The sequence below is a fragment of the Synechococcus sp. PROS-7-1 genome, from assembly GCF_014279795.1.
Lineage (GTDB): Bacteria > Cyanobacteriota > Cyanobacteriia > PCC-6307 > Cyanobiaceae > Synechococcus_C.
In genome coordinates this window covers 2469681-2565218 of record NZ_CP047945.1, presented here as the reverse complement: position 1 = coordinate 2565218, position 95538 = coordinate 2469681, and the positions used below count along the sequence as shown (strand labels likewise).

Here is a 95538-nt window from a genome sequence, read left to right as displayed (position 1 = left end):
TGATTCGCCACTGCGGCACAGGGTTTCACTCTGCACAGGCCTGGGGGAATCAAATTGGCTGTTGAGGAACGCGTGCCGTTCTCCACTGTTTCAACAGGCTGAGGAATTCTTTCCGATGTCTGGATGGGTGGATTCGAGCTTGTTTCCCCCCATGGATTGGGGGGGTTGTGCCTGGATGTCCCCAGGCAGTTCTTCATCTGGTTGCCGTTGGTTTGGCTGGGCTGAGGTGCTTCAACCCATAAAAAAACCCCCTGGCATCAGGGGGAAACATGCCCAGCTGTCGTGGGGATGGTCTTTGATCGCGATCAGAAGCCCATCACACGGGCCACGGTTCCGAGATCGGGATCCAGGTCGGTATGGAAGGCTGCATCGTTGTTGTTGATGGCGCAATCCGGGTCTTTCAGTCCGTTGCCGGTGAGCACGCACACCACCGTGGCTCCCGTGGGCACCTCCTCTTTCCTTTTGAGCAGGCCGGCCACCGAAGCAGCGCTTGCTGGCTCACAGAACACCCCTTCCTGCCCACCGAGAAGCTTGTAAGCCTCGATGATCTCAGCATCGGTGACGTCCAGGAAGTCACCATGGCTGGCCTTACGCGCGGCAATCGCTTTCTCGCGGTTCACGGGGTTACCAATGCGGATGGCTGTGGCGATCGTGTCCGGATCCGTCACCGTGGTGTTGTTCACCAGAGGCGCGGAGCCACTGGCCTGGAAGCCCATCATCCTGGGCAGCTTGCGGCTGCGTCCTGCCTGGTTGTACTCCTGGAAGCCCATCCAGTAGGCCGTGATGTTGCCTGCATTGCCCATGGGAATGCACAGCCAGTCAGGCGCATCGCCCAGGGCATCGATCACCTCGAAAGCCGCTGTTTTCTGTCCCTGTAGGCGGAAGGGATTCACGGAGTTCACCAGGGTGACCGGGAACTGATCAGACACTTCGCGAACGATGTCTAGAGCTCGGTCGAAATTTCCGCGGATGGCCAGCACTTCTGCGCCGTACACCAGAGCCTGAGCCAGCTTTCCTTGCGCCACGTATCCGTCGGGGATCAGCACGAAGGCGCGCATGCCGGCACGCCGTGCGTAAGCAGCAGCGGCGGCGGATGTGTTTCCAGTGCTGGCACAGATCACGGCCTCGCAATGGGCTTCTTTTGCTTTGCTGATCGCCATGGTCATGCCCCGGTCCTTGAAGGACCCCGTGGGATTCAGGCCGTCGTATTTGACGAACACCTTCACATCGCGGCCGATCCGTTCGGCAACCGATGGCACGGGGATCAGCGGGGTGGCGCCTTCTCGAAGGGTGATAACGGGGGTTGACTTCGTAACCGGTAACCAAGGCCGATAGGCCTCGATCAGCCCTGGCCAGTCCTGAAGGACTGGTGCCGGGGAGAAACGGCGGCGGAAGGCATTGATTACTGACACCTGCGAAGGGCACTCGTCCAGAGGAATCTATGTGGCGATCCCCGCCGGCGGGTTTACTGACCGCTCTCCTTGAGGCCATCGAGCGGAGAGTCTGAGAAGAACTTCACCAGCCCGGCGATGGATTCAGCCTTTTCGATGGCCGCCATAAGCGCTGGAAGATTGATCTCCATCACGTCTGCGGGATAGGCCTCCAAAAACTTCACCATGTTGAGGCCACCTTCACCGATCTGCAGACCGTTGATCACCCCAGCACGAATGGCCGGAACGCTCACAGAAGGCTCAGGGACGCGCAGTGGGTAAATGATTTTGGCGACGCGCCTGAGGATCACATCGCCAATCTTTGTGGACATCAGACGGCTGGTGAGCACCAGCGGAAGATCCAATTCCTGATTCAGCAGTTTGGCTACGTTTTGAGGATCTTGTTTGCCAAGACGCAGAAGATCGGAGAGCAAGCCCCGGGCTTTCCCGGTTTCAGCTAGGTAGGCGAGATCGGCCACGCTGATGGATCGGATGAAGGCACCGCTCACCAGGGCGACATCTTCAGCGGCATGAAGGGGTTGAAAACAGTTCAGCAGCGTGAGCGCCAGGGCTGAGCCCGTAGCCAGTGCTTGGTGACGCAAACGTGAACGTGCAGGCATGACGGAGTCTCAGCGATCGGAATTTAGGGGGAGACGCCAGCGGCTGCCTTCACCAGACGGACAACTCCTCGTTCGGCTAAGCCTTGGGCCAGGTCTAGGCCCATGCGTCTTGCATCCGGTTCACGGATCAGACGGGGCAGACGGCTGAACACCAGATCAGGGCTGAAACCAGGCAGTTGCTGCAGAACAGCGATGAGTTGCCGGACCGGCTCAAGATCGAGGTAAGTGCTCTGGTCGAAGCTGTCGCTTGCCTCCAGGAGCAAGGGCGGTTGCAATGGGCGTGGCAGGCGTCGTCCGATGCGTTGCAGGGTCATCCAACTCAGGGCATCGAGGCGATCAGCAATGGCATCCACCAACTGACGGCGCAGCATGCCGCCATTGGCTGAGAAGAGGAAATCGAGAACTTGATCGAGCAGCGCATCCAGATCGAGTTGATCCTGGCTGGCGGCGCTGGCGACCAGATTTTCCAGACGGGTCCAGCGGAAGATGTCGCCATCGAACAGCATCTCTCGAAGACTTAAACGCAGCTGAGGATCGGGATCTTCCATCAGTCGCCTTGCGAAATACGGGTAGGCGGCACCGAGAATTTTGAAATCAGGATCCACGCTGAGGGCGATGCCCTCCAGAGTGACCAGAGAACGGATGATCAGCGCGTAGTAAGGAGGAACCCTGAAGGGGAATTTGTACATCACCCCAGAGAGGTCGTCGGTGACCGCTTTGAAATCCATTCGGCTCACACCGGCTTCGAGAGCCTGGCTGAACACGGTTTCGAAGGCGGGAACAATCGGCTCGAGATTCACATCCTCCGCGAGGAATCCGAGGTTGACGAAATCCTTGGACAGCTTTCCGAAATTGCGGTTCACGAGGTGAACCACAGCTTGGATCAGTCCGGTTCTTGATTCTCTGGTCACCTCGCTCATCATCCCGAAATCGAGATAACAGAGCCGGCCGTCTTCAAGGGCGAGCAAATTGCCGGGGTGGGGATCGGCATGGAAGAAACCATGCTCGAGCAACTGCTGGAGGCTGCAGCTCACGCCCACCTCCACCATGTCATCGGGATCGATCCCCAGCTTGCGCACCGCCTCAAGATTGGTGAGCTTCACCCCATCGATCCACTCCATGGTGAGCACCCGGCGGCTGGTGGCTTCGTTAAAGATGAGGGGAACGGCGATGCGCGGGTTATGCCGATGCAGTTCGCTGAATCGTTCGGCGTTGCTGGCCTCATTCAGGTAGTCCATCTCCTCGAACACTCGGCGCCCCAGTTCATCGATCAGGGCCACGAGATCACTGCGGATCACACCGATGTTGGTGTTCAACCAGGCGGCGATATTGCGCACGATGTAGAGATCCAGGGTGATCTGCTCGCGCAGGCCTGGTCGCTGCACCTTCACGGCCACCCGTTGGCCGTTTTTCAGGACTCCGCGATGCACCTGTCCGAGTGACGCTGCGGAAATCGGCTCCCGTTCGAGGAATTCATAGATGTCATCCACGGGAGCGCCGAGATCCTCCTCGATGCAGGCCATGGCTAAGGCGCTATCGAAACCCGGGAGCTGATCCTGCAGCTGGGCCAATTCCTCAAGCAGCACTGGAGGGACGATGTCTGGACGGGTGGACAACGCCTGTCCCGCTTTGATGAACGCCGGGCCGAGATCGACCAAGAGGTTTGCGAATTCTTTGGCTCGAGCGCGCGCACGCTTTTGATCGCTCAGAAGCCCGAGCACTTTGTCGGTGCCGACGCCCAGCAGAAACAGGCCGATGGGCACCAAGGTCTGCCAAAGACGCCTCAATAGGCGTTGCGGGTGGCCGGCGTAGATCCGTGTGATCGCTGCAGGGTCGTAGGTGAGCAGACCCGAGGCTTCGATGAAATCGCCAAGTTCCTGTGGGGCCACGGGCCGAGTTGCCAGGTTCACCCCCCTTCTAAACGAGCTGAGCCGCCGCTACGGTCGGCACGACCACCGGGGCTTGCCGTGCTCACCGGTTTGCGACTCCAAAACATCGCATTGATCGACAGCCTGGATCTGGCGTTTGATCAAGGTTTTTCCGTGCTGACCGGCGAGACCGGTGCTGGCAAATCCATCCTTCTCGATGCCCTCGATGCTGTGCTTGGCGGCATGCAGGCGTCTGCCGCATCGCGTCTGCTGCGCAACGGTTGTGATCGGGCTCTGATTGAAGCCAGTTTCCGGGTCGGAGACAGTGGGCAGCGCTGGTTGGAGCGCCATCAGCTCGATGATGGAGAGTCTGAGCTGGTGGTTACGCGCGAGTGGCGACGGCAGGATGATCGTCTCAGCAGTCGATCCCGTCTGAATGGGGTGGTTGTCAACCGGCAGCAGTTGCTCGAGTTGCGCCCTCTGTTGATCGATCTCACAGTGCAAGGCCAGACCCAGCAGCTGGCGCGACCAGGTCAGCAGCGTCGCTGGTTGGATCGTCTCGGTGGTGCGCAGCTGGAGTCGGAGCTCGTTGACGTGCGACGCAACTGGCTGAACTGGCAGCGTTGTATCGATGCGCTTAATCGGGCCGAATCGGACCGTCTCCAACTGGAACAGCAACGCGATGAGCTCGAGGCGTTGCTCATGGAGCTTGAACAGGCTGCCCTCGACGACCCAGAAGAAATAGCCCAGCTGGAGTTGGAGCAGGACCGCCTGGTGCATGGCGTGCGCTTGCTGGAGGGGGTCTCCGTTTTGATCGGTCGTTTGCAAGATGGAGCTGATCAGGCTCCATCGGTTCTTGATCATCTTCTTGCCTGCACTCACGAATTGCAGTCGATGCAGGCCATGGACAGCTCCCTGCAACCCTGGACGGAACGCTGTCTCGATCTTGAAGCTGGTGTTCAGGATCTGATTCGGTCGTTAGAGCGTTACGGCATGTCTTTGGACAGTGATCCCGAACGTCTGGCGGTCCTCCAGGATCGGATGTCGCTGCTCAAGCGACTTGAACGTCGCCACGGTCAGGATCTGGCTGCTCTGATTCAGCAGCGTGACGCGTTGCGTGAACGCCAGGAAGCTGGAGGTTCGGATGGGCTCCTGCGCCGTTTGCAGGAGCAGGAGCTGGCAGCTCGTGTGGAACGCGATCACAGCAACGCGTCTTTGACGCGTTTACGTCAGGCCGCGGCCCAAAAGCTCCAGACCGATCTCATGGCCTACTTGCGTCCGATGGGTCTGGCGAATGTGCGGTTTGAAGTGAAGATCGAGTCTGTCGACCCTGGGGAATTCGGCGCCGACGCTGTTTGTTTTCTGTTTTCAGCCAACCCCGGTCAACCGATGGCGCCACTGGCTGAGGTGGCTTCTGGGGGTGAGATGTCTCGTTTCCTGTTAGCTCTCAAAACATCACTGGCCATGGTCGATGGATCGAGCACCCTCCTCTTCGATGAGATCGACACCGGTGTGAGCGGCAGGGTCAGTGGTGCCATGGCCGATCTTCTGCGCACTCTTTCACGCCATCGCCAGGTGTTCTGTGTGACCCATCAACCGCTTGTGGCTGCGGTTGCCGATCATCACTTCCGCGTCAGTAAGGACGTCTCTGCAGGAATCACCCGCTCGCGAGTGTCCCACCTGCGGGACACTCAGGAGCGCCAGCGGGAACTGGCGGAACTTGCTGGCGGTGACCGTGAAGAGGCTCAGGCTTATGCGGCCAGCCTTCTGGATCAAAGCGTGGCCTGAATCCGATTCGATCTCCGTAGAATCCGGTGCTGCCGAGGTTCCTCCCTATGGGGCGTCCTGCTCCCAAATCGAAGGCCCCGTCGGGTTCTAAGCCCGTCAACCTCAGTGGTGGAACCCTTGAGGATGTGATTCGGGTGCGTGGTGCCCGTCAGCACAACCTCAAGAATGTCGACGTCACCATCCCTCGCAACAAGATGGTGGTGTTCACCGGTGTGAGTGGCAGCGGCAAGAGTTCCCTCGCTTTCGACACGATCTTTGCGGAGGGTCAGCGCCGCTACGTCGAGAGTCTCTCGGCCTACGCGCGTCAGTTTCTGGGTCAGGTGGACAAGCCGGATGTGGATGCCATCGAGGGCCTTTCACCGGCAATCTCGATTGATCAGAAATCCACGAGCCACAATCCCCGCTCCACCGTGGGAACGGTCACAGAAATCCAGGACTACCTCCGACTTCTCTTCGGCCGGGCTGGTGAACCTCACTGTCCGCAATGTGATCGGGCGATCCGGCCCCAGACCATCGATGAGATGGTTGATCAGATCCTGACGCTTCCCGAAGGCACCCGCTACCAGCTGCTGACGCCGCTGGTTCGAGGCAAAAAGGGCACTCACAGCAAGCTGATCAGTGGCCTTGCGGCTGAAGGATTCGCGCGCGTGCGCATCGATGGAGAAGTGCGGGAGCTTGCCGACAACATTGAGCTCGACAAGAACCACCAGCACAGCATTGAGGTGGTTGTGGATCGCCTGGTGGCCCGCGACGGCATTCAGGAGCGACTCACGGATTCCCTAAGGACAGCCCTGAAGCGCGGCGATGGTCTGGCCATCGTTGAGGTGGTTCCAAAGAAGGACGAGGAGCTTCCCGAAGGAGTGGATCGGGAGCGTCTCTACTCCGAAAACTTTGCGTGTCCTGAGCATGGGGCCGTGATGGAAGAACTGTCGCCGCGACTGTTTTCTTTCAACAGTCCTTATGGAGCCTGTGACGCCTGTCATGGCATTGGACATCTGCGCAAGTTCACCGCAGAGCGGGTGATTCCTGATCCAGCGTTGCCCGTGTATGCGGCCGTTGCGCCCTGGGCGGAAAAAGACAACTCCTATTACTTTTCCCTGCTCTATTCCGTGGGTGAGGCTTTTGGGTTTGAGATTAAAACGCCCTGGAAGGATCTCACTGAGGAGCAGCAGGACGTTTTGCTCAATGGAAGTCGGGATCCGATTCTGATTCAGGCCGATAGTCGCTACCGCAAAGGTAAAGGTGGTTACGAGCGGCCTTTTGAAGGCATCCTGCCGATCCTGGAGCGTCAGTTAAGGGACGCCAGCGGTGAGGCCATGCGTCAGAAGCTGGAGAAATATCTGGAGCTGGTGCCTTGTGCCAGCTGTGCCGGTCAACGGTTGCGGCCTGAAGCTTTGTCTGTGCGGGTCGGTCCGTTTCGGATCACGGAACTCACCGCCGTCAGCGTTGGTCAGACCCTGGAACGCATTGAGCGTTTGATGGGCGTGGGGGCCTTCGAAGCCAGTGAACCGTTGCTCACGGATCGCCAGATTCAGATCGGTGACCTGGTGCTGCGCGAGATCCGCATGCGTCTGCGTTTTCTGCTCGACGTGGGCCTGGATTACCTCAGTCTCGATCGGCCAGCGATGACCCTCTCCGGTGGAGAAGCCCAGCGCATCCGTCTCGCCACCCAGATCGGTGCTGGACTCACCGGTGTTCTCTACGTGCTCGATGAACCGAGCATTGGTCTTCACCAGCGCGACAATGATCGGTTGCTGGCCACCCTCGAGCGCCTTCGTGATCTCGGAAACACCCTGGTGGTGGTGGAGCACGACGAAGACACCATTCGTGCCGCCGATCACCTGGTGGATATCGGGCCGGGTGCCGGCGTCCACGGTGGTCACATCGTGGCCGAGGGTTCTCTCGAGGATCTTCTGGCCGCCGAGGACTCGCTAACCGGTGCTTATCTCAGCGGTCGTCGCAGCATTCCCACGCCCTCAGAGCGGCGTTCGGTTGGAACCCGCAGCCTCAAGCTTCTCAACTGTGCTCGCAACAATCTCACCGATCTGAGTGTTGAATTTCCGCTAGGCCGCTTGGTGTCGGTCACCGGGGTCAGCGGTAGTGGCAAAAGCACCTTGGTGAATGAACTGCTGCATCCCGCTCTGGAGCATGGTCTCGGTCACAAGGTGCCCTTTCCGAATGGCCTTGGTGAACTCAGGGGCATCAAATCGATCGACAAGGTGATCGTGATTGATCAGTCACCGATCGGCCGCACCCCCCGCTCCAATCCGGCCACCTACACCGGAGCTTTCGATCCAATCCGTCAGGTGTTTGCTGCCACGGTCGAGGCCAAGGCTCGCGGCTACCAGGTCGGTCAATTCAGCTTCAACGTGAAGGGAGGGCGCTGTGAGGCCTGCCGAGGCCAGGGGGTGAATGTGATTGAGATGAATTTCCTCCCGGATGTGTATGTGCAGTGTGATGTTTGCAAGGGAGCTCGCTTCAACCGTGAGACCCTTCAGGTCACCTACAAAGGCTTCACGATTGCTGATGTTCTGCAGATGACTGTGGAACAGGCAGCGGATGTGTTTTCCGCTATCCCACAAGCGGCGGATCGCCTGCGCACGCTTGTGGATGTTGGCCTCGGTTACGTGAAGTTGGGTCAGCCTGCACCCACCTTGTCTGGGGGTGAAGCTCAGCGGGTGAAGTTGGCGACTGAGCTGTCCAAACGGGCCACGGGCAAGACCCTCTATTTGATTGATGAGCCCACCACAGGCCTCAGCTTCTATGACGTGCACAAGCTGATGGATGTGATGCAGCGTTTGGTGGATAAGGGCAATTCCATCATCTGCATCGAACACAATCTTGATGTGATCCGCTGTTCCGATTGGTTAATCGATCTCGGGCCGGAAGGTGGTGACAAAGGGGGACAGATTGTGGCCTGCGGAACTCCTGAAGAGGTGGCCCAGCATCCAACCAGTCACACGGGTCGCTATCTGGCCAAGGTTCTCGAGCAACATCCACCTGAATCGGATGTTCCTCTCGCTGCCTGATGCGCTGGATTCGTTGCTCCCTCGCTGCAGCTGCAGCCAGTGCTGCCCTAGCTCTCAGTGGATCTCCTGCGGCCGCATTGGAACGGCTTGTCTTGCGGATGCCCTATCTGGGCGTCGACTTCACCATCAATCTTGGAGATGGTCGATCGGTCGAGGAGGTCATTCAATCCAGCCCGGATCTTGTTGATCTCGACCGTGCTTCAGACGGTCGACTGCTCGCTCTGCTCAAGAAAGTTTTCCTGAGTCCATTACCGATTGAGCTCCGGGGGTTTTTGGAAGGCTCCACCGGCCAGCCCCTCTTGGAGCAGGCACTCAAAGCTGCTGCCTACATCGTCAATCTCGAAGGGGTTCCTTCCGATACCAGTGGATCGATGCTTACGAAAGCGTTGATTCGCGCTTACGAGAATGGCCAGGACAATCTTCTCGGCTTCCTTTACCAACTTCCTGGAGAGGAGGCTTCCATCGATCTTTCCAAGCTTGGAGAGGCGGTCAACCGCTTGATGGCCAATCAAAAAGACGGCCTGGAGCTCGTGAAGGTCGGCTCTGCTTCTCCAGTGTCGACTGACTTTTTTGAGTCTCTTCGTCTTGCGACTTCGCGTCGAGAAATCATTCGCGTGTCCGTGCAGCACCGTGAGGAGCCTCTGCGCGTTCTCGTTGTGAAGCCAAACGGGGCGGGAAACCAACGGCTAGTGGTCATTTCCCATGGTCTTTGGGATGACCCGGAGTCATTTGAAGCCTGGGCCGAGGTTCTCGTTGCCAATGGCTATGTCGTCGTGCTGCCAGACCATCCAGGCAGCAATCTCAATCAGCAGAGGGCGATGCTGGCGGGTGATCAGCCACCACCGGGTCCAGAAGAGCTGCGTTTGCGCCCTTTGGACGTGTCAGCGCTGCTGACGGCTGTCGAGAAAGGTCGGTTTCTTGCTGATCGCGACCTCAACACCAAAGAAGTGGCCGTGGTCGGCCACTCGTGGGGAGCTACGACGACGCTCCAGTTGGCGGGTGGTAGTCCGACGGATCAGAAGTTGAAAGCCCGTTGCCGTGATCCCAAGGATTCTGAGCGCAACATCAGTTGGGTGTTGCAGTGCAGTTGGCTCTCAGGGATCAACAAAGCAGGCGTTGCAGATTCCAGGGTGAAGACAGTGGTTGCGGTGAGTCCCCCCCTGCGGCTTCTGTTCGATCCAGACAAGTCGCTGGACCGGGCGGATCCGACTCGATCTTCTCGCCCGAAGATTTTGTTGATCAGCGGCACGCGTGACTGGATTGTTCCTTCAGGCCCGGAAGCCGTGTCCCCTATGCGTGACACGCAGGCCGCCCGGCTTGGCCATCGCCTGGTGCTTGTGGACGGTGGCACCCATTTCAATTTGCGCAGTTTTCGCGGCCAAGCTCCGAAGGCTGTGATTGGGCCAGTGCTGCTGGCTTGGATCAATCAACAATTGAATGTCCCGGCCTCGCCCACGTTTGAGGAAGGTCGTTGGGGCCATCCCGATCGACGTCTTGTGGATGTCAGCAGTCAGCTCTGAGCACAGCCTTTGCAACACGAGAATTGTGCTCTGTCCTGTTGGTGTTTCGATATCTGAAGCCATTCGCCCTTCGTTTTGATTCACGGGAAATCCGCTTCAGCAAAGGCTTATCACCTGATTTGAAAGACCCATTGCTGCACTTTCTCAGATTGTTTTCATCTTTATTGCTGGTTGGATCCTTTATCCATTGATAGGTCCATCAGGACTCTTTCCTGATTGCTGCGGAGGATGAAAGTGGGACTGAATCTGCTTCATCTTCATCTTCATGGTCTGTTCCGTTCCCATGATCTGGAGCTAGGACGAGATGCTGATACCGGTGGTCAGACCCTCTACGTCCTTGAACTGGTTCGAAGTCTTGCGGCCCGCGCCGAGGTTGATCACGTTGAAGTGGTCACCCGCTTGATTCAGGACCGTCGCGTCTCTGCGGATTACGCCCGGGTTGAAGAATCGATTGCCCCTGGGGCGAGCATCCGACGTTTCAGCTTCGGGCCAAAGCGTTATCTGCGTAAAGAGCAGCTTTGGCCCCATCTTGATGAGCTGGCGGATCAGCTGGTCCTTCAACTGCAAGCTACGGATCGACGTCCGGACTGGATTCATGCGCACTACGCCGATGCCGGTTATGTAGGCGCCCTGGTGAGTCGACGTCTGGGACTGCCGCTCGTCTTTACGGGTCATTCCTTGGGTCGAGAAAAGTTGCGCCGTTTGTTGGCGGCAGGTGGTGATCGTGAGCAGATCGAGCAGACCTACTCGATCAGTCGCCGCATCGATGCCGAGGAACTGGCGCTCGCCCATGCGGATCTTGTGATCACCAGCACCCGTCAGGAGCGAGATCATCAGTATTCCCGTTACGGGCGGTTTCAGGCAGATCGCGCTGACGTCGTACCCCCCGGGGTTGATGCACGACGGTTCCACCCCCGAAGCACCCCGCAAGAATCAGCGGATGTCTCAGCCATGGTGCAGTCGTTCCTGCGTGAGCCTCAGCGACCTCCGCTCTTGGCGATCTGCCGGGCTGATCGGCGCAAGAACATTCCTGCGCTGGTGGAAGCGTTTGGTCGATCTTCGGTTCTGCGCGAGCGTCACAATCTTGTTCTGGTGCTCGGGAATCGGGATGACTCTCGCCAGATGGATCGGCAGCAGCGGGACGTGTTCCAGCAGATCTTTGAACTGGTCGACCGCTATGACCTCTACGGGTCAGTTGCTTATCCCAAGCACCATCGCCGTGATCAGGTCCCGGCGATTTACCGCTGGGCTGCTGAGCGCAAAGGGCTGTTTGTGAATCCAGCCCTAACGGAGCCGTTTGGTTTGACCCTGTTGGAGGCCGCTGCTTCCGGGCTGCCCATGGTGGCCACAGACGATGGAGGGCCCCGCGAGATCCAGCGTCGTTGTGAGAACGGACTGCTGGTGGATGTCACCGACCGCGAGTCCCTCCAGGATGGCCTCGAACGTGCTGGATCAGATCCAGCGCGCTGGCGTCGCTGGAGTGATAACGGGGTGGAAGCCGTCAGTCGTCATTACAGCTGGGACGCACATGTCTGCAGTTATCTGGCGTTAATGCAGGGACGTCTCAGCCCCTCTGCTGCTGCGGTGAAGCTGCTTGAGCGACCTGTTGCGCAAGCCAACCCTCTGGGTGATCGCTTGCTCCTGCTCGACCTCGATAGCAGCCTCGAACAACCCGACGCTGAGGCATTGCAGGCTCTGCGCCATCAGCTCACAGCGTCCGCAGGTCTGCCCATGGGGCCTGGACTTGGCATCATCACGGGTCGGTCTCTAGCGGCCGCTAGGCAGCGATTTATCGAATTGCAGCTACCGGATCCTTCCGTCTGGATCACCCAGGCCGGAACAGAGATTCACTACGGCCAGGAGGATCAGTCCGATCGTCTTTGGTCCGCTGAGATCGGTGTCGATTGGCAGCGTGAGGGTGTGGAAAAGGCTTTGGCCGATTTAGGCGATCACATCACGCTGCAGGCCCCTGGCAATCAAGGCCCTTTCAAGGTCAGTTACCTCCTCAGGCAGCCAGGACCTTCCGTGCTTCCTCTGATCCGTCAGCGTCTCCGGCAGCAGCATCAAGCAGCCCGTCCCAACCTTCGCTGCCATTGGTTTCTGGATGTGCTTCCGCTTCGGGCATCCCGCAGTGAAGCCATCCGTTTTCTCTCCCTGCGTTGGTCTCTTCCACTGGACCGGTTTCTGGTCGTCGCCAGTCAGCAGGGGGATCTTGAGTTGGTTCAAGGCCTCCCTGCTGCGGTGATTCCCTCGGATCATGACCCCTGCCTGGATGGATGCCGCCAGCTGCAAAGGGTGTACTTCGCCGATCGCGCCCGTCTGTCTGGGGTCCTGGAGGGGCTCCAGCACTATCGATTCCTGAATGCACGCTCGCGTGCGGATCAGTCTTCGATCTGAAGGCGTACGGCTGCAGCACTGCGATCTGCTTTGGCACGGGCCTCGGCTTGATGTTCGCCTCGAGCCAATGCCACCCCCATCCGCCGTCCCGGCCGGGCGTCGCGTTTGCCGAAGAGAAACACACTGGTGTCGCTTTCTTTGAGTGCTTCTTCCATGCCGCTGTAAGTGACGCGGCTGCCGTGCCTGTCGGCCAGGATGACGCGGCTGGCTGCGGCATCGGCGCAGCGGATCGCCGGGATCGGAAGCCCCAGCACTGCACGCAGGTGCAATTCGAATTCGCTGAGGTTCTGGCTGATCAAGGTCACGAGACCCGTGTCATGGGGGCGGGGTGACAGCTCCGAGAAAATCACCTCGTCTCCACAGAGAAAGAATTCCACACCGAACAGTCCGGCACCTCCAAGGTTGTCCGTCACGGTGCGTGCCATGGCTTTCGCCTCATTCAGCTGTTTGTCGCTGAGAGCAGCTGGTTGCCAGCTGCATTGGTAATCGCCTCGTGCCTGTTCATGACCGATGGGCGGGCAGAACACTGTGGAGCCATCCTTCTGACGGATGGTGAGAAGGGTGATTTCCAGATCGAAGCGCAGGAATTCCTCCACAATCACGTGGGTGGATGTTCCTCGGGCATTGGCCATGGCCGCCTCCCAGGCCTCATTTAGTCCCTCCGGTCCATCCACAACGCTTTGGCCTTTGCCTGAGGAGCTCATCACCGGTTTCACCACCACAGGCCAGCCGAGGGCCGGGGCTTCAGCTTGCAGTTCTTCTGCACTGGCGGCATAGGCGAAGCGTGCAGTGCGCAAGGCCAGTTCACCAGCGGCCAGGTCACGGATGCGATCGCGATTCATGGTGACGGCTGTTGCACGTGCCGTCGGAATCACAGTGATTCCCTCATCCTCCAGTTCAGCGAGAGCATTCACTGCCAGCGCTTCAATTTCCGGAATCACAACAGTGGGCCGGTGCCGGCGAACCACGTCCAGTAAGGCTGCGCGGTCGGTCATCGCCAGCACCTCTGACTCATCGGCCACTTGCATGGCCGGAGCATCGGCATAGCGATCGCAGGCGATGACATGGCATCCCAGGCGCTGGGCAGCAATGGCCACCTCTTTGCCCAGTTCACCGCTCCCCAGCAGCAAAATGGTGGCTGGCAACGTCGTCATGGAAGGTTTCCCGGCAGCATGGACCCATCCTCTCCCTGTGCCTGATGGCCAATCCCTTGAGCTTCACCACGATTGGCTTCACAACAGCTGGCGATGCGGCCAATGGTCTTTTGTTCGGTTGGGAGATCGCCACGGTTCAGAAGTGGGCGTTGATTTATCTGGGGGTATCGCTTCTGGCTTTTGTCGTGGTTTGGCTGGTGGGAGCTCTCAGGACCAGGCCATGAGGGCAGGGGGAGCGATCATCGTTTCAACCAGTTGCTGAAGCCGTGAACCGCTGTATCCGGGAATGACCTTCAGAAACTGCAGGAGCCCCCAAACCAGTTTCTGCCGGGCTGAAAGGGGTGGTGGAGTTGGCTGAACCGATGGCGAGGGGGGTTGTTGCTTCCGCAATCGACGCCACAGAGTGAATGCGGTGAAGGCAGCGAAAGCAGGAGCGCCGATCCCGAGAAGTGATGCCAATTCAAATTCGAGCATTGCAAACACTTGTAGTGAAAGGGCTGAGACGTCTTACTTTTGAAATGTAGGCAGTATCTGCCAGGAGGCAACAAATAATTAGCTTGTCAATGTTTGCATGGTTAATCTTTCTGAGCTGCAAGCATGTTCGCTGATGAATGTTTTCAGGAAAAATAGTTGCTAGTTGCCAACTCTTATAGAAGAAGAGTGCCAAGCATGATCACTGTATAGAGCGTGATCAGCTGAATTCCCTCATACCAATCCAGTTGATTGTTTTCTGTGATCCAGTGCACGGCGACAACAGCGAACCCTGTGCACCCGAGGGCCATCAGTGGCACGCTCAAATGCAGATATCGACCCATGGGCCAGCCCAACAGCACCAACATCGGCAACACGAACATCAACAGCTGGCCGCTGGATTCGAGGGTGCTGGTGATGGCCAGATCCATGCGACCTTTTGCGGCGGCACCAATGGAGATCACCCCTTCGGCGGTGGAACCGAACAGAGGAAGCAGGATTAATCCGATGAAGAGTTCACCCAGTGGACTGTTTTTGAGCAGAACTTCCAGTGTCTCCACCAGAGGATCGGACACCAGCACCACGGCGCCACTGACCACCAACATGGCGATCAGGATGGCTCCGATGCCGTGGTGTGAACTGCTGTCTGCCACTGTCTGCCCTCTAGCTGTCTGCCCTCCAGCGCTCTCCACTGCAGAGCCCGGCAGATGCTGCTGATCCTGGGAGTGGCTGAAAAAGGACCGGTGGGTTCCTAGCTGCAGCACGAAGGACAGCACGTAATACAGAAGAATCATCACGGCCACCACCAGCGAGTACACCGCAAAGTTGTCCAGTTGATCGGTGCCTTCCATCGGATTCAGTCCTTTGCCGAGACTGAAGACGGTCGGCACTGCCAGAAACAGAAGGCTCAGCATCAATTGGCGAGCCTGCAGGTTGGTGCTGCGGTCGTCGATCTGAACATGCTGTTCCCGGCGGCCTGCCACGAAGGTGCTGATGCCCAACACCAGGAGGCAGTTCGTGATCACCGCACCGGCAACCGAGATCACCACAAGGCGGTATAAACCGCTGGCAAGGGCTGTGATGCTCACAACCAGTTCCACCAGATTCCCCAGGCCAACACTCACCACGCCGCTGTAGCGATCGCCAAGGTGTTCGCTCAGTTGATCCACGAGGATGGAGATCACCCTGGCCAGAGGAATCAAAGCAACTCCATACGCCAAAAAGCGCAGAAGCAGATCCAGGGTGCTTTCGGGCGATGGTGCTCTGATGACTGCCGCAGCCATGGCTGGAAGCAGGAGCAAGGACCAGGTGGTGCCGTAATTGCTCTTCAGCAGGCTGACGGAGTTGCGCAGGGTGCGATGCATCAGCGGGTCGCTCAGGATTCCAGGTCCTGCATCAGCGTGAGCTGACGCACGGCAGGCTCCTCATCCACGAACCCCCATGCGTTGAACACCTCCGCATCGTTGTGGTTAATGCGTTGCGCTCCGTTGTTTCGTTCCAAAACGAAGCCTTGAGCCGCCATCCGGCGCATCAGTCGGGCCGCTTCCTCAAAACGAGAGGCCATCGCCTCGAGACTGGCGCAGTCGGAGGTCAGGCCGGCATCATTCCAGGTGAAATAACTCATGAGGGTGGGATCAGTTCGGGTGAAGCCCAAGCCCCAGCATGACCAGACCCGCCGTAACCAGCCAGAACAAGGGCACCACCACTTGCTCTGGCGTTCCTCCGAGTTCGAAATGGTGATGGAGCGGTGCCATCCGGAAGATGCGGCGCCCCTGACCGTCGGCTCCTTTGGTGGCTTTGAACACCCACACCTGCACGATCACTGAAACGGACTCGGCGAGAAAAACACCGCCCATCAGAAGCAGGGGCCAGAGACTGTCGGAGAGGAGGGCCACGGCGGTGAGCGCTGCTCCCATTGCGAGGGAGCCTGTATCTCCCATGAACACCTTGGCGGGATTGCGGTTGTGGATCAGAAATCCCAGCCAGCAGCCAGCCATGCCCATGCAAAATCCCGCCAGCGCAGGATCGCCGGCATTGCCTCGAAGCATCAGCTGCAGGGCCAGCCCAGTGAACACAAGGGCTCCGCAGCCGGATGCCAGACCATCGAGGCCATCGGTGAGGTTGGTGGCATTGCTCTCGGCAAGAAACACAAACAGAGCCAGGGGCCAGATCAGCCAATGGAGCGGAAGCTCAAGATTGAACGGCAGGCTCACTGTGTGTTCAATCCAGCCCTGCCATCCGGCCCAGCCCAGGAACAGCACGGCTGCTGTGGCTTGAAGCAGCAGCTTGCCTCGGGGCGTGAGACCGGTGTTGGTGCGTTTGGTGAGGCTGCTCCAGTCATCCACACCACCGATGACCATGTACGCGAGGGTCACCAGTGCAATGGCCAGAAGCTGCTGCGCGCTGCGCCCCTCGCTGCTCACGAGCCCCCCGATGATCACGCCAACGGGCACCACCAGCAGTCCGCCCATCGTGGGCGTTCCGGATTTGCTGAGGTGACCCTGGGGGCCTTCCGTTCGGATCACCTGACCCATCTTCAAGGCGCGCAACCTGGGGACTCCCCACCAGGTGATCAGGGTTGACACCAGTGTCGCGGCTATGAGCGGCAGGCTCAACAGGCTGTTGGGGATCAAGCGGTCTGAAAGAAAGGCCGCGGTGCCAACCGCGCCGATCAGAATGGCTGCAGGCCACCGGCCATCAAGACGGGGCGTCTGGTCCGAAGCGTCGCTCAAAACCCAACCGCAAATCGGCTGGACGTTAAATCAGTCTTCCCAGTTTTCCTCGTTCTGCTCGTCAGCAGCGTTGTAGTCCTCTTTCTCGCCCATGAGAGCTGACAGCTCTTCTTCTTCCACGGTGCTCACTTCCGGTGAGCTGGATTCCTCATCTTCCACCAGTCGCCCGCTGGTTTCGAGCCAGCTCAGCAGATCAGGCTCTTCCCGCAAGGGAAGCACCGGGGCTGGTTCTTTTCGGCCGTAGCGGGTGAGAGCTGGATTGACGCCGTCAAGGGCGCTCATGTCCGTGAGGGCTGAGGACAAGATCTCGCAAGCCAATCCGTCATCATAGAAGACAGTCCGTGACAGTTCCTTGAACAAAGCGGGTTGGCTTGGATCCCTGTGGGGAGGAGCACTGCTCCTAAGTGCAGCACTGCGCTTCTGGGGCGCGCGTCACCCTGAGCCTCTGGAGGTCCAATCGGGTCCGGTACTGGTACTGGTGCTGGCCCCAGCCGTGTTGATCACCCTTTGGTTGCTGTGGTCGTCCCGCGGGAGTGGAGAATCGGAGCAGTCCGATACAGATCAGGAGTCCGCTTGATGGGACGCGCCAAGAAGGTTGTGCTCGCTTACTCCGGTGGTGTGGATACGAGTGTCTGCATCCCGTATCTCAAGCAGGAGTGGGGTGTTGAGGAGGTGATCACCTTTGCTGCTGACCTCGGCCAAGGCGATGAGCTGGAGCCGATTCGGCGTAAGGCTCTCGATGCCGGCGCTAGTCAGTCGTTGGTGGGGGATCTCATCCAGCCTTTCATCGAAGAGTTTGCCTTTCCCGCCATCCGTGCCAACGCTCTTTATGAGGGTCGCTACCCCTTGTCCACCGCTCTGGCGCGACCGCTGATTGCCCGGCGGCTTGTGGAGGTCGCGCGGGAGGTCGGCGCGGATGCTGTGGCCCATGGATGCACTGGCAAGGGCAACGATCAGGTGCGGTTTGACGTGGCGATTGCCGCCTTGGCTCCTGATCTCAAGGTGCTCACGCCTGCCAGGGAATGGGGGATGAGCAGGGAGGAAACGATTGCCTATGGCGAGCGCTGCGGCCTCCCAGCGCCGGTGAGCAAGAAATCTCCCTACTCCATCGATCTCAATCTTCTTGGTCGCAGCGTTGAAGCCGGTCCTCTGGAGGATCCGATGCAGGCTCCCCCTGAAGAGGTGTTCGCCATGACGGTGTCCATCGATGCGGCGCCCTCGGTTGCTGAAGAGATCGAGATCGCCTTCGAAGCTGGCAACCCTGTGAGTATCAACGGCCAGCGTCTGGATCCTGTTGCCTTGATTCGAGAGGCCAATCGTTTGGCTGGATCCCATGGCATCGGTCGACTCGACATGATCGAGAACCGGGTGGTGGGGATCAAGAGTCGAGAGATCTATGAAACGCCAGGCTTGCTACTGCTGATCCAGGCCCATCAGGAACTGGAGAGTCTCACCCTTGCTGCTGATGTGCTCCGCACCAAGCGACAACTGGAGATGCAATGGGCTGATTTGGTGTATCAAGGTCTGTGGTTCGGTCCGCTCAAGGAGGCCCTCGATGGCTTTATGGATCGCACCCAGAGCCAAGTGAACGGCGTGGTGCGGCTGCGCCTGCACAAGGGCAATGCCATCGTCACCGGGAGGGGGTCCAGCGACAGCAGCCTCTACGTTCCTGAAATGGCCTCTTATGGCAGCGAGGATCAATTTGATCACCGGGCTGCCGAAGGCTTCATTTATGTCTGGGGTCTGCCCATACGTCTCTGGTCGGCCGCCCGTCGTCGTTGATGGCTGGCTTATGCCGCAGCATCCAAATCCGTTTGCCGTCTGCCGCTGCGCTGTTCTGAGCGCCAACGGAACAACTGAGAACGCTGTTCGTTGTTGTTTGGCTCTGCGGGCAACTCAGGAGCGGGGCTTTCGAGCAGTTGCTGGGCTCTGGCAAGCAGTCGATAACGTTCCAGCAGCGGTTCGAGCCGCTGCTGGAATTTGCGCTCGAACAGTTCCGGCAGCTCTTTGAGCAGCAATTCGTAGTCATGCACGGTCTGCTCGAGCTCAGCGATGCGTTCCTTTAAAACACTGATCGCTGCATCCTCGGCGGTGTCGGCTTCAACAGCATCAGGCTGCGGATGCCAAAGGGGTACCGGAGCTTGGTGAGAGGGGTCCTGGGGGTCCATGACCGGACGCTATCGCCCGGTCACGACTTCCACAATCCCTGGCTCAGGCAGAGGTTTCCGCGGGTTCCGGCTGGGGAGCAGCGGGCTCGGTGCCGGGCACGACGCGCGGTGCGGGCAGAGGTCCTTCCTGCTTCACCGTGAGATAACGGATCACATCCTCGCTGAGACGCATCACCTTTTCGAGCACAGCAACTTGTTGACCATCACCGTTGTGGCTGAGCTGCACATAGATGCCTTCCTTGTGCTTGGCGATCGGATAGGCCAGGCGTCGCTTCCCGCGCATCTGGTTGTCGAGCACGTCGGCGCCCGCTTCGACCAGGATGTCGCGGTATTTGGTGAGATGGGATTCAACCTCCTCTTCCGGTATGTCCGGGCGGAGGATGTACATGGTTTCGTAGTAAGGCTGCTGGGTCATGGAGACAGCTCCGACAGGGACTGATGGCTCACCCGGGTGAGCGACGGATTCAACAGCCTATCCCTTTGGGGTTGACAGCTTCAGTAGAGCTGCATTCGCACGGCCTGGCTCAGGCCCGGCAGATCAGGTTCTCGACCGCGGATGCATTCCACCAGCGCGAAGATCACGACAGCCAGCACGGCAATCACCACTGTGCTGGAGAGGGTTCTCAGCATCAAACCGCCACCCAAAGGCTGCAGGAGAATCATGAAGGCATACCCGAGCAGCACAACGATGATGTCCACCAGCAACGCTTGAAGGGTGTTGAAGCGGATGAAATAAGGCACAGCCGGATTGCGGACCACGGCCAAGAACAGCAGGAAGAAGATCAGCAGGTTGCCGAAGGGGATTCCCTGCTCCAGGAGTGCGATCGGCAGCGCGGGCAGCGTCAGCCACTGCAGCCAAGGAAACTGCCCCATCAGGTGACTTCCGAAGGGAATCGCGTCGCTCCACGGAAGGAGATAGGCCAGAAGACCCAGGAACCGTTGCCAGGAAGGGATGGACATGACCGCGGTTCGAACGGTTTGAGCGTAGGCCCGGAGTCTGGGGATGCAGAGGCTCAGCGCTGCGTTGAGGCAAGGCTGTTGAGGGCCGCCTGGCGCATGACCTCCACCGGCACCGTGGTGCAGCCGCTCCAACGGCGAAGAGAAGCGGCCCCCTGTTGGATCAGCATCTCCAGGCCATCGATGGTGCGGCAACCCCGTTCTGCCCCCAGTGTCAGCCAGGGAGTGGGTCTTGGTGTGTAAATGAGGTCGTAGAGCGTTGTGCTTGCCTCGAGATCGTTCCAGATGTCCTGATCCAGGGGCATGGCGCTTCCGTTCTGGTGCCCCTCCATCCCCACTGGAGTGGTGTTCACCACAAGGCAGGCCTGGGTGAGAACCTCCCGGATCCTGTTTTCCTCAAGGGGGATGCCAACCAGAGGGACCGTCTCCTCCTCGGCGGGTTGATGCAGATCGTTCAGGAAGGCTGCCAGTGCTGTGTCCCGTCGACCGGCGATGTGGATGGCGTTCAGGGGCAGTTGCTGAAGCCCTGCCACAACAGCACGGGCACTGCCACCGCAGCCCAGCACGATCGCCGTGCCGCCGCGCCACGCCTCTGACGTGTCTTGCAGAGGAGCCAGAAATCCCTCCGCGTCGGTGTTGTGGCCGTACCAGCCGCCGTTGTCGGCAGGGATGAGAGTGTTCACGGCTTGGAGACGCGAGGCCAGAGCACTCAGCTCCGTGCAATGGGAGGCCACGGCTTGCTTGTGCGGGATGGTCACGTTTAGGCCGCGGCAGTTCACGGCTCTGAGGCCGCTCAGCACAGAGCCCAGATCCGACTTCGCACAGGGCAACGCCAGGTAGCGCCAATCAAGCCCCATGGCCTCAAGGGCGGCATTGTGCATCGCCGGTGAGAGCGAGTGACGCACCGGTTGCCCTAGCAGGCCGATCAGACCGGTGGTTCCGCTGATCATGTTGCCCTTGTGTGTCTGGTTACCAGCCTGCCTGTTCGGGAACCACACCTCGCCTGCAGGCGTTTCCTCTGACGAAGATGCGAAAGATCTAATCAGTCATTTCGCGGAGTCAGGAGGCACCGAATGGGAAAAGTTGTCGGCATCGATTTAGGAACCACCAACAGCTGTGTGTCGGTGATGGAGGGCGGCAAGCCCACTGTGATCGCCAACGCCGAGGGCTTCCGCACCACACCATCGGTGGTGGCCTACACCAAGAACCAAGATCAGCTGGTGGGTCAGATCGCCAAGCGTCAGGCGGTGATGAACCCCGACAACACCTTCTATTCCGTGAAGCGTTTCATCGGCCGTCGGGTCGATGAGGTGAATGAGGAATCCAAGGAGGTCAGCTACGGCGTTGAGAAGGCCGGTTCGAACGTGAAGGTGAAGTGCCCGGTTCTCGACAAGCAATTTGCCCCTGAAGAGGTCAGCGCCCAGGTGCTGCGCAAGTTGGCTGAAGATGCCGGCAAATACCTCGGTGAAACGGTCACCCAGGCGGTGATCACTGTTCCTGCCTACTTCAACGATTCCCAGCGTCAGGCCACCAAGGATGCCGGCAAGATCGCCGGTCTTGAGGTGCTGCGCATCATCAACGAGCCCACCGCTGCCGCGCTCGCCTACGGCCTCGATAAGAAGAGCAATGAGCGCATCCTGGTGTTTGACCTCGGTGGCGGCACCTTCGACGTGTCCGTGCTCGAGGTGGGCGATGGGGTGTTCGAGGTGCTGTCTACCTCCGGCGACACCCATCTGGGTGGTGATGACTTTGACAAGGTGATCGTTGATCACCTGGCCGACAGCTTCAAGGCCAACGAAGGCATTGATCTGCGTCAAGACAAGCAGGCTCTTCAGCGCCTGACAGAAGCGGCTGAGAAGGCCAAGATCGAGCTCTCCAGTGCTACGCAGAGCGAGATCAACCTGCCCTTCATCACGGCAACGCCTGAAGGCCCGAAGCATCTCGACCTCACCCTCACCCGCGGCAAGTTCGAAGAGCTCGCCTCCAACCTGATCGACCGCTGCCGCATTCCTGTGGAGCAGGCGCTGAAAGACGCCAAGTTGTCCTCCAGCGAGCTCGACGAGATTGTGATGGTGGGTGGCTCCACCCGCATTCCGGCGGTTCTGGAGCTGGTCAAGCGCACCACCGGCAAGGACCCCAATCAAACGGTGAATCCCGATGAGGTGGTGGCCGTGGGAGCTGCCATTCAGGGCGGTGTTCTCGCCGGTGAGGTGAAGGACATCCTGCTGCTGGATGTCACCCCTCTGTCCCTGGGTGTGGAAACCCTCGGTGGTGTGATGACCAAGATGATCACCCGCAACACCACGGTTCCCACCAAGAAATCGGAGACCTACTCCACGGCCGTGGACGGCCAGACCAATGTGGAGATTCACGTGCTCCAGGGTGAGCGCGAGATGGCTTCCGACAACAAGAGTCTGGGAACCTTCCGTCTTGACGGCATTCCTGCGGCTCCCCGCGGCGTGCCCCAGATCGAAGTGACCTTCGATATCGATGCCAACGGCATTCTCAGCGTCACCGCCAAAGACAAGGGCAGCGGCAAGGAGCAGTCCATCTCGATCACTGGTGCCTCCACCTTGAGCGATTCCGAGGTGGACAAGATGGTGAAGGATGCCGAAGCCAACGCCAGCGCTGACAAGGAGAAGCGCGAGCGGATCGACCTTAAGAACCAGGCAGAAACCCTGGTTTATCAGGCAGAGAAGCAGATGGGCGAACTCGGCGACAAAGTCGACGATGCGGCCAAGGCCAAGGTGGAGGAGAAGCGCACCAAGCTCAAGGAGGCCACCGAGAAGGAGGACTATGACGCCATGAAGACCCTGCTGGAGGAACTGCAGCAGGAGCTCTACACCGTGGGTGCCTCCGTTTATCAGCAGGCCGGTGGCGAAGCCGGCGCAGCGCCTGGTGCAGACGCTGGAGCCGGTGCTGGTGCAGCGGGCGGATCATCCGATGCCGGTGACGACGTCATCGATGCTGAATTCACTGAAACCAAGTGATTCCAACCAAGTGAGCAAAACGAAGGGGGCCGTAAGGCCCCCTTTTTTGTTGGTCCCTGCTCCTTAGCGCTGGGCGATCACTCGCTGATCTGGGCCACGGCAGCCTTGGACTTCTCCACAACCTCGGCCGGCAGGGAGACGTAGCCCAGTTCCGGTGCCTGGCTCTGGGACTTCTCCGACAGCATGAACTCGAAGGTCTTCTTCAGCAGGTCGGTTTTGTCGGCGTTGCCTTCCTTGTAGGCCAGGATCCAGGTGAAGGTCACGATCGGATAGCCCTTGGGAGGATTGGGATTGCCTCCGATCAGATCGGGACCCAGGTCGATGGAGGCCAGGGCCGTGCTCTCGCTTTCGTTGGTGGGCTTCACCTGCTCACCGGATGCATTGGCTAAGGCAGCCGACTGCAGCTTTCCTTTCACGTAGGCCACTTCCACGTAACCCAAGCCACCGTCGATCTGATTCAGCTGGGCGGCGACACCTTCGTTGCCTTTGGCACCGACGCCTGTGGGCCAGGCCACGGACTTGCCGGTTCCGGGACCGTTCTTCCAGGCATCGCTGATGGCTGAGAGGTGCTTGGTGAAGTTGTAAGTGGTGCCGGAGCCATCGGAACGACGGACCACGGTGATGGCCTTGTCATCACAGCCCACTTCGCTGTAGTTCTTGATCTTGCCCAGGAAAATGCCGGCCAGTTGCTCCTGGGTGAGCTTCAGTTCGCAGCCTGGGAAGTTGTAGCCCACGGCAATGGCGCCTGCGGTCATTGGGATCTGCAGCACGCCGCGGGTCACCTTGGCGATGTCGTCTGGCTTCATCGGCGCGTCAGAGGCTCCGAAGTCCACCGTGCCGGCTTGGAACTGACGCACACCGGCGCCGGACCCAACCGACTGGTAGTTCACCTTGATGCCCTGGGGAGCCAGTTCCTGGAACCAACGGGTGTAGATGGCCGCTGGGAACGAGGCGCCAGCCCCAGATAGGCTGCCCTTGAGTTGGTCTCCGCCACCGCCTCCGCCTGAAGAGCAGGCGACGAGGCTGACACCAGCGGTGAGTCCCGCGATGGCAGTGAGCGCTCGGGCTTGAAAAGAACGACGCATGATTTCGATGGCGAAAACGGCTTGTCAGGAGGTCGAGCTCCGCCCGGACCTTATGCACACCCTTTCAGCGTCGAATTAAGAGCCGGTAAGGATTGATGAATCAATTTGTTGGCCCACCCATTCGGCGCTGGCTGGAGCCAGCAGCACGCCATTGCGGTAGTGGCCAGAGGCCAGAATTAAGCCCGGTTCCAAATGCTCCAGCAGCGGTGCCGGCTGGTCCTGCGGGCGGGCGCGCAATCCTTGCCACTGGCCGATGCATTCAGCATCCTTCAACCACGCGGGCGCCAGGTTGTTCAGCGTTTTCATCGCGGACACGAGCGAGGCATCACCCACCGTGCCCGGCTCAACGGTGGCTCCCAGCCACAGCTGTCGATCGCCGTGGGGGATCAGATTGATGCCGCCACAGGTGAGTACGGCTGGCCAGTTCTCCCAGCTGGGTTGAGGGTCCTGTCGTTTCAGCTCCAGCACTTGCCCCAGCACGGCCTCCATGGGTCGGTGGTGTCCCAAGGGTTCGATTAATTGCGAACTACCCAGGGCCGAACAGATCACCACGGCATCAACGTGCAGCAGATCCCCATTGGCCGTGATCACGCGCCAGCGACCTTGGCCCCCGGCACCGGAGCGCTCCAGACACTGAGCCGTGGTCGCCTGCATTTCTCCGCCTTGCGCGGCGAAAGCCCGTCGCAGGGCGCGCAACAGCGCCAGAGGGTCCACCCGTCCATCCTGATCAGAGAGCAAAGCGCCATGGCCAGGTCGCGGCCATGGTGTTGGCGCTGGAGGCAATGCTGGCTCTTCGAGAAACTGCAGTCCTCTTCCCTGCCTGGCTTGCGCGAGCTGTCGCATGCGCTCTGCTTCTTCGTCGCTTGCAGCGAGCTGCACCAGAGGGGTCTGCAGGCTGAGCGGTGAAGTTGGATGGTCAAGCTGTGAGACCCAAGCAGCCCAGAGGGCCATGCTCTGCTGGCGTAAACGCCAACCTCGGCCGCTGGAACGGCGAAAGGCATGGCCCATGAGAACGCCGAGGGACGCTGTGCTCCCGTTCAAACGGCGTTGACTCGATGCCTCTGGAACTGCTGATGCCAGGCAAGGGTCCACCAGCACCACTGCATGTCCAAGGCGGCTGAGATGCCAGGAGGTGGCGGTGCCGACAATGCCGGCACCAATGACGGCGATGGAGGTCGTCAGCTCAGGGCCTGGGCAGGGATGACCTGGGAGTAATTGGAGAATCCCGTGGCCACCGCCACATAGGCTTTCTGGAGGCGGGCACCGTCTTGCAGCCGGGCAGCCTCATCGAGATCGGCCAGGGCATCCTTCAGCGAGGCAGCCAGTGCATTGGCATTGGCACGGTCTTGGGGAAGCAGGCGCTGATTGATGTAAAGCATTTCTCGTCCCACTTCCTGCATGGGGCCATGGATCAAGTTGCGGGTGAACGTCCAGTCGCGCTGATTCACGAGTTGGGCCAATTCAGGAAGCCGTTCTTTTGCAGCTGTAAATCCCTCAACTTGGCGACGAATCACCGCCATGTCGTCGGGACTGATGGTGGCAGGCTTGGCCTTGGCGCCGCCACTGCAGGCGGCCAGGCCGAAGCAGAGAGCGAGACAGAGGCAGAACGCAGCAAGGCGACGCAGGGCGCTCAGCATGGAAGGTGAAGGAAGTGAGGCGACTTTAACCGCGGCCTACAGTGAATTAGCTCATACTCGTTACGAGTTCGCTTATGAGAGTTGCATCGGTGCCTCTCGCGTCTGTGCGACGCCCCCTTCAGCGTTTTTTGGATGAAGCCAAGGTGGAGGCTTTGATGGCATCGATTGCGCAGGAGGGGCTGCGCGAGCCGATCGATGTTCTTGAGGTGAAGGGTCAGCTCTGGGGGTTCAACGGCTGTCACCGGGTCGCGGCCCATGAACGCCTCGGTCTCTCCACCATCCGGGCCAGGATCCGCCAGGCCACACCCCGGGATCTCAACCTGCACCTTCGCTGAGCTCAAGGGCTTTCCCGGGCGCAGAATCAGGGTCTGTCACGGTCTTTTGTGTGTCACCCGCTTCGGTCATCCTGCAGCTGATCTGTCCCGATCGCCCGGCACTCGTGAGTGACATCGCCGGCTGGGTGGCAGCGAACGGCGGCAATATTCGTCACGCGGACCACCACACCGACGCTGGTGCTGGATTGTTTCTGAGCCGGATTGAATGGGATCTGCAGGGTTTTGGTTTACCCAGGGACGCCATCCCTTTGGCAGTGAAGGCCTTGGCGGAGCGTCTTGGTGGTGACGCCCAGGTTCATTTTTCCGACGACCATCCCCGCGTCGCAATTCTGGTGAGCAAACAGAGCCATTGTTTGCTCGATCTGCTCTGGCGGGCACGCAGCGGAGAGTTGCCCATGCAGGTTCCCTTGGTGATCAGCAACCATCCAGACTTGGAAGCCTGCTGCGCTGATTTCGGAGTTCCTTTCGTCTGCGTTCCTGTCACGTCAGGCAACAAGACCGAAGCGGAGGCCACCATTCTCAATCTGCTGGCGGAGCATCAGATTGATTTGGCTGTGCTCGCCAAGTACATGCAGGTGCTGAGCGGGGGGTTTTTGGAGCGTTTTTCTGAGGTGATCAACATTCACCATTCGTTCCTGCCCGCTTTCAAGGGTGCGCAGCCTTATCACCGGGCCTGGGAGCGCGGAGTGAAGTTGATCGGTGCCACAGCGCATTACGTCACCGAGGAACTGGATGACGGTCCGATCATCGAGCAAACGATCGCCACTGTGAGTCACCGCGATGAGGTGGAGGATCTGATTCGAAAAGGGCGTGACACCGAAAGGCTGGCCCTGTCCCGCGCCCTGCGTCTCCACCTCCGTCGTCAGGTGATGGTGTATCGCGGACGCACGGCTGTGTTCGCATGACCCGTTCCCTACGCATGGTCTCGGCCTGGTTGGACGGGAAGAGTCCTCCATCGGCATCCACCTGGGGATGGCGTTGCTTTCAGCTCGGTTTGTTCTTTCTGCCGTCCAGTGCTCTGCTGGCTGGTCTTCTCTTGTTTCCAGCCCTGATTCTGGGAAGTGTGAATCGGGAGCGTCCGTTCTGGCGTGATCCCTGGAATGCCCCCCTGCTGCTGGCTGGATTGTTCATGGTGGTGGGTTGTGTTCGGTCGTATTCCGGCCCGTTGGCCTGGGTTGGCCTAGGCAATTGGATTCCTTTCTTCTGGGGGTTCTGGGGGTTTCAGCCTTATGTGGCCCTGCCGTCGTCGCGTCGCCGCAGCAGCCTCTGGCTTGTGGCAGGAAGTGTTCCCGTGGTCGTGACCGGCCTGGGCCAGCTGTGGTTTGGTTGGCAGGGACCCTGGCAAATCTTTGGTGGACTGATCATCTGGTTTATGTCCGCAGGTGGCCGACCCGAGGGACGTCTGTCGGGATTGTTCGACTACGCCAACATCGCTTCGGCCTGGTTGGCGATGGTCTGGCCGTTGATGCTGGCGACTTTGGTGCAGCCTGGTCTCAACCGCGTGCGCCGTGGGGTGGTGCTGACCATGGCTGCGTCAGTGGTGTTGTCACTGGTGTTGACCGAGTCGCGCAATGGCTGGGGAGCGCTGGTGCTCGCTGTTCCCCTGGTGCTCGGTCCTCCGAGCTGGCCCTGGCTGCTGCCTCTGCTGGGGTTGGCTCTAGTACCCGTGCTTGCGGCTGTTTTGCCAGGGGTGCCTCCCCCGCTCCAGGATCCTGCGCGCATGGTCGTCCCCGAGGGGATCTGGGCCCGTCTCAGCGATACGCAGTACGCCAGCCAGCGTGCCCTGGCGTCCACACGGCTCAGCCAGTGGGGACTCGCGCTGCAGTTGATTGCGGAACGCCCCTGGTTTGGTTGGGGTGCCGCGGCCTTTTCCGTGATTTACCCCCTCAGAACCGGAAAGTGGCACGGCCATGCCCACAATCTCCCGCTGGAATTGGCCATCAGCCATGGCCTGCCTGCAGCCGTGTTGGTGGTGGCTCTGGTGCTGTTGCTGCTGGTGGTGAGCCTGCGCCGTGGATCTCTCGGTTTGTTTGATCGAGCCTGGTGGACGGCTGCCCTGGTGCTGACGGTTCTGCACGCCACGGATCTGCCGTTCTTCGATAGCCGTCTGAACATCGCCGGCTGGATTCTGCTCGCGGGGTTGCGGACCTCGTTCAGTCCAAGTCCTCAGCCGGTTCAGGGCGCAGTGCCTGGTGCTGATGCTTGAGCAGGGTGTCCTGGGGGAGGGGGCCCTGCAGGTGCGACCAGGGAAGCACGGTGTCGTCTGGCCAGGTTTCGTGAATCACCTGCTCCCAGGCGGGCGGCAGAGGTAACTCCACACCGGCGCTTTTCGCTGCTGGCAGCTCGCCGGCCCGAGCTGCTCGGTAGGCCTTCTTCCAACCGCCAAGACTCTCCTGTGTGCCGCGGACGGCCACGATCACAGGAGCCAGTCGACGATCACTGCGCGACAGCAGCGCCTGGATCACGCTCCAGCCATAACTTTCTGGTCGCAGATCAATGCCTTTCGGTTTCAGCCGTTTGCCAAGGCGTTTCAAGCGTTTGTCGGCCTCGGGTCGCACGCCCTGCCATTGGAACGGCGTGTGGGCCTTGGGAACAAACGTGCTTACCCCAAGGGTGAAGCGCAGCCCTGGTGTGGCTTTCTTGAGTTGAAGCAGTAGATCGGCCGTCGCTTCCACGTCCTCCTCCTGCTCGCTGGGGAGGCCCACCATTCCATAGAGCTTCAGGGCACTGAGACCACCTTGCTTGGCATGGCGTGCAGCAGCGTTGATCTCCTCGCTGCTCAACTTCTTGTTGACGACGCGTCGCATCCGTTCACTGCCGCTTTCAATGGCGATGGTCAGCGACTTACTGCCCCGATTGGCGAGGCTGGAGGCCAGTTGAGGGGTCACAGTGGCGGCCCGCACCGAGCTCACGCTGACGCGCACGTCATCGAAGCGTGCGTTGTTCAGCCAGGTGAGCAGATCACCGAACTGTGGATGTTGGGTCACGGAAGCCCCCAGAAGTCCCAGACGTCGGGTCGCTATCAGACCCCGTTCGACGGCAGGGATCAAGCCGTCATCCAGCGAGGGTGTGCGGAAGGGAAGGGTGAGATAGCTGGCCAGGCAGAAGCGACAGAGCTCAGGGCAGCTGCGCACCACTTCCACCATGTGGATGTCAGGCCATGCGGCATCGGGAGTGATCACCGTGGAGTGGCTGAGGGTGTTGCCTCGCCAGGTCTGCTTGGCCACGGTGGCAGGGAGATCCGCTTCGATCGGCTTGATCGATTGCAGCGACCCTTCGGAATCGAAGTGTGGGGCGTACAGAGCTGGGACGTAGATGCCAGGAACCTTGGCCAGGTGCCGCAGACGCACGGCCCGTGGTTCGTTGCGCACCGCCTGCAGGGCGTCGATGAAGGCCGGAAGAAGGTCCTCCCCATCCCCCAGCAGGATCACATCGAAAAACGGCGCCAACGGTTCGGGGTTCGCGGTTAACACAGGCCCCCCTCCGAACACGATCGGGTCAGCGTCTGTTCGCTGTTCGCTCCAGATCGGGATGCTCTGACCTTCGAGCAGATCCAGCAACACAGGACCATCGAGCTCCCAGCTCAGGGACAGACCGAACAGATCGCAGCGGCGGTGCTGGGGATCGCCTTGATCAGTGAACAGCCTGCGCACATCCAGATCGGATCGCGAGGCCAGCGTGGCCCAAACGATTTGATAACCAAGGCTGGTGATTCCCACCGTGTACGTGCTGGGGAACGCCAGGACCGTGCGCAGGGCACCGGGTTCCGGTACGGCCGGATCGAACAGCAGCGTTTCCTGATTCAGGGGTCTTGACCGAGGTTGGGTTTGTTCTCGTCAGGCGGTGACGGTGAGGGAGGAGGTGCTGGCGGCGGTGTGAAGGCCCGTCGACGGGTCGAGCCGCCCCACGCGTGATGAATGCTGCCGTGGCGCTGGCGGCGCGCTTCCCGATGATCCTCTTCCTTCAGTTCCGTGCCCAACTGGCGCTCGTAAATCGAGCGTTCATCAAACAACCGGGCCACCAGAAAACTGGCCAGACAGGCCACAAGGATTGGTTTGAGGATCAGCAGGTCCTTCGTGAGTGCGAAGGCCAGAAACATGGCGGTGATCGGAGTGCGCGAACAGCTGGCCACGAAGGCCCCCATGCCCGCAAACACATAGGTGCTGGGAACGTGCCCCGTGAGCGCTTCCACCCAATAGCCGCAGGCCAAACCGATCGCCCCGCCAAGGGTGAGCATCGGGAAAAACAGGCCTCCAGGAGCACCGGAGGCCGCGGCAAGACCGGTGCTGAAGAAGAGCACGGTGAACGTTCCGAGCGCCATCGGAATGTCGGCCTTGCCGTTGGCAATCAGATGTTGCAGTCCCTCCAGGTTGTGGAACTCTTCAGGAAGAAAGGCATAAACGCTGCCCAGCACGGCACCGCTGAGCACCATGCGCAGCACCAGCCGATCGCCAAACCAGGCATCCCCCTTCCGCTGCATGGCCAGCACATAGCGGCAGTAGAGCTCCGCTAGCAGGCCCACCACCACGCCGAGCCCGATCAGGTAGCCCAGATCGATCGGCAGAAAACTCACCATTGGCGTGTATTCCCGTTCCAGCTGGAACCCCTGGGTTGCATCGAGACCGCCTCCACTGGGACTGAGCCCGGCAAGCCCGAGCACATCGGCCCAGGCATCGGCCCAGAAGGTGGTCACGATCACCAGCAGCAACACCACGGGCCTGGCTGAGTGCAGCAGCTCCTCAACGGCGTACACAAACCCACCGATGGGTGCACTGAAGACCGCGGCGATTCCGGCACCGCCGCCGGCGGCCACGATCACCCGCCGGAAGGCCACAGGAGCTTTCAGCCAGCGCGCCATCTGCCAGGCAACGGAACCCCCCATCTGCACGGAGGGTCCCTCGGGGCCAAGGGGAAAGCCGCTGCCGATGGCCACGATTCCTGCCACCAGTTTCACCAGGCCCACCTGCAGTCCCATCGGAACGGCCCGGTGTTTGAGAAAGCCCATGATGTGGGTGATTCCTGATCCGCCAGCGGCAGGCGCCAGGCAGGTGACGAGCAGGCCTGACACCAATCCACCAGCGGCTCCGAGCCCTGGTAGCACCGCCCAGGCGGGTAGATCGGCCAGCAGTTCGAGACGCCATGCCCCCAGAGTCTTGATGCCTGCCTTGAACAGCACGCCTGTCAGGGCGGCCCCCAGTCCTGTGAACATCAGGGCGAGGACCACCACCCACCATCGCCGCTCCAGTAGGCGGCGGATGCTGCGGCTTGAGCCGAGTTGGTGGCGTCGTTGTTTCAGTTCACTCAGAACGGTCATGGCAGTGCTGATCCGGGTCAGGACCCAGTCAGCACTTCGGCTACATCGTCCGCGCTGATGGTTCGGCCTTGATCCTCGAAACCGGAGATCTGGTCGAAGTTGAGGTAGCGATAGAGCTCATCAGAGAGCGGATCGATCTTTTCAGCCGCGATGCTGCGGTACTCCTGAGGGGTGGGGATCCGGCCCAGCTGGGCACACACCGCCGCCAGTTCGGCGCTGCCCAGATACACCTGAGCGCCTTTGCCGAGACGGTTGTTGAAGTTCCGGGTGCTGGTGGAGAACACGGTGGTGTTGTCGTCCACCCGTGCTTGGTTGCCCATGCACAGGGAGCAACCTGGCATCTCCATCCGAGAGCCAGCAGCCTCGAAGGTGGCGTAGTAGCCCTCGGCTTTGAGGGTTTCTTCGTCCATGCGGGTGGGGGGACACACCCAGAGGCGGGCCTGGTTCGGACCGGCACCTTCCAGCACCTTGGCTGCGGCGCGGTAGTGGCCGATGTTGGTCATGCAGGAGCCGATGAACACCTCTTGCACCGGATCACCGGCCACCTCGCTCAACAGCTTCACGTTGTCGGGATCGTTGGGGCAGGCCACCACCGGTTCGGTGAGCTCGTCGAGGTTGATCTCCAGGATCTCGGCATACTCGGCATCGCCGTCGGCACTGAGGAGCTGTGGATTGGCCAGCCAGGCTTCCATCTCCTTGATGCGGCGGGCCAGGGTGCGGGCATCGCTGTAGCCGCGGGCGATCATGTTCTTAAGCAACGCCACGTTGCTGCGCAGGTATTCGCTCACGGTTTCTTCCGAGAGCTTGATGGTGCAGCCGGCGCAGGAGCGCTCAGCGCTGGCGTCGGTGAGTTCGAAGGCCTGCTCGAGCTTGAGGTCGGGAAGACCTTCGATCTCCATGATCCGGCCATTGAACAAGTTCTTTTTGTTGGCCTTCTCCACGGTGAGCAGCCCGCGTTGGATGGCCACCCAGGGAATCGCATTCACCACATCCCGCAGGGTGACACCCGGTTGCAGGGAGCCGCTGAAGCGCACCAGTACCGATTCCGGCATGTCCAGGGGCATGGCGCCGATGGCCGCGGCGAAGGCCACCAGGCCTGAACCGGCGGGGAAGGAGATGCCCAAGGGGAAGCGGGTGTGGCTGTCGCCGCCGGTGCCCACGGTGTCGGGCAGCAGCATGCGATTGAGCCAGCTGTGGATGATCCCGTCACCGGGGCGCAGGGCCACCCCACCGCGCTGGGCGAAGAAATCAGGCAGATCCTTCTGGGTTTGGAGGTCCACCGGTTTGGGATAGGCCGCGGTGTGGCAGAAGCTCTGCATCACCAGGTCGGAGGAGAAGCCCAGGCAGGCCAGTTCCTTCATTTCATCCCGGGTCATCGGCCCAGTGGTGTCTTGAGAGCCAACGGTGGTCATCAGCGGCTCGCAGCTGGTGCCGGGGCGCACACCGGGCAGGCCGCAGGCCTTGCCCACCATCTTCTGGGCGAGGGTGAAGCCCTTGCCGGTGTCGGCCGGTGCCGAGGGGCGGATGAACAGTTCAGAGGGTGCGAGGCCGAGTTTGGCGCGCACTTTGTCGGTGAGAGCCCGGCCGATCATCAGGGGGATGCGCCCACCGGCCCGCACCTCGTCACTGATGGTGCTGGGCTTGAGTTCGAAGCGGCTCACCACCTCACCGTCCCGTTCGATCGTGCCGGTATGGGGCCGGATGGTGATCACATCACCGGTGTTCAGCACGGTGACATCGCATTCGATCGGCAGGGCGCCGGAGTCTTCCGCAGTGTTGAAGAAGATCGGCGCGATCTTGCCGCCGAGGATGACGCCGCCGCCCCGTTTGTTGGGGACGTGGGGGATGTCATCGCCGGTGTGCCAGAGCACGGAGTTGATGGCGCTTTTCCTGGAGCTGCCGGTGCCCACCACGTCGCCCACATAGGCCACGGGATGCCCCTTTTCTTTGAGGGTTGCGATTGTTTTCAGGCCGTCCGGATCGCGGGTCTCCAGCATCGCCAGAGCGTGTAGAGGAATGTCTGGCCGGGTGGTGGCGTGGGTGGCGGGCGAAAGGTCGTCGGTGTTGGTTTCTCCTTCCACCTTGAACACGGTCACCGTGATCGTGTCGGCCAGCTCCGGCTTCGAGGTGAACCATTCGGCAGCCGCCCAGCTGTCCACCACCTGCTTGGCGAAGCGGTTGCTGGAGGCCAGCTCCATCACTTCATTGAAGGCGTCGTACACCAGCAGGGTTCGACTGAGGCCTTCAGCGGCGCATCCGGCCAGCTGCGCGTCGCTGTGCTGGAGCAGCTCGATCAGGGCCGCAACGTTGTAACCGCCCACCATCGTTCCGAGCAGGCGGGTGGCCTCCAGGGGCGACACCAGTGGACTGGTGGTGTCCCCCTGTGCCACGGCACTGAGCCAGGTGGCTTTCACATAGGCCGCTTCGTCGACGCCGGGGGGGATTCGATCGATGAGCAGATGCAGAAGCTCTTGCTCCTCACCCGACGGTGGATTCTCCAGCAGCTCCGTAAGTGCCTTGGCCTGGTTTGCGTCCAGGGGCAGCGCCGGAATCCCAAGGGCCAAACGTTCGGCAGCGTTCTCGCGGTAGGTGCTCAGCATCAAAATCAGCACAGGAACGGAATTGCAGGCCATTCTCCTGCGTCACCGTTCCGTTCCGGAAGCCGGCGGGTGTCCTTGGTTTGCGTAACCTAAATCAGCCTAATTCTTTTGGTATGACCACCACACACGATCTCCATGTGGTGGATACCAGACCTCTGGTTCCTCCCGCCCTGCTGCATGGAGATCTGCCGATTGATGCCAGGGCAACGGAGACCGTGGCCACGTCTCGCAGTCGGATTCAAGCCATTCTCAGAGGCCTTGACCGGCGGCTACTGGTGATCGTTGGCCCCTGCTCTGTCCATGATGTGGATGCGGCGAGGGAGTACGCCAGCCGATTGGCTCCCCTGCGTGAACGTCATGCCTCTGAGCTTGAGGTTGTGATGCGTGTTTACTTCGAGAAGCCACGCACCACCGTGGGTTGGAAGGGCCTCATCAATGATCCAAATCTCGATGGTTCCTACGACATCAACACGGGGTTGCGCATGGCGCGGTCGTTACTGCTCGATTTGGCAAGGGATGGAATGCCCTGTGCCACAGAACTGCTCGATCCTGTGGTTCCTCAATACATCGCCGATCTGATCAGCTGGACGGCGATTGGCGCCCGCACCACCGAAAGCCAGACGCACCGTGAAATGGCTTCGGGCTTGTCGATGCCGATCGGCTACAAAAACAGCACCGATGGCAGCGCCACCATTGCCATCAACGCCATGCAGGCCGCATCGAAACCGCATCATTTTCTTGGAATCAATCGCGAGGGACATGCATCGATTGTGAGTACCACCGGTAATCCGGATGGTCATCTCGTGTTGCGGGGAGGCAACCGGGGTACGAATTACCACCTCGAGGCGATTCAGGACGCTGCTGAAGAATTGAAAGCAGCGGGACTGCCTGACCGGTTGATGGTGGATTGCAGCCATGGCAACTCGAATAAGGATTTCCGCCGTCAAGGTGAGGTGTTGAAAGCTGTGGCAGCTCAAGTGGAGCAGGGTTCAGCGCACGTGATGGGGGTGATGCTGGAAAGCCATCTTGTTGAGGGCAATCAAAAGATCAGTGCCGACCGATCAGCGCTGACCTACGGCCAAAGCGTCACGGACGCTTGCATCAGTCTGGAGACGACAGCCGAACTGCTGGAAGGTTTGGCTGATTCGCGGAAGAAAGTTGGCACTCGAGCTGCATGAGTGCCAACTCATTGACAACTTTGAACTTGAAATAGGCCGTCTTAGTGTTCAGTTCATCGTGAACTTTCGATCTGCTCGATTATTTTAATTTTGGGCAACTTTGCCTGGAAGCTTTCAGCATGTTTGGGATTCATATTCTTGGTTTTGGCGATTTGATGCGCCTCTACGAACTGGAGCGGGAAACCGGGCTCTGGGTTCAGGGTTTTCGTCCGCTTCAGCTCGATGCTCTGCTCGATTGGTCAAGTGCCGTTGCGAATCAGCAGTGTTGGGATCTCGATGCCTTGCATCAGCAGGTGATGCACTTCTGGGTTGACCAAGCAGGCGAGATTCAGACTTGGCAGGGCAGGCTCCGTTCCTTGCCGGATGATCAGTGTCTCGTCACAGCCCTGGGCAGCAGCCGTGACTGGTGCCTGCATTTGGAACGGTTGCTGCGTGTCTAAGAGACCATCCAAGACCAGCTCAAGCCCACAGCGATCGGCACGCTGAGGTTGTCGATCCCCCATCGACTCAGTTGCTCAAGGCCAACAGCCAGAGCACACACGATCAAAACGCGAATCGGCTGGAATGCGCTTTGACTGATCAACACGAGCATGGTCAGCACCGCTGCCGTGACCAGGGCCATTGTCAGTGTTCCAGCGACAGATTTCCGTTGTTGCCATAGGCTCCAGGTTGGTGAGTGGAGACCTCGCCCAACCAAGCCTGCAAAGCCATCACCCAAGGCCATCACCATCACCCCAGCACAGGCGGCGATGGCCTGTTCAGGCCAGAAAAGGATGAGAAGAAGAGTGATGGCCAGTCCATACGCCACTGTTCCGTAGCTGTGTCGATCAATATCTTCAACAGCTGGGAGTAGTCGCCAGCGATGGTTGATTGCGGTGATGATGGTGACTGAGAGTGCGGCTGGAACAGCCACCCAGGCCGGAAGTTGCAGCCACCAAGCCAAGGGAACGACGGGTCCGGTACCGATATGAACGATTTTGCGGCTGAGTTCCTTTTGCTCCGGCAAGACGCGTCGGCAAAGCACCGCTGTTGAGAGAACCAGAGCCATCCAGGCCCCAATCACCAGCAGCGACGGCACCAAAGGATCAGGCGGCCTGTTGCTGGTCGGTCATGGTGCGCAACTTGAGGATTGCTTTGGCTTCCAGTTGCCTAACGCGTTCCCGAGAGACATTGATCTGACGACCAATTTCGGCCAGGGTGAGTGGTTCTGCTCCATCCAGTCCAAAGCGCAGGCGAAGGATTTTCTGTTCCCGCTCATTGAGTTGGGCCAGCCAACCTCCGAGGTGTTCTTTTTGAATACTTCGATCCATGCCTTCCATCGGCTCATCACCGTTGGGGTCTGGAATCAATTCTCCGAGCGTGCTGCGATCTTCTTCACCTCTGGCGTGGGCGTCGAGAGATGCGCAGGGTGCACTTTGAGAGATCAGTTCTTCGAGATCGCGTGGTTCGATCCCCATCGCGTTGGCGAGCTCGAGGCGATTGGGTTGACGACCGAAGCGATGGGATAGCTCCCTGGTGATGCGTCGCATCTTTGAGAGCTTTTCGCTGATGTGAATCGGCAGACGAATCGTCCGTGCACTGTTGTCGATGGCCCGGGTCATTCCCTGACGGATCCACCAGTAGGCATAGGTCGAGAATTTGTAGCCCATGGCGGGGTCGAATTTGTCGACCGCTCTCTCCAGGCCGATGGCTCCTTCCTGGACGAGATCCAGCAATTCCAAACCTTGGTTCTGATACTTCTTGGCAACGCTCACCACAAGGCGAAGGTTGGCCGCCATCATCCGATCTCTGGCCCGTTTGCCCATGCGGATGCGATGACGCTGCCGAGGAGTGCGTTCATCATCCGGAACATCCAACAGTTCCTTCATGGCCTGCACGTGATGCGCAAGCTCGATCTCCTCTGCTGCAGTCAGCAGGGGCACGCGGCCAATGCTGCTGAGGTAATAACCAATGGAATCGGTCGAGAGACGGCCTGTTTGACGACTCGAGCGATTCGACGTTGTGCGTGAACGTGACCCTGAATTGCGCTGGCTAGTCGCCGGCAAAACAGGTTCTTTGGAAGAGACCATGGAGGTCTCGACCTCAGACTCCAGAGGGATCCCCATCACCCTGGCCTCCTGAAATTAGATTTGCGCGCAATTTAGCACTCGTTCAAGGGTGTGACCTCAATGAATCGAAAGTCTTTCCGTAACCGCAAATGGATCGGAAGCGGTTTGATCAATTAAGGGGCAGATGCGCAGTATCCACTCGGTTTTATGTTGCGGATTTAACTGAATTTCGCTCACTCATTCTGAGCGGGAACGCCTTTTTTCCAGGTTTCAATGAGTTGAAGTTGAGAATTCCGCTCTGTACCTTCGGGATGACGCTGCGTGAAATCGCCGTTGCTCTGCATATCAAAGGCGCCGCGGTTGTCGTCGAGGTAAACCTGCAGAAGTCGTTCGAGTTGTTCGCGTAGCGTCGGCTCTTCCACTGGAGTGACTGCTTCGACGCGTCGATCAAGGTTGCGGGGCATCCAGTCAGCACTGCCGATGTAAACCTCAGGGCTGCCACCATTCCCGAACCAGAAAATGCGTGAGTGTTCAAGGAAACGCCCAATAATGCTGACCACGCTGATGGATTCACTGAGCCCTTTGCGGCCTGGGTAGAGGCAGCACATTCCACGGATGATCAATTCGATTTTGACTCCGGCTTGAGAGGCTTCATACAGCAGGGCAATGATTCCAGGGTCCACAAGGGAATTCATCTTGGCCCGGATGTGGCCTCCCCGGCCCTGCTGGGCATGCTCGATCTCTCTGCGGATCAGATTTTCCATTCCCTTGCGCAGGGAAACGGGTGCCACCAGAAGCTTGCGGAACCCCTGCTGTTTGGAGAAACCCGTGAGGTAATTGAACAGCTCCACGAGGTCTTGGCCCAGTTCCGGTCGTGCTGAAAGAAGTCCGAGGTCGGTGTACAGCCGTGAGGTTTTGGAGTTGTAATTTCCAGTTCCGATATGCACGTAACTCCGCAGGCGCTCTTTCTCCTTACGGACTACCAGAACGATTTTGGTGTGGGTCTTTAGACCAAGAACGCCATAGACAACATGCACGCCGGACCGTTCCAGGTGCTTGGCCCATTGAATGTTGTTGTCTTCATCGAAGCGGGCCTTCAGTTCCACCAGGGCCATCACCTGCTTTCCATTCTCAGCGGCGCGAATCAACGCGGCGATGATCGGTGAATCCTTGGAGGTGCGGTAGAGGGTCATCTTGATGCCCATCACCAGGGGGTCATCAGCCGCCTGGTTGATGAATTCCTCTACGGATGTGGAGAAGAGGTCGTAGGGATGGTGAAGCAAAACGTCGCGGCGCCGCACCACCGAGAAGATGCTTTCGAACTCTTCTTCTTTCAGGGACCCGTCCTCCAACATGCTCCGCTGCGCACGCCCGAGGATGGCGGGAGTCAGTCCTGAATGGCTCTCATCCTTGAGTTGCGGCAGGGGAATTCCCATCAGGCCGAAGAGGTCGTCCAGCCCGAGAGGACCATCAACCCTGTAAAGGTCTTCCTCCTCAACGGACATTCCCTCCATCAGCATCTCGACCACGTCTTGGGGCATTTCATCGGCAACCTCCAGACGCACGACTTCGCCGCCCATCCGGCGTTTGCGCAAGCCCTGCTCGATGGCGATCATGAGGTCATCGGCCTCGAGATCCCTCAATTCCAGGTCCGCATCGCGGGTGACTCGGAAGAAATAGTGACCTTCAATGGTCATGCCAGGGAAGAGCAAGCCCAGGTTGAACGCCACCACCTGCTCCAGAGGTACGGCGGTGTGAATCGGTTCACAGTCACCGCCGGCGAGATCGGTGGGAATGGTGACGAAGCGGGGCAGGATCTTTTGAGGGACTTTCACTCGGGCGAGTTGGCGTTGCCCGCTTTGGGGGTCGTGGATCAGAGCTGCAACATTCAGGCTCAGATTGCTCACGAACGGGAAGGGATGAGCCGGATCAACGGCCAAGGGGGTGAGGACCGGGAAGATCGCTGTCTGGAAATAGTTGTCAACCCAGAGGCGCTGGCGCTCGTTGAGCTGTTCGTAATCCAGTAGATGGGCGCCGTGGTCGAGAAGTTGGCTCTTCAGGCGGGAGCGGTAATGCTCCTGTTGCTTGTGCAGCAGTGGGGTGAGCCGCTCGCGGATCGCGTGAAGCTGCTCGATCGGTGTGCGTCCGTCTTCGCTGAGTTTTTCGATGCCGGCCTCAACCTGGGCCTTCAGAGAGGCCACCCTCACCATGAAGAATTCATCGAGGTTGTTGCTGAAAATGGCGCTGAATTTGGCTTGTTCCAGCAGCGGTGTCCGCTCGTCCAAAGCCTGAACGAGAACCCTTTCGTTAAAAGCGATCCAGCTGAGCTCCCGGTTGATGTAGAGATCGGGAGCAAGAACTTTGTCACTCATGGCGTGACCAGTAGGAGAGCCGGCTCGCGCAACGTAGCAATCGTGGATTGACAGGAATGTGTTCTGGAAAGCGAGCCGAGGCCGTTGTGGCGTTCGTTCAGACACTTCGACGGAGACGTGGCGTTCCTCCCACCAGCAGGGTCACGGCGATCAACAAGCCTGCACTGCCAAGGAACGGACTGGTCTGTCCCAGCAGGTCATAGCTCAGTCCCGCGAGGGGAGGTCCGAGAAAACTGCCGAGACTCTGCAGGGCCTGCAGGCTGCCGAGGGCTGCCCCCTGACCTTCTGAGTTCAGACGCCTGGACACCAGGCTGCGCAGGCTTGGTGTCACCAACCCGGTGCCCGTCGCCAAAATCGCCACGGCACTGAAAACTCCTAGTTGCGCTTGTTCAACGGTTGTTGATGGAATCAGCAGGCAACCGGTGATCACCAGGCTGAGACCGATCAGGGTGAGACGCCACTCGCCAAGACGTTTCACCAGCGGGCCGATCAATCCTCCCTGAACCACGGTGGCCACAATGCCCACGATCAGAAAGGCCGTGCTGGCCAGTTCGGGACCCCAGTTGAAACGCTGTTTGAAATAGAGAACAAGGATGGCCGTGAAGCCGTTGAACGCCAGGAAAAACAGGAAAAAACTCAGACAGAGCCGTCCGACGGCGGGATTGGCCGTCACTTTGATGACTTGGGCCAACGGATTGAGCTCCCGTTTGCGCGGCATCGCTCTGCGTGCATCGGCAGGATGCGTTTCTGGAAGGAGTCCTAGAACCACCAGGAGATTCACCACTGCGAATCCAGTGGCGGCCCACACCGGCACGGTCACGTTGATGCGTGCGAGCTGCCCTCCGAGGAAAGGCCCCACAATGAAGCCGAGTCCGAAGGCCACACCGATGAGGCCGAAGGCTCGAGCCCTCTGCTCGGGAGGTGTGATGTCGGCTAAGACCGCACTGGCGGTGGCGGCGGTTCCACCGCTCACGCCATCGATCAACCGCGCCAGAAACAGCAGCATGAGGGGCAATGTGGCACCGGCTGGCCAGTCGAGGCTCACGGTGAGGGCGAACAGACCCAGGCCCAGCACGGAGCCACTGACGCACGTCGCGATCACCGGCCGACGGCCAAAGCGGTCACTGAGGGCTCCGATCAACGGGGTCGCGGCGAACTGGGCAAGGGCATAACTTCCTGCCAGAAGTCCAAGGGTGCGTCCGTCGGCATTGAAGCTCGCCAGCAGGAAGGGCAGCAGCGGAAACACGATGCTTTCGCTCAACCTGTCGTTCAGGAGCGTGAGGAAAGCACTGAGCAGGGTGGGGATCCGAGGACGCTGCAATCTGGCTGCTCTTCAGAGGAGACTCACATTCCCACAGGCCACGCTGATGGCTTTGCGACGCATTCGGTCCGCCGATGCCCTTCTGCTTCAAGAGATCTTTACGGATGCCATTGAGAGTCAGGCCTCAGGCCTGTACACACCGCACCAGATCAGGGCTTGGATCTCTTTGGCCTGGCTCCCCGGAGTGCTGGATCGAGTGTTTCGAGAGGGTGACGGTTGGATCAGCGGCGATGGTGCTGCTTTTGCCATGCGTCAGCCGCCGGATCGGCTGGCGTTGTTGTATTGCCGTGGACGGGCGTCACGCCAAGGCCACGGCACGGCACTGGTGAAACGCATTGAGTGCGATGCTCGTGCCGAAGGGCTTTTGCACATTCACGCTGAGGCGAGTCTGCTAAGTCGCCCTCTGTTGGAGCGATGTGGCTGGCGGTATCTGAGGCTCGAGACTTTTACGGTCGCTGGCGTGCCATTCGCGCATCACCGGATGGAAAGGCAACTGCACAACTGATCAAGCTGGTGCAGGGCTTTGCCTTCGTCCATCACGGTGGCGGCCGTCTCTAAAGCCGTTTCCAGGCTGTCGCTGAGGCCCGCAAACCAGAGATAAACGCCGGCGTTCCAGCGCAGGGAATCCCGCAGCGGTCCGCGGTTCTGCAAAGCGTCCATGGCCTGGGCCTGCCAGGTGGTGAGGTCAGTCCACTCCACATCGGTGGCATGACAGCCGTGATCCCTTGGATGCAGGATCAGTCGTTCTGTTTGGTCCCCGAGAACGCGGGCGGTGATGCAGGCTCGACCAATCGGTAGATCGGTGCCACCTTCCAATCCTTTCACGGTGAAGAGATCGGTTTCACCGGCGAGCTTCAGTGCTTCCCAGGCTCGGCTTTCGGTAGGGGGGTGGACGAATCCGCTGATCAGACGATGGTCCCCTTGATGGGCGGTCCAGAGCAGTTCCAGACTTGCCACAGGGGGGCGCTTGCCCAGTTCATCCCTGTAACTGATCAGACTCTCGGCGATGGCGAAATGATCAGGCTGATGGATCAGGGCAAATCCTTGGTTGTGAAAGCCGTCTTGAACGGTTTCCAGTGGCAGTCCACGTAGATCGAGCCCAAGGCTGCGGAACAGCTCAATGGCCGTGATGCCGTATTTGATCGGCATGCGCTCACCACCCTGCAGCACCACCGGCTGATTGCAGGCCAGCAGAACCAGGGTGGTGAGGGGGTAGATCGGTGCTGTTCGGGTTCGTCCGTCGTAGGGCATGCCGAAGCACAGCGGCGGACGTTGTCCGGGGGCACTGCGAAGAACCGGCCCAAGTTTCCGGTAGGTGTCGAGCATTCCCGTGAGTTCCTGGGGCTCGGGACGTCGGATCCGGTGTGCAATTAAAAAGGCACCGATTTGGGCAGGAGTTGCATCCTGGTGAAGCATGAGTTCAAGGGCATCCGCTGCTTCTTCGCGGCTCATGCCCTTGCTGGTGTGTTCTCCGCTGCCAACCTTGCGAAGGTGCTGTTTGAACCGTTCACGACCGCTAAGAGCAGTGCTTGTCACGCGCGTTCAAGCAGATTGGATCAGTGTTCTGCAGGGCGGAGGGCATAGGGGTAGCCGTTGATACCGAAGACTAGAGGAGGCAAGTCAGGGAGAGTCGAAATAGGACAAGCCAGTGAAGCTGCCGTGGAGTGGGTGATCAGGATTTTGACGTCCATCGGCGTAATACAGCCGTTCGAGCACCAGGCTTGAAGCACCACTGGAATCAAGTTGCTGGCTGAACAAAAGGGAGCTGAAGGAACGGAAAAGAGCGCTCATCACATCAAATCATCTCTTTCCAATAGAGCAGGGCTGCAACGGTAATGGTGTGTTCAATGCATCCAAATCGAATTGTCGTTTTGGTCGTCGTTGATGCATTTTGTGGATGGTGGCTGCGTGAGCATCTCACATGCAAATTGCCTTCCCGGCATGACCTCCTCCACACTCACGACCGCATCGCTTTCTGCTCCTTCGCAGAGCACTGTGACAGCCAGTTTGATGGCAGCAAAGAAAGCTAAAGGGATGAGTTTTACCGATCTTGGATCAGCGCTTGGACTCGATGAAGTCTGGGTCGCCTCTTTGTTTTATGGACAGGCCACCGCATCACCGGAGGAGGCTGAAAAGCTGGCGTCACTGCTCTCCTTGGACCCCGCGATCACAGCAGCAATCCAGGAGTTCCCCACAAAAGGCAGTCTCGAGCCGGTGATTCCGACTGATCCTCTGATTTATCGCTTCTACGAAATCATGCAGGTGTATGGAATGCCGCTGAAGGATGTCATCCAGGAAAAATTCGGCGATGGCATCATGAGTGCGATTGACTTTACCCTTGAAGTTGACAAGGTTGAGGATCCAAAAGGTGATCGTGTGAAGATCACCATGTGCGGCAAGTTTCTCCCCTACAAAAAATGGTGAATGGGTCTTGAACCGTGTGAGCTTTTAAAGGACAGCGAGAGGATGAAGCCCGGCATTGCCGGGCTTTTTATTGTTTAGTTACGGAATTGTTGGTTTATTTGACGCTGCGCGAGCTCGCGCCGGCTTGGATTATCCAGGGATTCACTGAGTTCAATGAGTAATCGTTGACTGGTGGGGGTAGCGATACACCCCAGGGCTCGAAAGGCTGCGTCGGCAATCACGTCGGAGTTGCTCTGGCACAGGCCTGCGATGCGTTCACTGATCGCTCCACCATCCCGGCGTTGAAGCACCCGAATGGTGGAGATCACAATCGGATCGCGCCAATCATCCAGCAGATTGCTGCAGAGAGCGAGAAGTTGTTGATCCGTGAGTGTGTGAGCTCGGAAGCTGATCAGTTGCAGGCCAGTCAGACGGTGTTGAGCGCCAGGGTGTTGTAGGCATCTGAGCAGAACTGATTCAGGAACGTCCGCGCCCCAGCAGGACAAAGCCTGGAGGACACAAAGATGGTCATCACCAAGTTGACTGTGCTCATTAAGCCGATGCAGCAGCCAGTCGCGAGCTTCAGGTTGATGGCACAACCCTGCAGCCAGCAGGAGCTCTCTCTGCTCACCGTGTTGCTGGATCAGGCGCAGGATGATTGGCCAGCCATGGGCGGCCAGGGATCCCAGTTTTTCGCAGAGGGCTTGACGCAGATCAGCAGAAAGGCTGGAGGAGTAAGACTCCTCCAGCCAGGAAGGCTCCAGTGGAGCTCTGCGTGATCGCGCCAGCCGATCCCAGAGGATGGCTTCGTCAACACTCATTGATTGTCAGCGTGCTCCCAGTTCTGCTGCGAGTTCGCGCTCCAGTTTCTCATCGTGTTCCTTCGGAAGCACGTTGTCCATGGTGGTGCGGTGGGTGCTGTAGAAAAGCATGCCGATAAACACCATGCCACCGATGATATTGCCGATGGTAACAGGAAGGAAATTCCAGAAGATGCATTTCCAGAACGGTACGCCTGAACCCAGAATTGGCCCTGCTGTGTGGAGAAATTGATTCACAACAATGTGTTCCATTCCCATCGTTTGGAATGCCGTGATCGGCAACCAGCAGGCCAGAAGCTTTCCAGGAACGCTCTTACTGACAAGAGCCATGGTCACACCCAAACAGACGAGCCAGTTGGCAACCACAGCTCGCAAAATGGCGAGTCCGAATCCGAGTGAACCCAGAGCTTCGTACTTTTTTTCAACGTTGGCGATATTCAACGTCATGATTTTCTGGGCAACCTTCTGCCAGACCCCACCATCCGCGGCTGGATCCACGGTGCCTCCACTGGTGAGGCTGATGGCCATGATCACCGCCACTACCAGAGTGCCGATGAAGTTGCCGATCCACACCCAGCTCCAATTACGGAATGTGGCTCCCCAGGAGCAGCGACCAGCCCAAGTCGCCATGGGCAGGAGGGCGAAGTTACCTGTGACGAGCTCCATGCCGAACAGCACAATGCTGGCAAACCCGAATGGGAACAGCACAGATCCCAGGAACGGCAGCTTGCTTTGAATACCAACGGTGAGGGCCAGAATCACGGCCAGACCAAGAATCGCGCCCGAATAGAATCCGCGTAGAAGTAAATCTTTAACGCTGACGTTTGATTTTTTGCCGCCGGCGGCAATCATGCCGTCGACAAGTTCATTGGGGAGAACGTAATCCATCAATCTGTTTAGAAGTTGGGTGTGTGAAGTCAGCTAGAGATGCGGTTCATCAGCTTTGAGAAAAAGTCCTTGCCACCGTCGTTGTGAGTGACGGTTTTTGGCGCAGTTCCTTTGGCGCTCAGCCAGTTGACGAACTTGGAGAAGGGGTCGGTTGGTTGTGCCATGGTGAAAGAGAGCAATCCGTTTTGAAGCTTGACGGCCGTGACTTCAAAAGGAAGCGTCACGGCCGCGTCGTTTCAATTGCAGCGGGCTTCAGCGTTTGAGTGATGCTCCGAATTGCTCCACCAGAAGATCCTTCAAAACGGTTTTGATCTGATCGGCCGGAATCGCTTTCTGTTTCACTTCACCCACCGTTGGATTTTCTCCTTGGGAGCCTCCAGTGGTGAGCATGTATCCCTCACCCATCACACCCTCGCTATTTTTGGCCTTGGTTCCGGTGAGTCCGATGGCTCCCATAAAGGCCTGGCCACAGGTGTTGGGGCATCCCGTCCAATGGATCTTCACTTCTTCAGGTAGGTTGAGCTCCTGGTCAAGCTCCTGGGCGATCTTTCGAGCCTGATCTTTGGTATTGGTGAGGCCGAAGCTGCAGTAGGTGTTTCCCGTGCATGACACCGTACCTGCTGCAATGGACCCCGGCTCTAATGGAAACCGTTGGAGCAGAGGATCAGCTTTGAATGCAGGAATGGCCTCGTCGGGGAGACCCACCACGATTACATTTTGATCTTCGGTGAGCCGCACTTCGCCATTGCCGTACTCAAGGCTTGCAGTGGCGAAGTCCTGAAGATCCTGAGCTGTCAGGCGACCCACTGGTACATGAAGGCCTGCAAATGACAATCCTTCCTGTTTCTGCGGATGAAGTCCGTAATGAGAACGGGGCGTGGTGGCAAAAACGGAACCTGGATCCGGGGTTAAGGGTCCAAACAGTGTTTCGACTTGCGATCGGAACGCTTCGATGCCAATTGCATCCAGATAGAAGCGGAAGCGACCTTTGGGACGCTTGTCTCGTTCCCCGTTGTCTCTCCAGAGCGAAATCACAGCGTCGGTCATGCGGCAGATTTCGGTCGGTTTCACCCAGGCATTGAGAGGAATGGCGTAGGCATTCATTTGTGATGAAAGGATGCCGCCGATCCAAACGCCAAAGCCCATCTCGCCATCGCGTTCAACAGGATGGAAAACGATGTCGTTGTGGAGAAGGAAATTATCTTTGGCGCCTGCGACGGCCGTATTCCATTTGCGCGGCAGGTTGGAGTAATTGGGATTGCCTTGACAGCTGTTGGTCAGAAAGTTCTGGAGTTCCGTGGTGTATGGGCGGGTATCAACAATTTCGTGGGGATCAATTCCGGCCAGAGGGTTACCGGTGACGTTACGGGGATTGTCGAAACCCGATTGAATTGAGCTGAGTCCTGCTTCCTTGAGGCGCTTTAGGATTTCTGGTAGATCGTTGAGAAGGACACCACGCAATTGCAAATTTTGGCGTGTTGTGATGTCGCAACTGCCGCTCTCGCCGTAACGCTCAACGATCGATGCGACCACACGCAGTTGCTGGGCTGAGAGAACGCCATTTGGAACTCTCAATCGCAGCATGAATTGCCCTGGAGTTTTGGGACGCCAGAACATTCCATACCATTTCAGCCGGAGTTGAAGGTCTGTTTCGTCGACCTGCTCCCAACCGATTTCAGCAAATTTCTCAATCTCAGGTCCAACCAGAAGACCATCCTTTTCGGCCTTGTTCTGCTCGATCTTATTGAGCTTCTTGCCATCCAGATAGGGCCTGGAGGGAGAGCTGATCGTCATGGTCATTAAGAAGAAAGGACGGACTGATCACTCCAAACAATGCGTGAATCAATCGTTAACGGACCCATGGTCCAAGAGCGTGTCAAAACGGAAGCAACGCCATTGGTAGTGAACTGGTTCGTTTTGATGCTGTCGGTAGCAGTTCGAACAGTTTTGAAGTCCTGGTCGGCTCTGGATTGCAAGGCGAAAGTGTTGTTTCAGCTACAGCTTCGAAGCAGCTTCAGCCGTAAAAGGCACCCTTTCGCCTTTTCAGTATTGGCGTCCAACTTCGCCAAGCATCCGAACAGCCCCGTGCCTCAGCATTTGCCAGACCCGTTTCATGGCGACAAAGTCCCGGTCCAGTTCGCTCTGAAACCGGTCCCTGTTCAGGCGTTGTTGGCTCTCCGGGCGATAACGTTCATGAGCGCATCTCCGCTCGGAACGCGCCTCCATCGCGGCTCGGTCCATGGCGGAACGGTTGGAGGTACGACGGCGGGTCATGGAGCTGAACATGGTCAACATGCACCGATGAGAACAGCCGCTCCTGTCTCCCGGGCGTGGCCATTGCTACCAAACAGTGCTTTGCTGCCTCAGCGTGCAATCCGTCTGGTTGTGCACGGTCGTGCTGGAGGCGAAGTTCCAGAGGCCTTGCGACGGCTTTGCCAGTCTGTGCAGTCAGGTCGCCGGGCTCCTGTGGAGCTTGAAGTCCTCACCGGGGCCTCACCCCCGTCTCGATCTGATGGGCCTCTGTGGCTGGTGCCGATGCTGCTCTGGCCCGGCGCCCATGCCCGGGTTGATGTTCCGATGATCCGTCGTCGTCTCGTAGGGGAGGGCCAGTCCGTGACGCTGCTGCCATTTCTTGGAGCCTGGACCAGCTGGTGGAGCCTGGTGGCTCAGGCGCTGCAGTTGCATGCATCAACAACGGGCGTGTTGATTCATCACCCTCTCCGTCCAGGCTTGGCTGATCGCTTCTTGACCCAGCTCTCCATGCGAATGGGCCGCCCGCTTGTGCCCTTTGATCAATGGCCCGAGTACCAACGCCTCCACCCAGAAGCTCAGCCACTCACGTTGGCGTTGGCTCCAAACCGGATGACTGAGTCCCTCGGGGAGGCTGGAGAATGGCCCCCTTTGCTGGACCATCCCCTGATCCGTCAGGGCTTGATCGATTTGCTGGTTTCCTTGCCGTGACTACTGCTAACAGTTCTGGAATCGTTTATCTCGTTGGTGCTGGTCCGGGAGACCCCGAGCTGCTCACAGTGAAGGCGCATCGTCTGCTCCAATCCTGTGATGCGCTTGTGTACGACTCGCTCGTGCCGCGGGAGGTTCTGGATCTTGTGCCGGAGCACTGTGAACGTCACTTCGTGGGGAAGCGCAGGGGGCACCATTCCGTCCCGCAGCCGAGCACGAACGCCGTACTGGTGGAGCTGTCGGCACGTCACGCCTGTGTGGTCCGCCTCAAAGGTGGTGATCCTTTCCTCTTTGGTCGGGGTGGTGAGGAAGCAGCGCATCTCGTGAAACATGGCGTGCGGGTAGAAGTGGTGCCGGGGGTGACTGCTGGGATTGCAGCACCGGCCTATGCGGGAATTCCCGTCACCCATCGGCGCGCAGGGTCTTCGGTCACGTTCGTGACAGGCCACGAGGAGATTGATAAGCGCCGACCATCGGTGAACTGGCGTTCCCTGGCGACTGCGAGCGATGGCCTGGTGATTTACATGGGGCTTCACAATCTGCCGCGCATCGCTGATGAGCTGATGGCCGGAGGGCTCAGCCCCGAGACCCCCGTGGCCGTGATTCAACAGGGAACCGTGGCCGGGCAGCGTTGTCTGCAGGCCGTGCTCTCGACCATCGCTGAACGGGCGCGTCAGGAACAGTTCGCCTCCCCGTCCATCGTGGTGGTTGGCGATGTGGTGAAGGAGCAGATCAGCGCCTGTGCACCTGAGCCGGCGGCCGTCACCATGCCCATTCCCTTTTAATACGGATCCTGACCCAGGCTGTGGTGACGGGATAGAACTCCCGGCAACACAGTTGATGGACTGCGTTCACCAGATGTTCCTGCAGTCGATGCCACGTCGGTCGGGGGCTACGGCCCCCCAATGGGGCTATTTGGGTGGCTGAAGCGTCGCCGATGCCACCGTTTTCCTTGGCGGAGGCCAGTACAACACAGACGTAGTTGTTTGCCGTTAACGGACACATCAGGGATGTTCGAATTGCTGTCCTATGAGCGCTTCCGCGACACACCAGCGGTGCGTTTCTTTGACGTGACGGTGGAAACGTCCAACGCCCGTGATCTGGTGATTCACAGCGGGCCTGCGATCAGTCCGCCCGATGATCCAGACAGCGGTGCCTGGCAGTTCTATTTGCATCCTCATCAGGAAGACAATCTTTTAGCGGCCAGTGGTGGCCGCACTTTTTATCTGGTGAATCTGGCTTGGACGAAGCCGTTTCACATCGTGCGTCTGCAGAGCGGCGGCGACATCCTGCGCATTCCGCCCGGTACCTTCCATCGTTCGGTGTCGGACCCTGATGGGTCCGTGGTCCTCAACCAAGCGGTTCGGGAGAAAGGGGTGTCGTTGCTTCAGGAGTTCCGCGTGTACAACAGTGCACGCATTCCAGCTCTGATGGCAGTCACGTCGATCCAGGCTCCACCGCCACGTTTTCACGGGGTGGAACCCCTGGTTCAGGCAGCCTGAATCAGGGGTGTGATGGGTGCCGACAACGACTCGGACTCCACAACGGCTTCGATGGTCCAACTGAGTTCGCTTGCGGTGGCCATCGGGCCATGGAATGTGCCCTGAACGGCTGCGGTGAGATCGGGCTTCGATGAACTCGCCAGCACGATGTAGCGGGAGTTGATTTCTCCACCAGCGCTGGGATCGAATCCACGCCAGCCGGCACCGGGCAGATAGATCTCGGTCCAGGCGTGCAGGTCGTACCGCTCAGGGGCAGGCTCGGCCAGGTGGTAACCGCTGACAAACCGAGCTGGAAGGCCAACACTGCGGCAGCACTCCATCATCAACATCGCCAGATCGCGGCAGGACCCAACCCGCTCGCGCAGGGTGCGGCCCGCCGGCCAGGCCGGGCCCACATGCCGTTGGGTGTACTTCACCCGGTCCTGAATCATCTCCATCAGTTGCTGAAGAAAGGGCAGTGCCTGTTGGTTGCCTCCCATCAAGGCGTCCTGAGCCAGTTCCACCGCAGAAGGATCATGCTGTCCGTTGGGTAGCCAACCTTCCAGGGCACCCAACAGGTCGTGGTTCAACTGGCCTCTGGGATAGGGAAGCGGAGGCTCAAGGCCGTTGAAGCAATCGAGCAGGGGAGTGGCTTGCCGGGTTTCCACCAGGCTCCTGGCTTCGATCTGAAGTGAAGCGGTCGCCCCTTGGAAGCGCACACGCTCGATTGCATCACCACTGGCTGCCAACAGCTCATGGCTGTGAACAGGAACCGGTGAGATCTGCAGGGAATGCTGAATCAGTCGTTGATGGCCCTGGGCCCTGGGCCGCAGACAGAGGCGGTGTTCCCCCAGTTGAACCGGAGCCTCGTATTGATAGTTGAGACGGTGGATCAGCTGAGCGCGCATGACGGGTCTGTGGGGATGGAGCCGAAGTCGGTGGTCGTGAAGTAGCGACGGTGGATGAGTTCATGCAGCTTGTTGAGGTCGCTCTGAAGTTGATCCACGGCCTCATGCAGTCCCCGGTCAATCACTGCATCGATGCGGGTATAGCTCCACTGAGCCAACAACTGGCCGCGTAGGCACTCAAGATCATCCGGGGGGCCTGCATGGGGACCTGGCCGGATGCGCTCCAGTGTGGTGTTGATCTCCTGCAGACAGAAGCGGACCGAGCGGGGAAAAATTGGATCCAGCAGCAAGAATCGTGCCACCGATGCGGGTGTGATCGCCTGCTGAACGCTCTGTCTGTACATCTGATAAGCCCCAGCTGTGCGCAGCAGTGAGATCCACTGCAGTTCATCGAGAACCCCGCCCACCTCCGTTGGCGTTGGCAACAGCAGGAAGTACTTCACATCGAGAATGCGGGAGGTTTTGTCCGCCCGTTCGATCAGCCGCCCCAGCTGGCTAAACAGCCAGGCTTGATCACGGCTGAGGGTCACGTCCGTGATGCCATAGAAGAGCTGGCAACCGCGACGAATGCTGCGTAGCTGCTCCTGATCCGGTTCCTGCCAGAGCGCTTCACCGTCTTGAACATTCCAATAGAGGTCATTGAGCTGCTCCCACATTTCTGTGGTGATTACATCGCGGATTTGGCGAGCGTTTTCACGGGCCTTGGCGATGCAGCTCACGATGCTGTTGGGGTTGTCGCGGTCCAGCAGCAGAAAGCCAACAACATCGTTTGGACTTCCCAGTGGATAGGTTTCGTCGAAGCGTTGGCGGTCTCCATTGGCATCCACGAGGGGAAGCCAAGGCTCAGCGCTGCCCGGGGGGCAGTCCAGAGCCATGGCTTCGCTCACTTCCAGAAATCGGGAGATGTTTTCGGCCCGCTCGATATACCGGTTGATCCAGTACAGCGAATCGGCCACACGGCTCAGCACGGCACCGGCTCCGCACATTCGGCGGTGACTGTGTTGTCGCTGACCACCCAGGTGTCCTTGCAGCCGCCCCCCTGGGAGGAGTTGACCACCAAGGAACCGCGTTTCAGGGCTACACGAGTCAAGCCGCCGGGGCTGACCCAGTCGCTTTTACCCCGGAGCACGTAGGGGCGCAGATCCACATGGCAGGGGTACAGCTCCCCTTCGCTGAGGGATGGAACTGTGGAAAGCTGCAGGGTGGGCTGAGCGATGAAATTGCGCGGATGTGCCTTGATCTTCGCCGCGAAGCTCTCAATCTCCTCAGTGCTGGCATGGGGCCCGATCAACATTCCATAGCCGCCTGCTTCGGCAACAGACTTCACCACCAGTTCGTTGAGATGCTCGAGCACAAAACGGAGGTCGTCGTCCCTTGAACAGAGATAGGTGGGGACGTTGTCAATGATCGGTTCTTCGTTGAGGTAATAACGGATCATTGCCGGCACGTAGGCATAGATCAGCTTGTCGTCGGCGACCCCGCTCCCAGGGGCATTGGCGATGGCTACTCGACCGGAGCGCATGGCATCGATGAGCCCGGGGACACCGAGCATCGAATCACGCCGGAAGACGTTCGGATCGAGGAAATCGTCATCGATGCGCCGGTAGATCACATCCACAGGTTCCCTGCCGGCAGTGCTGCGCATCCAGACGCGTCCGTCCTCACAGATCAGATCGCGGCCTTCCACCAGGGCAATGCCCATTTGCTGGGCCAGATAGCTGTGCTCGAAATAGGCGCTGTTGAACACGCCGGGGGTCAGCAGCACCACCCGTGGAGCATCACTCCAAGGGGCCAGATCCTGCAGCGTGCGCAAAAGATGGGAGGGGTAATCGTCGATCGGCTGCACTGTCCGGCCCGCAAACAGGCTCGGGAACAAGCGCTTCATCACCCGGCGGTTCTCAAGGAAATAGGCCACGCCGGAGGGGCAGCGCAGGTTGTCCTCCAAGACTCTCCAGGTGCCGTCGCCATCGCGGATCAGATCCAGACCGGAGATGTGGCACCAGCGGTTCAGCGGCACGGCGATGTCCTGCATCTGGGGCCGCCAGCCCTGGGAGCTCTCCATGTCCTCGCGGGGAATCACACCATCATTGAGGATCCGTTGGGGTCCATAAACGTCCGCCAGAAACTGATCAATGGCCTCCAGGCGTTGCACCAATCCGCGCTCCAGAACGGACCATTCCTGACGGTGAATGAGTCTTGGCAGTGGATCAAAGGGAAGGATGCGTTCTCCGCCATGAAGCCCTGATCCGTTGAGTCGGAAGGTGGCTCCAAGGCGCCGCAACAGGTTGCTCGCTGATGCATGACTGCGATTCAGTTCCGCTAACCCCATGGCGCCGAGGGAGGACAGCAGTGGCTCTAGATCGGCACGGGGAGCGTACTGTTTACGGCAGAAATATTCGTCGTACCCCTGGGTTGGTCGGTACTCGGTGAACATCGCCTGAGTCATTAACAGATGCATCCAAAAACTCCAGCAGGTCCCTGCGGGTTGTGATTGCTACACATTTCGAGATTGGAGGCATCAAGCCACTGGCAGCCAGTGATTCAGGTAGCCCTGGCGACTTTGTTGTTAGTCGGTGAAAGCATGCGAACTCCGCGATTTGCTTGTCTGAGATCTGCTGAAGGGGAGGATTCGCTTTGGATGACAATCTCTGGGCTGGACTGATCTTTGCCCTCGGTGCTGTGGTGACTCTGGCCACGGTGGCGATGATCATTCAGGGTCATCTGCACTGGCGTGATCGGGGGTCGGCCGATGCCCGCTGAAGCCACACCATTTCTGGCGCCTGGCATCGCCTGGGCCCTGGTTGTGTTGTTTTCCGTGCTGTGGATCGCCCTGGGGATGACCTGGGGCCGCCGCGGTAATGGAGATGCCGACGACTACATGCTGGCGGGCCGCAACATCGGGTTGGCCTTGAGCACAGCCACCTTGATGGCGTCTTGGGTGACGGGCAACACCACACTGTTGGCCCCGGAATTCGGCTACAGAACCGGTCTTTGGGGCATGTTCAGTTATGCCCTGGCCGGTCTGGGGTTGATCCTGTTCGCGCCGCTGGCTTCACGCATCAAGCAGCTGATGCCGAATGGCCGCACCAGTGGTGATTTCATTCGGCTGCGATACGGACGTTTGGCCTGGTGGGTGTTCATGGTGATCACCGCCATTTACACGCTGGGTTTTCTGATGACCCAGGCCATGGGGGCCGGCCTGTTGCTTCAGGCGCTCTCCGGTTTTGATTATCACGTGGGCATGGTGGTGGTGATCGGTGTCGCAACGGTTTACACGCTGTTCGGCGGCATGCGGGCGGTGATTGGAACCGATTTCATCCAATCGCTCCTGATCATGGTGCTGCTGGCGGTGGTGGCGGTGCTGGCGTTTCGTCAGTTCCCGATGCCGGAGGTGCATGCCCTCTTAATCGCTGAGCATCCCGACCGTCTTGATCTCTTACTCCCCGCCGGTCTGTTGATCGCCTGGAATTCAGCCCTGTTCTCGATGGGTGAGGTCTTTCACAACAACATCTGGTGGTCACGCGTGTTCGCCAGCCGGCGCAGTGTGGTGATGACCTCTTTTGTTTTGGGGGGATTGGCCTGGATGAGTGTCCCGCTGGTGACGGGATCGATCGGTTTGGTGGCGTTGGCGCGCGAGCTGCCGCTAGAGCAGGTGAACATGGTGTTCCCGGTGATGGCAGCGGATCTCCTCGGCGCGGGTGGGGCTGCACTGGTGTTTGTGGTGGTCTTTGCCTCACTGACGTCCACCTTGGACTCCCTGTTGGCCTCCACCGCGGATCTGCTGGCTGAAGACGTTTATTTCCGTCTGCTGCGTCCCCAGGCGAGCGATGCTCAGCTCAAGCAGGCGGCACGGCAGATGGTGGTTGGCCTGGCTGTGGTCACCTTGGCCCTGTCTTGGCCGCGGCTGGACTCGCTGGCGACGGTGTTGTTCTTCACCGGTGCGTTGGTGGCTTCCACGGTCTGGCCTGTGGCTTGCGGTCTCTATTGGTCCTCCGCCAATCGTTGGGCTGCGATTGTCGCCATGCTGGCCGGCACTGCTGTGGGTCTGACGGCCTACGTTCTGATTGCTCCCTATTGCGCGGCGGTGTTCTCCGCAGCCGTTTCGGCCGTCGTGATGGCAGTGGGCAGTCGCTGGCAGCCAGAACAGTTTGATTTCAATCGTTTGCAAGAGGAGGGGTGAACGCCATGGCCAACGCGTTGCTGATCACGGTTCTGGTGGACCAACACTGGTTCTCTCTGGTCCTGGTGGGAAGTCAGGTGGCGCTCGTCTGTTCTGTGCTCGCGCTGTTATTGATTTGGTTGATTGAGTGGAGAGGCGGACGTGTCTGGTAAGTGTTCGTTTCGAACATATTTGAGGTGTTTTGTATTAACGCAAACTATTTTTTAACCCTTTTTCTAAAGAACGTCTTTCGAGCTAGACGTCCGCACTCAACTCTTGTTATCGAGAGAAGATGTGATTCACAGCACAAGCACGCGATTTTCTCGTCGGGTGTTGATGCACTTGCTTATGGCAGATCCCGGCACAGCAGTGATTGAGGAGGTATCGGCGCCTCTCCGCTTTCGGCCGATGGGTCCCGATGTGTTCGGTCATGACCAGCCTCAGGAGCTTCTGGCTGCCATCGCTGAAGATGGCGAGCCCTTGTTGGATCTGATCGACCAGCATGTTGTGTCGATGCAGGCCTTCCGACCCGAAACTCTGCTTCAGCTGTTTCGATTGGCCGCGAAATTTGAGAGCAACCCTGACCGTTACTGCCGTCACAACACGCCGCTCACCGGCAAGATCCTGATCAACGCGTTCTACGAGCCCAGCACGCGCACACGCCTCTCTTTCGATAGCGCCTGGCATCGCCTTGGCGGTGATTCGATCAACATCACCGACCGCAGCACCACCGGAATCGCCAAGGGGGAGTCGCTGGAGGATGTGGCGCACATGTTCAACAACTACGGCGACTGTGTGGTGCTGCGCGACAGCAATCCGGATGCTGTTTATGCCATGACTGCGACTCTCCGGATTCCGATCATCAATGCCGGCAATGGCATTGATGAGCATCCGACGCAGGCGATGGCGGATCTCTACACGATTTTCAAGTGGCGTCCCAGCCTGGCTTTATCAGAGGTGTCGCCCGAGGATCGGATCCGCATCGGGGTGATCGGTTTGCCGTCACGGATGCGCACTGTGCGTTCATTGCTGCGGATCCTCAGCAAATTTCCCCAGATCCTTGAGGAGGTGGTGGTGATTCATGCGGCCGGGGTTGAGTCAGAATCGCCCCTGTTTGATCCGGGTCAACTGGAAGAGCTGGAAGCGAGCGGTGTGACCATCCGCTGCAGTTCAGATCTGTCGGCTGAGATTCCCGAGCTGGATGTTGTTTATATCAACGCGATCGCCTGGGTTGGCGACAGCTATGAGGTGCATGGCGGTGGATTTTGTCTCACCCGGGATCTGCCGTTCAAGCCTGAGGCGATCGTCCTGCACCCCCTGGCCCGGGGCCCCGAGCTGAGCACCTGTTTGGATGACACGCCGCACAACTGGTATTTCAGCCAGGCGCGTGGGGCGGTGTTTCTGCGCATGGCACTGCTCACCTGCATGGTGAACCGTGCCGAGCGGGTGATGGATGTGATCTGAGGCGAACTGATGTGCGGAATCGGAGGTGTATTTCTGGCGGACCGTCGTCAGACATTGGATCGTCAGTTGTTGGTCAACATGGCGGCCATTCAGTCCCATCGCGGACCGGATGGTTTCGGTGTGGAATGCATCGACGCTGCCGGGGTCGGCTTCTGCCATGCCCGGTTGTCGATCATTGATCTGAACGAATCGCGGGCAAGGCAGCCGTTCCTCAGCGACGACCGTCAGGTGCTGATGGCGCACAACGGTGAGTTCTACGACTTTCAGCGCATTCGGGCTGACCTCACGGCACAGGGGGTGCGTTTCTGCACCAAGAGTGATTCTGAGATCCTGCTGCGTCTCTATCAACGCCAAGGTCTCGAGTCCACGTTGCCCTTGCTGAGGGGGGAATTCGCCTTCGCTTTGTTTGATGCGGTGGATGACTGTCTTTATCTCGTGAGGGATCGCTTCGGCATCAAGCCCCAGTACTGGACGATGACGCCGGAGGGATTGGTGTTCGGCTCCGAGTTGAAGGTGCTGTTTGCTCACCCGGCCGTGGAGCGACGCTTCACCTCGGAGGGTCTCTTTCATCAATTGATGCAGACCATGGTCCCGGGAACGACCGCCTTTGCCGGGGTGCACCAGGTTCAGCCCGGGCATGTGCTGAAGGTGCAACGCAGGGGTGACCGGCTTGAGGTGTCGGAGTCCACCTATTGGGATGTTGATTTTCCCCGTTTGGATCAGCGGGACAGCACCCTCACCGAGGCCGATCACATTGCCAATGTGCGGGCTGCTCTGCTGGAAGCGGTGGAGATGCGGATGGTGGCGGATGTGCCGGTTGGTTGTTATCTCTCCGGCGGCATCGACAGTTGTTCGATCCTCGGTCTGGCGTCGGCGGTGAGTCAGGGTCCCGTCAAGGCCTTCACGATCGGATTCGATGATGCGCGCTACGACGAAACACCCATTGCTGCCGAGATGGCAGAGGCCACGGGTGCCGAACAGGACGTGATGCGTCTGTCGGGTCGTGAGTTGTACGGCCACATGGAACAGACGCTCTGGCACACCGAGCGCACGATCTACAACACCTTGGCTGTGGCCAAATATCTGATGAGTCGCCACGTCAACAACGTCGATTACAAGGTCGTGATGACCGGGGAAGGGTCAGATGAGCTGTTCGGTGGCTACCCCGCCTTCCGGCGCGACATGTTCCTCCATGGTTTGGATGATCTGCCGCAAAGCGACCGCCAGGACTGGGAATCTCTGCTTCAAACCAACAATTCCCTAGTGCAGGGAGCGATGTTGGCGGCTGATCAGGTGGATGATCCCGACCTTGATGCCGTGGTGGGTTTCACCCCCAGTTGTCTGCAGCCCTGGCTGGCCTGCGCGCCGCTTGTGCCGGATCTGCTGGCTGAAGAGCACCGCCAGGCGTTAGCGGAGTATTCGCCGGGTAAGGCCATTGCTGAGCAGTTGAATCCGCAGCAACTCGAGGGCCGCCATGCCCTCGACAAGGCTCAGTACGTCTGGATCAAAACAATGTTGGAAGGCCAGATTCTCACCTGGGGAGGTGATCGCGTCGACATGGCCAATTCCATGGAGGCTCGGCCGGCTTTCCTTGATCACCACCTCGCGGCCGCTGCGGTGCAGGTGCCTCCGGAGCTACGGATCAAGGGCAAAACCGAGAAATACGTGCTTCGGGAGGCGATGGCTGGCTTGCTGCCGGAGGTGCTCTACAAGCGTGAGAAATTTGCCTTCATGGCGCCCCCGGCCCACACCGAGCCTGAGAAGTGGGCGCAGATGAAGCAATTGGCCGATGACTACCTGAGTGATGAAGCGATTGATGCGGCTGGGTTGTTGAGCAAAGAGGGGGTACGTGCCTTGTTTGCGCGCCACGACGACCCCGCCACCACCGACGCCGAGAGGGTTCAGATGGACGCTGTGATCAACCACCTCTTGGGTGTTCAGATGCTGCATCGGATGTTTGTGGCGGCCGATGTGCCAGCGCAGGCTCGCGAGCAGGCTGATCACCTCGGTTGGCGGGTATTGATGCCCGTTTGAATTCTTTGATGAGGGTTAAAACGTCGCATTGACGACAAGCTCAATTGGGTTCCAAAGCGAAAGTGGCGATTGGTTTGAACTGAAGGTCACGATCCTTGCCCGAGCTGTTGATCCATCGCTCACAAATCGCTCCAGCTGGAGCCGATCGGGAGCGGTTAGGTGTTCAGCCTCGGCGCGACAGATTGATCGATTCGCTCGAGTCCATGGCGGCCATTGGCCTTCAAGCCGATGGGAGCATTTGCCGCCGCGGCTTTAGTGCTGCCGACGTGCAAGGTCGGGACCAACTCGCGTGCTGGATGCAAGAGGCCGGAATGCAGGTGCGTGTGGATGCCGCTGGCAATTTGATTGGCCGGCTCGAGGGGCAAGACCCCTCGTTGCCGGTGCTGATGACGGGGTCGCACTTGGATACCGTCCCAACAGGTGGTCGTTTTGATGGTGTCCTTGGCGTCTTGGCGGGCCTGGAATGCGTCCGTGCCCTGAGCGATGCGGGGCAGCGTCTACGACACCCCCTCGAGGTCGTGGCTTTCGCTGATGAAGAGTCAACGATGGTCGGCTGTAAGGGCATGGCTGGCACGGCATCGATGGACCCATCGGCTTACGCCACCAGCAATGGGGATCCGATTGACATCAACCTGGAGCGAATCGGTGGTCACTGGCCATCCCTGCCCTCGGCGGCGCGATCTGATTTAGCTGTTGCAGCCTTTCTTGAACTGCATGTTGAGCAAGGTGCTGTACTCGAGCAGCGGCGCGATGCCATTGGCATTGTTGAGGGCATCGTCGGGCAGAGACGTTTCAGCATTCATGTGAAGGGTCAGGCCAACCATGCCGGCACAACGCCGATGGGACTCCGTCAGGACGCCCTCGCCGCTGCCTCCCGGATTGTGCTGGCGGTGGAAGAGATGGCGCGGTGTCATCCCGGTGATCCTGTGGCGACGGTGGGACGTCTGGAGGTTTGGCCCAATGCCGCCAACGTTGTTCCAGGCTCCGTGTCGATGACGGTGGACATTCGTGATCTGGATCCCGCTGTTCTGGACCAATTGGTGTCCTGCTTGCAGGACGCGCTTGAATCCATTGGCTTGCAAACCGGCTGTGCAATCCAGTTGGAGCCGCAGTTTCAGGTGGCGCCCACTCCCGCTGACGCGCTGGTGATGGCCACGATTGAATCAGTGGCTGAAGATTTGGGGTTGAGCCTGAGTCGGCTTCCGAGCCGTGCCAGCCATGACGCCCAAGAGATTGGGCGGCGTTGGCCCATGGGAATGATCTTTGTGCCCAGCCGCGAAGGTTTGAGCCATTCAGCAGCTGAATTCACCAGTGATAGTCAGTGTCTTGCAGGAACCGTCGTTCTTTTGCACACCCTTGAACGATTGGATCGTGTGCTCTCATGACGTTCTCGATCGTTGCCCGTGATCCCAGCAATGGTCGTTTCGGAGTTGCCGTTGCCACTTGTCATCTCGCAGTGGGCTCCACGGTTCCCCATATCCGCTCTGGAGTGGGCGCTGTTGCGACACAAGCCCACACCAATCCCTATCTAGGGATCTGCGGCCTGGAACGGCTCGAACAGAGTGCTGACGCGGATGTGGTGCTGGCCAGCCTGCTCGCTGAAGACCCACTCCGCGTACGCCGCCAGTTCCATCTGATCGATGCGCAAGGTCGTACCGCTTGCTGGACAGGGGACAGCTGTGAACCTTGGGCAGGTCATCGCCACCAAATGAACCTCTCCGTGGCTGGCAACTATCTCGTGGGTGAGGCGGTTCTCATTGCCATGGAACAGGCTTTTCTGGCGAGCGATCCATGTTGGAAGCTGGGCCGCCGCCTGATGACGGCCCTGATGGCAGGTGAAGCTGCTGGAGGGGACGGCCGCTCCCCATTTTCGACTTCAGCAGCACTGCAAATCAGTGGAGAAGCAGCATTCCCACTGTTGGATCTAAGGGTTGATTTTCGTGATTCAGCAGTTATCGAACTGATGAATGTGTATGAGCGGAGCCAGGAACTCTGGGCCCAGCAATGGCGGGATTCGTTTGCCGATTTGCCGCAACTAAATCGTCTGGTTGCTTAATCAGGCACTCAGCGTGAATGAATGGATGTGGTCCATTCCAGAGTGACTCCAGCAACTCTCGCATCGTGTGCAAGCTGATGCATGCATTCGGTTGCGAAGGCAGCTTGGCCAGCAATCAAGATGTCCCACTCTTTTTTTGGGAAATGGCACTGAAGCCAGAAAACGCCATGGATGCTGGCAGGCTGGAGTTGAACGAAGTTTGACTCCAGTGTTTGTGCGATCAGATCCATGTTGTGTGTGCAACATCTTTCCATTACGCCCTAGATTTAATCGCCAAGTTGTTTTATTTGTTACCGAGTTGCAAATCACTTGACGGGTGAGGTCAATCTTGCAATCAGTAAGATGAACTGTATTTCGTGGCTGTTTGCTGCTCCTGTGGACCAGCTTAGGGGCGATAGCGATCATTCAGTGGGGATCATAATTGTTATCCGAAGCAAACTTAGTTCAACGTCCCATGGTCTGGCTTGTACTGCGCCTCGCATGAAGAGAAAGGGACGCTTATGGCTAAAATTGCAAGATGTGTTTGCGCCTAAGCCTGTGTTCCCGGCCATTTGTATTGATGCAAATTCATAGCTTCAGTTGTTGATGGTTCCTTTTCAATTGGAATGAGTTTCAGCGACCGTTGTTGACAGTTGCCGGGCGATGTGAAAAAAGTGTTGGCCATTTCAGGCCCTTCGTGGTCAACGTGCTGGATGACCAGCAGGGTGGAGCTCAAAGCAGCAGGTAACGCTGGGCGAGGGGCAGCACCTCGGCGGGTTCGCAGGTGAGCAGTTCACCGTCGGCGAACACCTCATAGGTCTGCGGGTCCACGCTCACCTTGGGCAGCGCTGCATTCAGCTTGAGGGCGCTTTTGCCCACGCTGCGGGTGTCCTTCACCGCCATGCAGGTCCGCTCTAGCCCCAGTTGGCTCTGGATGTCGGCGTCCATGGCTGCTTCGCTTACAAAGGTGAGGCAGCTGGGGGCCAGGGCCTTACCGAACGCTCCGAACATTGGCCGGCCGTGGACGGGGCTGGGGGTGGGAATTGAGGCGTTGGCATCGCCCATCTGGGCCCAGACGATCGAACCGCCCTTCACCACCAGTTCCGGGCGAATGCCGAAGAAGCCTGGCTTCCACAGCACGAGATCGGCGAGCTTGCCGGTTTCGATCGAGCCCACCTCCGTGCTGATGCCGTGGGCCAACGCCGGGTTGATCGTCACCTTGGCGATGTAGCGCTTGAGGCGATGGTTGTCGTTGCGAGCGGAGTCTTCCGGCAATGCACCGCGTTGCACCTTCATTTTGTGGGCGGTCTGAAAGGTGCGGGTGATCACCTCGCCCACGCGGCCCATGGCCTGGGAGTCGCTGGCGATGATCGAGAAGGCGCCCAGGTCGTGCAGGATGTCTTCGGCGGCGATCGTTTCGCGTCGGATCCGTGATTCGGCGAAGGCCACGTCTTCCGGGATTTTGGGATCCAGGTGGTGGCACACCATCAGCATGTCGAGGTGTTCCTCGAGCGTGTTGCGGGTGTATGGCCGGGTGGGGTTGGTGCTGCTCGGCAGCACGTTGGCTTCGCCGCAGATCTTGATGATGTCCGGGGCGTGACCCCCACCGGCACCTTCGGTGTGGAAGGTGTGGATGGTGCGTCCCTTGATGGCGGCGATCGTGTCTTCCACGAAGCCGGCTTCGTTGAGGGTGTCGGTGTGGATGCACACCTGCACATCCATGCGGTCAGCCACCGACAGGCAGGCATCGATCGTGGCCGGCGTGGTGCCCCAGTCTTCATGCAGCTTTAGGCCGCAGGCTCCTGCGCGCACCTGTTCTTCCAGGGCTTCCGGGGTGCTGGCATTGCCCTTGCCAAAGAAGCCCAGATTCACCGGCAGGCCTTCAGCGGCCTGGAGCATCCGACCGATGTGGAAGGCGCCGGGGGTGCAGGTGGTGGCGTTGGTGCCGGTGGCTGGTCCGGTGCCGCCTCCCATCAGGGTGGTGACGCCACTGGCCAGGGCCGTTTCGATCTGCTGGGGGCAGATGAAGTGGATGTGGGTGTCGATGCCACCGGCCGTGAGGATGTGACCTTCCCCGGCGATGGCTTCGGTGCCTGGACCCACCACGATCGTCACCCCTTCCTGGGTGTCGGGGTTGCCGGCTTTGCCGATGCCCACGATCCGGCCGTCTTTCAGGCCCACATCGGCTTTGACGATGCCCCACCAGTCGAGGATCAGGGCATTGGTGATCACCGTGTCGACGGCGCCCTCGGCTCGAGGGGTCTGGGACTGGCCCATGCCATCGCGGATCACCTTGCCGCCGCCGAACTTCACCTCATCGCCGTAGACGGTGTAATCCTTTTCGACTTCGAGGATCAGCTCGGTGTCGGCCAGGCGAACCCGGTCGCCGGTGGTGGGTCCGTAGGTCTCGGCGTAGGCCTGGCGGGAGATGCGGTAGGGCATGGGTCAGGCGTCGAGGGGTCCGTTGATCTGGCCGTTGAAACCGATCACCCGACGATTGCCGGCGAAGGGAATCAGGTTCACGTCGCGGCTGTCACCGGGTTCGAAGCGGATGGCGGTGCCGGCGGGGATATCGAGCCGCTGACCGCGCGCGGCGGTGCGGTCGAACCGCAGGGCAGCGTTGGCTTCTGCAAAGTGGAAGTGGGACCCCACTTGCACGGGGCGGTCGCCGCTATTGGAGACGCTCACCGTGGTGACGGGGCGGCCAGCGTTAAGTTCGATGTCGCCGGGTTCGGGCAACAGTTCACCGGGAATCAGCGGGGCCATGGCAAGGATGCAGGGTGGTGGGTCAGCGAATTGGGTCGTGCAGGGTCACGAGCTTGGTGCCATCGGGAAACACCGCTTCGATCTGCACCTCGTGAACCAGTTCGGGAATGCCGTCCATGACTTGCTCGCGGCTCAGCCAGGTCGTGCCCTCCTGCATCAGCTCTGCAACGTTCTTTCCGTCGCGGGCACCCTCCAGCACAAGGAAGCTCAGCCAAGCCACCGCTTCGGGGTGGTTGAGCCTGAGGCCACGCTTGAGTCGCCGTTCGGCCAGTAATGCCGCGGTAACAATCAGGAGCTTGTCTTTTTCCTGGGGACTGAGATGCATGGACTGGCTCGGTCGTTCTCAGTGTGTCCCTACCGCGGGCCAAGCAGTGTTCGCTATGAACGATGACGTCGGCAAAGGCTGTTCCTGCAAAGGCCAGACCCTTGGGATCTGTGGACTGCTCAAGGCGCGCAGGGCGCGGGTGCGAGCCCAGATGCGGCTGAACCAGAAGCGGGCATCGCGGCTGGACGGACCGGCATAACGGGCCACCAGGCCCTGATCCAAGCTGCTGCAGCGCAGCGTGCCTTCAAGGCCTGCGCGATCGCTGCGGACCAGCTCCAGCAGTTGCGTCAGAGCATCGCCGCTCAAGGGCATCGGTGCAGCCCACACCAGCGATCCGAACACTGGCTGTTTGTTCAGTCCGTGCTGGTCGTTGAGGGCGTCGCCCCCCAAGTCCAACCGGTCCACGATTTCCCAGCGATCGGCTTGATGAGGTTTATCACTGCGTCGGCAGATGCTCAGGGCTGAGCGCCAGCGACCCTGCTGCAGGGTTTCTCCAGCGGCGGTGCGGCCCAGCCGCACGATTTCTGCACTGAGAAAGGAGGCGTCAGCTGGTAGTTGCACCGTCAGATGCTGCTCATAGAGGGCATTCGCATAAAGCACCAGCTCCTGGGGTAGCCATTCCAGATCGCTGCTCTTCGCCAGTTTGCAGTGCACCTGTTGACGGGCCCATTGGCCTTCGGGGTAGAGGCGGCTGCGACCGATGGACCCGTAGACCTTCTGCGCGGCGACGCTGGTGATCAGGCCGCGACTGTTTGTTTTCAGGTCCAGGGCAATGCTGAGTTGGTCGCCACCCACCAGTCCTCCAGCTGTATGCAGGATTGGCAGCTCACAGCGGCCGTCTTTGCCCTGTTCAGCCCGCAGAAGCTTGAACGGGGCGCTGCAGCCCCCTTGGTGAACTGTGCCTGCGTCGCCGCGTTCGGTCTGCCGGTGTTCAAACCGCAGCTCGCAGCGGCCATGCCAGGGATCGAGGCGTTGCATTCCCCCACGCTCGGCGCTTGAGCTGCGATGACCTGTAGCAATCAACACCAAATCAACGCAGACGGCTGGGCAGGCTCAGGGTGAACGCGGAGAAGCCTTGGACGACAACGCGATGAGTGACAACGCGAGCGATCACAAACCGATCGTGTTGGAGCATCGCCAAGTGGGTGAGGCCGTTGGAGATCTTCCGCCCGACCGCCGCCTGCAATTGCCGCTCACGGCCGAAGATCGCACGGTGCTCCGTGGTCGCCGCCGTAGCCATTGTGGACGTTCTCTTTTGCTTCAGTTGCCGCGGGAGGGCGCCCTTCAGCCCGGTGATCGCTTGTTCGATCAATCCCGGAGTTGGGAGGTGGTGGTGATTGCGGCGCCGGAGCCGTTATTGCGGGTGCAGGCGGATTCAGTCTTGGAGCTCCTGCAGGCGGCGTATCACCTTGGCAACCGCCATGTGGCCCTCGAGCTTCACGACGGGGACTTGTTGTTGCTGGCGGATTCAGTGCTGGAGGCGATGTTGCGCAGCCGTGGCTTGCATGTGAGTGCCTGTGAGCGTCCGTTTGTTCCGGAGGGAGGCGCTTATGGGGGTGGTCACAGCCATGCCCACAGCCACAGCCATGCCCACAGCCATGAAACGCCATGACCTCCCTGGCGTTGCTCCAGTTGGTGAGCCCGGCTTTGCCGGTGGGAGCGTTCAGTTACTCGGAGGGGTTGGAAGTCTTGATCCAGGCCGGAGCGCTGAAGAGTGAGGCTGGTCTCGAGCAATGGTTGAGCGCCGAGCTGGAGCGAGGATCCCTGCGGTTGGAGGCTGCCGCCCTCGCCACCCTGATGGCTGACCTGGACCGATGGGTGAACGGCGCTGATCAGTCGGCCCGACTTCGTTTGCTGGATCTGGATGGTTGGCTGCTGGCCACACGTGAAGCTGCGGAAGTGCGAGCTCAACAACGTCAGATGGGGGGGTCTCTACTGCAGCTGTTGGCTGACATGGGCCATCCACTGACAGAACCACTCCCCCTGGCTTGGCCGGCGGCATGGGCTTGGGCGGCACTGTCGTTGGGGGTGTCGGAGGCTGACACGGTGGAGGGCTACCTCTACAGCTGGGTCGCCAATCAGCTCAGTGCGGCCGTGCGCCTGTTGCCTTTGGGTCCGACCAGGGCTCAGGTGCTTCAGCACCGTCTGTTGCCACGGATCGCAGCTGAGGCCCAAGAGCTCCTCGCTGCTGATCCACGAACCTTATGGTCAGCGGGTGTGGGGGCATCGCTGGCGCAGCTGTCCCATGCTGAGTTGTATTCCCGTTTATTCCGAAGCTGATGGGGAGCAAGTTACGTCTGGGTGTGGCTGGGCCGGTGGGGTCCGGCAAAACCGCTCTTGTGGAGGCGCTTTGCCGGCGACTGCGGGATCAACTGCAGTTGGCGGTGGTCACCAATGACATCTACACCCAGGAAGATGCTCAATTCTTGACGCACGCCGGAGCTTTGGAGCCGTCAAGGATCCGCGGCGTAGAGACCGGTGGCTGTCCGCACACGGCCATACGGGAGGACTGTTCCATCAACAGGGCGGCGGTGGCGGAGTTGGAAGCTCAGTTCCCAGGTCTGGATCTGGTGTTGGTTGAGAGCGGCGGCGACAATCTGGCGGCCAGCTTCAGTCCGGAGCTGGTTGATCTCTGTCTTTATGTGATTGACGTGGCCGCAGGCGACAAGATCCCGCGCAAGGGCGGCCCCGGGATCACGCGGTCGGATTTGCTGGTGATCAACAAGATTGACCTGGCGCCTCTGGTGGGAGCTGACCTGGCCGTGATGGAGCGCGACACCCTGCGCATGCGCGGCGATCGCCCCTGGTGCTTTACCAATCTGCACAGCGGTGAGGGGCTGGATTCGGTGGTGGCGTTTGTGTTGCGACAACTACCAAATGTTGAGTCGATTTCCTCGTCTTGAGGGCTGATTGGTCTGTCTGGTAGCCAGTGCTACCGGTCAAGGTTCGCCTCGCTGGGAGTGTCGTTGCGCTAACGCACCAGTCAGCACTCTTAATTCACCATGTCTCAACCGTTGTCAAAACGCATTTTGATCAGCCTGGCGGCGGCCTCTCTTGGCTTGACAGTCACGGCTTGTGGTGGTGGTGATCAAGCCTCCAGCGTCGAGTACGACGACACCGTGAAGGTTGGCATTCTTCATTCCCTCACGGGCACGATGGCTATTTCCGAGTCCACCCTTGTGGATACCGAGAAAATGGCCATTGATGAGATCAACGCTGCAGGTGGCGTTGAGGTCGATGGTAAAAAGTACAAAATCGAGTACATCGTTGAAGACGGTGCTTCTGATTGGCCCACCTTTGCCGAAAAGTCCAAAAAACTGATCGACCAGGACAAGGTGCCTGTGGTTTTCGGCGGTTGGACTTCGGCCAGCCGGAAGGCCATGCTTCCCGTTTACGAATCGAAGGACGCCTTCCTTTACTACCCAATTCAGTATGAGGGCCAGGAGTGTTCCAAAAATATTTTTTATACTGGTGCAACTCCGAACCAGCAGTCGGAGCCTGCGACGTTCTTTATGTACAAGAACTCGCCCGCCGCTGGTAAGCCCTTCTTCCTTGTGGGTTCGGATTACGTCTTCCCCCGTACTTCTAACACCATCACCAAAGAGCAACTTAAGTCGCTCGGCGGCGAAGTGGTCGGTGAGGACTACCTGCCCCTGGGCAACACCGAGGTGGCTCCGATCATCGCCAAGATCAAGGAGGCCCTGCCTGATGGTGGTGTGATCATCAACACCCTCAACGGTGACCAGAACGTCGCCTTCTTCAAGCAGATCCAGGACGCTGGCATCACCCCTGCCAATGGCTACTACGTGATGAGCTACTCCATCGCGGAGGAAGAGATCAGCACGATTGGACCTGAGTTCCTGGAGGGCCATTACGGTGCTTGGAACTACATGATGTCCATCGATACTCCTGCTTCCAAGAAGTTCGCTGCTGACTTCAAGGCCAAGTACGGTGACGATCGTGTGGTGGCTGACCCGCAGGAGTCCGCTTACAACATGGTTTATCTATGGAAGAAAGCTGTCGAGAAGGCCGGAACCTTTGACGACGACAAAGTCCGTGAGGCTCTGGTCGGAATCAAGTTCGATGCTCCCCAGGGACCGATCGAAGTTCGCCCGAACCACCACATCTCCCAGATTGTGCGCATCGGCGAGATCACTTCGGATGGTCAGTTCAAAATCATCGAGGAATCGGATTCTCCGATCGACCCTCAAACTTGGAACCAGTTCGAGCCCACTTCCAAAGGATTTGCTTGCGACTGGACCGATCCCAGCAAAGGTGAAAAATACAAGCTCTGATGGCTCATTGAGTTCCTAAAGGCTGAATGCTTACTGGAGGAGTCCCTGCTGGGATTCCTCCTTATCTGTTGCTCTAATCGCTTAGTTATCAATTTTCGTGCAACTGCTATTTGAGAGCCTGTTCAACGGTGTGGCCATCGGCTCTGTGCTCCTGGTGGCTGCCCTCGGATTGGCGATCGTTTTTGGTCTGATGGGTGTGATCAATCTCGCGCATGGCGAGCTGATCATGCTTGGGGCTTACACCACTTATGTGGTTCAGCTGATCTTCAAGCTGCCTGTATTTCAGCCCATTTATGACACCTACGTTCTGGTGGCGATTCCGCTGGCCTTCATCACAAGTGGCGTGGTGGGCATCCTTTTGGAACGCACCGTGATTCGCCGCCTCTACGGCAATCCCCTCGAAACACTGTTGGCCACCTGGGGCGTCAGCTTGATCTTGCAGCAGTTCGTGCGCAGTGTGCCACTGGCTCAGGCAGCTGGTGCGGTGCTTGCTCTTGTGCTTGGTTTTTCGTTGCCCTTGTTGCTTCCCAAGGCTCTGTTGCAAGGCTCCCGAGCTCGTTGGATGCGCGCTGGCAGCTGGGGTGTTTCGGCTCTTGTTGGCGTGGTGTTTGCCAATGGATTGGCTTCTCAGGTCAGTCGGATCGCGCGTGCCACTTCCCGCAATGTGGATGTAACGGCACCCAAATGGATGCGCGGCGGGCTGGAGTTCGCCGATCTGACCTTCCCCGTGCCTCGTCTGGTGATCATCGTGATCACGGTGGTGGCCGTGGTCGGCGTGACCTGGTTCCTCAACCGCAGCGTCTGGGGCATGCGCATTCGTGCCGTGACTCAGAACCGAGAGATGAGTGATTGCCTTGGTATTCCCACCGACACCGTCGACGTGCTCACCTTCGGAATCGGTTCGGGGTTGGCTGGCGTTGCTGGTGTGGCGGTGTCATTACTCGGTTCAGTCGGCCCGAATGTGGGGACCTCCTACATCGTGGGCTGCTTCATGGTCGTGGTGCTTGGCGGTGTAGGCAATCTGCTTGGCACGGTGATCGCCTCATTCGTCATCGGCTTGCTGACCGATCTCATTGGTGCAGGGCGGTTGCTTTCGATCTGGCCTGGTATGCCCGCTCCCCTGGAGGGAGTGGTGAAATTCTTCGCCACCACAAGCATGGCCCAGGTGATGGTCTTCGCTCTGATTGTGGTCTTCTTGCAGTTCCGTCCAGCGGGTCTGTTCCCGCAGAAGGGACGCATGGTGGAGGCCTGACGTCATGATCCAAGCCTTTCAAGGCCGTCGCTGGCCAATCGTTCTCGTCTGGGTGCTGATCGTGGCCGTGGTGGTGGCCGCACCAGCGGTGCTTCCTGTGTTTCGGCTCAACCTGTTAGGTCGTTTCCTTTCCCTGGCGATCGTGGCCCTCGGTATTGATTTGATCTGGGGTTTTACCGGATTGCTCAGCCTCGGTCAGGGCATCTTTTTCGCTCTTGGTGGCTATGGGGCGGCGATGTATCTCCAGCTCAATAGTTCTGCCAGCCATCCCAACGGCATCCCCGAGTTCTTCAGTCTTTACGGCGTGGATCGGCTGCCCTTTTTCTGGGAACCCTTCCACAATCCTCTGTTCACGGTGATTGCCATCTGGCTGGTGCCGGCTTTGTTGGCTGCGCTGCTCGGCAACATGGTCTTCCGCAACCGCATCAAGGGTGTCTACTTCTCGATCCTCACCCAAGCGGCTTTGCTGGTGTTTTTCAATTTTTTCAATGGCCAGCAGAAGCTGATTAACGGAACCAACGGTCTTAAAACCGATGTGACCAAGCTGTTCGGCCAGATGGTTGGATCTCCAGAGATGCAGCGGTGGTTCTTTTGGATCACTGCTGTGATCGTGATCTTGGCCTGGCTGTTTGTGCGCTGGTTGGTACGTGGTCGTTTCGGCGATGTGTTGATCGCGATCCGTGATGACGAGCCGCGGCTTCGCTTCACCGGCTACAACCCCACCCTGTTCAAGACGATTGTGTTTGCGATTGCCGGGGGTCTTGCGGGTATCGGCGGTGCCCTCTTCACGGTGCAGTCGGGGATCGTTTCGCCCCAGTACATGGCGGTGCCCTTTTCGATCGAAATGGTGATCTGGGTCGCAGTAGGAGGTCGCGGCACGCTGGTCGGTGCCATTCTCGGCGCCGTCTCGATCATGTATGCCAAGAGTCTGGTGAGCGAGGCGATGCCTCAGAGCTGGCTGTTTATTCAGGGTGGACTATTCATTTTGGTGGTCACGGCACTGCCGGAAGGCGTCATCGGCTGGTTCCGCACGGACGGCCCTCGCAACCTGCTGTCTCGCCTGGGTTTGGGTCGTCGAATTTCCACCTATCCCCAATTGGAAATCGACGGTCAAGAGGAGGTGCAGCCATGAGTGCTCCCCTTTTGGAGTTACGCAAGATCACAGTCAGCTTTGACGGCTTTTTAGCCCTACGCGATCTCAATCTCAGTCTCCAGCCTGGTGAACTGAGGGCGGTGATTGGTCCCAATGGTGCTGGCAAAACCACCTTTTTGGATGTGATCTCCGGAAAGACGTCCCCTACCGACGGCGAGGTGGTGTTTCAGGGTCGCTCACTTCTGGGTACTCAGGAACACCGCATCGCCCGGCTCGGCATCGGTCGCAAATTTCAGAGTCCGCGTGTGTTCGAGAAGTTGAGTGTGGAAGAGAACTTGGCGCTGGCTGTTAGTCAGCCGAAACAGCCTTGGTCTCTGTTATTTGGTGGCTTGAATGCCACACAGCGCGATCAGGTGCATCATTTGATGGACATCGTGAATTTACAAAACCGGGCTCACTGGATGGCGGGAGCTCTCTCCCATGGTCAGAAACAGTGGCTGGAGATTGCGATGTTGGTGGGTCAGGATCCTGACCTTCTTCTCGTTGATGAGCCGGTGGCAGGACTCACCGATGAGGAGACGGATCTCACCGCTGATTTGCTCAAGTCGTTGGCGGGAGATCACACCGTGCTGGTGATTGAGCACGACATGGAGTTCATCCGACGCTTGGAGAGCCAAGTGACGGTGTTGCACCAGGGTCATGTGCTCTGTGAGGGAACGATGGATCAGGTGCAGGTTGATCCGCGTGTGATTGAGGTGTATCTCGGAACCACGGAGGAGCAGAACGGATGACGGAACTTCTGGAAATCCGCGGATTGAATACCTATTACGGCGAGAGCCATATCCTTCGGGACGTGGACCTCACCGTGAAATCTGGTGAGATGGTTTGTCTGATCGGCCGTAACGGTGTGGGTAAGACCACGCTGCTCAAGTCGTTGATCGGTCTGTTGCGACCGCGTCGCGGAGAGATTGTCTTCAACGGTGATGGGCTCGACCGTCAGGCTCCTTATCAAAGGGCAAGGGCTGGGGTTGGCTATGTGCCCCAGGGGCGAGAAATCATTCCACAGCTGACCGTTGAGGACAACCTGATGCTGGGAATGGAAGCGCTCCCAGGTGGGCTCGGACGCCACCGGCGTATCGATCCGTTTGTGTTTGAGCTCTTCCCCATCTTGAGGGAGTTTCTGCCTCGCAAGGGTGGTGACCTCAGCGGTGGCCAGCAGCAGCAGTTGGCCATTGCCCGGGCACTGCTTGGCAAGCCCAAATTGCTGCTGCTCGATGAACCTACTGAGGGCATTCAGCCCAACATCGTGCAGGACATTGAAGCTGCTGTACGTCGCATCATTGCCGAGACCGGCATTGGTGTTCTGCTGGTGGAGCAGCACCTTCATTTTGTTCGGCAAGCCGATCGCTATTACGCAATGCAGCGTGGGGGGATTGTGGCCAGTGGTCTAACCAGTGAATTAAGTCAGTCGGTTGTCGATCAATTTCTCAGTGTGTAATCCGCTCTCATTCGATCGTTCAGCATGCCCAGAGAGATGTGATGGGTGACTCATCGGCTGATTTTTTGTTGAATGCGTAATCAGATACATCGGCGCGAATGTGAAGCATTTGTCCTTGCGTCGACATCTGCCAGATCTCCAGTCTGCTGTTGAGCGGTGCCTCAAACCAGTACAACTCCTTTGGCATTACAACCTTTTCTCGATAGAACTGATTCTCTCCAATGCACTTGAGAATGACCATTCGGTCGGTGTCATTGTTGTACATGCATTCGATCATGGTTATCAAGAGATTGAGGGCAAGCATCGTGTTTTTGAGCCAGGAAAAGTGTTGGCTTGGTCACCGAATGCCAGCTGCTTAAGGTTTTCTTTATCTGCTGCAGATCTGTTTAGGCCGCAGTGCTCGAGGCTGAGCGGCGTTCAGCAGGGGATGGCGCGGTGGGGCAGTTGGGTCGTCGTGGCCGCCTTGCTCCCGTACTGCGCAGGGTGGGACTTCGGTCGGCGCGTCCTGCTAAGGCGAGCTCGGAGGCAAACGATGGATTGCAGCTATGAAGCCTCGACCAGCTCGGCAGTTGATGGGCGATCGGTGATGCCATCAATGAGGTGAGGCCAGGTCTCAGAAGTTCGGAGAAGCGATGCACCGCTAGCTCTTCGCCATGCCGGTCGTAGGGCAACCGATTGATCGCTGAGTCGAGTCCGAACTGACGCACCCTGTCTTCGCCAACCCGTCGGTACAGCACCTCCAAGGTCGGCAGTTGATCCATGGACACCACGCATCCCTCGTGCTCCATCAGGCTGCGCAACACCGTGCAGAAGATTTCGCTGGCCATGCGCTGCAGTCCCTCATTGGGCCGCTGGCCCAAGCTCTTGTGCTTGTGATCGAACAGACCAAGGTCCACCTGGGCGATGCGGCTGGGTGCAACATGCCGATACACCTCCGAGAGCAGGCCCATTTCCAAGCCCCAGTCCGATGGGATGCGCAGATTCATCGCCAAATCCCTCGTAAAGGCGAATTCTCCTGCCAATGGGTAGCGAAACGTCTGCAGATAACGCAGATAGGGCAGTGGACCGAAAATCTGCTCAAGGCTCGTCAGCAGAGGCCCAACAAATAAGCGGGTGGCCCGGCCCTGGAGGGCTTGGGTTTCCAAAGAGAGCCTGCTGTAGAACGCTTTGACGTAAGCCATCCCGTGGGATGGGTCGAGCAGGGGTCGGAGCATCCGTTCCGGATAGCCGGAACCGAAGGTGCGGATGTCGGCGTCGAAGAGGCCGATCACTTCCGCGTGCTGACAGGCAACGCCCAGGCCTTGCCAAACCGCCCAGCCCTTGCCGGGTGGACCAGTGAGGTCGAGTCCGTGCTGCTCCATCGACGCGAGGATGTCGTTCACGGCCGGACCGTTGGTCCAGTGCACATGCACGGGGAAGGGCATGTCCGCGAAGAATGCCTCAGCAGCTTTGACATCGGCTGCCCTGTCCGCGGACAGGGCGATGACCAGGTTGGACAGACCCGTGAGTGAGGAGAGCGTGTCGCGAATCAGGCGCAGGGCGGGTCGACTGAATTCCTCCATCAGGCAGGGGATTAGCAGAGCGGTTGGTCTCTGCTTGAGCTCCTTGTTGAAGGCAATGGCGTTGAGATTGCCCAGGCTGTAGTCGTGAACCGTGGCGATCAGGCTCTGCTGAAAATCCATGCGGTGTTCGATGCAACAACGGAAAGAAGGCGGCTGCTCCATACCTGAGTGAGGTTCAGGTGAAACGGAGTGCAGTTTCAAAGCGAGCGAGCGCTGGGAAATCTGCTGAGGAGCCTTTACTCAGGTCATCCTTCCGGGGATCTCGAGGCGTTGTCGTCGCAATTGCTGCAGATTCTCGGCTCCGCATCGGGGAATGCTGAAATCCGCACCAAAGGCAATCCCTGGAGTGTCGAGGATGTGGTGCTGATTACCTACGCCGACACAGTCGTTGAGGGCGATCAGCCGGCCTTGGTGAGCCTTCGCACCTTTTTGAACAGCCATCTCTCAGAGTTCGCGGCGGTTCTCCATGTGTTGCCGTTCCTGGAGGCCTCGAGCGATGGCGGATTCGCGGTGGCCAGTCACGAACGTCTGGAGGAACGTCATGGTGATTGGTGCGATCTAGCTGATCTTGCCCAGGGGCGCAGGTTGATGGCTGATCTGGTCTTGAACCATGTGTCGGCCTCCCATCCCTGGGTGCGCCAGTTCTTGCGCGATCAAGAGCCGGGTCGGTTCTGCGTGTTGGAAGCGGGTCCTGATCCCTGTTGGGACAACGTGGTGCGTCCCCGCAGTTCCGCCCTGTTCACCAAGCTTCAGGGTCCCATCAGCATGCGTCAGGTTTGGACCACGTTTGGGCCCGACCAGGTGGATGTGGATTGGCGCCACCCCGAGGTGCTGCTCGGCTTCACCCGGCTGCTCGCCCGCATGGTGGCCCATGGGGTGGGCTGGATCCGTCTGGATGCGGTGGGGTTCGTCTGGAAGGAACCCAACACCACCTGCATTCATCAGCCTCAAGCCCATCAGTTGGTGGAAATCTTGCGCCAGTTGTTGACGATCGCCCGCGCCGATGGAGTGGTGGTCACGGAGACGAATGTCCCTGAACAGGAGAATCTGTCCTATTTGCGCACGGGTCGAGAGGCCCATTTGGCGTACAACTTTCCCTTGCCACCGCTGCTGCTTGAGTCGGCTGTCAGCGGCTCCGCTGATTTGCTCAATCGTTGGCTATCGCGCTGGCCGTCGCTGCCGGAGTCGACGTCGTTGCTCAATTTCACCGCCTGTCATGACGGTGTGGGGCTGAGACCGCTGGAGGGTTTGATGCCGCCGTCACGGCTGAGGGAGTTGTTGATCGCGTGTGAGCAGCGCGGGGGTCTGGTGAGTCATCGCCGGTTGGCCGATGGCAACGAAGTCCCCTATGAGATCAACATCAGTTGGTGGAGCGCCATGGCCGATGGGGGCGTTGACCCCAGCTACTGGCAGAGGGAACGCTTTCTGCTCACCCAGTTGATGGTGCTCGCCCTGCCTGGGGTGCCGGCGTTCTATCTGCCGGCTTTGCTCGCCACTGCCAATGACCTCGGTCGCTTCAGGCGCACGGGGCACCGGCGCGATCTCAACCGACCCCAGTTCAAGCAAAGGACGCTGGAACGGCGTCTGCAGGATCCAGACAGCGATGCCGCAGTCGTTTTGCTTGCGCTGAAGCAGGCGCTCTCGGTGCGGGCAACGCTGCCGGCGCTGCATCCTGATGGCCAGCTTCAGGTGTTGACCCCAGACCGGGTGGATCGCGTTGTATTGCGTCGATCCCATGCGGGTCATGACCTTCTGGCGGTTCATAACGTCACATCGACCCGTCTCACCCTGGATCCCTCCGGACTGCTCGACGAGGAGGATGCATCGCTTTGGGTCGATTGTCTCAGTGGCCGCACCCTGGAGCCCTGCAAACGCCATCTGTTGAACCCTTATGAGGTGCTCTGGCTGGTGAGGTCATGAAGACAACCCTGAGGCGTCAGTGGTGGGTGGTCACCGACCTCGATGGCACCTTGATGGACCATCGCTACGACTGCGCACCGGCACTGGGCACGATTCGTCTGCTGCAGCGTCGGGGGATTCCCATCATTCCGTGTACGAGCAAAACAGCGGAAGAAGTCCGTCGTTTCCGTGAACAAACCGGACTGCGGGATCCATTCATCGTCGAGAACGGGGGAGCCATTCATGGCGAGAACGCCGACGGGAGTCCCTGGCAGCAGACGCTCGGTCCGTCATGGCAGGAGCTGCGCCCACAGCTCGACGGCTTGGCGCACGACCTGGGGCAACCGCTGCAGGCGCTGGATGATCTCAGTGATCAGGATGCCGATCGCTTGCTTGGTTTGGGCGGTGACGCATTGCGACAGGCCCAGCGCCGGGCCTGCAGCGTGCCGTTTGTGCCTCCACCGGATGGCGAGTCACGCAGGCGTCTGCAACAGCTGGCGCAGGCCCGGCAACTTGCGGTTGTGCAGGGAAATCGCTTGGGCCATTTGCTGGGAGCCGACGTCAGCAAAGGCCGAGCACTTGCGGTGCTGAAGCAGCGCCAGGGAGCGTCTGAAGTGGCTGTTCTGGCTTTGGGAGATTCGCCCAATGACCTTCCTTTGCTGCACGCCGGCGACCGCTCGATCGTGGTGCCAGGGGTAGACGGACCGCATCCCGCCCTCCAGGCCGGCCTGGAGGAAGGTCGTTTCCAGTTGGCACCGGCCCCCCATGGGCATGGGTGGGCTTCAGCAGTTGAGCATTGGCTTCAGGGGCTGCAAGATGAGTCGCCTGACGATTGCGCTGCTCACCGTGAATAAGGTCAAGCGATGGTTGGGTTCAGTGCTAGGCGGGGCGGTAATCAGCCTGGGTTTGCCCGCTTCGGCCGCAGACACAATTGTGTTTCGCTTTGGTGAATTCTCCAGGGATGTGTCCGTCCCCGCCCTGGCCAAGTTCAGTGATGACGGCACGGTGTCACCGGATCTCAGCGCTTATTTCCGCTTGCTGGACCCGTCCGCACGCACTGCTCTGCGGACAGCTCTGAACCAGAGCGTGCCGGTGAATGAGGTGATGGCCTCGAATTTCCTCAGTACGCCCCTCGGCAAGAGTTCCTTGCAGCAACTGGTGAAGGTGCTGGATCAGCCGGCGTCCGTGGCGCAACCGGCCCTGGCTTCGGCGCTCATTCTTGCCGCTGCAAAGCCGGGAGACCTGCGCTTGATCGATGTTCTCGAGGCTTACCCCACCCAGCGCCTGCCTGTGAACGTGGCCGCTGTTCTCTCCCTGGCCCGCTCCCTGTCTCAGCAGATGAATCTGCAGAACAGGCTGTTCGAGCAGATCTCCTCGATCGAGGGTGCTCCCGGTTCGGGTCCGTCTCTTGAAAGCCTGGCCGAACCAGGAGCCATCAAGTTCGTTCCAACGCCCTTTCAGTTCGAAGGCCGCGACGGTAAGCGCATCACCGCCATCGCTTATATCCCCGACACGGCCACCCAGGCGAGCCCTGCGCCTCTGGTGGCGATTGCTCCTGGCTTGAACACCAACATGAACGCCCTTCTGTATGTAGGGCAGCAGTTGGCCAGTCATGGCTATGCAGTCGCCTCCCTCGACTTTCCTTTCACCAGCGCGAACGCGATTTCCGCGGCGATTAAAGGAACTGGTGCCATCCCGCCGCCGAATGCCTGGTATGGCCAGCCCCTGTCGGTGAGTGATCTGATTGATCAGGTCCAGCAGCGCTGGGGTGAGCGCGTGCGTACCGACCGTGTTGGGGTGTTGGGCCAATCCTTGGGTGGTTACACCGTCACTGCGCTGGCCGGAGCAGAACTCGACTGGGAGCACCTAGTGAGCAACTGCCGAAGCCTGTCGGATCCCGACACGGTGGTGCTCAATCCAGCGGTGGTATGGCAGTGCGTCGCCCCCGGAAAAGTGGTGGAGCGTCAAAGTTTCAGGGATCCGCGGGTCCAGGTTGCCGTGGCCATCAATCCCGTGACCAATCCCATTTTCAGCAGCGCATCCATGCAAAAGATCGCAGTCCCGATTCTTTTTGTGTCGGGTACGAATGATGTCTTTGCGCCTCCAATTTCCCAACAGCTGATTCCTTTTACGGCCATCAACCAGCCCGATTCCCTGCTGGTGTTGCAGCACAACGGCACTCACCTCTCCTTTCTCAAAGGCACGTCCGATCTGCCCGCTTTTGTGATCGGACCAGACCAGCCTTTGGCTCGCCAAGAGCTCAAAGGTCTGGCGCGCAGTTTCTTCGATCGGCACCTGCGGGATCAGCGTTCCTCCCCAGGGCCAGGGCAGTCGACAGCCAGTAACGGTGAGCTCTCGGGCCGTGATCCCCTCAAACTGCTGATCACCCCGCGATTCAGCAGGCAGCAGCTCAACCAGGCGGATCCTGGATTCAAGCAGTTTCCTTAGGTTGCGTCAGCGGCGTGAGCGCATGGGGTGAGGCATCCTTCAGCGCGCTGTTCACCGCCAAGGGCATCACTGCCATGGCCAATCCTGCGAGAACGGCGAGGTGCCAGCCCATGGGTAATTCCAGGGGCTGGCCCGTGCTGAACAGCTCCATATCGAGAATTAACAGGCCGAGATACAGCGCCCACCACAGTCCGCTTGTCAGTTCAATCGGCTGGCCTTTCCAGGCGTTGCTGAGGGCGTAGATCAGGCTGGGAACTGCAATCACCAGCACGGCTCCCTCCAAAGCCTCCCGCCCGCTCCAGCTCGTCGCCCAGGTGGCCATCACAAAGGCCATGCTGCTGAGCAGCCAGGGGCAGGGAATCTGAAAGCGTCTTGGGGCGTTCGGCAGTTGGCGGCGCAGGGCGAGCAGGCTCACCGGGCCCATGGCCAGGGCAATGATCAAGGTGGAGGTCAGAAAGCTGACCACGTCTTGCCAGCTCGGCGCCAGCCAGAGGAGAAGTGTGCTGATGACCAGGCTGCTGATCAGCGACCAGTGGGGGACCCCCCGACTATTCAACCGCCCGAGAGCGCCCGGAAGCAGCCGGCACTCTCCCATCATCCAGCTCACCCGTGCGGAAATTCCCAGGTAGGCCATGCCTGTGGCACCGGGGGAGACCACGGCATCGATGAGCAGGATGGTGGCCACCCAGCCCAGGCCCAGACCCGTGGCCAGCGCAACGAGCGGACCCCCATGGGCACTGAGGCTGAGTCGGCTCCAGCCCTGTTGCAAGGCCTCCGGTGGGACGCTGACCAGAAAGCCGAGCTGCAGCACCAGATAGATCAACAAACACAGGCCCAAGCCGACTCCCATGGCCAGGGGGACATTGCGCTGGGGATTGCGCACTTCCCCGGCGAGGTCCATCGCCGTGCGAAAACCCAGCAGGCTGAACAGAATTCCGCCGCTGCCGATGGCATCCACCAGCGTGTCTTGCTGCCCTTGAACCGGGAGTTGCAGATTGCTCCAGTGGCCTGCAATCAGCATCAGGCTGATGGACACCAGCAGGGGAACGACGAGTTTCCAAAGGGTGAGGCCATCGATCCAGCGCGCCAGTTGGTTAACGCCTGCAAGGTTGATCCAGGTGAACAGCACCAGCAGGGCCACCGCCACAAGCTGTCCGCTGCCCGTGAGGTCTTGGGAACTGCCTGCATCACGGGTGAGCCAGGGCAGCACGCTCGAGAGGTACTGGAGTAGGGCCAGCACTTCGATTGTGGGCAGCGACACGTAGGAGATCCAGGCGCTCCAGCCGCCGATGAATCCCGACAGGCGGCCATGGCTGAGTAGGGGCAGCTGGGCCAGGGCTCCGGAGCTGCTCACCAGAGCGCCCAGCTCTGCGAACACCAGCGCCAGGAGAAAGGCCATCACTCCGCCGATCACCCAGGCCAGCAGGCTTGCCGGGCCGGCGATGCGTGCGCAGAAGTAGGGAGCGAACAGCCAGCCTGAGCCGATGGTGCCGGTCACCACCGTGAGGATCAGGGAGTTGACGCCCAGGTCGCGTTGAAGGGTCGCTGCCAAGGATCAGGGTCTTGCGGTGGGATTGCCTTGAAAGAGGTTGGCAGAGGCCACGGGGCGGCGCATGCGTGTGGCTCGAGGCACGTTTTCGTGTCGTTTACGTCTCGCTTCTAACGCGAAAACGTAACGCTTAGGGCTTCAAGAGCTCGCTCCACAGCTCTTGGGCCTGCGTCGTTGTTGTTAATTCATGATCATCCACCGCGCTGACCACGCGGCAATCGAGGCTGTTGATCAGCAGCCAGCGGTCACCAGGTTCCGGTTTGGCATGGATCGTTGCTTCCTGAGCAAGCCCGTGTTCGAGCAGTTGTGCTCGCATCACCCCTGGTAAGCAACCACTGGTCAGGGGTGGTGTGAGCCATTGGCCGTGACGCTGCACCAGCAGATTGGCGGTGCTCCCGCAGCACAGTTCGCCGGTGGTGCTGAGCAACAGGCCTTCATCGGCGCCGTGTTCGATTGCTTCGCGGCGGGCCTGAATCGCTTGGCCGTAGGCGAAGGTTTTGCAATAGCTCAGACGGCTGTTGGCGTTGCGCTGCTCATGGCGACTGACCCACGTGCGCACGCTTTGGAAGGTTGGTGTGTGGTGGCTGAGGCTGAACCAAAAGCGGTGCTGCTCGGGGTCTGGGGCACCCGTCGGGAGTTGGATGCCTCGGCCGGCAACACCATCGCGGCTCCAGTTCAAGCGCAGGGCTCCATGCTTTTCGGTCGCGCTGCGACTGCTGGCGATTGTGGGGTGAGCGTCGAGCCCGACGCGTTGAATCGCTTCGCGTAGCAGAGGGCCAAGCACCTCCAGGCTCGGTGGTGGTGCCATGCCCAGGGTTGTTGCACCATCCCGCCAGCGGGCATGGTGCGCCTGCAGCAGTTGTGGTTCACCTCCGCGAATCAACACCGTTTCGAACACTCCGTCAGCCAGCTGCAAGCCACGGTCGCTCAAGGGCAGCTTGAGCTCTGAGGGATCTCCCCATGTGCCATTGATCCAGGCAAGCGTGCTGCTCATGCCAGCGCCTCCAGCAGGGGCAGCAATTTCCAGTCGAGTTCCTCGGCTTCCGCCTCAGGATCGGAGTCGGCCACGATGCCGCAGCCCGCGTGCAGGCGGAGCTGGTGGTCTTTGCGCAGGAGGGAGCGGATCAGGATGTTGCTGTCGAAGCGGCCATCCCAGTCGATGTGCAGGATCGAGCCGCAGTAGGGACCACGCCCAAGCGGTTCCAGCTCTTGCAGGCGTTGGCAGGCGCGCAGTTTGGGTGCGCCTGTGATTGAGCCTCCCGGCCAGCTGGCTTCCAGTAGATCCACCCAGGTGTTGCCAGCGCGCAACTGTCCGGTCACCACTGAGGTGAGGTGATGCACCCGTGCATAACTCTCCAGGCGCACCAGATCGGGCACTTGCACGGATCCCGGCACGCACACCCGGCCGAGATCGTTGCGCAGCAGATCCACGATCATCACGTTCTCGGCCCGGTCTTTGGCGCTGCACACCAGCTCGGCCGCCAGGTCATCGTCGATGCGTGGATCGGGATGGCGTGGACGGGTGCCCTTGATCGGTCGGGTTTGCACGGCTCCATCCGGCATGACTTCGAGGAATCGCTCCGGTGACGTCGACAGCACCGCTTCTCCTTCGGCAGCGCCGCTGCCGATCAGCAGTCCACTGAAGGGGGCGGGGCATTGCTGGCGCAGGCGTTGGTAGAGCGCCAGGTTGCTCGTGTGCTCCGGGAGTGTTGCGCTCGCACAGGCGGTGAGGTTCGCCTGGAAGAGATCTCCGCTGGCGATCAACTCACGGATGCGCAGGACCCCGGCCATGAATGCGTCGCGGTCGCTGTGGCGATGCCAGCGGCAACCCAGAGGCTGCTTCGCGCTGGCTTCGGATGGGATGGTCTCGATGGACTGGGTCTCCAGCAGTTTTGCCATCGCCGCATGGCGAGAGGGGTCGGTGCCTTCCAGGTGCAGCGCTCTGGCCTGCAGGTCAAAGCGCAGAACGGGATCGTGGCGGGCGATCCAGAGGCTGGCCATCGGGTCCCGGCTCCAGGGATTGCCAGGTTCCGTCCAGGCGGCGGCGTCGTAACTCAGCCAGCCCGTCCAGTGCCCTGGGCTCAGCTCCCGCAGGGCGGAAAAGGGGTTGGTGGCCTCAGGATCGCCTGGCAGGCCGCGGCAGCAGTGCTGCTCCAGAGGATCCGCCGCCAGGGTGACGCGCCGTCCAAGCTCGCCGCCATCGCCGTCCAGCCAAATGAGACCCTGTTCCCCGTAGAGGCAGGCCAGAACAGCTGCAACATCAGCCGGTTCACGCCATGGCAAGCGTTTGCGCAGCAGTGTCATCGGCTGGCGCTGCTGCAGAGATCAGGGCGACCGGCATCTCGCAGCGCGGCATCGCGGATCCGGCAGCTGTCACACACCCCGCAGGGGGCTTCACCGCCGCTGTAACAGCTCCAGGTGCGTTCGATCGGGATCCCCAGGCGTAGTGCTTCTTCCACAATTTTTTGCTTGCTCCACTCCACCAGTGGTGCCCACAGCCTTGGGCCCCGTCCTTCGCGGCCCACCTTGCTGCTGAGATCCGCCAAGGTCTGAAAGGCATCCAGGTAGTCCGGCCGGCAGTCGGGGTACCCCGAGTAGTCCACGGCATTGACGCCCAGCACCAGGCGATCGGCGCCGCGGGCTTCGGCCAGGCTCAGTCCGATGCTGATGAACACGGTGTTGCGGCCGGGCACATAGGTGTTGGGAATCACCCCGTCTTGCACGCCATCAATCGGCAGATCCTGCGCGCTATCGGTAAGTGATGATCCTCCCCAGCTGGCCAGGTTCACACTGATCGTGTGGTGTTCCGCCAGGTTCAGGGCTTCCGCAATGGCTGCTGCCGCCTGCAGCTCGCGTCGGTGTCGTTGGCCATAGTCAAACGACAATCCGATCACCCGTGCGCCGGCTTCCTGCGCCAGCGCTGCCGCTGTGGCGGAATCAAGCCCGCCGGAGAGCAGGGCGATCGCAGAGAAATCGGTCATGCTGGGCATTCTGTTGCTGCACTGGTGTCGACGATGGCGTTCTCACAGTCTCTGACGACGATCTCCGGGGCTTTGGCCGGGGCCTCCTTGATCCTCGTGAGTGCTCTTGAGCCCGTGGCAGCCATCCCTCGCTTGAACCTGAACGGCTATCCCGCACCGGCTCCGGGCCTGCAGCGCTGGGTGATCCAGCCATCCGGGCTGCTGCCCAAGACCACCGATCCGTTGGTTTCAGCCCATCCGCTCGACTGGCGTATTCAGTTGATCGTGGGCCAGGAGGTGACCTTGGATTGCAACCTTCAGCGGTTGTCCGGTCCTGGGATGACCATGCGCATGCTGCCCCAGGCGTCGGGCAAGGCCCTGTTTGAAGTGAAGGGACCGTTGCGCGTGATCAGCACCAAAAAGGCTTGCCCACCTGGAGACCCAGTGAAACGCTCGTTCCTCTCCCTGGGTCTGCAGCCCTATCTGGTGCCTTACAACCCGTCATGGCCGATCGTGGTGGATCTGCCCGAGGGTGCCGAACTGCGTTGGCGCGTCTGGAAAGCAGAAACCCGCCAGCAGAAGGCCGTGAAACTTTGAACGCTCCTTAGGGGCTGATTGGATTGAGGGCTTAGAGCTGCCTCAGAGAATCCGTTTTGCTCTGGAATGTATTCAGCAGAAGCTGCAGATAGCTGACGCTGCGCAGCTTGATATTGGCCGTTAACGACATGCCCACCTGCAGGGGTAATTCCTTGCCGTCGTTGAGTTTGAGTTGCTGGCTATCAAGCTTGATCACTGCCGGGTAGGTGTATTCCTGACGCATCTGCTGGGGGTCAGGGGCTAGGGCGTCAGAGCCGACCGATTGCACGGTTCCCGCCAGCACGCCGAAGTCTGTCGCTGGGAAGGAATCGATGCTGATATCGGCTGGTTGGCCAGGACGTACGAAACCGATCTTGTTGCTTGGGATCTCCACATCGGCTTCCAGGGTGTTGAAGGGAACCACCTTCAAGGCCACCTCTGATGACATGGCCTGGGAGACAAAGCCAGGATTGTTGAGTTTGAGATCAAACACGATTCCATCCACTGGTGCGCGCAGGGTCTGGTTTTTGTTGGTGACCCGCACGTCGGTGAGGTTTGCGTTCAGTTGGGCCCGCTCGCTGCGCAGTCCCGCGAGCTCGGCATTGAGTTGTTCAATCTGCTGATCGATTTGATTGATCTGCCGGCGTCCATCCAATTCCCGCTTGGTGAGCTCACCTTTGAGCTCCTGCACCTTGTTGCGCTGCTGAAGATATTGAATGTCCTGCACGCCGCCCTCTTTGGCCAGGCTTTCCAGACGCGTGAGAATCTCTCGCTCCAGCGCAAGATTGGCCCGGGTTGTGGCCACCTGTTCCCGGTTCAGCTCTTCGGTGCGGACGCGCTCCTGTTTCTTGAGCAGCAACTGCTGCTCCTTCTGACCGATTTGGGTGGTTTTTTCCTCCAGCCCTTGGGTGAGTGATTTCAGCTGTTCAGCGGAACTCTCCTGATCGAGGCGGATCAAGGCCTGGCCCTTGCTCACCCGTTGGCCGCTTTTCACCAGGATCTCCTCCACCACGCCACCGGGCGGAATGCGCACATCCTTCACGTTGCCCACCGGTTCCAGTTTGCCTTTGGCCACCACCACTTCCTCGGTGCGGGCAACGGCCAGCCAGCCGATGCCCAGTGCGGTGGTGCCGATGAGGGTCCAGGTCACCGTCTTCATCCAGAAGCGGCTTTGCTGCAGCACGTTTTCCTGGTCGGAAATCGTGGTGATGCGGCTTTCAAGGGCAGAGCGGGCCTGCTTGACCAGCTTCCCTGCGGGGCTGGACTGCTCCTGATCGTCCGGTCCGTTGTTGGGATTCATGGTCATGTCAGCTGGCCTCCTGCTGGCGATAAAGGGCGTAGTAACGACCGCGACGGTCCATCAATTCATCGTGGGTTCCCTGTTCCACCACGGCTCCTTGGTGCATCACCACAATCAGGTCTGCCCGGCGCACGGTGGACAGACGGTGGGTGATGAAGAAAACGGTGCAATCGTGCAGAGCCTGGATCAGGTTGTCGCACACCTTGCGTTCGGTTTCATAGTCCAAAGCGCTGGTGGCTTCATCCATCACCAGAAGTTTGGGATTGGCCAGCAGGGTTCGGGCGATGGCAATGCGCTGCCGCTGCCCACCGCTGAGGGAGGCGCCCCGCTCGCCCACCGGTGTGCTGTAACCGGCTGGCAGTTCCATGATGAAGTCGTGGGCACAGGCCACTTTGGCGGCGAGCACGATCTCTTCACTGGACGCATCCGGCTGGGTGAGGGCGATGTTCTCGTTCACGTTGCCTGAGAACAGCAGGGGATCTTGGGGAACGATGCCGATCTGGCGACGCAGCGAATACAGCTCCACTTTGTCGATGTCGTAGCCGTCGATCAGGATGCGGCCCTGATCCGGTGAGTACAACCGCGGTAGCAACTTCATCAGGGTGCTCTTGCCGCTACCGCTCTGTCCCACGATCCCCACGAAGGTGCCTGCTTTGATCTGTAGGGACACGTCGTGCAGCACCGGTGGGGTGCCGGGACTGAAGCCGAACGAGAGGTTGTCGAAGCTCACGGCGCCCTCGATCGGCGGCAGGGGCACCTTGGCTTTGTCCTGATCGTCTGATTCCTGAGGGGTGTCGATCACATCCGCAAGACGCTCAAAACTCACCCGCAGTTCCTGGATCGTCTGCCAGATCGAGGACAGGCGCAGCAGTGGTTGGGTGACGTAGCCGGAGATGATGCGGAAGGCGATCAGCTGACCAAGGGTGAGATCGCCTGACAGCACCAGGGTGGCGCCCACCCACAGCACAAGCAGCTGGGAGATCTTCTGGAGCACCTGGGAGGTCTGGCTCAGGGCCGTGCCGGTGATGGTCTTTTCGAAACTGCGGCTGATGTACTTGCCGTAGCGCTCCTGCCAGGTCCAGCGGCTGATCATTTCCACGTTCTGGCTTTTCACCGTTTGGATTCCGGTGAGCACCTCAACCAAATGGCTTTGGGTGGAGGCGTTGGCTTCGGCGGCCTTGCGGTACTGGCGCCGGAACAAGGGGGCACCCAGCAGGGTGAGTCCTACCTGGATGGGCAGGACTGCCAGGGCGATCAAGGTGAGCAGCCAGCTGTAAATCAGCATCACCACGATGTAGATCAGCGAGAACGCTGCATCCAGAACGGTGGTGAGGGCTTGGCCTGTGAGGAAGTTGCGGATCTTCTCCAGCTCACTGATGCGTGATCCGAGCTCACCCACCGGTCGACGGTCGAAATAGCCAAGGGGAAGGCGCAGCAAGTGGTCGATCACCTCCGCACCCAGCCGCTGGTCGATGCGGTTGGTGGTTTCCGAGAACAGATAGGTTTTCAAACTGCCGAGCACCCCCTCCAGCAGGGTGACGGCCACCAGGGCAAAGCCCAGCACCTGCAGAGTGTCCAGGCTGCGCTGAGCGATCACCTTGTCGATGATCACCTGAATCAGCAGGGGGTTGGCCAGGGTGAACAGCTGCACCACGAAGCTGGCGGTCAACACCTGAATCAGCACCCCGCGGTAGCGCTTCAGGGCTGGCCAGAACCAGGATGGGCCGAAGGTCTGTTCCGGGGTGGTGCTGGTGCGATCCAGCAGCAGCAGATCGATGCCTTCGGGGAATGCGTTGTCGAGCTGCTCAGCATCCAGTTCCACGAATCCCTGGCTGGGGGAGGCGAGCACCAGTCCGCGCTGATCGCTGCGAACGGCAAGGGCAAACGCCTGCCCCCAGGGCACCAGGGTGGGAGTTTGCAGGCGCAATCCCATGCGAGCGGCCACCTTGGCACCAGAGACATGCAACCCCAGGCCTGCTGCAATCTGTCCGCAGAGCCTGAGGGTGGGGGTTTGCCCCCGGCGTAGCTGATCGCGCAGCACCCGCTCGATCGCATCACGCCGGAACGGAAGCTTCATCAGCTTCGTGAGCATCTGGAAGCAGGCCAGGGTTTCCTCCACCACCCCTTCGCCGGCCACGAAGAAATCGCGGTTGTCGGTTCCTGGCTGATTGAACCGGCTCACTGGTGGGCGCAGGGGGGCCTGGGGGATGTCGCTTCGGCTCAGGGCACTGCCTGGGGATGGACTGACCACCTCCGCTTCGAGCACGTCGTCAGCCGCTGCATCGCCCTCGAGGTCCCGCAAGGCTGTTGCTGGAAGGGCAATCAGGCGCAGGGGCCAGCCATGGCGGTCTGCCGGAAGGGCTGCGATCGCAGCGGCGTCCCGCAGTTCATCGCCGGGTGCACCGAGATCTGGATTCTCTGGGTTGCTGGCGAGGAACAGGCGCTTCTGCGCGGTCAGTGCTGACTGCACAGCTGCGCGATCGGAGGCCTCGAGGAGGTGGGCCAACGGCAGCAGTTCACTCAGCCAGCTGCTGAGGGGACGGGATTGCTTGGGGGACCGGTTCAGCAAGCTCTGCAGCAGAGCGGCTAACTCCGCTTCCCAGAGGTGATGACGGCAGCTGGCGGCAATGGCTGCATCGCTCTGCATGAGCTCGAGAAACTGGTCATCGCTCAAGCAGCGCGCAACGAGCTCCGAAGCCGCGCGAACGTCTTCACAGCCGGCACCTCGCAGCAGTGAGGCCACACCGATCACACTGCCAGCTTCAAGTTTGACGAGGGTGCTGAGGCGACCGTCCTGTTCACCAAGCAGCCGAGCATTGCCTGTTTCGATGAGGAGAACCTGCCCAGGAATGAAGCGGCCTTCGCAGAGCGGTTGTCCCAACTCGTAGCGCTGTGCTGCCCCCAGCTCTAGAAATTTGGCGTGCAGGGCACCGAGTGCGTTCGACGTTGCGGGTTCCAGGGTGATCAGGTCGCAGCGCCTTTATTCTTGCGGATTTAAGAGCTTTGTCATGACTGACTTCGTCTCAATCTGCAACCAGTTCTGAAGCAGTTCCGCCGCCATCCGCTGACGCATGGCGTCATCGAAGCTGGCTTCATGGCGCTCCTCCAGGCGGGTGACCACCCACCACTGTTCGATCAGCATGGGCTCCAGCACTACGCCAGGAGTGGCGGTGCGCAAAGCAGTACGCAGTCGGGGATGGGCACGCATGAGGCTGGCGGGTCCCACACGGCCACTGCTGCTTTTTTCCGGCCCCTCGCTGTGATCTTGGGCCAGGCTTTCAAAACTGGCTTCGCCAGCTTCCAGCTGCAGGTACAGCTCGTGGGCCATCCCCGAGTCCTTCACGCGTAGCAAGCTGTAAGTCGCCTGATCCAGAGCCTCTTTGCGTTCCAGAAAACGCGACTCGGCCTGAAGTCCGAACCAGTCGAGGGACAGCTTGGACAATTTCAAAGGGAGGCTGAGTTGATGCAGCAATTCCTCCCTGCTGAGGTGGCGCTCCTCGAGCCAGCTGTTCAGGGCGGCTTCGTTATTGAGCTGCTCCTGCCGGCAATGGTTGATCAGGGCCTTCTTCACCAGCTCATCGGGTGGTGTGAGCTCGGCAGTTGCCTGTTCCATCAACTGGCGGCGAACCAGCGAGTGCAGGAGGTCGCTGCGGCGAAGCAGGTCGAGGGTGTCCGCACCCAGGGCGGCGAGCGAGGCCTGAACGGCTGGCTGGAAATCATCCATGGGCAGAACCTAGCGGGGCAGAAGCGGTGCAAGATCCAGGGCGTAGGCCTGCCGTCCCTGCAGGCGTCGCAGCTCTACGTGTAGATGGTCAGTGCTGGCTGATCCGCTGCGGCCAACGCGGCCGATGCGTTCTCCGGCTTGCACCAGCTGACCCGGTTTCACATCCGCTGTCTGCAGGTGGGCATACACGGTCTGCCAGCCCCGGCCGTGGTCGAGCAGAACCGTGAGGCCGTAGCCACTGATCGCCTGGGCCAGGTGCACCCGGCCGGAGAGCATGGCGAGCACGGGTGTGGCGGCGGGAGCGATCAGGTCGTGTCCCACATGCATGCGCCAGCGTTTGCGCTGGTCTGAGTAGCGCCAGCCATAGGGCTGCACTTCTTCGGCGCGCTGTGCGAGTGGGTATCTCAGCTGCAGCGACTCACCCGGCTGGAAGGGCCTGTGGGAGCTGGGCAGCTGCCGGGGGCGCGAGGAACTGAGCAGCGCCAGGTTGGAGACGCCTGTGCGCTTCGGGACCCGTTGCGGGGGCTGCGGTTGTGCGTGCCCATTAAGCCCCTGACCGCTGGCCAGTATCAGTGCCATGAGCAGCGCGAGGCGCATGGGGGCATCCGGTGATGAAGACCTGCTGGTTGTATCGGCTTAACGCACCCCCAGCCACTTGTGACTTTGCAGGCTGAGCCGCCAACGGCCATCGCGGCGTGCTGCATCAAGCGCCAGCTGTTGCCCTTCAGCGCTGTCCCATCCGGGTTGCAGCAGCCAGGTGGCTTGCGGCGCCTGTGCGGACAGCACCTCAGCGAACAGCAGGTCGGCAGGTTCATGCACCACCACCTTCAGTTCATGGCAGCGGCTCAGCAGCTCGGCTCGAGGAGGCGCGTGTCGTTTCGGCGAGAGGGTGATCCAGTTGGGACCGCCACTGAGTGGGTCGACACCGCTGGTTTCCAGATGCAAAGGCAGCCCGCAGGCTTGGCGCAGCGTTTGTGCGAGGGCGTCGAGGTTGTGGTGCAGCGGTTCGCCGCCGGTAATCACCACAAAGGCTGCGCCGTCGCTGGCGGCAGCCGCTGCTTCAGTCGCGAGGCTCTGGAGGGGCCTCAACGGATGGGACTCAGCGGGCCAGGAGTGTTTGGTGTCGCACCAGCTGCAGCCCACGCTGCATCCCGCCAGGCGGATGAAGAAGGCACTGCGGCCAGCATGAAGACCCTCTCCTTGAAGGGAGTGGAAGGTCTCCACCACTGGGAGAGAGGCGGAGGCCTGCGGGTCCTGACTCACGCCGTGGCCTTGATTTCGCTGGGACTGTTGGGCAGTCGTTGTTGGGCGGCTTCGATCAGGCCGCGAAACAGAGGATGGGGCTGACCTGGCCGGGAGAGGAATTCCGGGTGGTATTGGCAAGCCGTGAAGAAGGGATGCTCCGGTAGTTCAATCAGTTCCACCAGGCGGCCGTCTGGGGAGCTGCCGCTGATCCGATACCCCGATTCAAGGAAGAGATTGCGGTAGGCATTGTTGAACTCATAGCGATGGCGGTGACGTTCGTAGACCACTTCATCGCCATAGAGCCGATCGGCCATGGAACCCTCAGCGATGCGGCAGGGGTACACCCCGAGGCGCATGGTGCCGCCCAGGTCCACAACGTCCTGCTGTTCTGGCAGGAGGTGAATCACCGGATGGCTGGTGCCGGGCTCCAGTTCCGCACTGGTGGCATCCGGTAAGCCAGCCAGGTTCCGGGCCCATTCGATCACCGCGCACTGCATGCCCAAGCACAACCCCAGGAAAGGAATGCGTTGTTCCCTGGCCCAGCGGATTGCCGCCACCTTGCCATCCACACCACGGTTGCCGAAGCCGCCTGGCACCACCACGGCATCCATGCCGCGCAGCAGGGCATCAGCGCCGCGGTTTTCGATCTCTTCCGCGCAGACCCAGTGCAAGTCGAGGGACGCATCCTGGGCGAGACAAGCGTGGCGCAGGGCTTCCACCACCGAGAGATAGGCGTCATTGAGCTGCACGTACTTGCCGACCAAGGCCACCTTCACGGCCGGACCAGGGTTGCGCATCTTGTGCACCAGCTGCTGCCAGGCGCTCATGTCGCTCTCATGGTCGGTGAGATTGAGCACATCCAGCACTTCCCGGCACAGCCCCTGTTCTTCGAGGGTCTGGGGCACGGCATAAATGCTGTCGGCATCGAGGGAGGGGATCACGGCTCGCTCGTGCACGCCACAGAATCCGCCGATTTTGCGTTTGAGTTCAGCGTTGATTTCCCGGTCGCTTCGGCACACCAGCACATCCGGCTGGATTCCAATCGAGCGCAGCTCCTTCACCGAGTGCTGGGTGGGTTTGGTTTTCAGTTCGCCTGAGGTGCCGATGTAGGGCAGCAAGGTCACATGGATGTAGGCCAGATCGTGGCGACCCACATCGCCCCTGAATTCACGAATGGCCTCGAGGAAGGGCAGGGATTCGATATCGCCCACCGTGCCGCCGATTTCTGTGATCACCACATCGGCGTTGCTGTTGGAGGCCACGCGGTGAATGCGTTCGCGGATCTCGCCTGTGATGTGCGGGATCACCTGCACGGTGCCGCCGTTGTAATCGCCCCGGCGCTCCTTGTTGATGACCGACTGATAGATCGAGCCGGTGGTCACGCTGTTCAGGCGTGACATCGCCGTGTCGGTGAAGCGTTCGTAGTGGCCGAGATCGAGATCGGTCTCAGCACCGTCCTCAGTGACAAACACCTCACCGTGCTGATAGGGGCTCATGGTGCCGGGATCCACATTCAGGTAGGGATCCAGCTTCAGGATCGACACGCTGTAGCCGCGTGATTTCAGCAACCGCCCAAGGCTGGCGGCCACGATGCCCTTGCCGATGCTGGAGACCACTCCACCGGTGACGAAGACGAACTTGGCCATGACCCCCCGGGTGACTCTTCAATGTACCGAGCACCCCAAGGGCTGAGGACCCCCTCCGATGTCACTCCTCCAGCAGGCTGCGCAGCATCCAGGCGGTTTTCTCGTGAATCTGCAGGCGCTGGGTGAGCAAATCGGCCGTGGGTTCATCACTGGCAGCCTCGGCCAGTGGGAACACGCCGCGGGCTGTGCGGGCCACGGCTTCGTGGCCAGCCACCAACTCGCGCACCATGTCGAGTGCTGCCGGCTTCTGATCGGCTTCCTTGATCGACGCCAGGCCGGCCAGGGTGGATCCTCCGTGGGGTGCGACCACGCCCAGCGCCCGGATGCGCTCGGCGATCACATCAAGAGCATTCCAGAGTTCGGTGTACTGCTCCATGAACATCAGGTGCAGTGTGTTGAACATGGGGCCTGTCACGTTCCAGTGGAAACCGTGGGTTTTGCCGTAGAGCACGTAGGTGTCGGCAAGCAAACGGCTGAGGCCTTCAGCAATCTCCTTCCGTTGGGATTCGGAGATGCCGATGTTGATGGAAGGCGTGCTGGCCATGGTGTTAACGGCGATGAGGCGTTTCTAGCTCAGGAATCCAGTCCCTGGATGTAATCGCGCACCTTGGAGCGGCGCTGGGGTTGCCTCAGTTTGAGCAGGGCGCGTGTTTCGATCTGGCGCACTCGCTCCCGGGACAGGGCCATGGCCTCGCCGATCTCGGCCAGGGTGCGGGGCGTGTCGTCTTCCAGTCCGAAGCGACTGCGGATCACCTCGGCTTCCCGTGGGCTCAATTCTTCCAGCAGATGTTCGAGGTCATCGTGGAGTGAGTCGCGGGTGAGGGTCTGTTCTGGCGTCGCATGACCATCTTCGAGCAGGTCTCCGAGCTGGGTGTCCTGGTCTTTCCCCACCCGGGTTTCCAGTGACACTGATCGGGGCACCCTGGCCAGGGTCTGGCGCACGGTGTCCTCACTCACCCCCAGCTCTTTGGCCAGGTCGCTCACGGATGCCAGACGACCATGCTCACTGGCGATCTCCTGCTGCACGCGTTTGATCCGGTTGAGTTTTTCGGTGATGTGAACTGGCAGCCTGATCGTGCGGCTCTGGGTTGCGATTGCTCGGGTGATGCCCTGGCGAATCCACCGGTAGGCATAGGTGCTGAAACGAAAGCCGCGGGTGGGATCAAACTTCTCTACGGCTCTCTCCAGTCCGAGGGTGCCCTCCTGCACAAGATCCAGGAGTTCCATCCCGCGCTGTTGGTATTTCTTGGCAACGGCCACCACCAGGCGCAGATTGGCTTGGATCATCCGGTCTCGGGCCCGACGACCCTCGCGCAGGCGGCGTTGCAGTTCCTTCGCCTCCAGCCCACTCTCTTCAGCCCAGAGGGTGTACCCCTCGTTCAGCACTCGGTTGAGTTCACCCAGGGGCATCTCTGCAGCCCGGGCCCATTCCTGCCGGGTTGGCCAGTGGCTGATGTGATTGGCCTCCCGTTGTTGCAGTTCCTCGAGATCCAGCAGCACCCGGATTGCAGCGATGCGAGTGCTGAGATCACGCTCCTGCACAAGCAAACGCTCGCGCTGCTGCACCTGGCGGGAGAGGGTCACTTCCTCTTCGCTGGTGAGCAGGTCGACGCGGCCGATGTCCTGGAGGTAAAGACGTAGCAAATCGTTGCCGCCGCTCCAGCGGATCGGGGCTTTCCCCGTCGTTCGAGCCTTCTCAGACAATGAACCGGTACTGACGGTATGCAGTCAGGTTCAGTTGTTTTGCTGGCAAGTGCCCCGAACCGCCGGTTTCTGTTCGGGTTCTAGTTGGCGTCTTCTTCGGTTGGATCCACCCAAGTGCTGGCCACGTGCAGCTCCTCCAGCTGCTTGTCGGCGACTCCGCCCGGGGCATTGGTCATCAGGCAGCGGGCTTGTTGGGTTTTCGGGAAGGCGATGGTGTCGCGGATCGACTCCTCGCCGGCCAGCAGCATCACCATGCGGTCGATGCCGAAGGCCAGGCCGCCGTGGGGAGGTGCGCCCACATCGAGGGCATCCATCAGGAAGCCGAACTGTTCCTGGGCCTCCTCGAGTGGCAATCCAACGGTCTGAAGCACCTGACGTTGCAATGCGGAGTCGTGGATGCGCAGGGAGCCGCCGCCGAGCTCCAGGCCATTGAGCACCAGGTCGTAGGCCTGGGCCCGGGCACCCGGCAGGGTGTCGGCCCACTGGGAGGCATCACTGCCGAGATCCTCGGCATTGGGGGCGCAGAAGGGGTGGTGCAGCGCTTCGTAGCGGTTCTCATCGTTGTTGAATTCGAACATCGGGAAATCCACCACCCAGAGGAAGTTCCACTGGTCGTTCTCCCGTTCGGGCTTCACCATGCCCAGCTCCTTGGCCAGGTACTGGCGGACCCGATCGAGGGCCTTGTTCACCGTGGCGGTGTCGCCGGCGCCGAACAGCAGCAAGGTGCCGGGTTCGGCGCCGGTGCGGCTGAGCAGCTCCTGCTTCTGCGCGTCGCTGAGGTTGTCCTTGATCGCACCGATCGTGTCGATCTCACCGCCGTCGCGCACGCGGATGAAGGCCAGGCCACCGGCACCAGCTTTCTGGGCTTCACTGAACACATCGCCGCCTGGCTTGATCCGCACATTGGAGAGGGCATCGTTGCCGCCGGGGACGGCGATGCATTTCACCGATCCGCCGGATTTCACGGCACCGCTGAACACTTTGAAGCCCATGTCCTTGACGATGTCGCTCACGTTGGTGAGTTCCATGCCGTAGCGGGTGTCGGGCCGGTCGGTGCCGTAGCGCTCCATGGCGTCATGCCAGGTCATGCGCGGGAAGGGCCTGGGCAGGTCGATGCCTTTCACCGCTTTCCAGATCGAACAGATCAGCGCCTCATTCAGCTCCAGGATCTCCTCCTGATCCATGAAGCTCATCTCGATGTCCAGCTGGGTGAATTCCGGCTGGCGGTCGGCGCGCAGGTCTTCGTCGCGGAAACAACGGGCCACCTGGTAGTAGCGCTCAATGCCGCCCACCATCAGCAGTTGCTTGAACAGCTGCGGCGACTGGGGCAGGGCAAACCATTCACCACCGCAGACGCGGCTGGGCAGCACGTAGTCGCGGGCGCCTTCGGGCGTGGAGCGGGTGAGAACCGGGGTCTCCACTTCGATGAAGCCGGCGTCTTCCAGGAAGCGACGGGCGGCCTGGATGGTCTGAGCCCGCAGGCGCAGGTTGTCGTTCATGCGCTTGCGGCGCAGATCCAGATAGCGGTGGCGCAGCCGCAGCTCTTCGCGGGTGTTCTCCTCGTCGTGCACCGACACTGGGAAGGGCAGGTTGCCCTTCACGCTGTTGAGCACGGTGATGCCGCTGGCGAGCACTTCCACGGCACCCGTGGCCAATTTCTCGTTGAGCGATTCCGGAGGGCGAGCCCGCACCTTGCCGCTGATTTGCAGCACGGTTTCGCTGCGTAGGTGCTCGGCGACAGCGAAAGCGTCAGATCCCAGGTCGGGATCCACAGTGATCTGCACGGTGCCGGTGCGATCGCGCAGGTCGATGAAGATCACCCCGCCATGGTCGCGTCGGCGATCCACCCATCCGCAGAGCTGCACGGTGTCGTCGATGTGCTGTTTGCGCAGGTCGCCGCAACCGTTGCTGCGCATGGGATCTCTCATCTCGTGACAGGAGATTTTCCCACAGCCCAGGTTTCCTCAGGGATGGCGGTAAAAAGGACGCCTGACGACCGTGGCCGCATGAAGCTGGCCGCGGATCTCGACGCCAAGCTCCTGCCCCACCTTGGCCAAGTTGGTCGGAACGTAAGCAAGGGCAATCGCTTCCTGGAGGGTGGGTGACCAGCTGCCGCTGGTGATCGTTCCGGCCTGTTCGCCGTTGTGGATCACCGGGTAACCGTGGCGAGCAATGGCGCGCCCTTTCAACTTCAGGCCCACCAGTCGCCGGGATGGTCCGCTTTCCGCAGCGCGCTCGAGTGCCGCACGGCCGGTGAAGGCCGTGGGCATCTCCAGGTGCACGAGCCAGCCCAGGCCCGCTTCGAATGGCGTGGTGCCAGCGTCCATGTCTTGGCCATAAAGATGCATGGCTGCCTCGAGGCGAAGGGTGTCCCTTGCACCAAGGCCGCAGGGGGTCACCCCTTCAGCAATCAGGTGGTTCCAGAGGTTCCGCCCATCGTCACGTGCGAGCAGCAGCTCCACACCGTCTTCACCGGTGTATCCGGTTCGCGCACAGAACACAGGACGGGACAACCCCGTGAGTTCGAGCATGCGATGGGCAAAGCGGGGCAGCTTTTGCAGGTCGACTCTGCTGAGGTGCTCCATCCGTGCCATGGCTTCAGGGCCTTGCAGGGCCAGCAAAACGCCATCGCCCTTCTCATCGGTGACCTGTAGGCCCTGAGGTGTGAGCTGTTCACTGATCCAGGCGGAATCGGCAGCCGCGCAGGCGGCGTTGATCACCACGATCAAACTGGCTTCTCCCTGGTCGGCGTTCGTCTCCCCCAGGTCATAAATGATCAGGTCGTCGCGGATCCCTCCGGATTCGTTTAGCAGCACGGAATAACAGGCCTGCCCGGGGCCAATGCGATGCAGGTCGGTCGGTACCAGGGTTTGCAGGGCGTCCTTGGGATTGCTGCCTTGGATGCGCAGCACTCCCATGTGGGAGATGTCGAAGAGTCCCACCCTCTGTCGCACCGCTGTGTGCTCACTGATCAGGCCGGAAAATTGAACGGGCATCTCCCAGCCAGCGAACGGCACCATGCGGCCGCCTGTTGTGATGCAGAGGTCATGGAGCGGGGTGTGGTGCAGATCCATGCCTGTTGAACGTTTAGAGGGAGGGTGCGCCGAATCCTATGGAGGCCTACGGAATTGCGTAGGAAGTGGAAGTAAAGCCGCAGATTGTCCTCTTTTGCTGGACCGCTTTCATAAGCGTCCTTATCTTTAGCTCTCCTTCTGGTAGGTGTGATTCTGCCGTCATCAACCTGCCAGTCTTGCGCGCATTGCGCTGCGCCAACGACCCATCAAGGAGGTTGGTGCCGCTTGCGTCATCTGCCTGTGCATGCCGAGCTGGCGCGGCTGGTTTGGTGCCACCACTGGACGGCACAACGGCCATCCCTGCCTGAGCTGGAGCCTGGAAAAGCCCACCTTCCCAGGGGTGACCGCCAGCTTGACCTTGGCGCTTCCGTTGAGGGGGAAGCGTTATCGATCAATGCTTCAGGTTTGCTTTAAGGAATGGATAATTGTCTTTTTGACAACATCTACCTTTTGC

Annotated in this window: 91 protein-coding genes; 38 read left to right on the top strand and 53 right to left on the bottom strand. The window is 59.8% G+C overall.

Annotated elements, in window-relative coordinates; genetic code table 11:
- Positions 1–305: 305 nt before the first annotated feature.
- The 3 genes from thrC to SynPROS71_RS13775 are packed head-to-tail and all read right to left on the bottom strand — an operon-like array spanning position 306 to position 3939.
- Positions 306–1412 (bottom strand): threonine synthase, encoded by a 1107-nt coding sequence (gene thrC / locus SynPROS71_RS13785; protein ID WP_186595836.1) that lies wholly within the window; start codon positions 1410–1412, stop codon positions 306–308.
- A 53-nt stretch (positions 1413–1465) separates the two neighbouring features.
- Positions 1466–2050, bottom strand: coding sequence for an alpha/beta hydrolase (locus SynPROS71_RS13780; RefSeq protein ID WP_186595834.1), 585 nt, complete (start codon positions 2048–2050; stop codon positions 1466–1468).
- 23 nt (positions 2051–2073) lie between these two features.
- On the bottom strand, positions 2074–3939 hold the full coding sequence (locus SynPROS71_RS13775) for an AarF/ABC1/UbiB kinase family protein (RefSeq protein WP_186595832.1): 1866 nt from the start codon (positions 3937–3939) through the stop codon (positions 2074–2076).
- 78 nt (positions 3940–4017) lie between these two features.
- Between SynPROS71_RS13775 and recN the strand changes: the two genes are divergently transcribed.
- The 4 genes from recN to SynPROS71_RS13755 all read left to right on the top strand — a co-directional run bounded on the left by recN (position 4018) and on the right by SynPROS71_RS13755 (position 12652).
- Entirely contained in the window at positions 4018–5706 is a 1689-nt protein-coding gene (gene recN / locus SynPROS71_RS13770) for a DNA repair protein RecN (RefSeq protein ID WP_186595830.1), read from the top strand.
- A 47-nt stretch (positions 5707–5753) separates the two neighbouring features.
- A complete protein-coding gene (gene uvrA / locus SynPROS71_RS13765; protein WP_186595828.1) occupies positions 5754–8735 on the top strand; it encodes an excinuclease ABC subunit UvrA in 2982 nt (993 codons plus the stop codon).
- Positions 8735–10255 (top strand): alpha/beta fold hydrolase, encoded by a 1521-nt coding sequence (locus tag SynPROS71_RS13760; protein WP_186595826.1) that lies wholly within the window; start codon positions 8735–8737, stop codon positions 10253–10255. The genes uvrA and SynPROS71_RS13760 overlap by 1 nt, the downstream gene beginning before the upstream one ends.
- A 228-nt stretch (positions 10256–10483) precedes the next feature.
- Positions 10484–12652 (top strand): HAD family hydrolase, encoded by a 2169-nt coding sequence (locus SynPROS71_RS13755; protein WP_186595824.1) that lies wholly within the window; start codon positions 10484–10486, stop codon positions 12650–12652.
- Here SynPROS71_RS13755 and purT read toward each other — a convergent pair.
- Positions 12637–13806, bottom strand: a complete 1170-nt coding sequence (gene purT, locus SynPROS71_RS13750) for a formate-dependent phosphoribosylglycinamide formyltransferase (RefSeq protein WP_186595822.1) — start codon at positions 13804–13806, stop codon at positions 12637–12639. The two genes, SynPROS71_RS13755 and purT, sit on opposite strands and share 16 nt — an antisense overlap.
- 44 nt (positions 13807–13850) lie before the next feature.
- Here purT and SynPROS71_RS13745 point away from each other — a divergent pair, with 44 nt between their 5' ends.
- The gene (locus SynPROS71_RS13745; RefSeq protein ID WP_186595820.1) at positions 13851–14030 is read left to right on the top strand and encodes a cytochrome B6; all 180 of its coding nucleotides are present in this window, start codon (positions 13851–13853) and stop codon (positions 14028–14030) included.
- A 423-nt stretch (positions 14031–14453) separates the two neighbouring features.
- Here SynPROS71_RS13745 and SynPROS71_RS13740 read toward each other — a convergent pair whose 3' ends face one another.
- From SynPROS71_RS13740 to SynPROS71_RS13725, 4 genes are all read right to left on the bottom strand, one after another.
- Positions 14454–15641, bottom strand: a complete 1188-nt coding sequence (locus SynPROS71_RS13740; RefSeq protein ID WP_186595818.1) for a calcium:proton antiporter — start codon at positions 15639–15641, stop codon at positions 14454–14456.
- Between the two features lie 11 nt (positions 15642–15652).
- Positions 15653–15901: a hypothetical protein gene (locus SynPROS71_RS13735; RefSeq protein WP_186595816.1), complete on the bottom strand. Its 249-nt coding sequence runs from the start codon at positions 15899–15901 to the stop codon at positions 15653–15655.
- A 10-nt stretch (positions 15902–15911) separates the two neighbouring features.
- Positions 15912–16955 (bottom strand): phospho-N-acetylmuramoyl-pentapeptide-transferase, encoded by a 1044-nt coding sequence (gene mraY, locus SynPROS71_RS13730; protein ID WP_370586881.1) that lies wholly within the window; start codon positions 16953–16955, stop codon positions 15912–15914.
- Positions 16956–17039: 84 nt separating this feature from the next.
- Positions 17040–17291 carry a DUF3134 domain-containing protein gene (locus tag SynPROS71_RS13725; protein ID WP_038005302.1) on the bottom strand — a complete coding sequence of 84 codons (252 nt, stop codon included), beginning with the start codon at positions 17289–17291 and terminating at the stop codon, positions 17040–17042.
- Positions 17292–17361: 70 nt separating this feature from the next.
- On the opposite strand from SynPROS71_RS13725, the gene SynPROS71_RS13720 reads away from it, so the two are divergent.
- The gene (locus SynPROS71_RS13720; protein ID WP_186595812.1) at positions 17362–17586 is read left to right on the top strand and encodes a hypothetical protein; all 225 of its coding nucleotides are present in this window, start codon (positions 17362–17364) and stop codon (positions 17584–17586) included.
- Positions 17586–18791 carry an argininosuccinate synthase gene (locus tag SynPROS71_RS13715; protein ID WP_186595810.1) on the top strand — a complete coding sequence of 402 codons (1206 nt, stop codon included), beginning with the start codon at positions 17586–17588 and terminating at the stop codon, positions 18789–18791. Before SynPROS71_RS13720 ends, SynPROS71_RS13715 begins: the two co-directional genes overlap by 1 nt.
- Positions 18792–18799: 8 nt before the next feature.
- Here the strand turns inward: SynPROS71_RS13715 and SynPROS71_RS13710 are convergent, their stop codons facing one another.
- The 4 genes from SynPROS71_RS13710 to SynPROS71_RS13695 all read right to left on the bottom strand — a co-directional run bounded on the left by SynPROS71_RS13710 (position 18800) and on the right by SynPROS71_RS13695 (position 21084).
- The gene (locus tag SynPROS71_RS13710) at positions 18800–19177 is read right to left on the bottom strand and encodes a hypothetical protein (protein WP_186595808.1); all 378 of its coding nucleotides are present in this window, start codon (positions 19175–19177) and stop codon (positions 18800–18802) included.
- Positions 19178–19220: 43 nt separating this feature from the next.
- A complete protein-coding gene (gene rpsF / locus SynPROS71_RS13705; RefSeq protein ID WP_186595807.1) occupies positions 19221–19592 on the bottom strand; it encodes a 30S ribosomal protein S6 in 372 nt (123 codons plus the stop codon).
- Between the two features lie 80 nt (positions 19593–19672).
- Positions 19673–20137, bottom strand: a complete 465-nt coding sequence (locus SynPROS71_RS13700; RefSeq protein ID WP_186583728.1) for a Tic20 family protein — start codon at positions 20135–20137, stop codon at positions 19673–19675.
- A gap of 53 nt (positions 20138–20190) precedes the next feature.
- Positions 20191–21084 (bottom strand): shikimate dehydrogenase, encoded by an 894-nt coding sequence (locus SynPROS71_RS13695; RefSeq protein ID WP_186595806.1) that lies wholly within the window; start codon positions 21082–21084, stop codon positions 20191–20193.
- A 123-nt stretch (positions 21085–21207) separates the two neighbouring features.
- On the opposite strand from SynPROS71_RS13695, the gene dnaK reads away from it, so the two are divergent.
- Positions 21208–23124, top strand: a complete 1917-nt coding sequence (gene dnaK / locus SynPROS71_RS13690) for a molecular chaperone DnaK (RefSeq protein ID WP_186595805.1) — start codon at positions 21208–21210, stop codon at positions 23122–23124.
- 77 nt (positions 23125–23201) lie between these two features.
- Here dnaK and pstS read toward each other — a convergent pair whose 3' ends face one another.
- From pstS to psbQ, 3 genes are all read right to left on the bottom strand, one after another.
- The gene (pstS, locus tag SynPROS71_RS13685) at positions 23202–24209 is read right to left on the bottom strand and encodes a phosphate ABC transporter substrate-binding protein PstS (RefSeq protein ID WP_186595804.1); all 1008 of its coding nucleotides are present in this window, start codon (positions 24207–24209) and stop codon (positions 23202–23204) included.
- A gap of 75 nt (positions 24210–24284) precedes the next feature.
- On the bottom strand, positions 24285–25370 hold the full coding sequence (locus tag SynPROS71_RS13680; protein WP_255442536.1) for an FAD-binding oxidoreductase: 1086 nt from the start codon (positions 25368–25370) through the stop codon (positions 24285–24287).
- A 17-nt stretch (positions 25371–25387) separates the two neighbouring features.
- On the bottom strand, positions 25388–25846 hold the full coding sequence (psbQ, locus tag SynPROS71_RS13675; RefSeq protein ID WP_186595803.1) for a photosystem II protein PsbQ: 459 nt from the start codon (positions 25844–25846) through the stop codon (positions 25388–25390).
- 89 nt (positions 25847–25935) lie between these two features.
- On the opposite strand from psbQ, the gene SynPROS71_RS13670 reads away from it, so the two are divergent.
- From SynPROS71_RS13670 to SynPROS71_RS13660, 3 genes are read left to right on the top strand one after another with little or no spacing between them, the layout of a single operon-like run.
- Positions 25936–26181: a sulfiredoxin gene (locus SynPROS71_RS13670; RefSeq protein ID WP_370586829.1), complete on the top strand. Its 246-nt coding sequence runs from the start codon at positions 25936–25938 to the stop codon at positions 26179–26181.
- A 50-nt stretch (positions 26182–26231) separates the two neighbouring features.
- Positions 26232–27086, top strand: coding sequence for a formyltetrahydrofolate deformylase (purU, locus tag SynPROS71_RS13665; RefSeq protein WP_186595800.1), 855 nt, complete (start codon positions 26232–26234; stop codon positions 27084–27086).
- Positions 27083–28387, top strand: coding sequence for an O-antigen ligase (locus SynPROS71_RS13660; protein WP_186595798.1), 1305 nt, complete (start codon positions 27083–27085; stop codon positions 28385–28387). The genes purU and SynPROS71_RS13660 overlap by 4 nt, the downstream gene beginning before the upstream one ends.
- On the opposite strand, the gene SynPROS71_RS13655 is transcribed toward SynPROS71_RS13660, so the two are convergent.
- The 3 genes from SynPROS71_RS13655 to acnB all read right to left on the bottom strand — a co-directional run bounded on the left by SynPROS71_RS13655 (position 28335) and on the right by acnB (position 34095).
- Entirely contained in the window at positions 28335–29900 is a 1566-nt protein-coding gene (locus SynPROS71_RS13655) for a radical SAM protein (RefSeq protein WP_255442227.1), read from the bottom strand. The two genes, SynPROS71_RS13660 and SynPROS71_RS13655, sit on opposite strands and share 53 nt — an antisense overlap.
- Positions 29901–29983: 83 nt before the next feature.
- On the bottom strand, positions 29984–31495 hold the full coding sequence (locus tag SynPROS71_RS13650; protein WP_186595796.1) for a ClC family H(+)/Cl(-) exchange transporter: 1512 nt from the start codon (positions 31493–31495) through the stop codon (positions 29984–29986).
- Between the two features lie 17 nt (positions 31496–31512).
- Positions 31513–34095: a bifunctional aconitate hydratase 2/2-methylisocitrate dehydratase gene (gene acnB / locus SynPROS71_RS13645; protein WP_186598107.1), complete on the bottom strand. Its 2583-nt coding sequence runs from the start codon at positions 34093–34095 to the stop codon at positions 31513–31515.
- 113 nt (positions 34096–34208) lie between these two features.
- On the opposite strand from acnB, the gene SynPROS71_RS13640 reads away from it, so the two are divergent.
- Together SynPROS71_RS13640 and SynPROS71_RS13635 are read left to right on the top strand one after the other, a co-directional pair.
- Positions 34209–35273: a 3-deoxy-7-phosphoheptulonate synthase gene (locus tag SynPROS71_RS13640; protein WP_186595794.1), complete on the top strand. Its 1065-nt coding sequence runs from the start codon at positions 34209–34211 to the stop codon at positions 35271–35273.
- Positions 35274–35392: 119 nt separating this feature from the next.
- Positions 35393–35713, top strand: coding sequence for a hypothetical protein (locus SynPROS71_RS13635; protein ID WP_186595792.1), 321 nt, complete (start codon positions 35393–35395; stop codon positions 35711–35713).
- Here the strand turns inward: SynPROS71_RS13635 and SynPROS71_RS13630 are convergent.
- The 4 genes from SynPROS71_RS13630 to SynPROS71_RS13615 form a co-directional block, all read right to left on the bottom strand.
- Entirely contained in the window at positions 35710–36354 is a 645-nt protein-coding gene (locus SynPROS71_RS13630) for a diacylglycerol/polyprenol kinase family protein (protein WP_255442226.1), read from the bottom strand. The genes SynPROS71_RS13635 and SynPROS71_RS13630 overlap by 4 nt on opposite strands.
- A 4-nt stretch (positions 36355–36358) precedes the next feature.
- Positions 36359–37378, bottom strand: coding sequence for an RpoD/SigA family RNA polymerase sigma factor (locus SynPROS71_RS13625; protein WP_186595790.1), 1020 nt, complete (start codon positions 37376–37378; stop codon positions 36359–36361).
- A 176-nt stretch (positions 37379–37554) separates the two neighbouring features.
- Positions 37555–39693, bottom strand: a complete 2139-nt coding sequence (gene ppk1, locus SynPROS71_RS13620; RefSeq protein WP_186595788.1) for a polyphosphate kinase 1 — start codon at positions 39691–39693, stop codon at positions 37555–37557.
- A gap of 97 nt (positions 39694–39790) precedes the next feature.
- Complete coding sequence (locus SynPROS71_RS13615; RefSeq protein ID WP_186595786.1) at positions 39791–41014, bottom strand: MFS transporter; 1224 nt, start codon at positions 41012–41014, stop codon at positions 39791–39793.
- 46 nt (positions 41015–41060) lie between these two features.
- Between SynPROS71_RS13615 and SynPROS71_RS13610 the strand changes: the two genes are divergently transcribed.
- Positions 41061–41519 (top strand): GNAT family N-acetyltransferase, encoded by a 459-nt coding sequence (locus tag SynPROS71_RS13610; RefSeq protein ID WP_186595784.1) that lies wholly within the window; start codon positions 41061–41063, stop codon positions 41517–41519.
- Here SynPROS71_RS13610 and SynPROS71_RS13605 read toward each other — a convergent pair.
- A complete protein-coding gene (locus SynPROS71_RS13605; RefSeq protein WP_186595782.1) occupies positions 41489–42550 on the bottom strand; it encodes an anthranilate phosphoribosyltransferase family protein in 1062 nt (353 codons plus the stop codon). The genes SynPROS71_RS13610 and SynPROS71_RS13605 overlap by 31 nt on opposite strands.
- An 84-nt stretch (positions 42551–42634) precedes the next feature.
- Positions 42635–42805 (bottom strand): cyanate hydratase, encoded by a 171-nt coding sequence (locus SynPROS71_RS13600; RefSeq protein ID WP_186595780.1) that lies wholly within the window; start codon positions 42803–42805, stop codon positions 42635–42637.
- A gap of 150 nt (positions 42806–42955) precedes the next feature.
- Here SynPROS71_RS13600 and cynS point away from each other — a divergent pair, with 150 nt between their 5' ends.
- Complete coding sequence (cynS, locus tag SynPROS71_RS13595; protein ID WP_186598105.1) at positions 42956–43438, top strand: cyanase; 483 nt, start codon at positions 42956–42958, stop codon at positions 43436–43438.
- A 74-nt stretch (positions 43439–43512) separates the two neighbouring features.
- On the opposite strand, the gene SynPROS71_RS13590 is transcribed toward cynS, so the two are convergent.
- From SynPROS71_RS13590 to SynPROS71_RS13575, 4 genes are read right to left on the bottom strand one after another with little or no spacing between them, the layout of a single operon-like run.
- Positions 43513–44238 carry a HEAT repeat domain-containing protein gene (locus SynPROS71_RS13590; protein WP_186595778.1) on the bottom strand — a complete coding sequence of 242 codons (726 nt, stop codon included), beginning with the start codon at positions 44236–44238 and terminating at the stop codon, positions 43513–43515.
- Positions 44239–44244: 6 nt separating this feature from the next.
- Entirely contained in the window at positions 44245–45126 is an 882-nt protein-coding gene (locus SynPROS71_RS13585) for a formate/nitrite transporter family protein (protein WP_186595776.1), read from the bottom strand.
- Positions 45127–45155: 29 nt separating this feature from the next.
- Positions 45156–45350, bottom strand: coding sequence for a hypothetical protein (locus SynPROS71_RS13580; RefSeq protein WP_255442225.1), 195 nt, complete (start codon positions 45348–45350; stop codon positions 45156–45158).
- A 28-nt stretch (positions 45351–45378) separates the two neighbouring features.
- Positions 45379–46920, bottom strand: coding sequence for a ferredoxin--nitrite reductase (locus SynPROS71_RS13575; protein ID WP_186595774.1), 1542 nt, complete (start codon positions 46918–46920; stop codon positions 45379–45381).
- A gap of 399 nt (positions 46921–47319) precedes the next feature.
- Here SynPROS71_RS13575 and SynPROS71_RS13570 point away from each other — a divergent pair, with 399 nt between their 5' ends.
- The 3 genes from SynPROS71_RS13570 to SynPROS71_RS13560 all read left to right on the top strand — a co-directional run bounded on the left by SynPROS71_RS13570 (position 47320) and on the right by SynPROS71_RS13560 (position 49589).
- Complete coding sequence (locus SynPROS71_RS13570; RefSeq protein WP_255442224.1) at positions 47320–48087, top strand: DNA mismatch repair protein MutS; 768 nt, start codon at positions 47320–47322, stop codon at positions 48085–48087.
- Positions 48084–48872 (top strand): uroporphyrinogen-III C-methyltransferase, encoded by a 789-nt coding sequence (gene cobA / locus SynPROS71_RS13565; protein ID WP_186595772.1) that lies wholly within the window; start codon positions 48084–48086, stop codon positions 48870–48872. The genes SynPROS71_RS13570 and cobA overlap by 4 nt, the downstream gene beginning before the upstream one ends.
- 225 nt (positions 48873–49097) lie before the next feature.
- On the top strand, positions 49098–49589 hold the full coding sequence (locus SynPROS71_RS13560; protein ID WP_186472211.1) for a redox protein: 492 nt from the start codon (positions 49098–49100) through the stop codon (positions 49587–49589).
- On the opposite strand, the gene SynPROS71_RS13555 is transcribed toward SynPROS71_RS13560, so the two are convergent.
- Genes SynPROS71_RS13555 through SynPROS71_RS13545 form a run of 3 tightly spaced genes read right to left on the bottom strand, consistent with a single transcriptional unit; the run spans position 49577 to position 52910 of the window.
- Entirely contained in the window at positions 49577–50476 is a 900-nt protein-coding gene (locus SynPROS71_RS13555; RefSeq protein WP_186595770.1) for a transglutaminase family protein, read from the bottom strand. The two genes, SynPROS71_RS13560 and SynPROS71_RS13555, sit on opposite strands and share 13 nt — an antisense overlap.
- Positions 50461–51444, bottom strand: a complete 984-nt coding sequence (locus SynPROS71_RS13550; protein WP_186472209.1) for an alpha-E domain-containing protein — start codon at positions 51442–51444, stop codon at positions 50461–50463. The genes SynPROS71_RS13555 and SynPROS71_RS13550 overlap by 16 nt, the downstream gene beginning before the upstream one ends.
- The gene (locus tag SynPROS71_RS13545; RefSeq protein WP_186598102.1) at positions 51438–52910 is read right to left on the bottom strand and encodes a circularly permuted type 2 ATP-grasp protein; all 1473 of its coding nucleotides are present in this window, start codon (positions 52908–52910) and stop codon (positions 51438–51440) included. The genes SynPROS71_RS13550 and SynPROS71_RS13545 overlap by 7 nt, the downstream gene beginning before the upstream one ends.
- A 200-nt stretch (positions 52911–53110) precedes the next feature.
- Between SynPROS71_RS13545 and SynPROS71_RS13965 the strand changes: the two genes are divergently transcribed.
- From SynPROS71_RS13965 to SynPROS71_RS13515, 7 genes are all read left to right on the top strand, one after another.
- Positions 53111–53236, top strand: a complete 126-nt coding sequence (locus SynPROS71_RS13965) for a hypothetical protein (RefSeq protein WP_255442223.1) — start codon at positions 53111–53113, stop codon at positions 53234–53236.
- Positions 53226–54656, top strand: a complete 1431-nt coding sequence (locus tag SynPROS71_RS13540; protein WP_186595768.1) for a sodium:solute symporter family protein — start codon at positions 53226–53228, stop codon at positions 54654–54656. Before SynPROS71_RS13965 ends, SynPROS71_RS13540 begins: the two co-directional genes overlap by 11 nt.
- Before the next feature lie 5 nt (positions 54657–54661).
- On the top strand, positions 54662–54808 hold the full coding sequence (locus tag SynPROS71_RS13535) for a hypothetical protein (protein ID WP_186472206.1): 147 nt from the start codon (positions 54662–54664) through the stop codon (positions 54806–54808).
- Between the two features lie 175 nt (positions 54809–54983).
- Positions 54984–56099: an aspartate carbamoyltransferase gene (locus tag SynPROS71_RS13530; RefSeq protein ID WP_186595766.1), complete on the top strand. Its 1116-nt coding sequence runs from the start codon at positions 54984–54986 to the stop codon at positions 56097–56099.
- 9 nt (positions 56100–56108) lie between these two features.
- Complete coding sequence (gene asnB / locus SynPROS71_RS13525; RefSeq protein ID WP_186595764.1) at positions 56109–58133, top strand: asparagine synthase (glutamine-hydrolyzing); 2025 nt, start codon at positions 56109–56111, stop codon at positions 58131–58133.
- A gap of 104 nt (positions 58134–58237) precedes the next feature.
- Positions 58238–59518 carry a Zn-dependent hydrolase gene (locus SynPROS71_RS13520; protein ID WP_370586880.1) on the top strand — a complete coding sequence of 427 codons (1281 nt, stop codon included), beginning with the start codon at positions 58238–58240 and terminating at the stop codon, positions 59516–59518.
- Entirely contained in the window at positions 59515–60189 is a 675-nt protein-coding gene (locus SynPROS71_RS13515) for a DUF1028 domain-containing protein (RefSeq protein ID WP_186595762.1), read from the top strand. The genes SynPROS71_RS13520 and SynPROS71_RS13515 overlap by 4 nt, the downstream gene beginning before the upstream one ends.
- A gap of 8 nt (positions 60190–60197) precedes the next feature.
- Here the strand turns inward: SynPROS71_RS13515 and SynPROS71_RS13815 are convergent, their stop codons facing one another.
- From SynPROS71_RS13815 to SynPROS71_RS13490, 6 genes are all read right to left on the bottom strand, one after another.
- Complete coding sequence (locus tag SynPROS71_RS13815; protein WP_222929533.1) at positions 60198–60419, bottom strand: hypothetical protein; 222 nt, start codon at positions 60417–60419, stop codon at positions 60198–60200.
- A gap of 299 nt (positions 60420–60718) precedes the next feature.
- Positions 60719–60904: a hypothetical protein gene (locus SynPROS71_RS13510; protein ID WP_186595760.1), complete on the bottom strand. Its 186-nt coding sequence runs from the start codon at positions 60902–60904 to the stop codon at positions 60719–60721.
- Entirely contained in the window at positions 60901–62610 is a 1710-nt protein-coding gene (gene ureC / locus SynPROS71_RS13505) for an urease subunit alpha (RefSeq protein ID WP_186595758.1), read from the bottom strand. Before ureC ends, SynPROS71_RS13510 begins: the two co-directional genes overlap by 4 nt.
- 3 nt (positions 62611–62613) lie before the next feature.
- Entirely contained in the window at positions 62614–62934 is a 321-nt protein-coding gene (locus SynPROS71_RS13500; protein WP_186595756.1) for an urease subunit beta, read from the bottom strand.
- Between the two features lie 22 nt (positions 62935–62956).
- Positions 62957–63259: an urease subunit gamma gene (locus tag SynPROS71_RS13495; RefSeq protein ID WP_186472200.1), complete on the bottom strand. Its 303-nt coding sequence runs from the start codon at positions 63257–63259 to the stop codon at positions 62957–62959.
- A gap of 18 nt (positions 63260–63277) precedes the next feature.
- Positions 63278–64237, bottom strand: a complete 960-nt coding sequence (locus SynPROS71_RS13490; RefSeq protein WP_186472199.1) for an urease accessory protein UreD — start codon at positions 64235–64237, stop codon at positions 63278–63280.
- 112 nt (positions 64238–64349) lie between these two features.
- On the opposite strand from SynPROS71_RS13490, the gene ureE reads away from it, so the two are divergent.
- The 8 genes from ureE (at position 64350) to urtE (ending at position 71397) form a co-directional block, all read left to right on the top strand.
- A complete protein-coding gene (ureE, locus tag SynPROS71_RS13485; RefSeq protein WP_186595754.1) occupies positions 64350–64871 on the top strand; it encodes an urease accessory protein UreE in 522 nt (173 codons plus the stop codon).
- On the top strand, positions 64868–65539 hold the full coding sequence (locus SynPROS71_RS13480; protein WP_186595752.1) for an urease accessory protein UreF: 672 nt from the start codon (positions 64868–64870) through the stop codon (positions 65537–65539). Before ureE ends, SynPROS71_RS13480 begins: the two co-directional genes overlap by 4 nt.
- Entirely contained in the window at positions 65539–66162 is a 624-nt protein-coding gene (gene ureG / locus SynPROS71_RS13475) for an urease accessory protein UreG (protein ID WP_186595750.1), read from the top strand. The genes SynPROS71_RS13480 and ureG overlap by 1 nt, the downstream gene beginning before the upstream one ends.
- 99 nt (positions 66163–66261) lie before the next feature.
- Positions 66262–67554: an urea ABC transporter substrate-binding protein gene (gene urtA, locus SynPROS71_RS13470; protein ID WP_186595748.1), complete on the top strand. Its 1293-nt coding sequence runs from the start codon at positions 66262–66264 to the stop codon at positions 67552–67554.
- A gap of 97 nt (positions 67555–67651) precedes the next feature.
- A complete protein-coding gene (locus tag SynPROS71_RS13465; protein ID WP_186472194.1) occupies positions 67652–68806 on the top strand; it encodes a branched-chain amino acid ABC transporter permease in 1155 nt (384 codons plus the stop codon).
- 4 nt (positions 68807–68810) lie between these two features.
- Positions 68811–69938, top strand: a complete 1128-nt coding sequence (gene urtC / locus SynPROS71_RS13460; RefSeq protein WP_186595746.1) for an urea ABC transporter permease subunit UrtC — start codon at positions 68811–68813, stop codon at positions 69936–69938.
- Positions 69935–70690, top strand: a complete 756-nt coding sequence (urtD, locus tag SynPROS71_RS13455) for an urea ABC transporter ATP-binding protein UrtD (RefSeq protein ID WP_186595745.1) — start codon at positions 69935–69937, stop codon at positions 70688–70690. Before urtC ends, urtD begins: the two co-directional genes overlap by 4 nt.
- Positions 70687–71397, top strand: coding sequence for an urea ABC transporter ATP-binding subunit UrtE (urtE, locus tag SynPROS71_RS13450; protein ID WP_186472191.1), 711 nt, complete (start codon positions 70687–70689; stop codon positions 71395–71397). The genes urtD and urtE overlap by 4 nt, the downstream gene beginning before the upstream one ends.
- A 19-nt stretch (positions 71398–71416) precedes the next feature.
- Here the strand turns inward: urtE and SynPROS71_RS13445 are convergent, their stop codons facing one another.
- Positions 71417–71674, bottom strand: coding sequence for a DUF1830 domain-containing protein (locus tag SynPROS71_RS13445; protein WP_186598100.1), 258 nt, complete (start codon positions 71672–71674; stop codon positions 71417–71419).
- A 109-nt stretch (positions 71675–71783) separates the two neighbouring features.
- Positions 71784–73079, bottom strand: a complete 1296-nt coding sequence (locus SynPROS71_RS13440) for a glycosyl transferase (RefSeq protein WP_186595743.1) — start codon at positions 73077–73079, stop codon at positions 71784–71786.
- Positions 73080–73148: 69 nt separating this feature from the next.
- Between SynPROS71_RS13440 and SynPROS71_RS13435 the strand changes: the two genes are divergently transcribed.
- The 3 genes from SynPROS71_RS13435 to SynPROS71_RS13425 are packed head-to-tail and all read left to right on the top strand — an operon-like array spanning position 73149 to position 77306.
- Positions 73149–74879 carry an alpha-amylase family glycosyl hydrolase gene (locus SynPROS71_RS13435; protein WP_186595741.1) on the top strand — a complete coding sequence of 577 codons (1731 nt, stop codon included), beginning with the start codon at positions 73149–73151 and terminating at the stop codon, positions 74877–74879.
- A complete protein-coding gene (locus SynPROS71_RS13430) occupies positions 74876–75712 on the top strand; it encodes an HAD-IIB family hydrolase (RefSeq protein ID WP_186595739.1) in 837 nt (278 codons plus the stop codon). Before SynPROS71_RS13435 ends, SynPROS71_RS13430 begins: the two co-directional genes overlap by 4 nt.
- A complete protein-coding gene (locus SynPROS71_RS13425) occupies positions 75675–77306 on the top strand; it encodes an alpha/beta hydrolase (protein ID WP_186595737.1) in 1632 nt (543 codons plus the stop codon). The genes SynPROS71_RS13430 and SynPROS71_RS13425 overlap by 38 nt, the downstream gene beginning before the upstream one ends.
- Here SynPROS71_RS13425 and SynPROS71_RS13420 read toward each other — a convergent pair.
- The 4 genes from SynPROS71_RS13420 to queC form a co-directional block, all read right to left on the bottom strand.
- Positions 77290–78858, bottom strand: coding sequence for an APC family permease (locus tag SynPROS71_RS13420; protein WP_186595736.1), 1569 nt, complete (start codon positions 78856–78858; stop codon positions 77290–77292). The two genes, SynPROS71_RS13425 and SynPROS71_RS13420, sit on opposite strands and share 17 nt — an antisense overlap.
- 127 nt (positions 78859–78985) lie before the next feature.
- Entirely contained in the window at positions 78986–79849 is an 864-nt protein-coding gene (locus SynPROS71_RS13415; protein WP_186595735.1) for an aminotransferase class IV, read from the bottom strand.
- The gene (locus SynPROS71_RS13410) at positions 79846–81159 is read right to left on the bottom strand and encodes an anthranilate synthase component I family protein (RefSeq protein WP_186595734.1); all 1314 of its coding nucleotides are present in this window, start codon (positions 81157–81159) and stop codon (positions 79846–79848) included. The genes SynPROS71_RS13415 and SynPROS71_RS13410 overlap by 4 nt, the downstream gene beginning before the upstream one ends.
- A complete protein-coding gene (gene queC / locus SynPROS71_RS13405) occupies positions 81156–81836 on the bottom strand; it encodes a 7-cyano-7-deazaguanine synthase QueC (RefSeq protein WP_186595733.1) in 681 nt (226 codons plus the stop codon). Before queC ends, SynPROS71_RS13410 begins: the two co-directional genes overlap by 4 nt.
- Positions 81837–81869: 33 nt before the next feature.
- On the opposite strand from queC, the gene SynPROS71_RS13400 reads away from it, so the two are divergent.
- A complete protein-coding gene (locus SynPROS71_RS13400; RefSeq protein ID WP_186595732.1) occupies positions 81870–82412 on the top strand; it encodes an ecotin family protein in 543 nt (180 codons plus the stop codon).
- Between the two features lie 31 nt (positions 82413–82443).
- On the opposite strand, the gene SynPROS71_RS13395 is transcribed toward SynPROS71_RS13400, so the two are convergent.
- From SynPROS71_RS13395 to gcvT, 10 genes are all read right to left on the bottom strand, one after another.
- Complete coding sequence (locus SynPROS71_RS13395) at positions 82444–83691, bottom strand: HlyD family secretion protein (RefSeq protein WP_370586879.1); 1248 nt, start codon at positions 83689–83691, stop codon at positions 82444–82446.
- A 7-nt stretch (positions 83692–83698) separates the two neighbouring features.
- Positions 83699–86338: a peptidase domain-containing ABC transporter gene (locus SynPROS71_RS13390; RefSeq protein WP_222929549.1), complete on the bottom strand. Its 2640-nt coding sequence runs from the start codon at positions 86336–86338 to the stop codon at positions 83699–83701.
- Positions 86339–86671: 333 nt separating this feature from the next.
- The gene (locus SynPROS71_RS13385; RefSeq protein ID WP_186595729.1) at positions 86672–87415 is read right to left on the bottom strand and encodes a peptidylprolyl isomerase; all 744 of its coding nucleotides are present in this window, start codon (positions 87413–87415) and stop codon (positions 86672–86674) included.
- Between the two features lie 9 nt (positions 87416–87424).
- The gene (locus SynPROS71_RS13380) at positions 87425–88012 is read right to left on the bottom strand and encodes a M23 family metallopeptidase (protein ID WP_186595727.1); all 588 of its coding nucleotides are present in this window, start codon (positions 88010–88012) and stop codon (positions 87425–87427) included.
- A 39-nt stretch (positions 88013–88051) separates the two neighbouring features.
- Entirely contained in the window at positions 88052–88678 is a 627-nt protein-coding gene (locus SynPROS71_RS13375) for a 7-carboxy-7-deazaguanine synthase QueE (protein WP_186595725.1), read from the bottom strand.
- Positions 88675–90306, bottom strand: a complete 1632-nt coding sequence (locus SynPROS71_RS13370) for a CTP synthase (RefSeq protein WP_186595723.1) — start codon at positions 90304–90306, stop codon at positions 88675–88677. The genes SynPROS71_RS13375 and SynPROS71_RS13370 overlap by 4 nt, the downstream gene beginning before the upstream one ends.
- A 61-nt stretch (positions 90307–90367) precedes the next feature.
- The gene (locus SynPROS71_RS13365; protein ID WP_186595721.1) at positions 90368–90850 is read right to left on the bottom strand and encodes a Dps family protein; all 483 of its coding nucleotides are present in this window, start codon (positions 90848–90850) and stop codon (positions 90368–90370) included.
- Between the two features lie 29 nt (positions 90851–90879).
- Complete coding sequence (locus SynPROS71_RS13360) at positions 90880–92010, bottom strand: RNA polymerase sigma factor, RpoD/SigA family (protein ID WP_186595719.1); 1131 nt, start codon at positions 92008–92010, stop codon at positions 90880–90882.
- Between the two features lie 80 nt (positions 92011–92090).
- Positions 92091–93926: an aspartate--tRNA ligase gene (aspS, locus tag SynPROS71_RS13355; RefSeq protein ID WP_186595718.1), complete on the bottom strand. Its 1836-nt coding sequence runs from the start codon at positions 93924–93926 to the stop codon at positions 92091–92093.
- 48 nt (positions 93927–93974) lie between these two features.
- Positions 93975–95084, bottom strand: a complete 1110-nt coding sequence (gene gcvT / locus SynPROS71_RS13350; RefSeq protein ID WP_186595717.1) for a glycine cleavage system aminomethyltransferase GcvT — start codon at positions 95082–95084, stop codon at positions 93975–93977.
- Positions 95085–95309: 225 nt separating this feature from the next.
- On the opposite strand from gcvT, the gene SynPROS71_RS13345 reads away from it, so the two are divergent.
- Positions 95310–95498, top strand: coding sequence for a hypothetical protein (locus SynPROS71_RS13345; RefSeq protein ID WP_255442220.1), 189 nt, complete (start codon positions 95310–95312; stop codon positions 95496–95498).
- Positions 95499–95538 lie beyond the last annotated feature (40 nt).

What these genes read in the sequence shown, in the direction of transcription:
- SynPROS71_RS13780 (WP_186595834.1), bottom strand. Translation starts at nt 2,050, where the DNA reads ATGCCTGCACGTTCACGTTTGCGTCACCAAGCACTGGCTACGGGCTCA.
- uvrA (WP_186595828.1), top strand. Translation starts at nt 5,754, where the DNA reads ATGGGGCGTCCTGCTCCCAAATCGAAGGCCCCGTCGGGTTCTAAGCCC.
- SynPROS71_RS13760 (WP_186595826.1), top strand. Translation starts at nt 8,735, where the DNA reads ATGCGCTGGATTCGTTGCTCCCTCGCTGCAGCTGCAGCCAGTGCTGCC.
- SynPROS71_RS13755 (WP_186595824.1), top strand. Translation starts at nt 10,484, where the DNA reads ATGAAAGTGGGACTGAATCTGCTTCATCTTCATCTTCATGGTCTGTTC.
- purT (WP_186595822.1), bottom strand. Translation starts at nt 13,806, where the DNA reads ATGACGACGTTGCCAGCCACCATTTTGCTGCTGGGGAGCGGTGAACTG.
- SynPROS71_RS13745 (WP_186595820.1), top strand. Translation starts at nt 13,851, where the DNA reads ATGGCCAATCCCTTGAGCTTCACCACGATTGGCTTCACAACAGCTGGC.
- SynPROS71_RS13740 (WP_186595818.1), bottom strand. Translation starts at nt 15,641, where the DNA reads ATGCATCGCACCCTGCGCAACTCCGTCAGCCTGCTGAAGAGCAATTAC.
- SynPROS71_RS13735 (WP_186595816.1), bottom strand. Translation starts at nt 15,901, where the DNA reads ATGAGTTATTTCACCTGGAATGATGCCGGCCTGACCTCCGACTGCGCC.
- SynPROS71_RS13725 (WP_038005302.1), bottom strand. Translation starts at nt 17,291, where the DNA reads ATGAGCGCCCTTGACGGCGTCAATCCAGCTCTCACCCGCTACGGCCGA.
- SynPROS71_RS13715 (WP_186595810.1), top strand. Translation starts at nt 17,586, where the DNA reads ATGGGACGCGCCAAGAAGGTTGTGCTCGCTTACTCCGGTGGTGTGGAT.
- SynPROS71_RS13710 (WP_186595808.1), bottom strand. Translation starts at nt 19,177, where the DNA reads ATGGACCCCCAGGACCCCTCTCACCAAGCTCCGGTACCCCTTTGGCAT.
- rpsF (WP_186595807.1), bottom strand. Translation starts at nt 19,592, where the DNA reads ATGACCCAGCAGCCTTACTACGAAACCATGTACATCCTCCGCCCGGAC.
- SynPROS71_RS13700 (WP_186583728.1), bottom strand. Translation starts at nt 20,137, where the DNA reads ATGTCCATCCCTTCCTGGCAACGGTTCCTGGGTCTTCTGGCCTATCTC.
- SynPROS71_RS13695 (WP_186595806.1), bottom strand. Translation starts at nt 21,084, where the DNA reads ATGATCAGCGGAACCACCGGTCTGATCGGCCTGCTAGGGCAACCGGTG.
- dnaK (WP_186595805.1), top strand. Translation starts at nt 21,208, where the DNA reads ATGGGAAAAGTTGTCGGCATCGATTTAGGAACCACCAACAGCTGTGTG.
- pstS (WP_186595804.1), bottom strand. Translation starts at nt 24,209, where the DNA reads ATGCGTCGTTCTTTTCAAGCCCGAGCGCTCACTGCCATCGCGGGACTC.
- psbQ (WP_186595803.1), bottom strand. Translation starts at nt 25,846, where the DNA reads ATGCTGAGCGCCCTGCGTCGCCTTGCTGCGTTCTGCCTCTGTCTCGCT.
- SynPROS71_RS13660 (WP_186595798.1), top strand. Translation starts at nt 27,083, where the DNA reads ATGACCCGTTCCCTACGCATGGTCTCGGCCTGGTTGGACGGGAAGAGT.
- SynPROS71_RS13650 (WP_186595796.1), bottom strand. Translation starts at nt 31,495, where the DNA reads ATGACCGTTCTGAGTGAACTGAAACAACGACGCCACCAACTCGGCTCA.
- acnB (WP_186598107.1), bottom strand. Translation starts at nt 34,095, where the DNA reads ATGCTGAGCACCTACCGCGAGAACGCTGCCGAACGTTTGGCCCTTGGG.
- SynPROS71_RS13640 (WP_186595794.1), top strand. Translation starts at nt 34,209, where the DNA reads ATGACCACCACACACGATCTCCATGTGGTGGATACCAGACCTCTGGTT.
- SynPROS71_RS13635 (WP_186595792.1), top strand. Translation starts at nt 35,393, where the DNA reads ATGTTTGGGATTCATATTCTTGGTTTTGGCGATTTGATGCGCCTCTAC.
- SynPROS71_RS13625 (WP_186595790.1), bottom strand. Translation starts at nt 37,378, where the DNA reads ATGGGGATCCCTCTGGAGTCTGAGGTCGAGACCTCCATGGTCTCTTCC.
- ppk1 (WP_186595788.1), bottom strand. Translation starts at nt 39,693, where the DNA reads ATGAGTGACAAAGTTCTTGCTCCCGATCTCTACATCAACCGGGAGCTC.
- SynPROS71_RS13610 (WP_186595784.1), top strand. Translation starts at nt 41,061, where the DNA reads ATGGCTTTGCGACGCATTCGGTCCGCCGATGCCCTTCTGCTTCAAGAG.
- SynPROS71_RS13600 (WP_186595780.1), bottom strand. Translation starts at nt 42,805, where the DNA reads ATGAGCGCTCTTTTCCGTTCCTTCAGCTCCCTTTTGTTCAGCCAGCAA.
- cynS (WP_186598105.1), top strand. Translation starts at nt 42,956, where the DNA reads ATGACCTCCTCCACACTCACGACCGCATCGCTTTCTGCTCCTTCGCAG.
- SynPROS71_RS13590 (WP_186595778.1), bottom strand. Translation starts at nt 44,238, where the DNA reads ATGAGTGTTGACGAAGCCATCCTCTGGGATCGGCTGGCGCGATCACGC.
- SynPROS71_RS13585 (WP_186595776.1), bottom strand. Translation starts at nt 45,126, where the DNA reads ATGGATTACGTTCTCCCCAATGAACTTGTCGACGGCATGATTGCCGCC.
- SynPROS71_RS13575 (WP_186595774.1), bottom strand. Translation starts at nt 46,920, where the DNA reads ATGACGATCAGCTCTCCCTCCAGGCCCTATCTGGATGGCAAGAAGCTC.
- SynPROS71_RS13570 (WP_255442224.1), top strand. Translation starts at nt 47,320, where the DNA reads ATGAGCGCATCTCCGCTCGGAACGCGCCTCCATCGCGGCTCGGTCCAT.
- SynPROS71_RS13560 (WP_186472211.1), top strand. Translation starts at nt 49,098, where the DNA reads ATGTTCGAATTGCTGTCCTATGAGCGCTTCCGCGACACACCAGCGGTG.
- SynPROS71_RS13555 (WP_186595770.1), bottom strand. Translation starts at nt 50,476, where the DNA reads ATGCGCGCTCAGCTGATCCACCGTCTCAACTATCAATACGAGGCTCCG.
- SynPROS71_RS13545 (WP_186598102.1), bottom strand. Translation starts at nt 52,910, where the DNA reads ATGTTCACCGAGTACCGACCAACCCAGGGGTACGACGAATATTTCTGC.
- SynPROS71_RS13540 (WP_186595768.1), top strand. Translation starts at nt 53,226, where the DNA reads ATGCCCGCTGAAGCCACACCATTTCTGGCGCCTGGCATCGCCTGGGCC.
- SynPROS71_RS13535 (WP_186472206.1), top strand. Translation starts at nt 54,662, where the DNA reads ATGGCCAACGCGTTGCTGATCACGGTTCTGGTGGACCAACACTGGTTC.
- SynPROS71_RS13530 (WP_186595766.1), top strand. Translation starts at nt 54,984, where the DNA reads ATGGCAGATCCCGGCACAGCAGTGATTGAGGAGGTATCGGCGCCTCTC.
- asnB (WP_186595764.1), top strand. Translation starts at nt 56,109, where the DNA reads ATGTGCGGAATCGGAGGTGTATTTCTGGCGGACCGTCGTCAGACATTG.
- SynPROS71_RS13515 (WP_186595762.1), top strand. Translation starts at nt 59,515, where the DNA reads ATGACGTTCTCGATCGTTGCCCGTGATCCCAGCAATGGTCGTTTCGGA.
- SynPROS71_RS13815 (WP_222929533.1), bottom strand. Translation starts at nt 60,419, where the DNA reads ATGGATCTGATCGCACAAACACTGGAGTCAAACTTCGTTCAACTCCAG.
- ureC (WP_186595758.1), bottom strand. Translation starts at nt 62,610, where the DNA reads ATGCCCTACCGCATCTCCCGCCAGGCCTACGCCGAGACCTACGGACCC.
- SynPROS71_RS13500 (WP_186595756.1), bottom strand. Translation starts at nt 62,934, where the DNA reads ATGGCCCCGCTGATTCCCGGTGAACTGTTGCCCGAACCCGGCGACATC.
- SynPROS71_RS13495 (WP_186472200.1), bottom strand. Translation starts at nt 63,259, where the DNA reads ATGCATCTCAGTCCCCAGGAAAAAGACAAGCTCCTGATTGTTACCGCG.
- SynPROS71_RS13490 (WP_186472199.1), bottom strand. Translation starts at nt 64,237, where the DNA reads ATGCAACGCCTCGATCCCTGGCATGGCCGCTGCGAGCTGCGGTTTGAA.
- ureE (WP_186595754.1), top strand. Translation starts at nt 64,350, where the DNA reads ATGAGTGACAACGCGAGCGATCACAAACCGATCGTGTTGGAGCATCGC.
- SynPROS71_RS13480 (WP_186595752.1), top strand. Translation starts at nt 64,868, where the DNA reads ATGACCTCCCTGGCGTTGCTCCAGTTGGTGAGCCCGGCTTTGCCGGTG.
- ureG (WP_186595750.1), top strand. Translation starts at nt 65,539, where the DNA reads ATGGGGAGCAAGTTACGTCTGGGTGTGGCTGGGCCGGTGGGGTCCGGC.
- urtA (WP_186595748.1), top strand. Translation starts at nt 66,262, where the DNA reads ATGTCTCAACCGTTGTCAAAACGCATTTTGATCAGCCTGGCGGCGGCC.
- urtC (WP_186595746.1), top strand. Translation starts at nt 68,811, where the DNA reads ATGATCCAAGCCTTTCAAGGCCGTCGCTGGCCAATCGTTCTCGTCTGG.
- urtD (WP_186595745.1), top strand. Translation starts at nt 69,935, where the DNA reads ATGAGTGCTCCCCTTTTGGAGTTACGCAAGATCACAGTCAGCTTTGAC.
- urtE (WP_186472191.1), top strand. Translation starts at nt 70,687, where the DNA reads ATGACGGAACTTCTGGAAATCCGCGGATTGAATACCTATTACGGCGAG.
- SynPROS71_RS13445 (WP_186598100.1), bottom strand. Translation starts at nt 71,674, where the DNA reads ATGATCGAATGCATGTACAACAATGACACCGACCGAATGGTCATTCTC.
- SynPROS71_RS13440 (WP_186595743.1), bottom strand. Translation starts at nt 73,079, where the DNA reads ATGGATTTTCAGCAGAGCCTGATCGCCACGGTTCACGACTACAGCCTG.
- SynPROS71_RS13430 (WP_186595739.1), top strand. Translation starts at nt 74,876, where the DNA reads ATGAAGACAACCCTGAGGCGTCAGTGGTGGGTGGTCACCGACCTCGAT.
- SynPROS71_RS13425 (WP_186595737.1), top strand. Translation starts at nt 75,675, where the DNA reads ATGAGTCGCCTGACGATTGCGCTGCTCACCGTGAATAAGGTCAAGCGA.
- SynPROS71_RS13415 (WP_186595735.1), bottom strand. Translation starts at nt 79,849, where the DNA reads ATGAGCAGCACGCTTGCCTGGATCAATGGCACATGGGGAGATCCCTCA.
- SynPROS71_RS13410 (WP_186595734.1), bottom strand. Translation starts at nt 81,159, where the DNA reads ATGACACTGCTGCGCAAACGCTTGCCATGGCGTGAACCGGCTGATGTT.
- queC (WP_186595733.1), bottom strand. Translation starts at nt 81,836, where the DNA reads ATGACCGATTTCTCTGCGATCGCCCTGCTCTCCGGCGGGCTTGATTCC.
- SynPROS71_RS13400 (WP_186595732.1), top strand. Translation starts at nt 81,870, where the DNA reads ATGGCGTTCTCACAGTCTCTGACGACGATCTCCGGGGCTTTGGCCGGG.
- SynPROS71_RS13395 (WP_370586879.1), bottom strand. Translation starts at nt 83,691, where the DNA reads ATGAATCCCAACAACGGACCGGACGATCAGGAGCAGTCCAGCCCCGCA.
- SynPROS71_RS13390 (WP_222929549.1), bottom strand. Translation starts at nt 86,338, where the DNA reads ATGCAGAGCGATGCAGCCATTGCCGCCAGCTGCCGTCATCACCTCTGG.
- SynPROS71_RS13385 (WP_186595729.1), bottom strand. Translation starts at nt 87,415, where the DNA reads ATGGATGATTTCCAGCCAGCCGTTCAGGCCTCGCTCGCCGCCCTGGGT.
- SynPROS71_RS13380 (WP_186595727.1), bottom strand. Translation starts at nt 88,012, where the DNA reads ATGCGCCTCGCGCTGCTCATGGCACTGATACTGGCCAGCGGTCAGGGG.
- SynPROS71_RS13370 (WP_186595723.1), bottom strand. Translation starts at nt 90,306, where the DNA reads ATGGCCAAGTTCGTCTTCGTCACCGGTGGAGTGGTCTCCAGCATCGGC.
- SynPROS71_RS13365 (WP_186595721.1), bottom strand. Translation starts at nt 90,850, where the DNA reads ATGGCCAGCACGCCTTCCATCAACATCGGCATCTCCGAATCCCAACGG.
- aspS (WP_186595718.1), bottom strand. Translation starts at nt 93,926, where the DNA reads ATGCGCAGCAACGGTTGCGGCGACCTGCGCAAACAGCACATCGACGAC.
- gcvT (WP_186595717.1), bottom strand. Translation starts at nt 95,084, where the DNA reads ATGGATCTGCACCACACCCCGCTCCATGACCTCTGCATCACAACAGGC.